46 protein-coding genes, 1 tRNA gene and 4 pseudogenes are annotated in these 102,600 nt (G+C 40.7%); 37 read left to right on the forward strand and 14 right to left on the reverse strand.

Going from position 1 to position 102,600, the window contains the following annotated elements:
- Nucleotides 1-81 precede the first annotated feature (81 nt).
- A pseudogene (locus tag LY11_RS18375) lies at nt 82-1,176 on the forward strand (transposase); the annotation flags it as partial.
- A 39-nt stretch (nt 1,177-1,215) separates the two neighbouring features.
- On the opposite strand, the gene LY11_RS18380 reads toward LY11_RS18375, so the two are convergent.
- The 3 genes from LY11_RS18380 to LY11_RS18390 all read right to left on the reverse strand — a co-directional run bounded on the left by LY11_RS18380 (nt 1,216) and on the right by LY11_RS18390 (nt 3,832).
- Entirely contained in the window at nt 1,216-1,524 is a 309-nt protein-coding gene (locus LY11_RS18380; RefSeq protein WP_111635108.1) for an Arm DNA-binding domain-containing protein, read from the reverse strand.
- A 243-nt stretch (nt 1,525-1,767) separates the two neighbouring features.
- Nucleotides 1,768-1,840, reverse strand: a tRNA-Lys gene (locus LY11_RS18385).
- Nucleotides 1,841-1,918: 78 nt separating this feature from the next.
- Nucleotides 1,919-3,832, reverse strand: a complete 1,914-nt coding sequence (locus LY11_RS18390) for an ATP-dependent DNA helicase (protein WP_111635109.1) — start codon at nt 3,830-3,832, stop codon at nt 1,919-1,921.
- Between the two features lie 80 nt (nt 3,833-3,912).
- Here LY11_RS18390 and LY11_RS18395 point away from each other — a divergent pair, with 80 nt between their 5' ends.
- Complete coding sequence (locus tag LY11_RS18395; protein WP_111635110.1) at nt 3,913-5,400, forward strand: IMP dehydrogenase; 1,488 nt, start codon at nt 3,913-3,915, stop codon at nt 5,398-5,400.
- 65 nt (nt 5,401-5,465) lie between these two features.
- Here LY11_RS18395 and LY11_RS18400 read toward each other — a convergent pair whose 3' ends face one another.
- Entirely contained in the window at nt 5,466-6,863 is a 1,398-nt protein-coding gene (locus LY11_RS18400) for a phosphatase PAP2 family protein (RefSeq protein WP_111635111.1), read from the reverse strand.
- 72 nt (nt 6,864-6,935) lie between these two features.
- On the opposite strand from LY11_RS18400, the gene LY11_RS18405 reads away from it, so the two are divergent.
- Entirely contained in the window at nt 6,936-7,517 is a 582-nt protein-coding gene (locus LY11_RS18405) for a Crp/Fnr family transcriptional regulator (protein ID WP_111635112.1), read from the forward strand.
- 5 nt (nt 7,518-7,522) lie between these two features.
- Here LY11_RS18405 and LY11_RS18410 read toward each other — a convergent pair whose 3' ends face one another.
- Nucleotides 7,523-10,060: a beta-L-arabinofuranosidase domain-containing protein gene (locus LY11_RS18410; protein ID WP_245952827.1), complete on the reverse strand. Its 2,538-nt coding sequence runs from the start codon at nt 10,058-10,060 to the stop codon at nt 7,523-7,525.
- A gap of 431 nt (nt 10,061-10,491) precedes the next feature.
- On the opposite strand from LY11_RS18410, the gene LY11_RS18415 reads away from it, so the two are divergent.
- From LY11_RS18415 to LY11_RS18495, 19 genes and pseudogenes are all read left to right on the forward strand, one after another.
- Nucleotides 10,492-16,932, forward strand: coding sequence for a non-ribosomal peptide synthetase (locus LY11_RS18415; protein WP_111635113.1), 6,441 nt, complete (start codon nt 10,492-10,494; stop codon nt 16,930-16,932).
- Nucleotides 16,933-16,988: 56 nt separating this feature from the next.
- Nucleotides 16,989-25,958: pseudogene (locus tag LY11_RS27365) on the forward strand (amino acid adenylation domain-containing protein); the annotation flags it as partial.
- A gap of 120 nt (nt 25,959-26,078) precedes the next feature.
- Nucleotides 26,079-27,434, forward strand: a pseudogene (locus LY11_RS27370) (amino acid adenylation domain-containing protein); the annotation flags it as partial.
- A 129-nt stretch (nt 27,435-27,563) separates the two neighbouring features.
- Nucleotides 27,564-34,055: pseudogene (locus LY11_RS27375) on the forward strand (amino acid adenylation domain-containing protein); the annotation flags it as partial.
- A gap of 2 nt (nt 34,056-34,057) precedes the next feature.
- Nucleotides 34,058-42,850 carry a non-ribosomal peptide synthetase gene (locus LY11_RS18425; RefSeq protein WP_111635115.1) on the forward strand — a complete coding sequence of 2,931 codons (8,793 nt, stop codon included), beginning with the start codon at nt 34,058-34,060 and terminating at the stop codon, nt 42,848-42,850.
- Between the two features lie 40 nt (nt 42,851-42,890).
- Complete coding sequence (locus tag LY11_RS18430) at nt 42,891-43,976, forward strand: cupin-like domain-containing protein (protein WP_111635116.1); 1,086 nt, start codon at nt 42,891-42,893, stop codon at nt 43,974-43,976.
- A 1-nt stretch (nt 43,977) separates the two neighbouring features.
- The gene (gene asnB, locus LY11_RS18435; RefSeq protein WP_111635117.1) at nt 43,978-45,837 is read left to right on the forward strand and encodes an asparagine synthase (glutamine-hydrolyzing); all 1,860 of its coding nucleotides are present in this window, start codon (nt 43,978-43,980) and stop codon (nt 45,835-45,837) included.
- A gap of 36 nt (nt 45,838-45,873) precedes the next feature.
- Nucleotides 45,874-49,008, forward strand: coding sequence for a condensation domain-containing protein (locus LY11_RS18440; RefSeq protein WP_111635118.1), 3,135 nt, complete (start codon nt 45,874-45,876; stop codon nt 49,006-49,008).
- 19 nt (nt 49,009-49,027) lie between these two features.
- Complete coding sequence (locus tag LY11_RS18445) at nt 49,028-54,799, forward strand: non-ribosomal peptide synthetase (protein ID WP_111635119.1); 5,772 nt, start codon at nt 49,028-49,030, stop codon at nt 54,797-54,799.
- Nucleotides 54,799-59,757 carry an aminotransferase class V-fold PLP-dependent enzyme gene (locus LY11_RS18450; protein WP_111635120.1) on the forward strand — a complete coding sequence of 1,653 codons (4,959 nt, stop codon included), beginning with the start codon at nt 54,799-54,801 and terminating at the stop codon, nt 59,755-59,757. Before LY11_RS18445 ends, LY11_RS18450 begins: the two co-directional genes overlap by 1 nt.
- 4 nt (nt 59,758-59,761) lie before the next feature.
- Entirely contained in the window at nt 59,762-61,645 is a 1,884-nt protein-coding gene (locus tag LY11_RS18455) for a serine hydrolase (protein WP_111635121.1), read from the forward strand.
- A 10-nt stretch (nt 61,646-61,655) separates the two neighbouring features.
- Nucleotides 61,656-62,609, forward strand: coding sequence for a TauD/TfdA family dioxygenase (locus LY11_RS18460; RefSeq protein WP_111635122.1), 954 nt, complete (start codon nt 61,656-61,658; stop codon nt 62,607-62,609).
- Between the two features lie 26 nt (nt 62,610-62,635).
- Nucleotides 62,636-63,424 carry an aspartate/glutamate racemase family protein gene (locus tag LY11_RS18465; RefSeq protein WP_111635123.1) on the forward strand — a complete coding sequence of 263 codons (789 nt, stop codon included), beginning with the start codon at nt 62,636-62,638 and terminating at the stop codon, nt 63,422-63,424.
- A gap of 33 nt (nt 63,425-63,457) precedes the next feature.
- Nucleotides 63,458-64,420 carry a cupin-like domain-containing protein gene (locus LY11_RS18470; protein ID WP_111635124.1) on the forward strand — a complete coding sequence of 321 codons (963 nt, stop codon included), beginning with the start codon at nt 63,458-63,460 and terminating at the stop codon, nt 64,418-64,420.
- Nucleotides 64,417-67,476, forward strand: a complete 3,060-nt coding sequence (locus LY11_RS18475; protein WP_111635125.1) for a cyclic peptide export ABC transporter — start codon at nt 64,417-64,419, stop codon at nt 67,474-67,476. The genes LY11_RS18470 and LY11_RS18475 overlap by 4 nt, the downstream gene beginning before the upstream one ends.
- An 11-nt stretch (nt 67,477-67,487) precedes the next feature.
- Nucleotides 67,488-68,891 (forward strand): aspartate aminotransferase family protein, encoded by a 1,404-nt coding sequence (locus tag LY11_RS18480; protein WP_111635126.1) that lies wholly within the window; start codon nt 67,488-67,490, stop codon nt 68,889-68,891.
- 1 nt (nt 68,892) lies between these two features.
- Nucleotides 68,893-70,038, forward strand: a complete 1,146-nt coding sequence (locus LY11_RS18485; RefSeq protein ID WP_170132718.1) for a thioesterase domain-containing protein — start codon at nt 68,893-68,895, stop codon at nt 70,036-70,038.
- Nucleotides 70,039-70,049: 11 nt separating this feature from the next.
- A complete protein-coding gene (locus LY11_RS18490; RefSeq protein ID WP_111635128.1) occupies nt 70,050-75,935 on the forward strand; it encodes a glucoamylase family protein in 5,886 nt (1,961 codons plus the stop codon).
- A 47-nt stretch (nt 75,936-75,982) separates the two neighbouring features.
- On the forward strand, nt 75,983-76,678 hold the full coding sequence (locus tag LY11_RS18495; RefSeq protein WP_111635129.1) for a thioesterase II family protein: 696 nt from the start codon (nt 75,983-75,985) through the stop codon (nt 76,676-76,678).
- Between the two features lie 8 nt (nt 76,679-76,686).
- Here the strand turns inward: LY11_RS18495 and LY11_RS18500 are convergent, their stop codons facing one another.
- Nucleotides 76,687-77,385: a LytR/AlgR family response regulator transcription factor gene (locus tag LY11_RS18500; protein ID WP_111635130.1), complete on the reverse strand. Its 699-nt coding sequence runs from the start codon at nt 77,383-77,385 to the stop codon at nt 76,687-76,689.
- A 285-nt stretch (nt 77,386-77,670) separates the two neighbouring features.
- Here LY11_RS18500 and LY11_RS18505 point away from each other — a divergent pair, with 285 nt between their 5' ends.
- Nucleotides 77,671-78,201 carry a UpxY family transcription antiterminator gene (locus tag LY11_RS18505; RefSeq protein WP_111635131.1) on the forward strand — a complete coding sequence of 177 codons (531 nt, stop codon included), beginning with the start codon at nt 77,671-77,673 and terminating at the stop codon, nt 78,199-78,201.
- Between the two features lie 35 nt (nt 78,202-78,236).
- Here the strand turns inward: LY11_RS18505 and LY11_RS18510 are convergent, their stop codons facing one another.
- Both LY11_RS18510 and LY11_RS18515 read right to left on the reverse strand, forming a co-directional pair.
- Entirely contained in the window at nt 78,237-80,669 is a 2,433-nt protein-coding gene (locus LY11_RS18510; RefSeq protein ID WP_111635132.1) for an outer membrane beta-barrel protein, read from the reverse strand.
- 34 nt (nt 80,670-80,703) lie between these two features.
- Nucleotides 80,704-81,042 carry a hypothetical protein gene (locus LY11_RS18515; RefSeq protein WP_111635133.1) on the reverse strand — a complete coding sequence of 113 codons (339 nt, stop codon included), beginning with the start codon at nt 81,040-81,042 and terminating at the stop codon, nt 80,704-80,706.
- 113 nt (nt 81,043-81,155) lie between these two features.
- Here LY11_RS18515 and LY11_RS18520 point away from each other — a divergent pair, with 113 nt between their 5' ends.
- The gene (locus tag LY11_RS18520) at nt 81,156-81,704 is read left to right on the forward strand and encodes an RNA polymerase sigma factor (protein ID WP_111635134.1); all 549 of its coding nucleotides are present in this window, start codon (nt 81,156-81,158) and stop codon (nt 81,702-81,704) included.
- A 3-nt stretch (nt 81,705-81,707) separates the two neighbouring features.
- Nucleotides 81,708-82,157: a hypothetical protein gene (locus tag LY11_RS18525; protein WP_111635135.1), complete on the forward strand. Its 450-nt coding sequence runs from the start codon at nt 81,708-81,710 to the stop codon at nt 82,155-82,157.
- Nucleotides 82,158-82,163: 6 nt separating this feature from the next.
- On the opposite strand, the gene LY11_RS18530 is transcribed toward LY11_RS18525, so the two are convergent.
- The 3 genes from LY11_RS18530 to LY11_RS18540 all read right to left on the reverse strand — a co-directional run bounded on the left by LY11_RS18530 (nt 82,164) and on the right by LY11_RS18540 (nt 85,536).
- A complete protein-coding gene (locus tag LY11_RS18530; RefSeq protein ID WP_111635136.1) occupies nt 82,164-84,149 on the reverse strand; it encodes a sensor histidine kinase in 1,986 nt (661 codons plus the stop codon).
- Between the two features lies 1 nt (nt 84,150).
- Nucleotides 84,151-84,897, reverse strand: a complete 747-nt coding sequence (locus tag LY11_RS18535) for a LytR/AlgR family response regulator transcription factor (RefSeq protein WP_111635137.1) — start codon at nt 84,895-84,897, stop codon at nt 84,151-84,153.
- A 108-nt stretch (nt 84,898-85,005) separates the two neighbouring features.
- On the reverse strand, nt 85,006-85,536 hold the full coding sequence (locus tag LY11_RS18540; RefSeq protein ID WP_111635138.1) for a hypothetical protein: 531 nt from the start codon (nt 85,534-85,536) through the stop codon (nt 85,006-85,008).
- Nucleotides 85,537-85,823: 287 nt separating this feature from the next.
- Here LY11_RS18540 and LY11_RS18545 point away from each other — a divergent pair, with 287 nt between their 5' ends.
- The 4 genes from LY11_RS18545 to LY11_RS18560 all read left to right on the forward strand — a co-directional run bounded on the left by LY11_RS18545 (nt 85,824) and on the right by LY11_RS18560 (nt 88,708).
- Nucleotides 85,824-86,441 carry a MarR family winged helix-turn-helix transcriptional regulator gene (locus LY11_RS18545; protein WP_111635139.1) on the forward strand — a complete coding sequence of 206 codons (618 nt, stop codon included), beginning with the start codon at nt 85,824-85,826 and terminating at the stop codon, nt 86,439-86,441.
- Nucleotides 86,442-86,494: 53 nt separating this feature from the next.
- A complete protein-coding gene (locus LY11_RS18550) occupies nt 86,495-87,211 on the forward strand; it encodes an SDR family NAD(P)-dependent oxidoreductase (protein WP_111635140.1) in 717 nt (238 codons plus the stop codon).
- A gap of 1 nt (nt 87,212) precedes the next feature.
- Nucleotides 87,213-87,854 carry a flavin reductase family protein gene (locus LY11_RS18555; RefSeq protein WP_111635141.1) on the forward strand — a complete coding sequence of 214 codons (642 nt, stop codon included), beginning with the start codon at nt 87,213-87,215 and terminating at the stop codon, nt 87,852-87,854.
- 71 nt (nt 87,855-87,925) lie between these two features.
- Nucleotides 87,926-88,708, forward strand: coding sequence for a tryptophan-rich sensory protein (locus LY11_RS18560; RefSeq protein WP_111635142.1), 783 nt, complete (start codon nt 87,926-87,928; stop codon nt 88,706-88,708).
- 3 nt (nt 88,709-88,711) lie between these two features.
- On the opposite strand, the gene LY11_RS18565 is transcribed toward LY11_RS18560, so the two are convergent.
- The gene (locus tag LY11_RS18565; protein ID WP_111635155.1) at nt 88,712-89,608 is read right to left on the reverse strand and encodes a helix-turn-helix domain-containing protein; all 897 of its coding nucleotides are present in this window, start codon (nt 89,606-89,608) and stop codon (nt 88,712-88,714) included.
- Nucleotides 89,609-89,677: 69 nt separating this feature from the next.
- Nucleotides 89,678-90,676: an aldo/keto reductase gene (locus LY11_RS18570; RefSeq protein ID WP_245952829.1), complete on the reverse strand. Its 999-nt coding sequence runs from the start codon at nt 90,674-90,676 to the stop codon at nt 89,678-89,680.
- A 296-nt stretch (nt 90,677-90,972) separates the two neighbouring features.
- Here LY11_RS18570 and LY11_RS18575 point away from each other — a divergent pair, with 296 nt between their 5' ends.
- From LY11_RS18575 to LY11_RS18620, 8 genes are all read left to right on the forward strand, one after another.
- Nucleotides 90,973-91,497 carry a DUF2589 domain-containing protein gene (locus LY11_RS18575; RefSeq protein ID WP_111635144.1) on the forward strand — a complete coding sequence of 175 codons (525 nt, stop codon included), beginning with the start codon at nt 90,973-90,975 and terminating at the stop codon, nt 91,495-91,497.
- Between the two features lie 202 nt (nt 91,498-91,699).
- Nucleotides 91,700-92,146 (forward strand): DUF2589 domain-containing protein, encoded by a 447-nt coding sequence (locus tag LY11_RS18585; protein WP_111635146.1) that lies wholly within the window; start codon nt 91,700-91,702, stop codon nt 92,144-92,146.
- 61 nt (nt 92,147-92,207) lie between these two features.
- Nucleotides 92,208-93,116, forward strand: coding sequence for an SMP-30/gluconolactonase/LRE family protein (locus LY11_RS18590; RefSeq protein ID WP_111635147.1), 909 nt, complete (start codon nt 92,208-92,210; stop codon nt 93,114-93,116).
- 213 nt (nt 93,117-93,329) lie between these two features.
- Nucleotides 93,330-95,153, forward strand: coding sequence for a type VI secretion system Vgr family protein (locus tag LY11_RS18595; protein WP_111635148.1), 1,824 nt, complete (start codon nt 93,330-93,332; stop codon nt 95,151-95,153).
- A gap of 4 nt (nt 95,154-95,157) precedes the next feature.
- Nucleotides 95,158-96,498 (forward strand): hypothetical protein, encoded by a 1,341-nt coding sequence (locus tag LY11_RS18600; protein WP_146610872.1) that lies wholly within the window; start codon nt 95,158-95,160, stop codon nt 96,496-96,498.
- A 1-nt stretch (nt 96,499) separates the two neighbouring features.
- Entirely contained in the window at nt 96,500-96,838 is a 339-nt protein-coding gene (locus LY11_RS18605) for a hypothetical protein (protein WP_111635150.1), read from the forward strand.
- A 23-nt stretch (nt 96,839-96,861) separates the two neighbouring features.
- Nucleotides 96,862-101,091: an RHS repeat-associated core domain-containing protein gene (locus LY11_RS18615; RefSeq protein WP_170132719.1), complete on the forward strand. Its 4,230-nt coding sequence runs from the start codon at nt 96,862-96,864 to the stop codon at nt 101,089-101,091.
- Nucleotides 101,092-101,095: 4 nt separating this feature from the next.
- Nucleotides 101,096-101,680, forward strand: coding sequence for a hypothetical protein (locus tag LY11_RS18620; RefSeq protein ID WP_111635153.1), 585 nt, complete (start codon nt 101,096-101,098; stop codon nt 101,678-101,680).
- Between the two features lie 391 nt (nt 101,681-102,071).
- On the opposite strand, the gene LY11_RS18625 is transcribed toward LY11_RS18620, so the two are convergent.
- On the reverse strand, nt 102,072-102,476 hold the full coding sequence (locus tag LY11_RS18625) for a hypothetical protein (protein ID WP_211321596.1): 405 nt from the start codon (nt 102,474-102,476) through the stop codon (nt 102,072-102,074).
- Nucleotides 102,477-102,600 lie beyond the last annotated feature (124 nt).

Genomic DNA, 102,600 nt, shown 5'->3' on the forward strand with positions numbered 1-102,600 from the left:
TGACCTCCCCCCGAAAAACCGGACTGCTGAAAAGTCGAAAAAATCAGGGCAATTACGTAATTTAAACATACAGTAATTGTTATGAAAAAAAGCAAGTTTACAGAAGCGCAGATTGCCTTTGCGCTGCAGCAGGCAGAGACAGGAGTCTCAGTAGAGGAAGTATGCCGGAAGATGGGAATTCATCAGGCTACTTTTTACAATTGGAAGAAGAAATTTGGCGGTCTGGGGGTAACTGAACTTAGACGTTTACGTCAGTTAGAGGATGAGAATACCAAACTCAAACAACTGGTCGCTGATTTAAGTCTGGACAAACATATGTTGCAGGATGTACTTAAAAAAAAGCTTTAAGGCCAGCCCAATTGAAGGGGCTGGCCGAAGCTTTAGTGGTCAATTACAAAGTTTCTGTGCATCGGGCTTGTGAGGTCACTAAATTCTGTCGTTCCATGTGGTACTATAAAAAGCTAGGTCGAGATGATCAGGTGATTAGAATGCGGATGAAAGAAATTGCTGAAACTCGGGTTAGATATGGCAGTGAGAGGATATTCATCTTACTTCGTCGTGAAAGGATTCAAGGATAGCTATAATCGAGTCTATAGGCTTTATAAGCTGGAAGGATTAAATCTGCGCACTAAGAGGCCAAGAAGAAATCGGTCGGGTGTTCATCGCTTGGAACGGGCGCTACCCTCGCATATAAACGAGTGTTGGAGTATGGATTTTGTTTCCGATCAGCTGTTTGACGGACGGAAATTCCGATCCTTAACTATAGTTGATAATTATACAAGATTTTGTCTCGATATTTACCCAGAACAAGGTATAAAAGGAGAACAGGTTGTGACTGTTTTAGAAAGATTAAAAGAGCATTATATGGTCGTTCCAGAAAAAATTAGGGTAGACAACGGAAGTGAATTTATCTCAAAAGCTTTGGACAAATGGGCCTATGATAACCATGTTATACTCGATTTCTCTCGTCCAGGAAAACCTACGGATAACGCATATATTGAATCTTTTAATGGAAGTTTTCGTGATGAATGCTTAAATACAAACTGGTTCTTATCACTGGAGGATGCAACAGAAAAAATTGAAGCGTGGAGAACAGAATACAATACCTTTAGACCTCATAGTTCCTTAGAGGGATTAACGCCTCAGGAAGTGTGGGAAAAATGCCAATTAAAGCTCTGATTTTCGAATTTACGGTGTCTGAAAATTGGGGGGAGCTCAGTTTCTATAACTGTTCCTGAGCATTGAAGGGCTTACTACCTCATGCTTTGATTGTAGTATTGTAAAATGCTTTTCAAGCTCACATTGTATCCTGTTTAATGCAGAATTGATGCTTTTTGCCTCTGGGCAAGGCAAGATCCTTTTCTTTTCCATATCCCACCTATCACTAGGAATTTTTTTGGCTATAGAGAACTCTATCTGGTTTCCATCAATGGAAATTCTACAGATAATAGGGGCATAGCCGTTGATGTCAGCTTTTGATTTACGGTGCCAAAAAAGAATTGACAGGTTTTGGTTACTTTTCATTTCTCAATCTGTTAAAGTTAAAAACTTGTTTATGGCCGGATAACCCGGTAACAGCTTGCTCTTAATAATTTGGAGTCTAATGAATCTTTTAGACTGGTGCCCAAACTTAGCAATTAGAATCGGGCACCAGTTAGGGCACCATTCAGATTGGTTTCAGTTGGTATGAAATGACTTATTATTTTTTGAAAAACGCCTTTTGAAAAACATTTTAAACAGAAAAGGCGCAATTTCTTGCGCCTTTCGTGATCCCGCTGGGATTCGAACCCAGGACCACTACATTAAAAGTGTAATGCTCTACCAGCTGAGCTACGGAATCATTAATTCCTCTTGTTTAAGGAGGTGCGAAGATAGAAAATAAAAATTAATACACACTATACTTCATAAAAAAACAACGTTAAAATAACTGTAATGTTGTAGACTGTTGATTTCCAGACGATGTTTTTGTCTTTAAACTAGCCCTTGCATGATGTTCTGTAATCCAGGAAATATAGTTTTCGGCCTTAATTGGTTCTTTTAACAAACCTGTTGCTAATTGCAGCAGAGAAATCCGGTGCTCAATTACCGGTCTATACTTCTGAAAAAGATGTTGCAGCTCCTGCTGAACCTTGTTTTTTGGTTTAATCCTGATATTCTTGTTCACAGGATTTAAAACCTGTAAATTAATCTCCTTTGTAAAATACGTTGCTGCAGATTCAATTCTTTCCTGTAATGCCGGCAAATCATTAAAACCAGTTTGTTTATGTAAATTGATAACCTGAGTCTGAAAACGGTCAGCTAAAACAATCAAACTCTTAATTGATTTCCTCAGCTGAGAGAACAATACTGCATATTCCGGAATATTTGATCTGACAATTTCGGGGCGGGAGGTAACCGATTCCAGCTCACTCAGCAACTTATTCAATGAAAAGTGGTTCAGAACAAGCTGAAGAATAAATCCCTGCTGTCCGCTCACCAAAAGATCATCCAGCTCATCATCCTGTACAGACTTCATATAATTGATAACTTCTGTATTTGACCTTAAACTTTCCGTGCTGATCTTCGATTTCAAAATCAACCCATTAAGCGTTCTCACACGGCTCAAAGCCACATATACCTGCCCGGCTATAAACGATTTCCCCGCATCAATTATCGCATGGTCAAAAGTTAAACCCTGACTTTTGTGAATAGTCACTGCCCAGGCCAGTTTAACCGGATACTGAGAAAATTCACCAACCTGTTGCTGTACAATAACCTCTTCAGTATCTGTTTTATATTCGAAAGACTGCCACGAAGTCTTCTCTAACAACAAATCATCTTCATGAGGAAAGGAAATATAGATCTCCCCATCTTTAACAGATTTAATCTTTCCAATCTTTCCATTGTAAAACTTTCTGTTATCCCCGGTATCATTCTTAATGAACATGACCTGTGCACCTTCCTTTAACTTCAGCGTCTGTTCTGCCTGTAAACCAGCATCCCTGAACTCGCCGCTAGTCTCAGCAGTAAAAGTATACTCCTCACCAGGAAGCTCATCTAATTTCGCCTTATTAACGGTATTCGCTTCTGCATTATGTGAAGTGATAATAATCGGGCTCAATTCATCCGTTGCAAGAAAATCCGGATCATATCTTTTATTTAATAAAGCCAGATCAGCTTCAGTAATCTGATTATTTCTGATACTATTTAAAATATTAACGAATTCTGGTTCCGTCTGGCGAAATACTGTAGTTAATTCTATCTGTAAAAGCGGATTTCTGCGGATAACATAGCCCTCAAAAAAATAAGGGGAAGCATAAGCTCTGCTCAAAAATGCCCATTCCTCTCTCTTAGTGACCGGGGGCAATTGATACAAATCACCTATAAGCAACAACTGTACCCCTCCAAAAGGGATATTGTTTTTTCTTACAGAACGGAGTATGGCATCAATCATATCCATTAAATCACAACGAACCATAGAGATCTCATCGATAATCAATAACTCTAATTCATTGAACAACGTCGTCTTTTCTCTATTGTAACTTAAATCATTGACCATAGACTCAATCGAGGTAATGCCCAATTGTAAATCTTCCAGACCAATTTCACCAGGAAAAAAAGAACCGGCCGGTAATTGGAAAAAAGAGTTGATTGTCGTGCCCTTAGCATTCATTGCAGCCACACCAGTAGGGGCAACCACCACCATTTTTTTTGAACTCTCTTCTTTTATTCTTTTCAGGAGTGTAGTTTTTCCAGTTCCAGCTTTTCCCGTAAGAAAAATGCTCTGATTAGTGTACTCAATAAATGATAATATCTTGTCGAAAATTGAATTAGAAGGCCCGCCGTTACTCATTCCGCAAATTTAACCGATTAATTACAAAATGCTAACGTAAATTTCTGTGTTTTTTTCCATTAAAGAGTCTATCTTTGCAAATGGCAAAATACTTAAAAGAAACCTCGAGAACTTTCAGTGAATTTCTCTTAATACCAGGACTAACATCTTTTGATTGCGTACCTGATAATGTATCCTTAAAGACCTCACTGGTTAAATACCGGAAAGGTGAAAAATCATCAATAGAACTTAATATACCTTTCGTGTCAGCAATTATGCAGTCAGTTTCTGATGATCAGATGGCTATTGCGCTGGCAAAAAATGGCGGCTTATCATTTGTATTTGGATCTCAGACTATCCAAAAGCAAGTAGAAATGATCGAAAAGGTTAAACAACATAAATCTGGCTTCGTGATTAGTACCGCTAATCTGATCGCAGAAAATACATTAAAGGATGTTATTGCTTTAAAAGCGAAAACAGGTCACTCTACTATTGCTATAACTGATAATGGTACTGCCAATGGCAAACTGATCGGTATTGTTACCGGCAGAGATTATAGAATTGGCACAGACTTAATGGATAAGAAAGTCAAAGAATTCATGACCCCTTTTTCCAAACTGATTACTGCAAAAGTCGGAATTACCCTGAGCGAAGCCAATAGCATCATCTGGGAACATAAGTTAAACAGCCTTCCTGTAGTTGATGAAGATAATAACTTCAAGTTTTTTGTTTTCAGAAAAGATTATGATAACCATAAAGACAATCCTTTAGAACTATCTGACGACACTAAAAAACTAATCGTAGGTGCTGGTATCAACACAAGAGATTATAAAGACAGAGTTCCTGCACTGGTTAATGCCGGAGCAGACGTTTTATGTATTGACTCTTCTGATGGATATTCTGAATGGCAAAAAGCAACATTAGAATATATTAAAGCAGAATATGGTGACCGCGTTAAAGTTGGAGCCGGAAATGTAGTTGACAAAGAAGGGTTCTTATACCTTGTTGAAGCAGGCGCTGATTTTGTAAAAGTTGGTGTTGGGGGCGGATCAATCTGTATCACCAGGGAAACAAAAGGAATAGGCAGAGGACAAGCAACTGCTTTGATCGAAATCGCTGAAGCAAGAGATCAATACTTCGAACAAACAGGGATCTATATTCCAATCTGTTCGGATGGTGGAATAGCTCAGGATTACCATATGGCCATTGCACTGGCAATGGGAGCTGATTTTATTATGATGGGCAGATATTTTGCCAGATTTGATGAAAGCCCTACCCATAAAGTATTAGTTGGTGGTAATTACATGAAAGAATACTGGGGTGAAGGCTCTAACCGCGCCAGAAACTGGGAACGTTATGATATGGGTGGTTCTACAGGACTAAAGTTTGAAGAAGGTGTAGATAGTTATGTTCCTTACGCCGGGTCTTTAAAAGATAATTTAGACGTTACTGTTGGAAAAATTAAATCAACCATGTGCAGCTGCGGATTTACAACCATTGCGAAGTTTAAGGAAGATGCGAAACTTACTTTGGTTTCTTCTGTAAGTATCGTAGAAGGTGGAGCACATGATGTACTAGTGAGAGAATAAACTATAAATGATATTATTCAAGGTGCCAGTCTGGTATCTTGAATAATATTTATAAGCGACATTATTTACCAGATAAAAGCAGTAATTCCAAGTCCAAAAGTAATATTGTTATACCTGGTTTTTCCCTGGGTTTCCGGAAGACGCTGATAACCCAAATGCCCATCATTATCTATATCATTTAACACATCTATATCAAACTTATGGGTAGAAGCGAAATAACTGGTATAGGCTTTAATTGCAGTGTTTCGGCCAATGCGTTTCTGAATACCTACTCCAACAGACCAGCTGCCCGCTGTTTTTGGCTGATATCTTGCATAAGGTAACTCTGCTGTTCCAAATTCCTTCTGATATTCTGGCTTAATATCCAGGATAAAATTTCCATTGCTTCCAGAAGAAATCCCTGCATTCAATTTTGCGGTAATAAACCAGTTATTTGCTAATGGCAAGCTAAAATAAGGGCCAATATTTAAATATTTGACACCAAGGGCCTGCGTGTATAACCCATTACTGATTTCTAATATATTAGGATCAAGGCTGGCATGATCTGAATTTAAAGGAAAACTGGTAAATGCAAATTCACCCCCAATACCGATGTTTTTATTAAGAAACCAGGCACCTTCCATACCCATACTGAAACCATCTTTATTGAATATGTTTTCGTGTGCTGTTCCTGTAAGTCTCTTACTGGTTGCAATAGCGTAACCCACATGTAACTCCACAAAACCAGGGTTATTACTGATCGGAACAGGGTTGTTTTTTACAGGTGCATTCATCCCCCTGTTTTTCATAATCTGGTCAGTAACAAAATAGCCCAGTTCTGTAGAAATTATACCTACTCCGGCACCTGCAAGTACATCTGTAATCCAATGCCGGTTATTCAGACCACGACCAAGCGCAGTTGCTGTGGCCATCGCATAACCTGAAATACCAATTAAAGGGTAACCATATTGTCCATATTCCTTGTCCAGCATAGTTGCATTCATGAAAGCGGTAGCAGTATGTCCTGAAGGAAAGGAATTATTGGAACTCCCATCAGGGCGCTCAACTTTACTGGTAGATTTAATACCATTAACCATTGCGCCCATAATTCCCATAGAGAAGGCATAAGAGATAAAAGTTCGTTTTGGGGTATGCTTCCCTTTGACATTAAAAGCATTCAAGGCTACCACAGCGGCGGCTGGCGCATACTGCAGATAATCATCATATCTGTAATGGAAATCCGGAATAAACCTGTTTCTTACCTCTCTGACTGTTTCCTGATGGGGCCAGGCAAAGGCAGTAGTGCCAAATAAAATGAGTGGAACGGTCGTTTTTTTTATAATATTTCTTTTCCAGAAGCTATTAACGGGCTGCGTTAGTAAAAGACTATCAGTATATTGTGCGTTTGCAGTTGCTGTATGAAGGACGAATAGGAGAAGGAACAGAAACTTAAGATTCAGTTTACTTATACAGGGAATTAACATGGGCGAATATATTAATTTACATTTATATTTGTTTCTACTTTGTAAAAGGGCTTCTTATTAATATAATTGTGGATGTTTGACGTTTTCTTTTCTCATATTCTGGCAAAAGTATCATTAACCGAGGAGGAGAAGATTACTATAAAAGAGTTTTTTGTCTTCAGGAAACTTCGGAAAAAACAATATTTGCTTCAGGAAGGAGAGGTCTGCAAGTACATGTCATTTGTAGTAAAGGGACTGGTCAGGTCTTATAATGTTGATGAAAAAGGGGATGAGCATATGAATATGTTTGCCTGGGAGGGATGGTGGATTTCGGATATGAGAAGCTTCCTCTCCGGAGAAAAAGCCGTTTTCAACATAGATGCTATAGAGCATTCCGAACTTTTGACAATTACTCACGCAGATTTTGAAGAAATGACTTTAAAAGTCCCGGTAATGGATCGTTATTTTCGTCTTCTTTTTCAGAATAGCCTGGTTACTAAAGAGCGCAGATTAGTCAGTTCTATCACAGATGCAGCAGAAGAAAAGTATATCCGGCTAACGCAATACAGTCCGGAAATCATTCAACGAATTCCCCAGAATCTGATTGCATCTTACCTGGGCATCACTCCTGAAACCTTAAGCCGTATCAAGAAGAAAATTGCGCTGCGCAAGTAAAGGGATTATCTTGTCGTCTTCAGTTCTTTGGCCAGTAAATCATCAATAGTTGCCAGCGAATCATAAGCCCTGACTCCTATTGTCCCGCTTTTGAAGCTGGTATCTGTCACTGAAATTAAAGGTTTAGCTGTTTTGCCGTTAAAGTATACTTTAATAGAACTTCCTTTTGCCTCTATTCTAACCCGATAAGCTGTTCCGGTTTCCAGTTTTTGGTCTTTCGATGCCAGTAAAATCCATTTCTGATCAATTGATTTGCCTAATTCCACCTTTCCTGATGATGCGTCAATTCCTAAATAATAACCATGATAAGCATCAGCGCCGATAACCTGATCACTAACTTTGAACAACAATCCTGCATTGCCATCTTTTGAATCGAGCCGGATTGTTGCCTCATAACTCAGATCATCAAACAGTGTTCTGCTTGCTATAGCTTTTGACCCATGTATCCCATATCCCCATGAACCTTTATTCGAGGCTGCATGCAATGCTCCGTCCTTAATAAACCAGCTTCCGCCATAAATCAACCAATCCTTAAGGGTTGCCTGATTAAAATTCTCTTTAAACTCTTTGCCCGGACTTTGCGGTATACCAATAACAGGAAAATTACTGATCCTGATGTTTTCACTTCCAAAAGGCGTAAGTACAATCTCTTCTGTTGGTTCTGAAGAGGCTACCGGGCTCACTGGTACTTCTAAAGCGTGCATTTTAGTATAAGCTAAAGTCCATGATGGTATCTTTTTTGCTGAAACCTGAAGTTTAACAGGAGTAGTAGCCTGAATAAACGGGTTTTCCGGCATGGCAGTATGCTGGGTTTTTATAGATCCTGCTAAATCATTGCGGTTAATCACCAATCCGTAATTCCACGCAGAAGCTGCAGACACTTCATAATCAAAGAAACCTTTTACAGGATGTTTTTTCACCGGAGCATATTTTGCATCAATTTGCAGTGCATATACGATCGGGCCGCGTTCTACAGTTACGGAATTATTGACCTGACCGGTTATTTTTACTTCCATAGGGAAGGAGAGTACGACCTGGTCCTTTGTATCCCATGTTCTGTTAATCGTATAAATCTGACCTGTTTTAACACCAGCTGACTGTTTCCCATTAACAGTAATCTGCGGATTTTTACACCATTCCGGAATCCTTAATTTCAAAGGAAAAGAAGCAGTTTTTGCCAGCTCTATTTTAATCCTTATTTTTTCCTCAAATGGATAATCAGTAACTACCTGAAGCTTAATTGGAACTGAGTTTGCAACAAAAGCATTGACTTCAACCGGCGCATAAGCAATTACAGCCAGCCCCTTATCCGGAGTTGCTGTCCAGCTATTTTTTACAAAATAAGGCCAGCCCATGTGCATATTATACCTGCAACAGCCCATTCCTGAATATGGACTTAAAAGTAAGGCTCCATCATAATCTTCATCAAATCCGGAGTTACCGTGTTTGCAGACCACCTGATTTGGCTGTGAATAATATAAATGAGAGGTAATATCTCTGCTGAATTGTGCTGGCAGGGTATTAAAAGCAATCTTTTCCAATCTGTCACCCAGTTGCGCGTCATGAACTATTCTGACTGCGGTTTCCAGGCTTTGCATCCATTCCACAACAGTACAGGTTTCAGTTCCCTGAAAAGAGCTCTTTCCAGCCAAAAACTCGGTTCCGGAGGCAATTCCTGAAGCCTGGCCATGGTCCCTGATTAAATTGTCAATTCCTTTTTCAGTGGCGGCGCTATAAAATGCTGTCTTTTCCAGCTGTGAATAGAGCGCCGGGAATTTAAGCGCCTGCCCCACACTTACACTATGCTTGGTATGGAAATCGTCACCGTAAAAATAAAATTGATTGTTGGTATAAATGTCTGCCCAGGGGTAAGCTTGCGATTTTAGCTTCTCCGCAAGTACTAAAAGTGATCTTTCGCCAGTAATATTATAAAGCCAGAAGACAATTTCTATATTATCACCTGCTCTTGATTTGCTCCATTCCGTTAGCGGTTTTTTGTCCAGGTTGCTTAGTTGATATTTGAAATACCTGGTGAAAAAACCAATAACCCTTTTGTCACCTGTAGCTTCATAATAACTTTGTACCGCATACATCATTGGCATCCTTGGCCACCAATCGTTCATTTTTACCGGACCAAATGCACCATCAGGCTGTTGATGAGCTAAAGTCCAGTTTATCCATTTCTGAGCTTTTTCCTTTAAACCTGCATCATCCAAAGTATAAGCCAGCGCAACCAATCCTTTAACATAATAGGGGGCACGTTCCCAGCTTTCACCCTGGCCACCAAGCCAGTCAGAACCTGCACCAAGATTGGAAGCTTCCGGATAAAGTTCTTCAGCATGCCCTGTTGCCCCGTCTTTTTGTAACTCCAGTTGTTTGAGTAACCAACCCCTGGCTTTAATACTACCCAATGGAAGTTGTATATATGAAGCTGCATCAAGAGGAGCACGGTTATACTGATAAGGTGATCGGGATTTATGCTGCGCAATAAGCAGTGAAGGAAGCAAGGCAAGCCCAAAGATCATAGATTTACTGAAGTTCATATTTATAAATGGTTAGGCAATCCAAAGGACAAGTTTAACTTAAATAATAAGCCTTTTATTGTCAAAGGGATAAATTGATACAATATGAAGAAATTTTGAAATAAATGGTTGTCACATCTTTTCGTAAATAAATTTTGTTTTATTCAAATTATTATGCAGATTGCATTAAGATAACCAGAGGAAATAAAATATCTGGAAAATCTAATAAATTAAGTGTAGGTTATTGCTTACTGTAGCGGTAGCTATTCTTTTTTGAGTCGTTTTAGACTAATCATATACACAATCCCAGTATAATCATCCACAGCTTGTTTCATTATTTTCCTGCATAATAATCAGACGTTATGTTATTCCAGCTTCATACAGATGAAATTGACTATGAACTGCTGTAATTCAGGATTGATAACAAAACCGAACTCTGATAAAGCTTAATTATGAAAAGCACTACCCTAAGTGAGTTACTCCGGAAAAATATACATTCGCATCATATAGGAATTACCTTTATAGAAGGCAGCGATCAGGAAATATTCCTTTCTTATGCTGGCTTATATCAGCAGGCGCTAAAGGCCCTGGCAATTCTGCAAAACAGCGGTATGTCTGCTGGTGATGAACTTGTATTGCAAGTCAGCGATAACAAAACTTTTGTGATTGGTTTCTGGGCAGCAATTTTAGGTGGCTTTATACCAGTACCGCTCGCTGCCGCACAAACAACTGAACAGAAGCATAAACTGTTTAATGTGTGGAAAATACTAAACAACCCTTTCTTGCTGATAGCTGATCAGGAATTAAAACATCTTGAAATATTTGCGATAGAAAATAACTACATGCCACTATACCGTGGGATGGAAGAACAGGTGATTTTGGGGCAAGCTTTACTGTTGTCTTCAGAGGAAGGTAAAATGGCGACAGTACAAGGACAGGAAATTGCCTTTGTGCAGTTTTCCTCAGGCTCTACTGGTTTACCTAAAGGAGTTGTACTTACACATGAAAATCTGTTGGCTAATCTGGAAGGGATAGCGAATGCTGGTGAATATAACAAGGGTGATAACATGTTGAGCTGGATGCCATTGACCCACGATATGGGCCTGATAGGTTTTCATTTAAATCCCTTGTACAGTGGTATTAACCAATATTTAATGCCTACTTCTCTTTTTGTACGCAGACCTGAACTTTGGCTTGCCAAAGCCAGCGAGCACGCCATCAGCATTCTTTGTTCACCCAATTTTGGGTATGAGTATTTACTCAAACATCTGGGTACGCAGGGAAAACAAACCTGGAATTTGTCAGACGTAAGGATTATTTATAATGGGGCAGAGCCTATATCGGCTGCGCTGTGTGAACGTTTTTTGGATACGCTTGCTTTGTACGGGCTATCTCGTAAGGCCATTTGTCCGGTATATGGTCTGGCAGAAGCCAGTGTTGCTGTGGCAATGACTGCTATGCAGGATGAAGTTATTGTTGTTCACCTGCATCGTGACCACCTCAGCCCGGGTAACAGTATTGCCCTGGTTAGCGATCTTGACACTGCTGCTGTTACCTTTGTCAATGTAGGCAGGGCGATTGATCATTGCGAACTCCGGATTGCGAACGAAGAGGATATTGCAGTGCCCGAATCTGTAATCGGACAGGTGCATATTAAAGGCAGAAATGTAACAGGAGGTTATTACAATAACAAAAATGAATCTCTGAATGCAACAGCCTCAGATGGCTGGTTAAAAACAGGTGATCTCGGATTCTTGCTGAATGGGGCATTATATATTACCGGCCGGAAAAAAGACGTTTTTTTTGTAAATGGCCAAAATTACTATCCTCATGATATTGAGCGTGTAGCAGAAGAATCAGCTGGTTTTGAATTAAATAAAATTGCAGTAGCAGGATGGTTCAATAATGCTGCCCAGCAAGAAGAAGTAATTGCTTTTGTAGCACATAGGGGGAGTATAGAATCGTTTCTACCTTTAGTAAAACTGCTGAAAGCCGTGATTAATACCAGGACAGGTTTGGTGATTAACCGGATACTGCCGATCAAACAAATTCCTAAGACCACTAGTGGCAAATTACAGCGTTTCAGGCTCATTGAACGTTTGCACAATGGGGATTTTGAAAAAATTGAACAGGAGCTGCAGCAAGCTATAATAAGTACAGAAAGCAACATTATTGCTGATACTTCCCTATACAGCACAGTAGAAAGACAGTTACTTGACTTATACAAACAGGTACTAGACAATAAAGACATTGATATCAATGATTCATTTTTCGAGGCAGGCGGAAATTCATTGAAATCTGCCGAACTAGCTATGTTAATGCTGAAATCTTTTGAGATAGAGTTATCCTCCAAAGTATTGTACAGCAACCCGACAGTAAAAATGCTGGCTGCTGCAATAGGACAATTGCAAAAACAAAGCTACATACCGTTACCGACAGCAGACAAGCAAACCTATTACCCGGTAAGTTTTGCCCAGAAAAGACTATACTATGCCTGGGAGCTGGACAGTATGGGAACTGCCTACAATGTTCCTGTAGGTATTCAGATAAAGGGGGCGATTAATGCTGATAGGCTGGAATTTTGTATCCGTCAGCTAATTGGCCGTCATGAAGTATTGCGCATGTCATTTCACAGGAAAACGGAGCCTGTATTCAGCATAACAGAAGCTGTTGAATTTTCATTAAATCGTTTAAATTGCACAGAAGCGGATATAGATACAATGCTGTTACAGCTGGTTGAGCCATTTGATTTAAATAAGGGTAAGCTCTTCAGGTTTACTTTGCTCCAAACAGCTATTACGGAATATATACTATTTGCAGACTTTCATCACATCATTGCAGATGGTATTTCAATAAGCATTTTTATCAGGGAATTGCTGGATCTATACGAAGGTAAAGAACTAGCTGCCTTATCCGCAGCTTATACGGATTTTGCGTGCTGGGAGAAAATACATGATGTTATCAATAACGATGCTGCTGTATTATATTGGCAGCAGCAGTTGCAGCCGCCTATACCATTGTTAACGCTGCCTGCCAATCAGAAGCAGCCTGCTGTTTTCAATTATTCAGGTGCACGCAAAAGCTTTCAGTTCGATGATGCAGTTGACGCAGGGCTTCGGCAATTAGCCAAACAATATGGATGTACTTTACATGCGCTGCTGTTAACACTCTATTATATACTGCTCTGCAAATATTCAGGGAAAGAAGATATTATCGTTGGTATTGCTTCCTCTGGCCGGAATCATCCGGATTTACAGGGATTGATGGGCATGTTTGTAAATAACCTGGCTATAAGAACGCAAATTGATGGGGAACAGAAATTTACAGATCTGCTGGAACACGTTAACCAGACCATAGATAATGCCTTTGATTATAAGGATTACCCATTTGATGCGGTCGTTAAGCAGGCAGATACCAGGCAAGAGGCTGGCAGAAACCCGGTTTTTGATACCATGTTTCTTTTTCAGCATTTTCATTTACCTGAAACTTCACCTGCAGATTTTACCTGTAGCCATTACCCTTTTAATACTGGTTCAGCGAAGTTTGATCTTTCACTCGAACTCAAGGAGGTGGGACAAAAATTGCAATATGAATTTGAATATGCGACCAGTCTTTTTGAGGAATCTTTTATTGATAGCCTGGGCCGCAGCTTTGCTTGTCTTGCCCGTAGTGTAGCTATCGATCCACATCAAAAAGTTGCAATACTGCCGGTTCTTGATGTGAAAGAATATGATGAAGTCATACATTTATTTAACCATACGGGGAATGTATTTCCCAAAGATAAATCCATACATCATTTATTTGAAGAGCAAGTTCAGCGAACACCCGGTGCTATTGCTATAGAAGATAACGGCTACCAAATCAATTATGCGCAGCTGAATAAACGAGCTAACGAAATGGCACTGCTACTGCGCAGTAAAGGAGCAGCAAATGGCCATATTATTGCATTGTTGTTGCCTGGATCTATTGAATTGGTGGTCAGTATTTTGGCAGTATTAAAGACTGGAGCTGCCTATTTGCCGATTGATACTGAGCTGCCAGAAGAGCGTATACGCTTTATGCTAAGCGATAGTAAAAGCCTTCTAATGGTTACAAACCGTGCCGTAGCTGAAGAAAGACAACTTCATACAATTTCCGGAATAAATTTCTTGTATACAGACGAACCAGAGACTTCGGCTTTACCTCTTTCTTTAACTGAAGAAGTAGATGTAGTTGATAAGCTGGCCTATGTAATTTATACTTCTGGAACAACAGGAAATCCAAAAGGTGTGATGGTCCACCATGCTTCACTGGTAAATTATATTACCTGGGCTGCTGAAACTTATTTAAATGGGACTGATCTTACTGTTCCGCTGTTTACTTCCATTTCTTTTGATTTGACGGTTACTTCTATTTTTACACCGCTTATTACCGGTAACCGTATACTCATTTATCAGGATAAAGAAGGGGAAGTCTTAATTGAAAAAATTATGACCGATAACCGGTCAGATATTATCAAATTAACACCCTCGCATCTTCGGATCATTGCTGCCAGCGAAACGATGCCTTATGGGGAAAGCAGGGTGAAAAAATTTATTGTTGGCGGCGAACAGCTTAATACTGCGCTGGCAAAAACAATTTCCGGTAAACTGGGCGGCCCGCTTGAAATATATAATGAATATGGGCCAACAGAAGCTACTGTGGGCTGTATGATTCACAAGTTTAGTACGGACGAAGCTGGCGAAGTTGTACCTATAGGAGTGCCTGCTGCGAATACCTGGATTTATCTGCTGGACAAATATCTGCAGCCTGTGCCCGCTGAGGTGGCAGGCGAAATATATATAGCTGGCGACGCGCTTGCTAAAGGCTATTTGTTTAACGCAGTTTTAACAGCAGAGAAGTTCATAGTCAATCCCTTTGTTAAGGATACACTGATGTATAAAACAGGTGATATGGCAACGCGGTCACCGCAGGGGATAGTAAAATATATCGGACGAGGGGATCAGCAGGTTAAAATAAATGGTCACCGGATTGAGTTGCAGGAAGTAGAATGTAAAATACTTGAATATAAGGGTGTTAATGAGGTTGTGGTGACGATTAAAAACCTAAAAAATGGTGAGCCAATCCTCTGTGCATATTATAAAAGCGACGAAGTAATAGCTGCTGCCAGCTTACACAATTATCTGGCTTTGCATTTGCCTTATTATATGATCCCTGCTCATTTTATGCAGCTGGAGCATATACCCTTAACACAGAATGGCAAAACAGATTATGCTGCTTTGCCTGAGCCAGCTCAGGTAATACTTGCAGAACCTCAAATGCCTGCCAACGAGATAGAACAAATTATGCTCAATGTATGGGGTGATGTATTAAGGTCTTCGGTTATAACCGTTACAGATAATTTTTTCCATCTGGGCGGCGACTCCATCAAAGCAGTTCAGATCACATCGCGCTTGCTGGAAAAAGGAATTGTACTTAAAGCACGAAATATCCTTACCTGGTACACCATCGCACAAATTAGTCAGCATGCAACGTTTGTTGGGAAATATCAGCAATACGCCCAGGGAGTTATTGAGGGGGTGAAAACAATAACACCTATTGAGCACTGGTTTTTTGCACAACAGCTGGCCAATCCTGATTATTACAACCAATCTGTATTGTTAGTGTTGAAAAGGCCATTATCCGCTGCCTTACTGGAAAGTGCTTTTGAAAAGATAATTGAAACGCATGATGAATTAAGAATGAATTATGATGCAGCTCAACAGCAAACTTTTTACAATAAAGCACATCTGGGCAAACGCATAGTAATTGAAACGTACGAAGTTTTAACTCCAGACATCGCTGCTATTTGTGAGGGCGTGAAAAGGAACTTCGATATAGCACATAACTTGTTACTTAAGGCAGCGCTGATCCACGAAAAACAGGGGCAAACCTATTTGCTGATTACCGCGCATCACCTGGTAACCGACGGTATTTCATGGCGCATTTTGCTGGAAGACCTATATACAGCCTGCGCAGCACTTGAAAGAGGGATGGACATCATCATGCCTCAAAAAACTGCTTCGCTGTTTGAATGGCAGCGGGCATTAATAAATTATGCTGCGGGTAAAGCTTATACTGATGCCGAAGGTTTCTGGATTGCGCAGGAAACGGATGTTTTTACAGTGCCTGCAGATAAACATACCGATGACTGGCGCTGTAAAAACCGCGGGAAAATACAATTGCAACTTAATGAAACTGCTACTGCATTTTTACTGACAGACGCTAACCTGGTCTACCATACAGATACGTCAATGCTGTTAAATACCGCACTGGCAATGGCTTTAAAAGAATGGACCAATGCTGCTTATATAGTCATTGAACAGGAAAGCCATGGTCGCCATCTGGATATTAATGTGTCACGTACACTGGGCTGGTTCACAGCTATTTATCCGTTATGTTTGAAGTTAGCTGACGATAGTAGCCCGGCTGCTTGCATAAAGGCCGTTAAAACTGCTTTTGCAGCCATACCTGATCAGGGTATAGGTTATGGTATTTACCAATATCAGCAACCGTTGAATCAGCAGCGTATTACACAGGTCCGCCTGAATTACCTGGGACAGTTTGACCATGAATTTGACAATGAGCTTTTTAAATTCAGCAACCACTCAACTGGTCCTGAAACAGATCCGGAAAACAATCTCTCTGCTGTTTTAGAAATAAATTCGATGGCCATACAAGGCAAATTATACATTGATTTCTGCTATAACAGCAAATCGCATGAAAAAGGTACCATGCAATGGCTCACCAATGTCTTCATGGATAAACTAGATAGTCTTCAGGATCATCTGCTCAGTGAACATAAAACACATTTTATACCTGCTTCCTTTGGAGTCACTCTTGATGAGCAGGACCTGAATGAACTGTTCAGCTAATTAAGAACTTCCCATTTATTTGCACGCACAATTTTACCGAATAAACCTTTGTCATTATGAAAGTGAAGATTGAAAAATCAAACGTCCAGGAGATCGTGGAGCTTAATATGGTTCAAAAGGGCATGTTGTATCACTACCTGAAAGATTCGCAGGAAAATCTTTACAATGTGCAGCTCGCTTTTCATATTCATGGAGAACTTAATGTTGATTTATTGCAAGAGGCTTTAAATGCAGTGCAGCTTGGGAATGATGCGCTGCGTTCGGTTTTCAGTTGGGAAAAACTATCCAGGCCGCTACAGCTTATCCTTAAAGAATGTGCAGTTAATTTTACTTATTTAGATCTTTCGAAAGACCTGCAGGAAGACAATGGTGATTTTGTGACTGAATACCTGTCAAAAGATGCGGCTAAACGCTTTGATCTGAATGCGCTTCCGCTAAGGGTGAGTGTTATTAAAGTTGCTGCGCACTCATTTATATTGATAATTACTCATCATCATATTCTATATGACGGCTGGAGCACCGGCATTATATTAAAAGAAATTTTTGACTGCTATAAACAATTATTAAATCAGCAAAGGCCTTTTATTGGTCGTAAGACAAGTTACAGCGCTATACAACTGGCAATACAGCAGGCGGCAAATCATCAGGAAACTCTTCATTACTGGAAAAATTATCTGGAAGGATATGAAATAACTTCTTTTTTTTCAAAAACAGCTTTTTCCAACTTCACTGCAAAGTCCCAAAAAATCCGCTTTACTGTGGCGGGACAATCTTTGGCTTCATTTTCGGAAACTCATTTTGTGACGAAAGCATCGGTCATTTATGCAGCTTATGGGTTATTACTACAGCAATACTTTAATGAACCAGATGTCACTTTTGGAACAGTGGTTTCCGGCAGGGATGTTCCTGTTCAGGGCATTGAGCAGGTCGTAGGGAATTTTATTAATACTATTCCGCTGCGTTTGACCGGTACAGCTAATCATACGTTGCTTTCAGTTGTGAATATGGTTAGTGAACAGCTGATTGAACGGGAGTCTTTTACGTCTGTTTCGAACACAGCTGTAAGAGAGTTGCTACAACTGAGGCCTACGGAATTATTGTTTGATTCTGCCGTAGTGATTGAGAACTATCCGCTGGATGAAACCTGGCTAAAGGGATTAAATTCACTTTCTCTGGAATTAAAATCCGTACAGGAATTTACAGATATTCCGCTGATGGTGACGGTTTTCTTTACTAAAGATGTGGAAATTGAACTTTCGTGTAAAGCTGGTTATGCTGATAACTTATCAATGGCTTCTTTAGCGCATGCGTTTAAAGCAATCATAAATGCTATTACTGATCATCCCCATGAGCAAGTCAGTGCAGTACAGCTTTTGTCAGCTGCGGAAACAGAAAATTTACTTTTATTCTTCAATAATACACAAATTAGTTATCCACGGGATGCAACGGTTGTTTCATTATTTGAACGCCAGGCAGCGCTTATTCCGGATAAGACAGCACTTATATATGAAAATACAGTACTTACTTATCGTTCACTAAACAATAAGGCTAATCAGCTGGCCCATACACTCAGACAAAAATACGGGATTGGGCAAGGGCATCGCGTGGCGATTATGGCAGAACGTTCTGAATGGCTGGTCATTGGTTTACTCGGTATTCTAAAATCAGGGGCCTGTTATGTGCCAGTAGATCCGCTTTATCCAGTCGAAAGGATTGGCTATATGCTGGAAGATAGTGAAGCTGGTGTGCTGATTACATCCGGTGAAGTACCTGGGACAGGCTCGTATGGTGGTGCAGTACTGAACATGGAAGAGATATTGTCCCTGCAAACAGAAAATCCGGAAAAGATAAATAATCCGGATGATTTATGCTATACCATTTATACATCCGGTTCAACTGGCAAACCGAAGGGGGTGATGATCACACATGGAAATGTAGTTAATTTTTTCGCTGGTATGAACAGTCAATTGCCCTTGCAAGCTGACGATTGTATATTGGCGGTTACCAGCACATCATTTGATATTTCAGTACTGGAAATTTTCTGGACCTTATGTCAGGGGATTAAAGTGGTTATTCATCCTTCCTATGTAGCGTTAAACGACCTGGACCGGTATTTGCAATTGTCTTCTTCTGATCGTATAACGCTGCTTCAATCAACGCCGTCATTTATGCAGCAGGCCTTGGAAAGTCCAGGCTCCATAGCGTTCCTTCGTTCTCTTCGTCTGTTGTTAATGGGGGGAGAAGGTGTTCCCTTATCACTTGTACGTGATCTTCAACAAGAAACTAACGCTGCTCTGTACAATATGTATGGCCCAACAGAAACCACAATCTGGTCTTGTGTACATGCTTTTGAACCGGGACTGCAAAAGGTATTGGTAGGAACCCCTATAGCCAATACACAACTATATATATTGAATAAAGACCTGCAATTGCTGCCTGTAGGGGCGGTTGGTGATTTATATATCGCAGGGGATGGCTTGTCTTGCGGTTATTGGAGACGGCCTGAACTTACTGCAGAGAAATTTATAGCAAATCCATATCAGGCTGGTAGTTTGATGTATAAAACCAGTGATATGGCCCGCTGGCAAGCCGATGGCACGGTAGAACTGCTGGGGCGTGAAGACAACCAGGTGAAAATTCGTGGTTATCGTGTAGAGCTGGGCGAAATAGAGAATAGTTTGTGTGCTTATGCCGGTATTACTGAAGCTGTAGTCACTGCAAGGGAAGAAAATGGTACAAATGTGCTGGTCGCCTATTATGTAGCACAGGAGCCTGTTACAGAAACATTATTGAGTGGCTTTCTGATGAAATCACTGCCTGGCTATATGATGCCTGCTTATTACACGCATTTATCTGCCATGCCTTTAACGCCAAATGGAAAAATGGATCGCAAGGCCCTGCCAAATCCGGAAATTAAATCTGGTGATGACTTTGTTGCACCTGCTGGTGAAACCGAAGAAAAGCTGGTGTTATTGTGGGCAGAAGTATTAGCAATTGATAAAAATAAGATAAGTGCTGTACATAGCTTTTTTGACCTTGGTGGACATTCGCTAAAAATGATTGCCCTGGTAAACAGGATATTGAGGGAGTTTAATGTGGTGTTTGCTATCAATCAGATATTTGAATATCAGGATATAAAACGTCAGGCACTTTATTTAGAAGGTAAAGAACAAATTGCCTATACACCCATTTTACCGGCACCTGTCTCTGCTTATTACCCTTTGTCATCAGCTCAAAAGCGATTGTATTTTGTATATGAACTTGATCAATCCTCCACAGCCTATAATGGTGGTGTTACCATCATGCTGGAGGGAACAATTCACAAGGAACATATAACAGATGTATTTCGTAAACTCATTGACAGGCATGAAATATTCAGGACCTCATTTGGACTTAACAATGGGCACATTGTTCAAATGATAGCCGATAAGGTTCAATTTGAAATCACTTGTCTTACTGCTGCTGAAGAAACATTGCAAACCGTAATACAACAATTTTCCCGTCCATTTAATTTGTCGCAAGCACCTTTAATACAGGTTGCATTAGTAAATATTGCTGAGGCAAAGCATCTGATGATCATTGATCTGCATCATATTATTGGTGATGGTGTATCACAAGATGTATTAACCAGGGAGTTTATGGCGCTGTACAATAATGAGGTGCTGCCGCCTTTAGTGCTACAGTATAAAGATTATGTGGTCTGGCAGCAGGAAAAAACTCAGCAGGAGAAAATAAAATTACAAAAGTATTTCTGGAAAAATAATTTTAATGATTTGCCCGGATCGCTGGAGTTACCTGTCGATTTTGACCGGGTACCTGCACATCAATACAAAGGCCGGGCTTTTGATTTTGAAATCGGTGCGGCAGAAACAGCAAAACTTCAATCGCTGGCACAAGGCGAAGGCACTACTTTATTTACTGTACTGCTCTGCGCATATACCATATTTCTGGGTCGTCTGGGTAATCAGGAAGATGTCATTGTAGGTACACCAGTTGCAGGAAGACAACATACTGATCTGGAAAATATGATCGGCATGTTTGTAAATATGCTTGCTTTACGCAGCAGGCCAGTGGCTTCGATTACCGTGAAGGAATTTTTAAAAACAATGATTGCTCATACACAGGCATGTTTTTCACAACAGGAATTTCCTTATGAAGAACTGGTGGATATGCTGGGTATACCCCGGGACACCAGCCGTAACCCTTTATTTGATACGTTATTTACTTACCAGAATTATAAAGAAACTGAGCTACAGTTACCAGGCCTGTCGCTTCAGGTTTCAGACACAGCACATCAGGCCATTCAGTTTGATCTCGTTTTGTCTGCTGCTGAAAAAGAAGGCAAAATTATATGCCGATTTGAGTATGCCTCTGAACTATTTAAAAGGGATACGATCCAGCGGTTTGCTGGTTATTTTAATGAAATAATCTATGCCATTACTGCAAATTCTGCTATTAAGATTGGTGATATTGAAATAATTAATACCGAAGAACGTACGCTGCTGCTGAATTCCTTTAATGCTATAAAAACTGAGTACAATAAAGAGGAAAAAATCGTTGCCATAATTGAACAGCATGCTGAACGCTTACCTGATCATATTGCAGTAACGTTTGAGGGTAAAAGTCTTACTTACAGTCAGCTGAATCAGCAGGCAAATGCGCTGGCCAATGTGTTACATGCCCGGCTGTATAACGTTGGAATACCCAGGATTGCTGTATTGTTTCAGCCTTCCATAGCAATGATTGTGGCTATACTCGCTGTATTAAAAGCAGGCGGAGTATATCTGCCTTTATCACCGCAGGTTGCCGCAGAAAGAAATGATTATATACTGTTTGACAGCGGGGCAGCCCTGGTACTTGTTCAGGAAAATATGCTGGAGGACAGTATGTCACTGGCATTTACCCGGGATAAGACTGCATTTCTGCCGGTTGGGGAAAACAATGCTTCTGCTACGGAACTGAATTTCGCTGTACCAGTAATTCCGGCAACGCAACCCATGTATATTATTTACACATCCGGTACAACAGGTGTACCCAAAGGAGTAGAGGTAAGCTATAACGGGGTGCTAAACTTACTCGCTTTTTATAAGCAGTTGTACCCGGTAGCAGCTGGTGTGTGCTTCAGCCAGGTTGCTAATATTTATTTTGACGCATCAGTATTTGAGATCTGGCCCGCATTAACAAATGGTGGTTGTCTTTGTATAGCACCGGAAGAGGTTCGGATGGATGCCCTTGCAATGCGTTCATGGCTGATCAGCAACAACATCGTGATTACTTATCAGGTCACCGCTATTGCAGAATATCTGCTTAATGAAACATGGCGGCCAGGGGAAAGTGCCTTGCAGGTGATGAATGTGGCAGGAGACAAGTTCAATTATTTACCCGCAAGAGATCTTCCATTTAAATTGTTTAACCTGTATGGGCCAACAGAAGATACCGTATGGACAACCTGGCTGGAAGTCACAGCACAGGGCCGCACAAATGGGTATAGTATTGGGAAACCGATTGGAAATAAACAAATATTTATTCTTGATAAAGATCTTCGTTTACAGCCTGTAGGCGTTCCAGGAGAATTGTGTATTGGGGGAGAGGGCCTTGCATTGGGTTATATCAATAATAAAGCACTTACCGAAAAGCAATTTGTGCCAAACCCTTTTTTTGGAACAGGCCGTATTTATAAAACAGGTGATCTTGCCAAATGGGCACCTGATGGTGAAATTCTTTTTCTTGGAAGAAAAGATGACCAGGTTAAAATTCGCGGCTTCCGCGTGGAACCGGGTGAAATTGAACGTCACTTGTTAGCTCACCCTGCTATTAAAGAAGCTATTGTACTGGCCAGAGAAAAAAATGGAAGCAAATACCTCATTGCTTACTATGTAGCTGGTGAAACAATTACTATTCAGGAAGTAAGAGCATATCTGTCAGCTAAATTACCAGATTACATGGTGCCCGCATTTCTGATGGTATTGAGCTCCATGCCGCTTACGGCAAATGGAAAAATTAACCGTCAGGCATTGCCTGATCCTGATCTGGAAGCAGAAAATAGCTACGAAGCACCAGTAACACCAGAAGAACAATTGCTGGTGAAAGTTTGGGAAGAAGTTCTTGGTGTGGTTGGTATTGGTGTAACGCATAACTTTTTTTCAACCGGTGGTGACTCTGTAAAATCAATACAGATCAGTTCCCGTTTACGTGAGCTTGGGTATAAAATCTCGGTAAAAGACATTTTTGCAGCTCAAATTATTCGTTTGCTTGCAGTTAAACTGCAAAAAGTAACCATGCAATACAGTCAGTTGACAGTACAGGGCAGCGCCAATTTAAGTCCTATACAACAATGGTTTTTTGAAGGAAATATCAAAAGTAAAGGTCGTTTTAACCAGTCTGTACTGCTTAGACTGGACCACCGGATTACCAAAGACAAAGTGACCCTGATTTTTGAGCAATTGTTAGCTCATCATGACGCATTACGCCTCATCTTTAAGCTGGATGGTACACAGGTAATTCAGGAAAACCTGCCTCATGCAGCAATAAAGGTAGAGGAAATAGATCTGACAGGCATAGTACAGCCGGAACTGGAAATAGAAACCTTTGCTGACAGGCTCCAGCAGCACATGGATCTTGAAAATGGAGTACTTGTAAAACCAGGTCTGCTTCATCTGGACAACGGAAGCGCTTTGTTAATTGTAATACACCATCTTGTGGTGGACGCTTTTTCATGGCGCATTCTGCTCGATGATATTCAAACTCTTTACCTGCAGATCCTGGAAGAGACACCATTGTCGCTCCCTGCTAAAACAGCACCGTTTATTTCCTGGCCACAACAGCTTGAAAATTATTCCCGGAGTACTGCGTTCATCAAAGCTGCTTCCTATTGGAATGCGGCGGAAAGCCAATCCACTATAGTCCCAAAAAGAGATCATATCAATGGGGACAATTTAGTCAGCGAAGAAACGAAAATGTATTTTTCGCTGGACGAGGCAGCTACTGCCAGCCTGCTTACAAAAGTACCTGCTGCTTTTCATACGCAGATCAATGATATTTTGCTGGCAGCATTGCTGTTAAGTATTAAAAGACAATACCAGGATATAAATGGTGTATTACTGCACCTGGAAGGACATGGACGTGAAGAACTGGATGCTACCGTAGATTTTAGTCGTACTGTTGGCTGGTTTACGACCATTTACCCGGTTTACATGGAATATCCGTCAGACAGCCTCCCGGGCCTTATCAAATATGTAAAAGAAATACTGAGAAATATCCCGGATAACGGGATCGGCTATCTGGTAAACAAGTATCTGCAAACTGGAAACAGGAATACATCAGAACAGGAGGTCAATGCCCGGATTGTGTTTAATTATCTTGGACAAGGAGATACCGATCTGAAGAACAATTTATTTTCCATTCAAACAGATGCGCCGGGAAATAACAGGGCTTCTGATGATAACAGGTTGTATGATTGGGATATATCAGGAATTATATTGCAGAAACGTTTGCAGATGACCATTGCATACAGCAAGGATCAATACAACGATGAAACTATGCAGCGGCTGATGAGTGCTTATCATACCAGCCTGATAGAATTGATTGCCTATTGTTCAGACTGTACAAAAGAGACACTAACCCCCGCTGATGTAACCTGTAAGGGTTTAACTATCAATCAGCTGGATGTTGTGCAACAGCAATATGTGATCGAAGATGTCTGCCCGCTTTCTCCTATGCAGGAAGGCATGCTGTTTCATTATCTGCTGAATCCTGATACAGAGAATTACTTTGAACAGATGACCGTAAAGATAAAAGGTTCATTACAAGTTTCTGTCGTACAGCAAACTATGGACGCGCTTTTGGAGAGATACGGTGCACTGCGGACCATTTTCTTACAGGAAGGGTTTTCCCGGGCCCTGCAGCTGGTGCTCAAACAACAACAAATCGTTGTTCAATACAATGATGTAGAAGAAGCCTGTGCAGCAAATGGAAAAGATGAAATGATACTTTTTTATCGCTTGCAGGAGCGTGAGCAGAAATTCGACCTGAGTAAAGATGCACTCATCCGTTTATGTATACTTAAAACGGGTAAAGATGAATATGAACTGATCTGGAGTCATCATCATATTATAATGGACGGGTGGTGCCTGGGTATTATCCTGAAAGATTTTATGAAACTGTACCAGGGGTATTGCAGCAACACTGAAAAACTGATGCCTCCTGTTCATACGTATTCCAAATACCTGCAATGGCTCGAAAACAGAGACAATGAAGCTTCAGTCAATTATTGGAGTACTTATTTGTCGGCATGCAATTTTCATTCTTCTCTGCCTGAAAAAGCAATTTTGCAAACCAAAGAGAAAGCTCCTGCACAGCAATTAAAACATCAGCTGGTACTTGATGAAACGCTTGTGAAAAAGCTGCGCCAGGTATCTGCTACTCATGGTATTACCCTGAGTACACTTTTCCAGTTTGCCTGGGGCGTATTGTTGTCCAGGTATAACAACAGGCAAGAATCAGTATTTGGAATAGTAACAGCAGGAAGACCGGCCGAAGTACAGGGAATTGAATCAATGGTTGGCTTGTTTATCAATACCATACCAGTACATATAATTTTTGAAGCACATCAGGTTATTGCTGATGTATTGTCCCGGTTGCAGGCAGCCGCACTTGATAGTGAAGCGCATCAATACCTGACCTTACCTGAAATTCTGGCGGCAGGAGGGAAAGATAGTGGATTGTTTAACCATATTATGGTTTTTGAAAATTATCCGCTGTCACTTGAATCTGTTGCTGCCCGCAATGGCCATGCTGATGAAATAACTATTTCGGATGCACATTTTTATAACCAGAGTAGTTATGATTTATCGCTGACTATTATCCCTGGTAAAGAAATGAGTGTACAGATGGATTATAATGCGTCAGTTTATGATACTGCCATCATTCAGCAAGCTTCAAGACATCTGTTTAACATTCTGAACTATATAGTTGCACACCCTAAAGGACGCACAGGCGATATTCAGATCCTGGATATAGCAGAACAAAACAACCTGCTGTATGCTTGTAATACAACTGCAAACACGTATTACAGCAATGAAGAAACTGTCGTGTCGTTGTTTGAAAAACAGGCAACGTTGTCGCCAGATAAACCGGCATTACACACCTCATCGGGTATGATGTGTTATGGTGAGCTGAAACAACTGTCTGATAAAATCGCCGGTTGTTTGCTACAAGCAGGCGTGCAGCGCGGAGATCTGGTCGCTTTGCTGCTGGAGCGGGAAACTTATCTTGTACCCTGTATACTCGGGATTTTAAAAGCAGGAGCGGCATTTATACCTGTAGATACCGCTTACCCATCACAAAGAGTGCGGGCGGTGATTAACCATGCCAAGCCTGTGTTACTGATCACCAGGGAAAAGTTCCTGCCAGAAGATATGCCTGAATCCATGATCTTGTTTGATCTCGATCAGCAGCAGGAGGCTATTTCGCAGCAAACCGCCTGTCCATCAACACTGCCTTCTGCTAAAGACCTGGCCTATGTTATTTATACTTCTGGCTCAACAGGAACACCTAAAGGAGTAATGATTGAGCATGGCTCACTGTTAAATTATATCGCCTGGGCAGTATCAGTATATATCAAAGGGACAAAGGCTACTTTTCCGCTCTACTCTTCTATAGCTTTCGATTTAACAATCACCACTATTTTTGCTCCGCTGGTTTCAGGAAATGATATTGTTGTTTATGGCGGGGTTTCTGATGGCGCACTGCTCGAAAAAGTCCTGACTGATAACCGCTCCACAATTATCAAGCTTACGCCTTCGCACCTGAAAATGCTTTGCGCTATGAGATCACTTCCATTGCTGCAGGACAACAAACTTGTAACGCTGATTGTAGGCGGTGAAGATCTGGATACAAATCTGGCCGCAGAGGTTTATCGCCTGTACGATGGCACTGTTAGTCTGTACAATGAGTATGGCCCCACAGAAGCTACTGTTGGTTGTATGATTCATCTGTTTAATCCAGAACAAGAGCAAAGGCTGTCGGTTCCTATAGGCACGCCAGCTGCAAATACACAGATTTATATACTCGATGATCTTTTGCAGCCTGTTCCCCTTGGTGTTACAGGTGAAATATATATAGCTGGTGAAGGTGTGGCCAGGGGATATTTGCAGGAAGAATTGCTTACCCAGACTAAGTTCGCAACCAATCCTTTTATAGGAACAGGCCAGGGCAGAATGTATAAAACCGGTGATATGGCTTTAAGGCTGGCTGATGGTAATGTCCTTTTTAAAGGCAGAAATGATACTCAAATTAAAATTCGCGGATTCAGAATTGAACCTGGCGAAATAGAACACTGGTTATTGACTTATGCTGGAATAAAAGAGGCATTTGTAAACCTCCTTGATACTGGCGATAATAAAAATATCGTAGCCTATTATGTAGCGGAACATGAAATTCCAGTTGCTGAATTAAACGGATTTCTTGCCTCCACGCTCCCGAAATATATGGTGCCGCAATTTTATGTACAATTGCAAAGCTTTCCGCTTACCCTTAATGGAAAACTGGATAGTAGTGCCTTGCCACAGCCGGAAATACAACTTCTGCAGCAATATGAAGCCCCGGTTGGCAGTACAGAACAACAATTAACAGTAATATGGGCTGCTGTTTTGCAAACAGATGCCGAAAATATCAGCCGCTATACCAGCTTTTTTGAACTGGGCGGGCATTCACTGAAAGCAGTGAAACTGGTTAATAAAATTTATGCCGATTTACAGGTTGTTATTCCCTTAAGTGAAGTTTTTACATACCCGGATATTGCTGGCATGGCTGAGCGTATCCGTGAAAAAGAAAAAATTATTTACAAGGGTATCAGAAAAGCAGAAGTAAGGCAATGGTATCCACTATCGTCTTCGCAAAAAAGACTTTACCTGTTATATACGTTAGACCATACGTCGCTTGCCTATAATATGCCCTATGCAGTTAAGCTGACCGGCAGTCTTGATCAAAAACGACTGGAGTCTGCAATTAACAGATTACTTGAACGACAGGAAAGTTTGCGCACAGCTTTTGTGATGACTGAAATTGAACCGGTACAGCAGGTACTGGAAAAAGTTGATTTCATATTGCCAGTTATCCAGGCCGCAGCAACCGATATACCTTCAATTTATGATGTATTTGTACAGCCGTTCAATCTGGAAGAAGCCCCGCTTTTCAGAGCTTCACTGATTGCAGCAGCACCAGAAGAGCATTATCTACTATTAGATATGCACCATATCATTATGGATGGTGTATCACAGGAAATAATGATCAAAGAATTTCTTTCTTTATACAATGAGGAAGATTTATCTGCACCAGTTTTACAGTACAAAGATTATGCTTGCTGGCAGCAGAGCGATGAGCAGCAGTTAAAAAGGATAGCACACCGTGATTTCTGGTTACAGCAATTTGCAGAAGATATACCTGTAGCAGATCTGCCATCAGATTACCCGCGCCCTGTTATACAACAATACGAAGGAAATACGGTCAGTTTTACGATTGATGAAGAGGTGACTAGTAGGCTGAGGGATATTGCCAGTCGTGAAAATACCACCCTTTATATGATTTTGCTTACAGCATATTATATACTGCTTGGCAAATTATCAAATCAGGAAGATATAACGGTGGGGAGCCCGACAGCAGGACGGCATCATCCGGATGTAGAAAAAATGATAGGTATATTTATTCATACCCTTCCATTACGTAATTTTCCGCTGAACAACTTGCGTGTACAGGAATTTCTGTCAAAAGTGACCGCCAATACGCTTTCCTGTTTTGAAAATGAAGCCTACCAGTATGAAGAACTTATACAGGACCTGCAGGTACCACGAAATACTGGACGGAATCCTTTATTTGATACTTTGTTTGTATTTCGAAAAGAAGAAACCAGCCCGCTGTCCATACCAGGATTGATACTTTCTCCTTGTAACTATATACATCCTGTATCACGACTTGATATAACCCTGATGGCTGTTGAAGAAGAAAAACAGTTATCATTTAATCTGGAATATGCAACGGGATTATATACCAAAGATACCATAGAACGGTTTGCTGACTATTTTTGCCGGATTGTAAATAGTATAGCCACAAACCTGCAGCATACTATAGGCAATATAGAGTTATTGTCTGCCAGAGAACGGGATCAGGTAATTCATGTGTTTAATAAAGGAGTTATACATCATCCTGAGGAACAACAAATGCTATTGTCTTTGTTTGACAATCAGGTGAAAAAGACACCTGAAAATATAGCTCTGCGTTTTGCAGACGGGAATATGACCTATTCTTCATTTGCAAGCCAATGTGATAACCTGGCTGGCTATCTGCAAAACGTAAAAGATATTGCACCGGGCGATTTGGTAGCGGTTATGTTAGAACGTGAAGCCTGCCAGGTATTAGCTGTATTTAGTATCTTAAAAACCGGGGCTGCCTATGTGCCTGTGGACCCTGCTTATCCAAAGGAAAGAATACAGGCAATCCTTGCCGATGCCGGTATAAAAGTTCTGATTACAAGAACGAGGTACCTCGTGCCTTTAGAAAATGAACAGCTGACGGTTGTTAATCTGGATGATGAGCTTACAGTTTTACAGGAACAAAAAAATGCTGTTGTTGCGGTCAATATCACAGCTGATCACCTGGCCTATGTTATGTATACTTCTGGTTCTGCTGGTATACCCAAAGGGGTAATGGTTACCCATGGCGCTCTTGCAAATGTTATAGGTGGCCTTCAGTATAGCTATCCGCTTGATGCAACAGGTGTTTATCTTTTGAAAACCACTTTTTCTTTTGATGTATCAGCTGCCGAATTATTTGGCTGGTTCTTAAACGGGGGCAGCCTTTACCTGTTGCCTGCTGGAGAAGAAGGAAATGCTGCTGCAATTCTGGATAGTATCGCTCAGCATAAAATTACGCATATCAATTTTGTTCCTTCTATGTTTGCTGTTTTTTCAGAAGAAGCGGTAAAACAAAATATCAAACGGCTGAGCAGCCTGCAATATATTTTCCTGGCGGGTGAAGCACTGCTGTATAAAACGGTCAGGAAAATACAAGAACTTGATTTGCCACTATTATTGGTAAATCTGTACGGGCCAACAGAGGGCACTATTTATGCCAGTGCCTATACTTTGCCGGCAGTTGGTGGAGACTCTGGTGTGCCTATCGGTAAGCCATTGCACAATGTGAAATTATATGTGCTTAATGCAGCAGGACATTCACAGCCTGCAGGTGTTCCTGGTGAATTATTTATTGCTGGAAAAGGAGTCGCTGCTGGTTATCTGAATAATCCTGCTTTAACTGAAGAGAAATTTATACTTCATCCCTATGAACCAGGAGAACGGCTCTATAAGACTGGTGACCTGGTCAAATGGAGGCCGGATGGTAATCTTGAATTCCTGGGAAGAATAGATACCCAGGTGAAATTAAGAGGATTCAGAATAGAATTGGGCGAAATAGAGAAACAGCTCGCCGCTTACGATGATGTGCAGGAGGCTATTGTCATGGTTTGGGAACAGGACGGCGATAAACAACTTGTTGCTTATTATTTGAGTGAAAAGGAGCTGGATACTGGCCTGTTGCGCAAACATTTGCTGGCCAGGCTTCCAGGGTATATGGTGCCAGCTTATTATATGCAAATTACTAAACTTCCACTTACAGCTAATGGCAAACTTAACCGTAAGGCATTGCCGGTTCCTGCTATCTTGTCGGGTGATGATTATGCAGCACCTGATAGTTCACTGGAAATACAGCTCGTGGCTATATGGTCAGACCTTTTAAAGATTGCACCTGAGCATATCAGTGTAACCAAAAGTTTTTTTGAAATGGGTGGTCATTCATTAACTGCTACAGTTTTAATTAATAAAATCAAGAAAATTGCGCAGGCTACAGTTCCGCTTCGCGAGCTGTTCAGACTACAAACCATCCGGGAACTGGCAAAGTATATTGAGCAGGCAGAAACCATCAGTTATGTGCCTGTCGGCTTAGCAGAAGTAAAGGAATATTATGTATTGTCTTCCGCACAGCGCCGTTTGTATTTTCTGTATGAGCTTGATCGTTTATCTACGGCGTACAATATGCCCCAGGCAATAAGTATCCATGGTATTCCTGATGTAGAAAAAATAGAAAGTGCTTTTGCGGTACTGATTAACCGGTATGAAAGTTTACGGACCAGTTTTGAAGTGATAGATGGTGTGCCGCAGCAATGTGTGAAAGATAAAGTAAATTTCAGCCTGTCCCGGAAAGAATGCCAGAGCGAAGAAATAAATACTGTGATCAGCTCTTTTATTCAACCTTTTGTGCTGAATAATCCTCCACTGATCAGGGCCATGCTGATCACTATACCTCAAGAGCAAAATGTATTGGTCGTAGATATGCATCATATCATTGCTGATGGTATTTCGCAACAACTGCTCTTGAAAGAATTATGGGAAGCATATAGTGGCAAACAATTTCAGCAATCCCTTGCGCTCCAGTATAAAGATTACGCTGAATGGCAATCACAGCAGCTACAGCAGGAACGTACAGAAAAGCAACGTATGTTCTGGCTCAGACAGTTTGAAGAAGAGGTTGTATTTGAATTACCAGCAGATTATCCCAGACCTGCAGTTAAAGAGTACAACGGTAATGTACTGCACTTTGCACTCAGTGAAGAACAGACGAAAAAAATAAATGCCATTGCTTTAGCTGCAGAGGCAACGCCTTTTATGGTGTTGCTCTCTCTGTATATGATATTCTTAAGCAAAATAAGTAATAAAGGGGATGTAGTAATAGGAACGCCAGTAGCAGGGCGTTCGCATGCAGACCTGGAAAATATGGTAGGCGTATTTATAAATACCATTCCGCTGCGTACCTCAGTAAATGGAGAACTGAGTTTCCGCGATTTTCTACAGACTGTCAAAGCCTGTGTACTTTCATGTTTTGAGCACGAAGGATACCCATATGAAACGCTCATCGAGGAATTGCAAATCGTAAGGGATACCAGCCGGAATCCTTTGTTTGACGTGCTGTTTATGTTCCGCAACTTTGAAGAGGCATTACCCGGAATACCTGGCTTGCAACTGCAACACTTCCAGACCACTCATACCTTGTCTAAATTTGATCTTACCCTTGTGGCAGCAGAAGTAAATGGTATTTATCAACTTGATTTTGAGTATGCTACTTCGCTTTTCAAAGCATCAACTATTGAAAAATTCGCCGTATATTTTGAACATCTGGTCGCCAATGTCACAGCAGGTACAGCTAGTTGTATTGCTGATTTGAATATACTGCCAGACCATGAGAGGTTTCAGCTTATTGATCAATTCAATAACACTGAACTGTTTTTTCCTGCCAGTGAGACGATTGTGTCTCTTTTTGATGCGCAGGTTATCCGCACGCCGCATCAGGTTGCTGTTACTGTATCTGGTGTGGAATGGACTTACCTGAAATTACAGCAAAGTGCAAATAATATTGCCACACACCTTATTCAGGTACATGGTCTTGGATCTGGTCAGTTAGCCGGTGTTATGCTTGACCGTGATAGTTATTTAATTCCATCCTTATTGGGAATCTTGAAAACTGGTGCTGCTTATGTACCTATTGATCCTGCCTATCCTGCTGCACGTATTCAATACATATTGGAAGACAGTGGTCTGAAACTGGTCTTAACCAAAACAAATCTCGTACAGCAGCAGGTGCAGCATATGGCTGTTACCTGGATAGATGTAACCGCTATTAACCTGCGGGCTGCGGATCAAATTGATATTAAATCTTTGGCAGATGCTACTTCTGCTGCCTATATGATTTATACATCCGGTTCTTCTGGTAACCCAAAAGGAGTAATTGTGACGCATCGCAATGTATTGAATTTTGTGTATGGCATCTGTGAAAAAATTGACTTTTCAGTAGGAAGTACTATGCTCTGTTTAACCACGGTGTCGTTCGATATTTTTGTACTTGAAACCATTTTGCCTTTACTCAATGGAATAAAAATCGTACTCACCGACACAACTGGTCATAAAGATATTCAGGAGTTAAGCCGGCTGATCCGGGAACAGCAGGTCGACTTTATACAAATTACTCCTTCGCACCTGCGGCTGCTGCTAACCAGTTCCCCGGAAGAACAGGTGCTTGAAAATACCAAAGTACTCATGGTGGGCGGAGAAGCATTTCCCCCGGAATTACTCAATCAGGTTAAAAAAATGACTAAAGGTCGTATTTATAATATGTACGGGCCAACAGAGACTACAGTATGGTCTACCTTGTACGAGCTTACAGAAAGTGATCTGATTTGTATTGGTAAACCTATTGCCAATACCCTGGTCCGTATTCTTGATCAAAGTAATAAGCTGCTTCCATTGGGCGTAAGTGGTGAGTTATGTATTGGTGGAGAAGGGGTTACGAAAGGTTACCTGAATCAGGGTACACTTACGGCAGAAAAATTCATTCCTGATCCGGCAAAGAAATCTGGTCTGGTATACAAAACTGGTGATCTGGCCCGTTGGCTGCCCGATGGGAATATCGAGTTTTTAGGCAGGATTGACGACCAGGTAAAGATCAGAGGTCACCGGATTGAACCTGGTGAAATAGCTCAGCAACTCCTCGGCCATCCCATGATCAATGAAGCTGTAGTTATTGCAGCAGGAGAAGGTAACAATACATTTTTGGTAGCTTATTATGTACCTGCAGCAGGGGGAGAACCACTTGATGTAAGAACTTATTTGCAGGAAAAACTACCAGCTTATATGGTACCGGCTTATTTTATGCCGCTTGATGCACTACCGCTCACACCTAACGGAAAGCTGAATAAAAGAGTACTGCCTAAGCCTGTGCCACAGACTACAGACAATTATGTCGCTCCTTCAGGGAAAATAGCCATTAAACTGGTTGAAATATGGGCCCTGATCCTGAATGCCGATACTGCACGCATTAGTGTAAACAGCAACTTTTTTGAAATGGGTGGCCATTCGCTCAGTGCCATTATGCTTATGAGCAGAATACAGCAGGAATTTGGCGTTAATATCCCGCTATTAAATTTTTTTAAAAAACCAACTGTTGATGCTTTAAGCAAAGAGATACTCGTGGCTTCTTTGACAAGAAAAACAGATCAAATAACAGAAAAACTAGCAATTTAACTATGGAAGCTTTACTAAGCAAATTGATTGAGCTAGAGATTTCACTGGAAGCCAGTGGTTTGGAATTGAATATTTATGATCCGTACAAGAAGCTTACACCTGAACTGATTACGGATATTAAGCGCAAAAAGAGTGAATTGCTTTCGTTATTGCAAGGGGTGGCGGTGCAGGAGGAATCTGTGATGATCCCACGTGTTTCAGCACAGGATTATTATCCGCTTTCCTATGCGCAAAAGCGTTTGTATTTTCTATATCGATACAATCAGGATGCTGTGGCCTATAATATGCCGCGGGTAATGGAGCTGGAAGGTGAGCTGGATATGGAAAAAATAAAGGAGACATTCCGGCGGTTAATATTACGCCATGAAAGTTTGCGTACTTACCTGGTCATGCACAGCGATGGGCCGGTACAAAAAATCAGAACAGATGTTTTTTTTGAAGTGGCCCACACTTTCGCAGGGCAAAATGATACAGAGCAGCTGATCCGCGATTTTGTTAAACCATTTGATCTTTCAGTTGCACCTTTAATGCGGGCAGAGCTTTTAGGTATCGGTGTAAATAAACATCTGCTGCTGCTGGATATGCACCATATTATTGCTGATGGTGTTTCGCAACAACTATTGGTTAAGGATTTTATGGCCCTTTACAATGGTGAAACATTACCACCGCTGCAGCTGCAATTTAAAGATTATGCAGCCTGGCAGCAAGACGACAATCGTTACATTGAAATAGAAAAACAGAGTTCATTCTGGATAAAAGAGTTTGCCGGGGAATTGCAGCCACTGGATTTACCATTTGATTATCCAAGGCCGCCAGCTATGAATTACGATGGAGGTTTGTACGAATTCCGGATCAATAATTTAGAGACAGCACAATTAAAAGCGACTGCTGCTGCCAGTGGTACTACGCTATTTATGGTCATGCTGGCTGCCTATAATATACTGTTGTCCAGACTGAGCAATCAGCAGGATATTGTCATTGGTATTCCAACCGCCGGCAGGAAATATGCTGGTCTTGAACACATCATAGGCATGTTTGTCAATACTTTGCCAGTACGGAATTTTACAGACGATGAACTTACTTTCAGAGAGCTCGTGGCTGCGGTAAGTATGAAGACAATTGCTTGTATAGATAACCAGGATTATCCTTATGAAGAACTTATAGATCAGCTTAAGCTTGAAAGAGACGCTAGCCGGAATCCATTATTTAACGTGCTGTTCGATTTTTTAAGTTTTGAACAAGCTGTGGCAGCGATTCCGGGTCTTACCATCAGGCCTTATAGCAGCAATCATGGGGTTTCGAAATTTGACCTTACTTTATACGCCTTTCAGGATGGTCAGGATATAGTGCTGCATCTGGAATACGCAACCAGTTTATTTAAAAAAGAAACTATAGCGCGGTTCGCAAGTTATTTTAAACGCATTTTGTCGGTTGTAGCTGTACAGCCTGATATAAAAATAAATGCAATACAAATGTTGCCAGAGCCGGAGCGGGAACAGCTATTGACTACTTTTAATGCTACACAGATTGCTTATCCGGCTGATGCAACCATTGTCTCGTTATTTGAGCAGCAAGTCATCCAAACACCCGATAAAATTGCTGTTGTATATGAAAACCAGCAATATAGTTTTCATGAACTGAACAGACTGGCTAATCAGCTGGCTAACCGGCTGCGTAATGAATACGGTGTGGTAACTGGTGATATTGTAGGTATTATAGCAAGCCGTTCAGGGCTGATGATTGCCGGTATGCTGGGCATACTTAAAGCTGGTGCAGCTTATGTACCGGTAGATCCTGCTTATCCGCAGCAAAGAAAAGAGTATATATTACACGATAGTGCTGTGCGTGTATTGGTTACAGATCATGAAACGCATATTCCTGCTGGCTTTGTTGAACCTGTATTATTACTGGACAATTCGCAGCAAGATTATGAGGATAGCAGTCCTGTACATGCAGTAGCGGCATCGGATATATGTTATTTGATTTATACTTCTGGCTCTACTGGTAACCCTAAGGGAGTCATGATCTCACACTATAATGTGGTGAACTTTTTTGCAGGGATGAATCAGCGGTTACCTGTTGGCGAAAATGATTGCATGCTGGCATTGACCAGTACTTCTTTTGACATCTCTGTACTGGAAATTTTCTGGACGCTTTGTCAGGGCGTAAAAGTAATTGTGCATCCTTCACATATTGCTGTAAACGATCTTGCGCGTTATTTGCCTGGTGAAAATACGGTAACAGATTTCAGCCTGCTGTTCTTTTCCAGTTACAATAAAGAAGAAACCAATAAATACGGGTTGTTGCAGGATGCGGTGAAATATGCCGATAAAAACGGATTTAAAGCAGTATGGATACCAGAGCGTCATTTTCATGAATTTGGTGGTCTTTATCCAAATCCTTCTGTGATCAGTGCAGCACTGGCAATGGTTACCGACCATATTACCTTAAGAAGTGGAAGTGTGGTTTCCCCATTGCATGATGCAGTTCGTATCGCAGAAGAATGGTCTGTTGTAGATAATCTTTCTGAGGGCAGGGTAGAACTTTCTTTTGCATCCGGATGGAACCCTAATGATTTCGTATTGAATGCGGCATCTTATCCCACCCGGCAGCGAACGATGTTTGAGCAGATTGAGGAAGTGAAAAAATTGTGGCGCGGTGAAACTATCAGCCGTACGAATGGCTTGGGTAAAACTGTAGACATTCAGGTATTTCCAAGAGCATTACAAAAGGAATTGCCTGTATGGATAACATCAGCAGGCAATGAAGAAACATTCAAAACTGCGGGTGCTATAGGTGCTCATATACTTACTCATTTTTTGGGACAGGATATGGAAACACTTTCCCATAATATAAATGTTTACAGAGAAGCAAGGCTATTGCACGGACATCAGGGGCCAGGGAAGGTTGCATTGATGCTTCACACTTATGTCGGAGAAGATATAGAGACCGTTGAAAAACTCGTAGAGCAACCATTTATAGAATATCTGAAAAGCGCCGTAGGCCTCAGTAAAATACTGCACGAGGAAGTGGGCGTGACAGAAGCAGATTTATCAGAAGAAAGAAAAGCTGTCATACTGAAAAATGCTTTTTTACGGTATTATAAAACGGGTTCTCTTATTGGTACCCAAAAAAGCTGTACGGAAATAGTGCGCCGCCTTAAAAAAGCAGGGGTTAATGAAATAGCATGCCTGGTTGATTTTGGTTTACCTGTGGATCATGTAATGGCCGGACTTCATCATCTGAAATCTCTCAAAGAAGTATTCGATGGACAAAACAAGAGTGCTGGTCATCCAATAACCTTGCTGCAATCAACCCCTTCATTTATGCAGCAGGCCCTGGAAAGTCCAGGCTCTGTAGCATTGCTCCGTTCTCTGCGTCTGTTGTTACTGGGGGGGGAAGGTGTTCCTTTATCACTTGTGCGTGATCTTCAAAAACAAACCAACGCCGCACTATATAATATGTATGGCCCAACAGAAACGACGATCTGGTCTTGCGTACACGCTTTTGAACCAGGTTTGCAAAAGGTGCTGATTGGGACTCCGATAGCCAACACACAGTTATATATTCTGAACAAGGACTTGCAGCTTGTACCTATAGGGGTAGTTGGCGATTTATATATCGCGGGGGATGGCTTGTCACGCGGTTACTGGAAACGGCCTGAACTTACTGCAGAAAAATTTATAGCGAATCCATACCAGGCTGGTAGTCTGATGTACAAAACCAGCGATATGGCCCGCTGGCAGGCCGATGGCACGGTAGAGCTGCTGGGCCGTGAAGACAACCAGGTAAAAATTCGTGGTTATCGTGTAGAGCTGGGCGAAATAGAGAACAGTTTGTGCGCCTATGAAGGGATTACTGAGGCTGTGGTCACTGCAAGAGAAGAAAACGGCACGCGCCTGTTGGTGGCCTACTATACAGCTGCCCACAATGTGGATACCGATGCACTGAAAAAACATCTTCTGCTAAAGTTGCCAGAGTACATGATACCAGCTTATTTTATGGCAATGGATGTTTTACCGCTTACCCCAAATGGAAAAATAAACCGTAAGGCATTGCCTGACCCAGTCTTTCAGGAGGAAACTGATTATGTACCGCTGGGCAATGAAGCGGAAGATAAACTGGCTACTTTATGGGCAGACATCTTAAAAGCAGATAAGAAACGGATAGGTGCATCCAGCGATTTTTTTAAACTTGGTGGTCATTCGCTCAACGCCATGATCCTTTTAGGCCGTATAGAGCAGGCATTTAATAAGAGTATTCCGCTTAAGCAGCTTTATCATATTTCTACACTGCGTGATGTTGCCAATTATTTGCAGGCAGATAACGAGACGGGAAAAGAACGTAATTCGTATCGTATTCCTGTTGCACCTCTTCAAGCTTTTTATCCACTTTCATCACAACAAAAAAGAGTCTATTTCCTGCATCAGATGAACCCTTTATCGCTGGCTTACAATGAAACCGGCATATATCAACTGCATGGAATGGTTGATCAGGAAAAACTTACCGGGGCCTTTCAGCAACTGGTGCAGCGACACGATATATTGCGTACTTTTTTTGATATTGAAAATGGAGAGCCAGTTCAAAAAATAGCAGATCATATTGATTTTACTATCGAATTCCCTGAGCCTGACAACAATGTGCAGGAAATCCTGACCGGGTTAGTGAAACCATTTGATCTCACGCAGGCACCACTGATCCGTGTGGCTTTGGTCACATTGGAAAAGAATAAACATATACTACTAGTAGATATACATCATATTATTACTGATGGTATGTCAAAAAATCTGCTGCTAAGCGATTTTATGAGGCTGTATAAAAATGAAATACCAGCTGTACCGGTGTTGCAGTATAAAGATTATGCGGTATGGCAGCAAAGTACTGCCCGTGTTGAATTGGTACAGCAACAAAAGATTTTCTGGATGCAGCTTTTTGCAAATCAACCGCCGGTGCTTTCATTGCCGGCCGATTTTCAACGGCCGCAGCTCAAAACGCAGATTGGCAAAACACTTGGATTTACTTTGGGTGCTGAGGATAGCGAATGTTTAAAACAGCTAGCTGCCAGCGAAAGAACAACACTATACATCGTGCTGCTTTCTATATACAATATACTGCTGGCCAGGCTGGGTAACCAGCAAGATGTGGTGGTAGGGACACCTACTGCAGGGCGGCTCCATATGGAACTGGAAAGTATGATCGGGATGTTTGTAAATACCCTTGCTTTACGTAATAATGTAGCAGCAGTACTGCCATTTACCGAATTCCTGGCTGCTGTTAATGGGAATACCATAGCATGTCTTGATAATCAGTTTTATCCATATGAAGATCTGGTTACCGAACTTAAATTACAGCGTGATACCAGTCGTAACCCACTATTCGATACTTTTTTTGTATTCCATAATTTTGAAACAACTGCATTTGACATCCCTGGTTTAGTACTTCAGCAGTCAGAACGCGTACACCACCTTGCTAAGTTTGACCTTACACTGGAGGTGTTTGAAGAAAACGGAAATATTTCCCTGAATTTTGAATATGCGGCAGAGCTGTTTCAGGAAGAAACTATAAAAAGGTGGAGGGATGCCTTTTTGATGATAGTGAACGCAGTTATTGCAGATAAGACTATCCGCATAGCCGACATTGAACTGCTGACAGAGACGGACAGAAAGCTGATCAAGGAGGTTTTTAACGATACCACAGCAGCTTATTCCGACGAGGAAACCCTTGTCTCCGTATTTGAAAAACAAGCTGAATATACACCTGATGCCCTTGCAGTTCAATTAGGGGATTATAAGTGTACATATGGTGAGCTTAACAGTAAATCAGCTAAAATGGCCACTTACCTCTTACAGGTTGCTTCACTAAAAACAGGTGATTTAGCAGGGATTTTGCTGGAACGTGAGCAGGCGCTTATGCCGGGTTTATTTGGCATATTGAAAGCCGGCGCAGCTTATGTGCCCATTGATACAAATGCACCTATTGAACGCATCAGTGCCATTATTAATGACGCTAAAATCAAAGTGCTGATCACAAGAAGTAAATATCTGAAGGATATAACCGTGAACTGCCTGGTCATCAACCTGGATGAAGTATCGGAAGCTATTGAAGCTTGTACAGCATTGAATATCGCAAAACCATCCCCAGGTAATCTGGCTTATGTGATTTATACATCCGGCTCTACAGGTGTGCCTAAAGGTGTAATGATTGAGCATCGATCGGTTATAAACCGTATTTGCTGGATGCAGAAAATATTTCCGCTTTCTGCTGCTGATGTTGTGCTGCAGAAAACACCTCTGTTTTTTGATGTGTCTGTATGGGAACTGTTTTGGTGGACATTTGCTGGTGCTTCCTTGTGCCTGCTGCCTCCGGGAAGTGAAAAAGACCCTGACGAAATTGTGCATGCAATCAGCGAAAAACAGGTAACGGTCATCCATTTTGTTCCTTCTATGCTGGGTGCTTTTTTAACAGCTATAAAAAACAAGCCTTTTTCACAGCAATTAAAACAATTGCGCCTGGTATTCTCCAGTGGTGAAGCTTTACGTACAGAGCATGTTCAACAATTTAACAGGTTATTGCAAAACACTTGTGGCACTCGTCTCATCAATTTATACGGCCCTACTGAAGCTACTGTAGAGGTTTCTTTTTATGAATGTTTACCAGGCAGGAATGAAGTTAGTGTGCCTATCGGCAAACCGATTGACAATATACGTTTGTACATTGTAGACAGCAGTAACAGAATGGTACCAATAGGGGTGCCGGGAGAGTTATGTATTGCAGGTGTGGGGTTGGCCAGAGGCTATCTGCACAACGACACACTCACCAAAGAAAAGTTTATTGAGGTACCTAATCCGCTTAACGAAAGGTTTTACAAAACCGGAGATCTGGTCAGATGGCTGCCTGATGGTAATATACTTTATCTGGGGAGAATGGACAACCAGGTGAAAATCCGCGGTTTCCGGATAGAACTGGGTGAAATTGAGACCTGGCTAGGAAAGTATAATGGAATAACTGATGCCATAGTTGCTGTTAAGGAAAAGAATGATGAAAAATATCTTATTGCTTATTATACTGCAGATGATGCAATCGAAGCTGCTGCTATAAAAAAATATTTACAGGGTAAATTGCCGGAGTACTATTTGCCGTCTTATTATATGCAGCTAAGTGCCCTGCCGCTTACTCCCAATGGCAAGCTGGACACACGGGCTTTACCTGATCCCGCAATAGCTATAGGAAACAGTTATAATCCTCCTGTTGGTGAAACACAATGCGAACTGGTGCTGATCTGGGCGGCTGTGTTGAAAATAGATGCTACAACTATTGACGTTCATACCAGCTTTTTTGAATTGGGTGGTCATTCGCTGAGCGGGATTAATTTAGTCAATAAAATAAAGCAGGCGTTTAATGTATTTATTGGATTGAAAGAGCTGTTTACCCATGTTACTATTGAACAGCAGGCCGGACTGATTGACAGCGGGAGCAGGATTGATACCAGCAGTATTACTTCGGCAGGTCAGCATCCCTATTATATTACATCATCTGCCCAGGAGCGGCTATTTTATGAACATATGTGGCAGGATGATAAGATAATCGGTAATGTCGTTGTCGCTTATGAGGTGAAAGGTAGTCTGGATGCGGATAAACTGCAAAAAGCATTTGATGTATTAATTAACAGGCATGAAGGGCTTCGCACTGGTTTTTCAATAGAAGATGATCAAGTTGTACAGGTGGTGCATGAAAATGTTCCCTTTTCATTACATGATTTTAATTCGCAGACTTATATCTCGTTACAGGATGCAGTTAAGGATTTTGCCCGCCCATTTGACCTGGAGGCTCCGCCTTTGATGCGCTGCGGCTTGCTAAAACAACAAGGGCTGGGCAGTTATTTATTGCTCGATATTCATCATATTATTTGTGATGGTATTTCCCTTAATATCTTAATGAATGATTTTAAACGGATATACCAGAACTTATCATTAGGGCCCTTGCCAATCAGGTATGCTGATTATGCCGTTTGGCAGCGGAAGCAGGCTGAAAGTCTTATGGTGCAAAAATCATTCTGGCAAGCACAATTTGCAGGAGAATGGCCCACTATTGATTTGCCGGTGCTTAAAGATAGAGATCAGGTAAAGGTTTATGCGGCAGCTCAGCAAGTGCTCACTATTAATGATAACCAGCATCTTCAAATCAAAAAAATAGCGGCAGAGTATGGGGTATCAAATTTTATGTTCCTGCTCACGCTCTACTATATGCTTATTGCTAAAATATCTGGTAAAACAGCTATTGTTATCGGCACGGATGCTGAAGGCAGATCGCAGCCCGGACTGGAAAATGTGGTTGGCACATTTGTCAATGTACTGCCTTTGCAGATTCAGGTAAACGGTTCGGGTACTTTCACTGAAATGCTGGAAACTGTAAAACAGTGCGTGCTTAATGCGCTTGATAATCAGGATTATCAGTTTGACCAGATGCTGGCATTGTGGGGATCTCAGCACACAGGAAAATTAGTAGAGGTGTACTTCTCTTATACTAACTTTTTCGATAATGATGTGCAGTTACAAGAGCCTGAACTCCTGCCGGTATCATTTACAAAGCAATCACCTGTTACACGCTATGAACTGGAACTGAATGTCGTAGAAAACAGCAGCAGAGAAATAAATATTACTTTTTTATATAGCATTGACTTGTATGATAAAGATACCATTGGATTATTTATTGATTATTATCAACAACTTCTGGAAGCCGTACTACAAAATCCTTCACTAATTATTGACCACATCTCCTTGGGACAGACCAGGTAATCCATGTTTTTATCCAATAACTTAATTAAACGCTAATTTCATGAAACAAGAGCTAATCAACCAATTATATACACAAATGGTCAGCGGATTATATCCTGATGAAAACTACGGGACCTGCAGGGTAGTGCTGGAAGATGCAAAAGACAGTTATCAGGCTGATATTAGTTTAAATAACAACACCCTTCGCATCGCTGAAAGTTCTTCAGGCCCACCCGATGCCATGGTGAAACTGAGCCCCGCTTTATTGTCTGATATTCTGGCTAATGCGGACAGATTTGATTTGCGGGACCCGCTCATTTTGGCACAGATTGAAACAAAAGGTAATCTTGCGCTTGCGAGTTTTCTTTTTACATTGATTAAAAGGCCTTCAGCACAAATTGCCAGTCTTCTGGAGGATACAGAACAGCTTACTGCTGGTTATAGAGATAGTATTACAGCAATCAAGCGTGTATATCGCCCATCTGAAGCGGACGTTCTGCTTTTAATGGAACAGTCGGTACCGTTTGTAGTTACCGGCGCATTGGATAACTGGCCATTTGTATCAAAAAGTCTTGAACAGATAAAAGCGGAATATGGGGATGCTGCCCTGCGTCATAATATGGAGGAAGACAGGCAGGAAACACTGGCTGATTTTATTGAAAAAATGGAAAATAATACCAATGACCTGGTGTACACTTTTGGCTGCCCTTTACCATTAGCCATCTGGGCTGATATTGAGCTTCCTTTTTTTCAATGGGACTCGGTTACTTCCCCGCAAATATGGATGGGACGAAGAACTGGCAAAACGCCTTGCACCACACTGCACCGTGATTGTACACACAATATGCTGGCGCATGTATCGGGCAGAAAAAAAATGATTCTCTTCTCTCCGGATCAATCAGACTCTTTATACCCTGTACCTGCATTTAACACATTTCAGCCCTGCAGTGTACGTGATGTAAAGCATGTGGACCTCAGCTTGTTCCCGGCATTTGCAAAGGCAAGGGCAATAGAAGTTACGCTGGAGCCTGGTGAGTTATTGGTCATACCTGCTTTTTGGTTTCATTGTGTGTATGCGCTGGATGATGTGTTTTCAATCAGCTTTGCTTTATTATGGGATGCTTTCAAAAAATTAAACCAGAATTAATATGTGTGGAATTTGCGGCTTTGTAAAACATCATCGAACAGCAGATGAAGAGGATGCCATTATTGTTAAAAGGATGAACAGTAAGCTGTTTCACCGGGGCCCGGATGCTCAGGATGTCCTGCTTTTTGATAATGTGGCATTGGGCTTCAGCAGGTTGAGCATTATCGGACTTGAAAATGGCATGCAGCCAATGTATAATGAGGATGAGTCTCTTGTACTGATCTGTAACGGTGAAATTTTCAATTATGTAGAACTCAGGGATCAGCTTCGTGCTGGCGGACATATATTCCGCACACATTCGGATGTAGAAGTAATTCTCCATTTATACGAAGAGCATGGCATGGATTTTCTAAATCAACTGAATGGTCAGTTTGCTTTTGCACTTTATGACAAGCGGAAAAAAACGATGTTCTGTGCACGTGACCAGATGGGAATTATTCCGTTTTTCTATACAGTAGCAGATAACACATTTATTTTTGGTTCTGAAATCAAAGCTATTCTTGAACATCCATTGGTTGTCCGTGAAGTGGATAGGATTGCTCTTGACCAGATATTTACGTTTGCCGGTTTAATAAGTCCGCGCACCATGTTTAAAAATATTAACAGTCTTGAGAACGGCTGTTTCCTGCGTGTTGAGGAAACAGGCAAGGTGATAAAGGAAGAATACTGGGACCTTGTTTTTCCAGAAGGAGAGGTTCTCATGAACGGTAAGCCTGAAAAATGGTATATAGACCAGCTGGAGGAGTTATTTGATAAAGCGATTCAACTGCGTTTAAGAGCGGATGTTCCTTCAGGTTTGTACTTAAGTGGTGGTCTTGATTCCTCAATGATTGCTATGAAAATGAAGCAGCTGGCACCAGGTATTGTGAAAGACGCTTTTTCCATTGATTTCATTGACTCGCAACACTCAGAATCACAATACCAAAAGTTGATTGCCAGGGAAAGTAATGCACGTCTTAACCAAAAAACATTTTTTGCTGATGACATTGTTAAAAGGTTACAGTTGTCAGTTTATCATAGCGAATGCCCAATCAAAGAGACCTATAATACGGCTTCACTTTCCTTGTCAGAATCAGTCAGGGCCAAAGGCATAAAAGTAATTTTATCCGGCGAAGGAGCCGATGAATTTTTTGCAGGGTACGTGGGTTATCGGTTTGATAAAATGCGTGCTGCCAGCTTTATTGATAATCCGGCCAGCATAGCGGAGAAAGATCTTCGGGAACTGGTTTGGGGGGATAAGGATTTTTTCTACGAAAAGAATTTCCTGGAATTTGATGTGATCAAGAAACGCCTGTATAGCAAAGAAATGAGGGAAGATTTTGACTCCATTAATTGTCTGTATCATCAGCCGATCAACAAAAATCGTGTCCAAAAACTGGATGTGCTGAATAAAAGAGCCTATATAGATTACAAAATCAGGCTCGTAGATCACCTGGTATCTGACCACGGTGACCGAATGGCCCTGGCTAATTCAGTAGAAGTACGTTATCCTTTTCTTGACAAAGATCTTATAGAATTTTCTACACGTATTCCTTCGTCTCTTAAGCTGAATGATTTTACTGAAAAATATATTCTAAAACAAATGGCCAGCCGTTTTGTGCCGCAGGAGGTATGTGAAAGGGAGAAATTTCATTTTATAGCACCCGGCAGTCCCTTCTTACTTCAAAAAAATATTGACTATGTCGAGCATTTGCTTTCTTATAATACCATACAGAAGCAGGGATATTTTGATCCCGATGAAGTAGAGCGGCTAAAAAAATTATATATGCAGGATGGATTCAGTATTAATGAACCTTACGAGAGTGACCTTTTAATCGTAGTACTTACGTTCGGTATTTTTCTCGACCATTTTTTCAATTAATCATTATTTATTAAGCGAAGTTTCAAAAATTGACCTATGACATTTCAATCAGAACTCAACAAATCGATACAGGCAAACAGCGATCGTGTAGCCATTGAATATGGCGATCAAAAAATAACATATGCTGTCTTGCAATTGCGGGCGGCTGCGGTTACTAATTATTTACTGCACCGGGGTACACCAAAAGAAGCTGTTATAGGTATTACCGGATTACAGCGGCCTGATGTAATTGCTGCAATGATTGGTGTAATTAATGCCGGCTGCGTATTTGTGATGCTGGATGATACCTGGCCTGAACAAAGGCTTGGTCTGTTGTTAAAGGAACTGAATCTTTATTGTTTAATTACAAATAATACAACTGCGCTGCCTGAGGGGGCAGCATCGCTTTGTGCTGAAGTAATTTCATGGCAGCAGGTACAAAAACACACTATTGCTGACAATGTTGTTTTGCAGCAGCCTGTATACGAAGAAGATGACAGCCTGTATATTTATTTTACTTCTGGTTCTACCGGTACGCCCAAAGGGATTATTGGCAGGAATGGGAGTTTGCTGCATTTCTTAAAATGGGAATTGGAGGCATTTGCGATCAACCAGGCAATGAGGGTAAGCCAGTTTATCAGCCCATATTTTGATGCGTTTTTACGGGATGTATTTATTCCGCTATTTGCTGGTGGCACTCTTTGCATCCCTCCATCAGAAGAAGACTTTTTTACGCCTGAAAAATTGGTCCCATGGATACATGAACAGGCTATTACTTTGATTCATTGCGTACCTAGTGTGTTCCGTGTTTTTAACAATAATATACTGCTTACGGCTACACATTTTCCAGCATTGAAATATGTATTGTTGTCTGGTGAAAAAATAGCTCCTGCAGAATTAAGCAATTGGTTCGCTATTTTTGGGAGCCGCATACAATTAGTAAATCTGTATGGTGCAACTGAAACGACTTTAATCCGTTCCTGCTATCTGATACAGCCCGAAGATGCAGCAGCAGCCAGAATACCTATTGGTTTTCCGATTGCAGATACTGAACTGCTCGTTCTTGGACAAGATCTGAAACCTTGTAATACACTGGTCCAGGGTGATTTATACATCCTGTCAGACTACTTTACCAAAGGCTATTTAAACGATGCCCCACTTACGCAGCAGAAGTTTGCCCATATCGAAACAAGCGATGGCAGCAGGATGTCTTTTAAAACAGGTGATAAAGCCCGTGTGTTAGTGAACGGTGTAATTGAACTCATGGGACGTGAAGACCGGATGGTAAAGATACGCGGTGTACGTATTGAACTGGATGAGATCGAATACGTGCTGGCAAAATTGCCCTTGCTCAAAAATGGTATAGTTGTAAAACGGGAAGATGAAAAAGGTAATGAATCACTTGCAGCTTTTGTGGTAAAAGCTGATGCGGCTGACCCAACATCAGATCTGGAAACTGTAGTCCAAACTCACCTGAAGGAGTATCTGCCTTCTTATATGATACCGGCCAATATAATAAGTCTTGCTGCTTTACCATTGCTGGCCAGCGGAAAAATTGACTATAAACTGCTGGAAAAGGAAACAGGGCCCCGGGAGATAGTGGCACCTGCCAATACCATAGAAGCCGGACTACTGGAAATATGGAAAGAAATTCTTGGTGATAAACCCATTTCTGCTGATGACAGCTTTCATAAAATTGGCGGTAACTCCTTAAGTATGATGAAACTTATTGGCAGAATATATAAGCAATATAATGTGAGGATTACTTTAGGTGACCTTTTTAAAAATCTCACCATTCAAAAACAAGCTGCCTTTATCGGCAGGTCAAGTAAAGACAAGTTGTATGTTATTGCTAAAGTACCTGTAAAACCGTTCTATCAGGTGTCACAGGCACAGGAAAGAATGTATTATAACCAGCAGCTGAATAAAGACAGTGTAGCTTATAATCTGCCTATGGCCCTGGAGATAAAAGGGGAGATAGATCAGGTAAAACTTGAGGGTGCCTTCCGTCAGTTGATTGACAGACACGAAGCTCTTCGTACAGAATTTAAGCTCGAAGATGGTGAATTGCTGCAGGTGGTTAAAGAAAATGTTGATTTTAGTATGGAATCAATCCTTAACGGCAGCAATGATCTTTATAAAACCATTGCAGATTTTAACCGTCCGTTTAACCTGGATCAGGCACCATTAATCAGGTGCGGAATTATCAGTGAAGCCACAGGGAAAAGTATATTGGTTATCAATACCCATCATATTATTTGTGATGGTATTTCACAAGGCAGACTGTTTGCAGAGCTGTTATCACTTTACAATGGCGAAGAGTTAAAACCGCTCAACAGACAATACAAAGATTACGCAGAATGGGAATATGGATTCAGGCAAACAGATGAGTTTCTGTCACTCCGGGAGTTTTGGCTTGGGAATTTTGACGGAACGCTTCCTGTACTTGAACTTCCAACAACAAAAATTGATATTGATAGTATAGCAGACCATGGCGCTACCGTACCTTTTGAAATAGAAAAGGAGAAATTACAGTTGTTGCTCGCTTGTCTGAGCAGTGAAGAAATTACAGTATTTGCGGGTTTGTTTGCACTGAATTATCTGTTTATGTGGCAGATTACAGGTCAGGATGATATTGTGATCGGCACTGCTTCTTCCGGAAGAATGCAGCATGAGCTGGAAGATGTAGTGGGGATGTTTGTTAAAACACTGCCTATACGCTATAAGCTTAATGTAGACCTCACTTTCAAGGAAATGTTAATAGAAATTAATAAACTGCTGATACAGGCCAATAGTAAACAATGGTATGATTTGACGAATATCATGTCAGAGTTAAATGCTGAAAAGAAAGTGCCGGTAGAGAGTTTGTTTGATGTCATGTTTGTTTACCAGGACGTTGAAGATGGCATTCGCGGCGAAGGTGATGCGCTATTTACACGCCTGCCACAAGAAAACAGTGCAGCAAAATATCCTTTGACTTTGATTGCAGTAGATAACGGTCATTCATTTGGGTTTAAGCTGGAATACCTTGCTGGCTATTTTTCTGCAGGAGATATTGACCTGCTGATCACACAATTCATTACCCTGGTAGAGAAAGTTGCACAGAAACCTGAGGCTGGTATTTCAGAAATATTCGGTAGTGCGGAAAAATCTGCGCATATGATGGATGAAGATATTTCTTTCAATTTTTAACAATTAGAATCACAGTATTATGCTAACCAAGTCAACACTGGATATAAAAGGACTGAAGGCCAATGGGAATTTTGTTGCCCGGAATTACTGGAAACAACGTTTGGAGGGGCTCTCGTTCAGGCCATATTTTACAAGTAATACAACTGAGGGAAATGTATCCGGAAAAGAGCAGTATGTTAGTTATAAGGTAGTTGCAGCAGAAGATGTTACCCGGAAAATTGAACAGCTGGCTGCTTCGCCCAAAGCTAAATACCTGGTATTACTGGCGACACTTGGCATACTCGCACAACGTTATGCCGTAATTGATGAGGCCTGTATTTTTACTGCGCTGCCATCGGGTGCAAAGGATGTTGATACAGATGGGGGAATTGTTCCGGTTCGGATGAAAACTGAACCTGGAGATACATTCCGGAAACAGCTGGAAGATTTGAAAAATAACTTGTCCTATGATTTTAATCATGGTAATTATCCGTTGAACCGAATGCTGGCAACAGTAAATGAATCTGAAGCGAGTTTGCCTATAACAGGCCTGCTGCTCGAAGAAATCCATGAGCCTCAGGTATTAGATGCGCTTCAACCTGACTTAATATTTTCTTTTAGCACAGCAGGAGCGGCACTTTCTTTAACTATCCGCTATAACACTCATACCTATGATCCTGCTTTTATCACGTTACTACCTGAATTGTATTTTAACTTGCTTGATCAGCTGATCGATCAAAAGGATACTAGCATAGAAGCCATTGAATTGGTATCCAAAGCAGAACAGCATAAAATACTGCAGGTATTTAACAATACTTCATATCGCTATCCTGCAGAAGAAAGTATCGCAGATATTTTCGAAAATTGTGTGGAACAATATGGCAGCAGTATCGCTCTTATTGAGCGTAACAAGCAATACAGTTATGATTCACTCAACAGGGCAGCCAACAGGTTAAGTTTATTTTTATTAGCTAAAAAAATAGATCTGCAAAAGCCTGTCGCTGTGATGCTGGACAGGTCGGCTGAATTTTTAATCAGCATACTGGCAATCCTCAAAGCGGGAGGGATTTATATGCCTGTTAACCCTGCATATCCGGCAGAAAGAATAAACTATATGCTGGCAAATAGCGGTGCAGGCAGCCTGCTTACTCTGCAGGAACTGTTCAGTAATCCCGAAATCAGCTACCCTGTCAATACCGTATTAATTGATCGTGATAAGGCAGAAATAAACAGCTGTGCTATTGTAAATCCTGAACGCAGCTACAATGCTGGTGTATATGTAATTTATACGTCCGGTTCAACTGGTGAGCCTAAGGGGGTAACCGGGCTGCAGAAAGGCTTGCTTAATCGTTTACAGTGGGGATGGGTGAGTTATCCTTTTGAGGCAAATGAAGTATGCTGCCAGAAAACAAATATCAGTTTTGTAGATCATGTGGCTGAAATTTTTTCGCCACTGCTTAAAGGTATGCCTCTTGTAATGATCAGCGAGGCTGATATGGCAGATATATACCGGTTTACTCTTTGCCTGAAAGAAGCAAGCATTACCCGCTTAACGCTTGTGCCGTCTCTGTTACAGGCGATGATAGCTGAAAAAAAGGAAAAGCAGATTGAATTGCCCGCACTGAACTGCGTAACCTGCAGTGGTGAAGAGCTTTCTTTTCAGCTGGTAACAGAATTTCATGCGGTATTTGCCGGTGTAAAATTATTGAATATTTACGGTTCTACTGAAGTAAGTGCAGATGTCACCTGCTATGAAACAATACCGGACCTTTCAGAAGGAACGGTAAGGAGGAACAAACGTATACCTATTGGTAAACCGGTTTTTAATACAAAAATTGTTATTGTCAATAAAAATGATCAGTTGCAGCCTGTAGGGGTGCCGGGTGAAATTGTTATAGCAGGTGATGCAGTCGTATCAGGCTATAATAATGAGGTAGAGCTGACGGCAGCTAAGTTTGCCAGTATCAGTTGTTTTCCCCACGTACCTGTTTTCCGCTCTGGCGACCTGGGCAGATGGTTGCCTGATGGCACCATTGAATATCTGGGCCGGATTGATCACCAGGTAAAACTACGGGGTATGCGCATCAGGCTAGGTGAAATTGAACAGGCGCTGGTAAGCCATGATACCATCACTGAAGCTGTGGTAGTTACAGTAGGTGAGGGCAATGACCGTTATCTGGCTGCTTATTATAAAGCTGAAAATCCGATAAAAATACAGACCCTGAAAACGTACCTGCTGGCACGTTTGCCAGATTACATGCTTCCTTCCTCTTTTATAGGGTTAGCTGCATTTCCGCTAACATTAAGTGGAAAAACAGACAGGAACGCATTGCCTGCCCCGCAAATAAATACAGGAGAAGAATACGAGCCTGCTTCTGGCGAACTGGAAGAAAAACTAGTGGAGATCTGGTCTGCCATACTAAAAACTAAAAAAGAAACAATCAGTGTAAATGACAGTTTTTTTGATCTGGGCGGTCATTCGCTGCGGGCGATGACACTGGTAAACCGGATACAAGGGGAGCTGGGGATTGAACTGTCCATAAAAAAAGTATTCGAACATAAAACTATTCGCAATTTAGCCAGGGTACTTCAAACCGCTGGTAAGACTACCAGTTACATGCCTTTGCAAAAGGCACCGGTCAGGGATTGGTATGAATTGTCTACTGCACAAATGCGGTTGTATTATTTTTATGAGCTCGACCACCAGTCACTCACCTTTAATTTGCCAGTGGTAGTCAAACTGGAAGGTGTGCTGGATAAACAGAAAGTGGAGCAAGTATTTAACCTGCTTATTCAACGGCATGAAAGCTTACGGACTCTTTTTGAGATCATCAATGGAAAGCCAATGCAGCGTGTTTTGCAGGATTTTATATTAGATATTAGTTATTTTGATACTATTGAGGAGCACGTACAGCAGATTTTAGAACAATTTATCCGTCCTTTCGATCTTAGCCAGGCACCCTTGCTCAGGGTTGGTTTAATTGCGCTCTCCCCTGAGGTGCATTATCTGATAGTAGATATGCACCATATTATTGCCGATGGAACTTCAGTGGGCTTATTGATCAATGATTTTATGGCCTTATATGACGAGGTTGAATTATTGCCGCTTACATTTGATTATAAAGATTTTTCGGTCTGGCAGCAGGATAAAAGTTATCAGGATAAAATTGCCGGACAGAAGGATTTCTGGATAAAAGAATTTTCTGAACCCCTTACACCACTTGATATACCAGTAGATTTTGCAAAGCCATCCTCCACAGAAGGTGATTGGGTCGGGTTTGAATTAAGTGCTGCAGAAACTTCAGATTTGCGTGCGCTCGCTGACCAGGAAGTAGCTACAATTTCAATGGTTATATTGAGTGTACTTACCATTTTACTCAGTAAAATGTCTAATCAGAACGATATTACTGTAGGTATGGCAGTGGCGGGCAGAGAGCAGCTTGAGCTGGAGCAAATGATTGGCATGTTTTCACTCGTGCTTCCATTGCGCGCACATCCTTCGGATGAACTCAGTTTCAGGGAGTATCTAAGGGATTTAAAGGATACGTTTCTGGACACATTTGACAATCAAAGTTATCAGTATGAAGAACTGGCCCGGGAGCTGAACCTGGAACGTGACAGCAGCCGGAACCCCTGGTTTGATGTGATGTACTTATATCAAAATTTTGAAAGATCGGAGTTAGTTATACCTGGTTTAAAAGTAAGCGCTTATAAGGAGCAGAATGTTGTAGCGCATGAAAAACTGAACCTTACGGTTAGTGAAAGCAATACACAGCTTTTCTTTAGACTGGTCTATTCCAAAGCATTGTTTAAAAGAGAAACAGTGGAAAGACTGGCAGGTTATTTCAAAAAAATTATAAGTGCTGTTAATGAAAATGCTGATATAAAAATTGCTTCAATCGAAATGGTCAGTAGCCTGGACAGGCAATTACTATTAAAGGCTATTACGCATTCAAAACATGAGCAGGGCCCTGTAAATTTTGCAGCGGCTTTTGCTGCACAGGTAAAGGAAAATCCACATTGTATTGCTGCCCAGCATAATGTCGACAGACTTACTTATCGTGAGCTGGATGCACAAGCGCAAAAAATAGCTTCTTTTCTTGCTGCCAATGGTGCAGCTGCCAATAAAAATGTAGCTGTACTGTTGCCACGAGGGTTAAATCTGATTATTGCTGCAACCGGAGTTTTTTATGCAGGTGCTACTTATGTACCTGTTGATGTCGATTTCCCGGTGCAGCGCATATTGGAAATGCTGTTGAGCAGTGAGCCTGTTGTGCTGATTACCACACGTAAAGCCCTTGCAATAATTAATGAGGCAGAAAAGACGGCAATCCTGGCAGATGTAATTTGTTGTGCAGAGGACTGGGACAATATTCCTGTGGCTGACTTTAGCCCGGTTATACAAAATAGGAATGACCTGGCTTATATTATTTATACATCCGGCACCACAGGAAAACCTAAAGGCGCAATGGTCAGCCAGCAGGGGATGATGAATCATCTTTGGGCCATGATTGATATATTGAGTATTACCAGTAACGATGTCATTGCACAAACCGCTTCTGCCTGTTTCGACATCTCTATCTGGCAATTACTCAATGCGCTTATTATTGGTGGAAAAACGCTGGTGATAGACAAAGAGAAATTACAATCCCCACAGCAGTTACTACAGTTACTGCAGCAGGAAGGGATTACTATATTTCAAACCGTACCGTCCCTGCTATCTGTGTTCCTGGATGAAGTAACACAGCTGCAGACAGCGGCTCTGCCTCAGTTAAGATGGATGATTCCTACTGGCGAGGCCCTGAGTGTAACACTTGTAAAAAAATGGCAAGCCAAATACCCTGATATTTCTCTGCTCAATGCCTATGGTCCCGCAGAAGCTTCGGATGATGTCACTACTTACGTAGTACCACCGCCGGCTGAAGGACAGCTCTTTATACCGATTGGTAAACCTGTGCAAAATATGCACGTCTACGTACTGGATAACAACCTGAAACTTTGCCCGCCGGGTGTTAAAGGCGAAATATGCGTTGCTGGATGGGGTGTAGGCAAGGGATATTGGAAAGATGCTGAAAAAACAGACGAAGTATTTGTGCCGAATCCTTTTGCGTCAGAAATAAATGATCCTTCATTTGCTATACTATATAAAACAGGGGATATAGGATATTATCTCGAAGATCAGAACATTATTTGTTTGGGCAGAAGTGACGATCAGGTTAAAATCCGCGGTTTCAGAATTGAACCGGGCGAAATTGAAAGTGTACTTCTTACTTATGAGCCCATTCGCGAAGTAAAAGTGTTTGCAAGAGACTGGGCAAATAATAAATACTTAGTTGCTTATTATGTAGCTGAACAGGCGGTAAATACTGCAATACTTGAACAGCACCTTTCTGACAAGTTGCCTCAATATATGATACCTGCGTATTTTATACATCTTCAGCAGTTTCCTGTAACGCTGAATGGTAAAATTGATAAAAGGGCGTTGCCTGTGCCAGAAATGCAGCAAGCAGATTTTATAGCGCCTGATGGTGAAACAGAACAACTCCTTGCAGTGATGTGGGCCGACGTGCTGAAGTTTGATTATAATCAGGTCGGTGCAGAAGCGAGCTTCTTTTCTATGGGTGGTCATTCACTCAATGCCATTACTTTAATTAATAGTGTATATAAACAGTTTAATATTCAGCTTTCATTAAAAGACTTTTTTATGAAACCAACAATCAGAAGTATGGCGGACTATATCGATGCACATCTGTGGTTGAAAAAAGAAGCCAATGATAATACAGTATCGACTAAATCAGAATTTTTAATCTAATGGAAGCACTTATACATAAGCTAAGACGACACCATATAGATGTGGATGTGGTAGGCAATCAGTTAAAACTGCAGGTGCCGGAAGGTTTGCAGGCGGATGAAATTATTCAGGAAGTAAAACTGAATAAAGAGGCGCTGATTGCATTTATTCAAAAGGCCAGGGGTGAAGCTGCGTACAGTAAAATTCCGGCTGCACCTGTTCAGCAGGCCTATGTATTGTCTTCTGCACAGCAGCGGCTTTATTTTTTAAAGGTACTTGACCCGGCATCCCTCGCTTATAATATGCCGCAGGCAATAAGAATCGACGAAAATCTAAATAGCCAAAAGGTGGGTTATGTCTTTAATAAACTTATTGCCCGGCATGAAAGTCTGCGCACTTCCTTTGTAATGATGGATGAAGAGCCTGCTCAGTGTATTGCCCAGGGAATAGATTTTGAGATTGAACATTTTATAGCAACTGAGAAAGAAACGGCTGGCATTATCAGCAAATTTGTAAGGCCTTTCGACCTTGCCCAGGCACCTTTGTTCCGGATTGGAATCATTGAATTGATCAATGAGGATGGTAGCCCTTTAGCAGCTTCAGTGCTTCTTGCGGATATGCACCACATTATTACTGACGGTATTTCAGGAGATATTCTGATGAATGATTTCAGGGCATTTTACCAGGAAAAATGGCTTCCTGAATTAAAGTTGCAATACAAGGATTATGCCGTCTGGCAGCAGAGCAAAGCGCAGCAGGAAATAATAGCCGCACAAAAGGATTTCTGGCTTCAGCAATTTAAAGAAGAAGTTGCTGTACTTCAGCTGCCAGCTGATTTTCAGCGGCCTCTTGAACCCTTACATGAAGGAGCACACCTGTCTTTTAATCTGGGACCGGTAGAAACTGCTGCATTAAAAAATAGAGCTGAAACTATGGGTGTTACCCTGTTTATGGCAGTGTTAGCTGTATATAATATACTGCTGGCCAAATTATGTAACCACGAGGACATCGTGATCGGAACACCTGTAACGGGTAGGAATCATGCCGATCTTGAACAGGTTATCGGGATGTTTGTTAATACACTTGCCATCCGGAACAAACCAGAAGGAGGCCTCAGTTTTAAAGAGTTTTTGACAAAGGTTAAACTCAATACCCTGGCTTGTTTTGACCACCAGGATTACCAGTTTGAAGAACTGATCAGTGAATTAAAAATAAAACGTGATCCGGTCCGTAACCCTCTGTTTGACTTGTTCTTTGTTTATGAGAACGCAAGCCATTCTAAAGCTGATAATTCACAGTCGCCATTTCAATCACTCAGCAGCGGCCATACGGTGGCTAAATTCGACCTCACTTTACTAGCCATAGAAACTGAAGATCAATTGCTGATGCGTTTTGAATACTTGACGTGTTTGTTTAAAAAAGAAACAATAGAACGTTTTGCCGGGTATCTTAAAAAAATATTTACAGCCGTTATAAATAATATAGATTTACCCATTGCTGAGATCGGAATTATTGATCTGGAGGAAAAAAACCAGTTGTTATACGGATTTAACAATACTGCTTTTGAACGCACAGGTAATGAACGTATCAGTGAACTGTTTGCACAACAGGTAAAAGCAACGCCCAGACAAACTGCAATTCATTTTGAAGGGCAAAATATCAGCTACGAAGAACTAGAAGCCAAAGCCAGTGCGCTGACCGAAAAAATACGGCAAAATAAGGTTCCTGAAGGGACGGTATCGGCCATATTACTGGATCGTTCTGTAAATGGTGTTGCCGCAATATTGGCCACCTTAAAATATGGATGTGCTTACCTTGCAATGGATGTGAGTTACCCTGATGACCGGCTCAGTTTTATGCTCAATGACAGTGGTGCAGCGGTACTGTTAACTACATCAGCGATAATGGCAGACAGACAACTGCAATGGCCCGGAAAAACCATGCTGATTGATCTGGCGGAAGGAGAGGTGATTGATGCTGCAGCAGATGGTTTGGATTATACTGCTGCCTTAATGGCACCACCAGATACGCTTTACCTCATTTATTCTTCAGGTTCTACGGGTACTCCAAAAGGTGTAGCTGGCAGTGAACGCGGGCTGATTAACCGGTTAAACTGGGGCTGGCAACAATATCCTTATGAAAAAGGGGAGGTTTGTTGTTTTAAAACGAACCTTGGTTTTGTAGACCATGTTGCTGAGCTGTTCAGTCCTCTGCTTCAGGGGGTTCCGCTTGTATTACTACCTGATAATATCAGTAGTAATCCAGAAATGCTGATGAACGAAGTAATCAGTCATAATATCAGCAGAATTACACTGGTTCCTTCTCTGCTTCAATCACTCTTGCAAATAAAAAAATACCGTAACCTTCACCTAAGCGCATTAAAATATTTCTTTTGTAGTGGCGAGATACTGTCATTGCAGTTGGCAAAACAATTTTGCAAAGAATTCGGAACTGCCTTTCTGGTGAATATCTATGGATCTTCAGAAGTTGGTGCAGATGTTACCTGGCATCAGGTAGATCGTTTTAATGTGGAAGAGGTTTTAAGTTATTTCCGCCATATTTCTACTGCAGACAATATTGCGGTGCAGGCTGGTACAGATTTTACTTCGGGGCATGTCGGGCTCGGAGAAATTGCTGCAAGGTTCACCAACAGCAAGGTCGCTGAATACCCTGTTTCGCTTACAGCATATTATAACATGCTCCGTAAAGATGTTATACCCTATACAATTAATACAGCGTCGCCTACTTTTATCGGACATATGACTTCTGTACTGCCAGATTATGTACATGATATTAGCAAACTGGTTTCTCAGTTGAATCAAAACCTGGTCAAAGTAGAGACATCCAAATCTCTTACCTTTCTGGAAAGGGAGGCCATTGGCATATTACACAGACTTTTTTATGCTAATCCTGAATCTTTTTATACCCAATATATACAACAGCTGAATGCCAACCTTGGTATTATTACCAGTGGTGGGACAACGGCGAATATAGCCGCATTACTTTGCGCACGTAACAGGGCGCTGCTGGCTGTGGTAAAGGACGAACAATTACTCAAAGAAAGCAGTATACATTCACTCTTACAGGCACATGGTTATAACGATATGGTGTTACTGGGTTCTAAACTCATGCACTATTCGTTCAGGAAAGCCATGAGTATAATGGGGCTGGGTACCAGTAATATCATACTTGTTGAAAATGACGAAAATGGTGTGATGTGCGCAGATGATCTGCAACATAAGATAGATACCTGCCGGCAAAAGCGATTATTGATAATGGCTGTTGTTGGGATCGCCGGCTCTACAGAACGGGGCAGCATAGACCCTCTGGAAAAAATAGGGGTCATTGCCAGAAATAATCAGATACATTTACATGTGGATGCCGCCTGGGGTGGTGCGCTCATTTTTTCTGATGCACACCGCAGCTTATTGAAAGGTATTGAACAAGCCGATTCAATTACTTTTTGCGGGCATAAACAATTGTATCTGCCACAAGGTATCAGTGTTTGTTTGTTCAGCGATCCTGATCGCCTTAATCTTACTGCTACTCCGGCCAGTTACCAGGCTGCACCCAATTCATTTGATACAGGAAGATTTACTATCGAAGGCTCCAGGCCCGCGCTATCCATGTGTCTGCATGCGTCGCTTAATATAATTGGCAGAAAGGGATATGAAATGCTGATCAACAGCAATATTAAAAAAGCAGAAGTATTTGCAGCAATGCTCCGGGGGATGCCGTTTTTTGAACTCATCAGTTGTCAGATTAATATTATTAATTATCGGTATATCCCGGCTGCTTACCGTGATCAGACAGGAACTTTGAAAGCAAGCGCTGAGCAGAATCAGCAGATCAATGCCATCAACCGTAACATACAAGAAAAGCAGTTTTTTCAAGGCGCAACTTTTGTTTCCAAAACCACGATTTCACATCCCGTATATGAGGAAATAGTCGTGTTTCGTGTAGTCCTTTCAAACCCCCTGACTACGCACGATGATTTAATTAACGTACTTAAAAATCAGCTGCAGATTATCCGGGAGAACTATGAAGAGGATAATGATTTGCAGGTAAATGAAAACATACTGTTTGCTGAGGATATGTTTGAAGAAGAAGAAACGGGGAGGGGTAATAAAATATCTATTGGCAAACCGCTGCCTAACACACAGATTTTAATTACAGATCCATATGGCCATTTGCTTCCGGCCGGTGTGTCCGGAGAAATATGTGTGGCAGGAGCAGGGCTTGCTAACGGCTATATTGGTCATGCCGCTGCAACAGCGGGCAGCTTCATTAAACATCCTTACCAGGAAAATGCCCGCTTGTATAAAACAGGTGATTTAGGGAAATGGCTACCTGACGGTAATATTGAATTTCTGGGAAGAATCGACAGTCAGGTGAAAATACGCGGATTCAGAATAGAACCTGTTGAAATAGAACAAACACTTTGCCTGCATGAAGCTGTTGAACAAGCAATTGTAACAGGCAAAGGAAAACCGGGTTCGCAATATCTGGTTGCTTATTATGTTGCGCAGGAAAGTATTCCGGTAACCGAACTCAAAGCACTGCTGATGAAAAAGTTACCAGCTTATATGGTTCCCGCGCATTATATAAAGCTCGAACAAGTGCCTTTTACCCCAAGCGGAAAAATAGACAGGAAGCTATTACCGGAAATAGATGGTAGTGAGGTAGTGCGCATAGCCTATGAAGCCCCGCATACTTTACTGCAGCAAAACCTGGTGCGGGTATGGGAAAAACTGCTGAATATAACCGGGATCGGAATTAATGATAACTTTTTCGATCTGGGCGGCCATTCCTTGTCTACGATCAGGCTGGCCGCCGCCATTAAAAGGGAAATTGACATCACGTTACCAATTCATATTGTATTTCAGTTGGGCACTATTGCAGGTATTGCACAGTGGGTAGAACTTAATTACGGCGAAGAAAGCGATACAGAAGAATATTACGACGAAATAAAAATATAAACCTATGAAACTATATGTTTTGTTCTTGTGCGTATTGGCATGGTTATGCCCGGTGAAATTGATTGCACAATCAGCTTCTTTTACCGTAAATGGTAAAAAGGTAGTCATCAAAACTTTCAATAGTTCATTTGAACAATTGCTGAAAGCAACAGACATTCCTGGTGCCAGTCTGGCTATTATAGACCATAATAAAATTGCATTTACTGGTTATTATGGAGTTAAAACGTTAAAAGGTCAGGAAAAGGTAGATGCTGAAACCGTTTTTGAGGCATGCTCTCTCTCTAAAAGTTACCTCGTATATGCTGCATTTCGCTTAGTGGAAGAAGGTAAACTTGATCTTGATAAGCCGGTTTATCAGTATATGGAGCCAGGTGCGGCCCTTGACCATGATGTCCGTTATAAATTAATCACCCCACGGATGATTTTATCGCATTGTTCCGGAATTGAAAACTGGAAAGAAGACAACAACCGGGATACGCTGGAAATACTGACAGATCCCGGTAAAAGTTTTGTGTATTCAGGCACGGGATATAATTACCTGGCAGAAGCCATTGCAACTATTATCGGCAAACCTTATGAAACATACGTAAACGAACTGGTATTGCAGCCATTGCATCTGCAGCATTCCTACTTAAGATTTACCAAAGACGGCCCTTTTAATTATGCAACTGGTCATAATATTTTTGGGAAAGAAATCCCTAAATGGAAAAATGAAGAAGCTGTCCCATCCAGTGCTAACAATGTTACTGCTGAGGATTATGCCAGGCTGATCATCGCCACTTTTGACGGACAGCACCTTTCCAAAAAAACAGAACAAGCTTTGCTTACGCCGCTCATTAGTACAAGTGGCAATCAAAAGCCATATTACTATGGGCCAGGTTTCGAGATATTTTATGCTGAAGGCGACACCATTATCAGCCACGGTGGTAATAATGCAGGGTTTAAAGGCCAATTGTTTTATTCCTTAAAGCACAAATGCGGTTTTGTCCTGCTTACCAATGGCGACAGGGGCAAACTGGCTGTGAGTGCCTTAAATAAAATGACTGCTTGTTTACCTGTTGAGGCATATTACCAGCAAATAAGTCTTGAGGAATATCCCGATGCGTCGGTTGGTTTATTTCATACTTATCTGACCAGTGGCCTTGATGCAATGCAGGATTCGATAAAGGTTATGGAAAAGAATAAAAAACTCACAGAAGGTACGCTTAATGCACTGGGAAGTGTATTTATGGATTCCGATACTGCATTGAGCAGAAAATTACTGCAAAACAACCTGGTATTGTATCCTGGATCGTCACTTGGTTATTACCTTTTAGGGAACTTATACAAGAACCGTTATGCTTACGATATTGCCTACGGATATTATGTCAAAGCAAAAGCTCTGCATTTTGATCTTTGGGAAACAGAATTAACGCGTGAACTGGAATTGTGCAGGCTAAAAATAGCCGATGCCCGGCGAAGAACAGCATTGCTTGCTGAAGTGAATGCTGCAGGACAGTTAACGTTGCAGGCTGAAGCGTATAATCAGATGCAGGGAATAGAAGTGCGGGTAACTAAAGACTCCGGGGGCGGCCAGGCATTAGGCTTTATTGATACAGGCGATTGGATGAACTATAAAGTGCGTGTACCAGATGCCGGAAGGTATCAGCTGCAATTAAGGGTCTCGAGCGAACCGGGTAACGGCCGTGCTGAATTGCGTTCAGGAGCTACTGTGATTGCAGCGTTTGATATTACTTCCACTAAAAGCTGGGAATCATTCACTACGCTGACTGCCTATGCCGATTTACCTGCAGGTCTGCAAACCTTTCAACTCTATGCAGCCAAGGGCGGTTTCGATGTAAACTGGATACAGTTTACCAGAATTAAAAATATATCCTCTAAAAAATAAACATCATTGTATGACTAAACTCACCTCTTCAACCGGTCGGGCATTGCCTTTTACAGTACAGCTGAATGAGCTTACACCGGATAGATTTATTGATTATTACCAGTCGGACAGGCAGTTTATCGACAACATGCTTTTGGTCAGCGGCGCAGTAAAATTTTCTGGTGTGGAAATCAATACGCCAACTGTATTTGAACATATTGTTCATTCCATTTCAAACAAGTTTTTAAATTATGTCGATGGTAATTCGCCACGCGTAAAATTATCTGATAGTGTTTATACTTCTACAGAATACGATCAAAGTCAGGTTATTACCATGCACAATGAACTATCTTATTCTGCGAAATGGCCGAATAAATTGTTTTTTACTTGTCTTACCCCTGCTGAAAGCGGTGGGGAAACCCTGCTTGCAGACAGTCGGGAAATACTGCAGGCCATGAATAAAGATATTGTGGATGAAATTGAAGCCAGAGGACTGCTATATATCAGAAACCTGCATGGTGGGGATGGTATGGGCCCTTCTTGGCAGGATACATTTGAAACTACCGATAAACAGGAGCTGGAAACATATTGCAAAAAACACAACATTTCTTTTGAATGGACTGATCAGGACAGTCTGCGCCTCAAACAATCCGCCCGTGGTATTATAAGTCACAGGAGTACTGGAGAAAAAGTATGGTTTAATCAGGCAGATCAGTTTCATCCGCTGCACCTCGGCCGGGAAATGGTAGAAGTCCTGGAGTTAATGTATGGTACGCCTGAATATTTTCCTATGTATGTAAGCTATGGGGATGGAAAAGAAATCAGCGTTGACACTGTGCAGGAGATATTACAAACCATAGCCGGTGTTACGCTGGCACCTGTATGGAAAAAAAATGAACTGCTCGTGATAGACAATGAATTGGCAGCGCATGGTAGAAACCCATTCACCGGAGATCGAAAGGTACTCGTTGCCATGACTGAATAATCTTTAACCCTTTAAAATAAAATTGGATGAACCTTGAAAAAGACCAGGTTATAGGTATTGTTGGTGGTATGGGACCTGAAGCCGGTATTGCACTTTGCAATTACTTGCTAAGAGATCCCCTTGCGGTTGAAGATCAGCGTCACCTGTCATTTATGCTGATGTCTTTTCCCGCTCATATTACCGATAGAACCGCTTTTCTTGAAGGAAGTTGCACCCTCAATCCGGCTTATGCTGTCGCAGATATTATTGCCAGGCTGGAAAAAGCTGGTGCAGGTATCATCGCGATTGCATGTAATACCTGCCATGCACCAGAAATATATAATGTAATACTGGATGAGCTCGGTAAGATGAACAGTGAAGTCAGGCTGATGCACATGCCATACGAAACCTTAAGTTTTGTGAAGAAAAACTATCAGCAGGTAAAGCGTATCGGGTTAATGACAACTAATGGAACTTATCACTCCGGAGTATATGAAAAACTATTCAGGGAAAGTGGTTATGAGGTGGTACTGCCTGACATTGATTTGCAGAATAACTGTATCCATCGGATGATTTATGATCCCTTAACAGGGATAAAAGCCAATCCGAATCATATCACCCATGAAGTGACTGAGCTAATGAATGAGGCGATGAATTTTTTTAAAAATAATGGCGCAGATGCTGTTGTATTAGGGTGTACTGAACTATCTCTGGTTAATACAGCAGCGTTTGAAAAAGAATTGCCAATAATTGATGCCATGAAAATATTATCCCTTGCACTTATCAAAGAATCAACATATCCCGGTGTTGTAAAACCCGGAGAACTGGCCGGCTAACACCGGTAATTGACCCTATCTAAACCTATTATTATGCGTGATTTTTTAGAAAGCAAAACTGATGTGGATGAAATGAAGCCTATAATGGATCGTTTCCTTTCCTTTATACCTGGTGTGGGTAAGCCACTTCCGGTTCCGGTAGTTGATGCCGAAACACTTACAGAAAAGGAGTTTACACAAAAATGGGTGTCTTGCAATAAACCCTGCCTGGTAAAAAAAGCTGTAGCACACTGGCCTGCTGTGGAAAAATGGAGAGATAAAGAATACTGGTTAAGCAAATGTGACAACTTTGATATTAATGTTTATCCGCATCAGAATTTCAACAATAAAGAAAAACAAAACACAGATAAAGAAGTGATGCCATTTCATAAAGCCATTGAACGGTTGTTTGAAAACAGGGATTATATATTCAGCCTGCCTTCTGAGCAAATAACCGAAGAGGGGAGGTTTTCGAAAATAAAAGCCGATATGCCAGGGTTCACTTTTTTACCCCAGGCGGAAAACCCGCGTTATTACGAACGGATGCGCTTCTTCTCCTACAGAAGAGCTGCCACAGGCTGGCATTATCACGGTGTGGATGAGACGCTTATGTGCCAGGTAAATGGTACTAAACGTGTAGCGCTTTTATCACCTGATATGCCCAGACCAGATTATATTACCCGTTATCTGCAGGAGGAAAATTACTTAAACGATGATCCTTTTCAGGTACAGGATAATATCGCTCCATTTATGGTAGATGTAGAGGAAGGTGATGCCTTATATATCCCGCCTTACTGGCATCATGTAGTGGTTCCGGTTGACGGGGAAATTGGTTTTACCGTTGCCTTTTGCTGGAAAAGCCCATTGCATATATTAGGTAATTTCTCTAATTACTTTGTACGCGCGCTGTATAAACAGGGGATGTGGCCAATCAACAAAAACACCTTATTTATGCCACTATTGGGCTGTTATGCCGGTATGTTGCACCTCATTAGAAAAATGTCCGGACGAGTATGAAAAAATATATATTGTTTTTAACCCTTTTCTTTTTGCCTGCCCATTCCTGGTTGATGGCGCAAGAGAAAACATGGCCTGCTTTTACTTTTGAACAAATAGATAAAAAGGTGAGGCAATGGATGAAGCAGGGGAATATCCCCGGCATGAGCCTGGTTGTTATCAATGGAAACAAGCAGTTTATCAAAAGCTATGGCTATGCAGATCTTCAGCAGCAGCTTCCTGTCAGTTCCAATACCTTATTTGAGCTGGGGTCGTGCAGTAAGGCTTTTACTGCGTTAGCGGCTGCAAGGCTCATAGAAGAAGGGAAACTGAAACCTGACAGCAGCGTGCAATATTACCTGCCTTGGTGGAATGTGACCTATAAATATAAAAAAGCAACGATAACTGTAAGGCAGTTATTACATCATACCAGTGGTATTCCATGGAATACCATTTCAAAAATCCCGCAAACAGACGGCAGAAATGCGCTGGAACAAACAGTGCAGGAGCTGAAAAATCAGGAACTTAGTGAGCTGCCTGGCAAAAAATATGAATATGCTACCATTAACTATGATGTGGTCGCACTTATCATACAGCAACTGACAAAACAATCATTTGAAACTTATTTACAGCAACAGGTTATTAATCCGCTGGGATTAAAACACACCACTGTAGGCTTGCAGCCTGGTAAAACAATAACAGCGACAGGGTATAAAAATGGTTTCTTTAAACCCAGACCATATACTTCACCTTTATTTCGTGGTAACAATGCGGCAGGTTATGTCATTTCAAATGCCGTGGATGTAGCCGAATGGGTAAAGCTGCAAATGGGTTTGACTACCAATTCTTTACTCGATCATGCAGCAGCCCTGACACACGAGCGTGATGAAACAGTTCCGTTACATGCTATGTCGGCCTATGCCATGGGGTGGCATGTGTCACTGAACGGAAACAGGGAGATCTTTCACGATGGGTTAAATCCAAACTTTACCTCTTACATCACTTTCAAACAAAGCAATAAAACAGCTGTGGCCGTATTGGCCAATTCCAACAGTAGTTTAACTGCTATTATAGGTGACAGGGTAATGCGTATGCTAAATGCGGAAGAAATGCCCAAAGAATTTGATACTGGTGACGGGCTGGATAAAGGGTTTTCCATTTTTACCATAGCCATAAGTATTTACCTGGTGGCTGTGTTTACATTTCTGCTTATTATCATAACAGCCATAATTAAAGGAAAAAGAACTTATACTGGCTTCTCCATAAGAACAGTGCAACAACTGGCTTTACTGCTGCTGGTTTTTTGTCCTTTTCTGGCGGGTATTTATCTGCTGCCCCAGGCCATCACTGGTTTTAACTGGAGTGCCTTGCTGGTGTGGTCGCCAATTAGCCTGCCAGTAGCGCTTGCCCTGGTTATTGCTGCTATGGTTGCCAGTTACATCGTATATCTTGTAGGTTTGCTTTTTCCGGAAAAAAACAACCTGAAACGCCTTGCCCCAAGGCTTTTCCTCCTCTCTATTTTATCTGGTCTGGCTAATATGGCCATTATTATAATCATTACATCTTCACTCGATAGCAAGGTGGAACTGAAATATCTCATCTTTTATTATTTATTAACTATAGGCCTGTATTTGTTTGGAAGAAGGTTCGTACAAACAAACCTCATCCGTTTTTCAAGAGACTTAACAAATGATCTGCGTATAAAATTGATAGATAAAATGTTCTCTACTTCTTATCAGAAATTTGAAAAGATTGACCGTGGCCGTGTATATACTGCTCTTAATGACGATCTGAATACCATCGGTGAATCCACCAATGTATTTATGACGCTGGTTTCCAGTTCTATTACTGCTATAGGCGCTTTTGTATACCTGGCAACTATTGCATTCTGGTCAGCCATGCTGACCATTATCTTGCTAAGTATTATCATGTTGCTCTATTATTCAGTGAGCAGGAAAATGAACTCAAATTTTGAGCAGGCACGCGACGCGCGTAATGTGTTTATACGCCTTACCAATGGTATGATAGATGGCTTTAAGGAGATCAGCCTGCACAGGAATAAAAAACGGCAATATAAAGACGATGTAGCCGAATGTGCAATAGAATTCAAAGAAAAAGTGGCGGTGGCCAGTATCCGTTTTGTAGACGTTAACCTTGTAGGAGAATCTGTACTTATTGTTTCCCTTGGTGTGGTTGTCTTTGCTTTTCCACGGCTTTTTCCTGGTATACCATCTTATACAATTATGAACTTTGTGATCATCCTGCTTTACCTGATAGCACCTGTAAATGGGATATTAAATTCAGTACCTGCAGTAATGCAGCTGCGCATAGCATGGAACAGGATCACACAATTTTCAAAGGAAATCCCCGCTAATCTCAATCTTGCAGAAACACCTTTGCTGGTACCGGTAGTAAGAAGCATTAAAGCTAAGGGGCTAAAATTCAAGTATAAAAATGAAGCAGGCACCTTTACCGTTGGCCCTGTTAACCTGGAAGCTGAATCTGGTGAAATACTCTTTATCATAGGCGGTAATGGCAGTGGTAAAACAACGCTGGCAAAAATGCTTACTGGTTTGTATGAGGCCGATGAAGGTATTTTGATGATTAACGATGAAGTCGTATTGCCTGCAGTAATCGGTGAATATTTTTCAGCGGTATTTAGTCCGGTCCATCTTTTTGAAAAATTATACAACATTGATACTATAGTCAAGTCGGATGAAATTGATCGTTACCTGACCTTATTGGATCTTTATGATAAAGTAAGTATCAGCGATAACAGGTACAGTACTATAGCACTTTCTGGTGGACAGCGTAAAAGGCTTGCGCTGCTGCAATGCTACCTGGAAGATTCACCTGTTTATTTATTCGATGAGTGGGCCGCAGATCAGGACCCGGATTATCGTTATTTCTTCTACCGCACGCTGCTGCCGGAAATGAAGAAAAAAGGGAAAATCGTGATCGCCATTACACACGATGATCATTATTTTGATGTAGCTGATAAAGTCATGAAAATGAATCAGGGTCAGCTGGAAAATTATATCGTTAAGCCGGCTAAATATTTAAACAACTTGAGCTAACCAATAAAGTCATGAGTAAATTTACAGAATTTCATTTGTCAGAAAATGCCCGGATGCTATCTTCGACAATCCCTGGCGAAAAATCCAAAGTATTACTGGATTTTCAGCGTGCCCATGAAGGGAGCATTGTTTCTTATCCCATTGAAATGCCTATTGCTATTTCGCATGCAAAAGGCGCTATCATAGAAGATGTTGATGGGAACAGGTTTATCGATTTTTTCAGTGGTGCTGGTGTACTCAACGTAGGGCACAGCAATCCATATGTACTGGAGTATGTAAAAGAACAACAAGAAAAACTAGTACATGCACTGGATTTTCCAACAGAGAACAGGATGCAGCTGGTAAAAAAAATACTGAAGCAGATACCCGCTGAAATACGCGATGAGTATAAAGTGAGCTTTTGCGGCCCTACCGGCTCAGATGCGGTAGAAGCAGCCATTAAACTAGCCAAACATTTCACAGGCCGGGGCGGGGTGTTTGCATTTCAAGGCTCCTATCACGGAATGACTTCCGGAGCCTTATCCGCAACCAGTAATGTGAAATTGCGATCACGTTTACATTCAATGGTTCCCGATATTACGTTTATTCCCTATAGCTACTGTTACCGATGCCCATTTGATAACAACAAAAAATCCTGCACTTTTAATTGTGCAGATTATTTTGCCAGCTTGCTTGAAAACCCACATTCCGGTTATGATAAACCTGCTGCTATTATCCTGGAACCTATACAGGGAGAAGGAGGGTCTATTGTACCCAAAGATGGCTTCCTGGAAAGGATCGTAGAAATATCCCACAAACATGGCATTGTGGTTATTTTTGATGAAGTACAAAGCGGCTTTTTCAGAACGGGTGATTTTTGGGCCTTTCAGAAAGATAATGCGTTTCCTGATATTATCACTATGTCGAAAGGATTAGGGGGAATTGGTTTCCCGATCTCTGCTATTATATATAATAAAGCTATCGAATCATGGGGCCCGGGTGACCATATCGGAACTTTCAGAGGAAATCAGGTAAGTATTGCTGCGGGCAATGGCGCTTTTGATTTTATTGAAGAATACGGGGTCACTGATCATGTAAAGGACATGGGGGAATATTTGTTGACTAAACTTCATGCGCTCAGTGAAGTTTTTAGTGGCATTGGTGAAGTAAGAGGCCGGGGCCTGATGATTGGCATTGAGTATGTGACAGACCGTGTCTCCAAAACGCCTGACCCGGCTATTGTGAAAAAAATACGTGCCCAATGTGTTAAAAATGGTCTTTTATTCGAAATAGGCGGCCATTACAATAATGTTATCCGTTTTCTCCCCTCATTAATTATTAACCGCACGATTATAGACAATGCGATGGCCATTTTTGAAATGGCCAATACTGAAGTACTTGCTGAATCAACTTTACCTGAAATTAACCCGAACTAATATGCCTGCTATAGATTTGATTAAAGTTCTCGACCTGCTGACAAGGTACGGGAAACAAGGGATTCGTATCTCGCTTTCAGCTAACGAATTGCTAATAAAATATCCAAAAAACAATCCGGTAACTGATGAAATTATTGAAGAACTCAAAGCAAACAAAGAACATTTGCTTGAATATTTCAGATATTATGATAGTGAGTTCAGGTTTATGGACGATGCCGTACAGCCGCCGGAATCCTTTGCAGGATTGTCCGGACTTAAAGAGCCTGAGAAAGTACTGAACAGTCATCTTTTGTTGCTGAACCAGCCGAAAAAAGAAGTGCCAGTTTTTATGTTGCCCGGCTCGGGAGGTAAAAGCGGAGCCTATCAGGAGCTCGCCAATTGTTTGAATGACCAGTATAGCATATACGGTCTGGAAATGATGGGAACACAGAAGGGCGAAACACCGCTGAAAAGTGTGCCTGAAATTGCTTCATTGAATATACAATGGATCAAGAGCTTACAGCCACAAGGACCGTATCGTTTTATAGCACATTCTTTCAGTGCATATGTGGTGTTTGAAATGACTCAGCAGCTGGAACGCGAGGGGGACGCTATTGAGTTTATTGTCGTGCTGGATCAGCAGATAAAAGCACTTTCAGGTTTATGCGATGCACCTGATGAAGTAAATGATGTTGACGTTGTGATGGGACTGGCCAGTGATTATTTCGCCAGCTTTAAAATCCTGAGCCCGCCTTATCCCGATTGGGCCAATCATTTAAAAGCACAACTGGAAACCATACCACTTCACCGGATGATGTCATTTATTTCCGAAACTATTATTGAACATCTGCCGCATACCGCAAAAATAGTAGAGTACGTGGCCAGGCTCGTAAATATCAGGGTATATAATGACACTATGGAGTATTACCCTAAAGGAACTATCAATACAGCGGTTATTGTATTTAAGGCTATGGATAATGAAGAGAAAAATCCCGATGAATTTCTTGGATGGGACCTGTTTTCTCCTACAGTGGAAGTGTACGAGGTGCCAGGTACTCATCATAATTTAGTAGATGGCGATAACGCTGTTGAAATCGGCCGTATATTAAAAACACGTATTGATCTGGCTGAAAATGCCATTTTATCAACCAATCAGACTAAGGCTTAATTTTATTGAGTATGCACAGTTTTCCTCCAGAGATTTTACGGTTTTTATCCGGTAAAAAGAGTTTACAACAGCAGTTGAACAAAGTTCAACAACGTCAAAACGACTCTTTAAGCAGCACAGAAGAGCAAATAGATGCGTATCAAAAAACAGTAGCGTCATTACCCTTGATTGCAGGTCAGTTTGTGAAACCATTGTCAAAGAAACTATCGGCCAGCGCTGAGGTCCTGCAGGAAGTCCATGAACTGTTGAATACGCTGGCGCAGCAAAATACACAGTTATTGCAAAGCCGGGATCTTTTGCAAACAAGCTATAATATAATCCGGGACCAGGTACATAAAACAAGAAGGTTGCTGGTGCTGGTAGAAAATGATTTGCCTGGTGTGGACCATTTACTTTATGGCCGTGTGCCCCGTGTATATGCGCTTTGCAACTGGCTGGTTCAGCATACTAATGCAAAGCTGGACCCTGTTAACCTGGTCACATTAATGCACATGTGCCAGCAAACTTCAGGCCTGCATATCGCAGAGCTGAAAGCGGTAAGGAGTATGTTAAAGTTGGCACTGATTGATAATTTGCAGCAAATAGCAGTGCGTATGGCTGTCTCAGCAGTGGATCTATGGATGAAAAAGCCTGCCGGAACAGGAGCTGATACCGCAGATAAAATTATGTTCAGAAATATTATCAGCAGCCTTCGCGTACTGGATACAATTGACTGGCATACGTTTATAGATCATGTAAACGTTATTGAACCTATCTTAAATGAAGATCCGGCAGGGGTATACCACCTGATGGATTTTTATACGCGTGAAAATTATCTTGCAGCAATAGGTGATATTGCTAAGCGGTCAAAGCTGCCGGAAATGGAAATAGCAAAAAAAGTAAATGCTTTTTCCAGGCAAGCTTCACCCGAAACACCCGCGTCCCATGTCGGCTATTTTTTGATAGGAGAGGGCCGCTGGCAACTCGAAGAAGCATTAGGCATATCTGGCCTTGGCAGGAAAAGTGCAAAACATACTTTTATAAAAACTTCGCTTACCGTTTATCTGGGAAGCATTTTAACGCTTACTTTGCTGCTGACTCTTCTTGTGGGTATACCTGTCTTTTACAGTCATTCAGGCGCATTTTTACTAACAATAACTGTTGGATTGCTGCTCATCGTAATGGGTGGCGTAGCCAGGCTTTCTGCCGATACAGTAGCAGGAGCAACTGTAAAACCTTCCTTTTTGCCCCGGTTCGATTTTTCAGAAGGCATACCGGAAAATTGTGCTGCTGTGGTGGTGGTGCCGACTATAATTACCAGCGAAGCTAGTATTGAAACGCTGATTTATGCGATTGAAGTTAGGTTTTTGGGCAACAGGGATGAGAATCTTCGTTTTGCCCTGTTAACTGATTTTGCTGATGCTGCCGCAGAAAGACTGCCAGCTGATACCTTGTTGCTCAACAAAGCAAAACTTTGTATTGATTCACTCAATGCCAAGTATAGCCAGGATGGTAATACTTATTTTTATCTTTTCCACCGGCCCCGTCAATGGAATGCCCAGCAGGGTGTATGGATGGGCTGGGAGCGAAAAAGAGGTAAATTGATGGCACTTAACGCATTACTGCGGGGGCATGGTAAAGAATATTTTGAATATATATCTGAGCATACAGACCTTTTACAAAGTGTGAAGTATGTCATCACATTAGACTCTGATACGCAGCTGCCCAGAGATACTGCCTGGAAAATGATCGCCGTTATGGCACATCCGCTGAATGCACCTGTATACAGCGAAGAAAAGAAAAGAGTCGTGGCTGGTTATGGTATGTTACAGCCCAGGATAGGCATGGATATTCGTGGAATGAGTGACTCTTATTACCAGCATATACATAGTGTTATGCCAGACATCGATCCTTACACTTATTCCGCACCTGATATTTACCAGGATCTTTTTGGTGAAGGATCATTTGTAGGGAAGGGTATTTACGAAATTGATACCATCATCAAGGTTATACATCACGTTTTACCTGAGAACAGGATATTAAGCCATGATTTGCTTGAAGGCTGTTATGGTCGTTCTGGTTTGCTTAACGATGTAACCTTATATGAACGTTCGGTGAATTACTGGGCGGATGTAAAACGCCGCCACCGCTGGGTTAGAGGGGATTGGCAAATTGCATCCTGGGTCGGTTTAAATGTACCTGGAGCCAGTGGGAAAACCAGAGTACGTAATCCGCTATCAGCTTTATCACGCTGGAAAATACTGGACAACTTGCGGACCAGCCTGGTACCTGTTGCCCAGTTGGTTTTATTATTACTGGGATGGCTGGTGTTGCAATTACCGTTGTATTGGACAGTTATTGTTGTGTTGACGAATTTGTTTCCAGGTATTTTGATTTTGGGAAAAACAATAGTTGAAAAACCTGCACAGATACTCTCGCTGAAATATTGGAAACATTGTTTTAACGAAGCATCCGGGCGTTTTTTTATGGGTATATACAGTATTATTTGTTTGCCTTACGAAGCCTGGTATGCCTTTGATGCTATTGTATTGCGTACCGGATGGCGTGTATTGATCTCTCATAAAAAAATGCTCGAGTGGACTGCTTCCGATAGCCATCAAAAAGATGATGATGCAACTGTTGCCCATATATATTTACGGATGTGGGCAGCACCAGTAACAGGTGTGGTGGCAGGGTGTATTTTGTGGTTGCTGAATATAACCACCTGGTGGCATGCAATGCCATTACTGTTACTTTGGATAGCTTGTCCTGGTGTAGCCTGGTACATGAATTGTTTTCGCAAAACCAAGGATAGTAGCCTGAGCTCAGCACAGGAAGCATTTATCAGAAGAATTGCCCGCAAAACATCTGCTTATTTCGAAGAATATGTAAATGAAGAACATAACTGGCTGCCACCAGACCATTACCAGGAATATCCTCATCCAAAGCAGGCAGCTTATACATCGCCGACCAATATTGGACTTGCCTTATTATCCTGTTTGACAGCAAATGATTTTGGGTATATGACCCAGGGGCGGCTTCTGCAAACTACAACTGGTACTATGCAAACCATGGCGAAACTGGAACGCTATAAAGGTCATTTTTACAATTGGTATAATACAAAGACATTGTTACCGGCAACACCCCGTTATGTATCTACTGTTGACAGTGGAAATCTGGCCGGACATTTATATGTTTTTAAACAGGGAATTAAAGCATTAGGTGATAAACCTGTGATTAGTGAAACGCTGTTTACAGGGCTCTATGAAACCATTGGTATTTTAAATGAAGCTTTTATAAAGCACCAGGGCCTACTATATGATTATTCTTTAGTTTCACCCGGTGAGCCTCTGGCAATCAGCAATCTGCAGGATGGTTTTAAATATTTGCAAGGCGTATTACAGTATGTACGGCAGACAGACTTTCAGGCACAGCAACAAGGGGAAACAATTTATTGGTGGAAAGTACTTAACCGTCAATGTAATGATATAAGTGAAGAACTATTATTGCTGGCTTCATGGCTTCAGTTACCCCCGGCACCGGCAGGCTATGAACACCTCCTCCCGGTTGCATTTCCCGTATTAAATGAGCTGGCTGCATACGAGTTACAACCAGTTGAAGTAAATGATATGGCAGATGAAGAGTGGTTACAGGCATTACATAATTGCAGGGTCCAGGCAAAGCAGGTGGCCACCAAACGCTTGCAGGCCATAGCAACCACGTTTCAACACTGCACTGGTTTTGCTGAAATGGAATACGATTTTATTTACAATAAACCGGAGCAGCTGCTGGCCATTGGCTACCATGTAGAATCAGATTGCCCTGATACAGACTGTTATGATATGCTCGCTTCTGAAGCAAGGTTAGCTACCTTTATTGGTATTTGTCAGGATAAATTGCCTGTGAAAAGCTGGTTTGCGCTGGGCCGTCCACTGGTAAGCACGCAAAATACCTGCACACTATTATCTGCTAACGGTACCATGTTTGAATACCTTATGCCATTGCTGGTCATGCCTGCGTTTGAAAATTCTTTGCTTCGTCATGCCTGCGATGCTGCTGTTCAAAAACAAATTGACTATGGAAACAAGCATGGTGTGCCATGGGGCATATCTGAATCAGGTTATGGCATGCTCGACAGCAGTGAAAACTATCAGTATAAGGTGTTTGGCATACCGGGCCTTAGTCTTAAACATGACAATGCAAGTAATGAAATGGTAATTGCACCCTATGCGGCTGCTATGGCACTCATGCTGGCTCCGCAAGCTGCCTGCCAAAACCTGGAGAAACTGTCTTCCTTTGGCTTTGAAGGCCGTTATGGTTTCTATGAAGCAATTGATTATACACCTGCTGTGGATCAGGCAGCAGAACCATATAATATAGTGCGTTCATTTATGGTCCATCACCAGGGGATGAGCTTGCTTGCTTTTAGTCACCTTTTATTGCAGCAGCCTATGCAAAAACATTTTATGAACGATCCTCAGCTTGAATCATCTTTATTATTATTGCAAGAGGGGCTGCCCAAAGATATTTCTTCTTATTTGCAGGAACCGGATACTGCCGGTCATTCAGAAAAAATAGCTGAAATAACTTTACCGGATCAAACAGATGAACTAGCTGTACAACAAGGTCAGCCTGGCATGGAACCGAAAGTACACCTGCTTTCAAATGGTAGTTATCATTTAATGCTGGGAGGAGAAGGAAATAATTTTTGCCGATGGGGCCGAAGTTTGTTGTCTGGAAACAGTGAACAAACGGTTCCCGATGCGGGTATGTGTTGCCTTATCAATGACCTGGAAACCGGTACCAGTTTTATTGCATCGGTTTCTTTACCTGCTGATGAAGATAAAAATAAGATGGTTTTTAACCAGGGGCACACCGATGTTTATCAGCGAATGAACGACTTGGAGATACATACCCGTGTTATTGTAGCACCAGAAATAGATGTAGAAGTAAGACATCTGAATCTTCACAATCGTTCAGCGCATGCAAAAACACTTGAATTATACAATATATGTGAACTGGTACTGGAAACTGGCAGCCGGGAAACCGGGACAGATTTGTTTTGTCATAAAGAAGTTCTTCACGATGAACAGGCTATTATCAGCAGTAACCAATTTCTTATACCACATCAACAGCAGCCATGGATATTTCATACTATAACAGTACATACTGGAAAAGTATTACATACAGTTTATGAAACAGAGCACGTACATTTACCCGCGGCAGGTGCTAAAACAACGATCTTACCTAATGCTACAGCGATCGGTTGTAAGCTGTTTCTGGAACCTGGTGAATATATTGTTTTAACTATTTGCAGGGGGGCTGCTGAAAACAGAACTGCCTGTAAAGCATTGATCTCGCAATGCCGGCAACCAGATTTTAGCTACCAGCTTATTACGCAGACTTACCGCCATAATTTAGTAGTTTTACAGCGTATTAATGCCGTGGAAAGTGATTTGCAATTGTGCAATTTATTGGCGGCGGAAGTTCTGATCACTGGAAATATGCAATCAAACCCTATGTTTGGTTACAAAGGCAGTCCAGATCAGCAGCCGATGGTCATATTGCGTATTCACAGTTGCGACCATATAGAAGTAGTTGCCAAAATGATACAGCTGCATGCCTACTGGCATCTGAAAGGCTGGCCGATGCAGCTGGAGATTTGGAATGAAGACAACAGCATTTACAGCTCTTTCCTGCAGCGGCTGGTGATGGAGCTAATTACCAGTGGTATAGGTGCCGAAGCTGTTAACCGTAATACTGCCGGTATTTTTGTGAAATATAATGATATTCTTTCAGAAGAAGATTATGCTGCAATACCCACAGCTGCCTGTGTAATAAATGCTGAGGAATGGACAGACTGGAATGGCCGTCTTAATCGTCAGCCAGAAATATTGATGGATGTATTAACTGACTGATCTTTTTCATATATTAAAAAGAACAAATAATTATTAAATAATGTGTTATGCCTAAGCCTACTTTGTTGATGCTGCATTTTGCAGGTGGTAATTGTTATTCGTTTAATCCTTTTAATTCCTTTTTTAAAGAATTTAACCTGGTAATACCTGAATTGCCTGGCAGAGGCAAGCGTATAAATGAAGCCTTACTAAAAGATTTTGAACTTGCAGCCGAAGATCTTTTTCAGCAAGTAATAAAAATGGTTCAAGCACCAGAATACCTGATATTTGGGCATAGTATGGGTGCTGCAATGGCATTAAAATTGGCAGGCATGCTGGAAGGTGCAGGCAGACCACCCGCTGCCATTATCGTTAGCGGTAATGCAGGTCCGGGAACAGGGAGAAAAGAAAAAACATATTTGCTTGACGATGCTGGTTTTAGAGCAGAATTGGAAAAGCTGGGCGGCATTTCGCGCCAGGTGTTTGATGACGAAGAATTGTTTAGTTTTTTTGAGCCAATTTTACGGGCTGATTTTGAAATTGTAGATAAACAACCACTTCACGTCGCCCCTGTAAATGTACCCGTTTATGCAGTGATGGGCAGTGAAGAAGAGACGGTTTCCAAAATACATAATTGGGAAAAATATACTACTGCAGGATTTGACTATGAAGTTCTTTCAGGTAATCATTTCTTTTTATTTGAACACAGCGGGCGAATTGCAGAAATAATTAAGTCATGTTATCATAAATATGCACTATCCTAAAACCGGACCTATATTTTATTCATCAGTTCTTTTCTGAAAAATCCTCCAATAGGAATAATATGGTTGCCTTTGATCGTGATCTCATTGCCATTGATGACTTCTACAAATTTTAAATTAACTATAAATGATTTATGAGAACGTAAAAATAAAGAAGGGGGCAATTTTTCAAGGATAAGTTTTAAACTTGTATAAATAGTGTAGACTTTCTCTGACTGTGTATGGATCTTGACATAATTACTTAAACCTTCAATATGTGTGATCTCGTCTGTGTTTAATTTTAAATGGTTTTTTTTATTATCAGGCTGAATGAATATAAAGTTATTTACAGGCTCAATTGGCGCAGTATTTTTCTTCGCATATATTTTGTCCAGCGCCTGAAGGAACCGCTCATAACTGATAGGTTTCAAAAGAAAATCAATTGCGTTGGCATCATATGCCCGGTAAGCATAATTTTTAAAGGCAGTTGAGAACACAATCTCCGTTTTATCTCTGATCAGATATGATAATTCAATACCTGATAATTCAGGCATTTCAACATCGAGAAAAGTAATATCCGGTTTAATTTCTTTGGTTGAGATTTTTCTTAAGGCTTCCAGCGGATCGGTTTCTGTTCCAATTAATTCAAGACCAGGAGTCTGTTGTACATATTTCGCGAGAACTTCAATTCCGTGTAGTTCATCGTCAATAATATAACAAGATCTTATCATAGATTTATTAAAAGTTAAAGTCCTGTTTTATGGCTTAAATAGCATTTGCAGGGCCGGTAATATATGATTATTTCCTGAAATCAACCGATCGTCCCTATGGATAGGACAGGCTTTTTGAATATAAAAGAAGACACATAAAGTCACATTGCCAAAATCCACATTTGCATAGATTATGGGTGCATTGATATAATTTGTTTAGGATAAATTCATTTAGCCAATGACTTCGGCTAATTTTAGAATTGAAAATAACTAGTGGAATTCACTTTTTAACTTCAATCCTAGCTTATGACGAACGTAGTTGCAAACAAATGGCACATTGTTTACACAAGGCCTAAAAGTGAGAAAAAAGTCGCTGCACAATTGGATGATCTTGGTGTCAACTATTTACTGCCCCTGAGAAATGAAACCCGCAATTTGAAAGAGCGGAAAAAAATAGTAAATACTCCGCTTTTTCCATCTTATATTTTTGTGCAGCCAATTAACAAAAAAAGCTATTTTGAGATATTAGATCTGCATACAGTTGTTAACTACGTTAAAGTCGGAAAAGATATTGCAGTCATTCCCCAGTCTGCCATTAACAACCTCAATATCTTGATTAGTCAGAATTGTGCTATGGAGGTTACTACGGACCGTTTTAAAGTCGGCCAAAGTTTGCTCATCAATGAAGGGCTGTTCAAAGGCCTGCTTTGCGAGGTGGTCAACATTGCTAAAAAAGATCTTATCCTTGTGCGGCTGGATGTATTCAACAGACACCTGTTAATTGATATTCCGAAGTACATGTTTTCAGAAATGACAACCGGATCATCGAGCAACTAGCAGTAAAGTAAATGAATTGGCAATAACCTGAGCGCTTAATTGGCAAGGTCATTATTTCTAATTGATCTTTTACTTTTATTGACCCCATCGTTAAGACCACCAAACTTGTAGTTCAGACTAATGCCAAATGAGCGGTAATAATCCATAGCGGTATAAACCTGGTTGAAATCGGGGCCAAATGTGTGGACGGTATTATTCCTGTATTTGTTGAATGGGTTTTTGACCTGGGCTGCAAATACCAGTTTGTTTTTGATCAGCTCTTTATTTACGCTGAAAGCAGTGCCGACAAAACCATTTGAGTACCCCTGCAGACCCGTTGGGTTGCGGCTAATCACATTCAGACTGGCATTTACTTCCCATCCCTTGTTGAAATGGAATCCGTTTGACAAAGACAGGGAATACATCAGCCTGTTGTTATTTACAATAATACCGTCAGCCATTCCCTGCAACCACAGGTATATAGCATTACCATTCAGGCTCACGTTATAGACCTTACTGACCGGATAGGAAACCGACAGGTTACCGCCCAGGTTACTGGACTTACCAGTGTTTGCATAACTCGTACGGGTTATTTGTGTCTCAGGATCAAAGTCGACTACCTGCAGGTCAAGGTTTTTCATGAACGAATAATCCAGCCCTATATTTAAAGATAGTTTTGCATTATTGCCATATCCAATATGTATATCGTTTACCACTACCGGACGCAGCTCTGGATTTCCGGTGGATTCAAAGTTGGGGTTTGATCGGTCAATATATGGGTTAAGCCTGTTTATACCTGGCCTTCTGATACGTTGGGAGAATCCAAAATTCAGAGAAGTCCGGTCACTGAAGTTTTTATTTACAGCTATAGATGGCAGCAAATTGATGTAATTTTGATCCGCTACAGTATTGGTACTCGTAAAATCGGCCCTGATTGCAGTACCCTCTAACCGTAAACCGGCATTAATGTTCCAGGTCCCTAAATTAGCCTGGTAACTGTTGTAGGCGCTAAAAACATTCTGGTTATTGGTATATTGGTTTGATAGGGCAGGATCTGTCTCAAATTGGCCAGTGTCCTGGTTAAAGGCATTATATCCGAAATCACTACGACTGGCCCGCAAGATGCCTTTTACTCCAGCCTCGATATTTATCTTTTTAACGGGCGTTACAAAGTCAACCTGGAAAGTATGCTCATTAAATTTTTGCCTGTCGTTCTGTGTATAATCTGGCGAGTTAAAATTAACCGGCTCTGAAATTGCTACATGCCCATCACGATTATTCTGGTTATCAGAAAATTGATAAGAAAAAGTTAATAATCTATTTTTAACAGCTTTGAAGCCAATTTGGTAATTGATAGCTGCATCCAATCCATAGCCCGTTGCTTTATTGTCATTAAGCAGATTGTATGCTTGTATCGTTGAGGCATTTCCGGTTAAATCAGAAATTTCTGATCTATGACTGTTTGTCCGGTTGCCATTCATATTTAGCTGGGCCGAGAGCAGGTGAAGTGAATCGACCTCAAAACTCATTTCTGTGCCAAAATAAGCAGTTTTGTTAGTTGATTTATTAAAGCCTTTCTGTGACAAACTCGTAGGGTTCGTGCCAAAGGTTAATCTGCTGTTAGTGAAATTTGTTTGCGGATTGTCCCCTGTGCTTGCGCCGCCAAAAGCCGAAATAACGAACTTGCCGCTTTTAGCAGTAAATGACCCCCCAAGGCTGGGCCCGCCAACCGGAAAGTTTTCGCTTGCATTGATTGAGCCGCTGTATCCGTTATTTATCTTTTTAAAGGTGATAATGTTAATGATTCCTGCCAAACCTTCTCCATCATATTTTGAAGGTGGGATGGTAATTACCTCTATTCTCTCAATGGTGGATGCTGGCATACTTTTAAGTATCGCATTCAAGTTATTTTCTACACTTGCAGAAGGCCTCCCATTAATTAATACTTTAAAGCTTGAATTACCTTTTAACAGGATGTTATCGTTACCATCCAGCGAGATATAAGGGATTTTGTGCATCATTCCCAAAACACTATTTGATTTACTTTCAGGGTCCGCTTGCAGATCGTATACGATTCGGTCGGCTTTCTGCCTGATAATAGGTTTGCTGCCTGTGATAGCGACTTCCTTTAAATTGTTAAGCTGCTGCTTCATTTTGATCAGGCCTAAATCAGAATCTTTTTGCAAATCAACCGAAAATGTTTTCGGCTCATAACCAGTTGCCAGAATTTTGATTTGATATTTCAATGAATTAAGCAAAGAAAAAGTGAATGAGCCATCTTCCTTTGTTACACCTGCCATGATAGTTTCGCCTTTATCATTATCCATCTTAATCGTCACAAAAGATAATTTATTATGCGTAACTGAATCAATTACAATACCTTTTAATATCAATTGACTAGTATTGGTTTGTGCCAGTAAGTTATTGGTTACCAAGATCAAAAAAGTAAGCAGCGAAATTATCTTTAGGATGTGATGTTTGTTTTTCATAGTAATATAGGATGATCTGAGAATAGTAAAGGGATTATTTATTGCGATTATTACGGATAAACAAGTAGTAAAGAAAGAATCCTGCAGCTACAAAAACGAGTTCAACTCCATAAGGAAGCGGCGAATCTTCAGCACTGTAAGGGATAAACTGCATAACGATCAAACCCAAACCAGTTGTCATCAGAATAATGGCCCATTTCATGGATTCTGTACCGAAACCAGATAAGTGCTGTAAAAATTTAAGCCCTGTTTCATCTAAAGGTCCTGCCTCTATGATGCGTTTCTTTAAACGGTAGTTATATAATGCAAGAATAAACATTGCAATTACGATAAAGAATACGATTACGATTATAAATGGCATTAATTGTTTCATGATATTTAATTTAAATGATTCTGATACAGTAGTCGCAGAAAATAATGCAACGGTTGCAAATATTTTTGTTTATTTTTTGCAACCGTTAACTGGTGATACCTGACTACTATTATATGTTTGATGAAAAGGAAATTGTTTCTAAAATATTAAGAGGGGATTTCCGTGCTTTTGAATTATTGGTGGGGCAATACCAAAAGCTGGTTTTTTTTGTAGTAAACCGCCTGGTGCACCATCTGCAGGATAAGGAAGATATTTGTCAGGAAGTTTTTATCAAAGTTCATCTGGCTCTTCCTAAGTTCCAGTTCCAATCAAAGTTATCGACGTGGATAGCGCGTATTGCCTATTTGACGACCGTCGATCACCTTAAGAAGAGTAAAACTGAGCTGCTGGTAGATTATCCGGAGAGTATAGACAATTATCATTTTACGGATGACAGCCCGGAATTGGAACTGATGAAAAAAGACACTGCAGCTTATGTTAATAAACTGATAGAAAAAATGCCACTACAATATAGAACTGTTTTAACTTTATATCATTTAAATGAGTTTACCTGTCCCGAAATTGAACAAATTACCGGAATACCTGAAGGAACTGTTAAAAGTCACCTATTCAGGGCGCGCAGAATCTTGAAGGAGAAAATTGAACATGACCTTAAAAATTAACTAATGGAAGAACTAAGTGATGAACAAATTCAATCGCTGCTGGAAAACGGGTTGAATACCACCAAAGAGCCACTGTCAGCAATTGAGCAGGAGCAAATGGATAGTTATTTTTCTTTATTTCAAAAACTTAAAACTGAACCTGCAGACACTTTACCATTTAACTTTGCTGCAGAAGTTACCAGGCAGCTTAAACTCAGATTGAAATATCGTAGCGATTTAAAATTCAGTTTGTTTTCTGCTTTGGGAATAATTATTGGTTTGATTGCCGCTTACGGATTATTAAGCCTGGTGAAAATTGATGCCGGGGAACAGTTCCTGACCGCGATGCTTAAACTTAAATGGTTGCTGCTTACCGGAGTTGTGATCTTGTCAGGTACGCTGGTTTTTGATCTGAAGATTGTGCAGGAGAACCCATATAACAATGCGGCAGGAATGGATGAAGCAAAGAACTGATTTGATTTAAGTTAGTAAAACAGTTTTGCTTTTTAGCGTATAGACTGATTTAACTGGAATGGTAAGCGTAACCTGGGTGCCTTCATTAATTTTGGAATGGATGACAATACCAGCTGGCAAACCAGTTTCTCTGGCCATAATAGCCAATCTCTCCATACTGATAGCCGTAGCTAACGATTTATGCTCAGTACTAACTGAATTGGCTTCTATTCCTTTTCCATTATCTGATATAGTAACCACCAGCAAGTCCTTGTTTAAAACAAATCCGATATTGATTTTGCCCTTTTTCAAATTAAAATCTATGCCATGTATCAAGGCATTTTCTACAAAGGGCTGCATTAACATTGGTGGAAGACAGACACTCTCCAAATCCTCCTGCTGATCTTCCAGAGACAGCACATATTCAAAAGCATTATCATAACGCATTTGCTGCAGCGCAAGATAATTTTCCAAAGTTTCTATTTCTTGATCTAAAGCTACATAACTTTCCCTGGACAATTCCAGGCTGCTTCTTAACAGAAAACTAAACTTATTGAGATATTTTAATGCTTTTTCTTTCTCATCGAACCTTATAAAACTTTGCAACGCAGATAAAGTATTGAAGATAAAATGCGGTTCCATCTGTGTGCGTAATAACCGCTGCTCCAGTTGTGCTTTTTCATTCTTATTGCGTAGTTTTCGTTGCCTTTGAACATAATACGACAGGAGCACTAAAGAAAGTGCTAACAGGGTAGTTAAAGCAGCTATTATTAGCCATAACCGATTACTTTGTAACCTTTGCTGCGCAAGTCCGACTGTCGTATTTAAATTACTTATTGACTTGTCTTTAGCCTGGAGTTCAATAACTGTACTCATTTCTGCGATTGCCCTTACATTTTCAGCCTGGTAAGTACTGCTGGAGGCTTGTAGTAATGCTTCTTGCTGCGCTTCGGCTTTTGCATATTGTTTGCTGGCAAAAAGATAACTTACGAGATTTTTCTTATAGAGCAGCACCGACTGTTCATCTACCATAACAGGATATTCTTTTGTATAGCTTTCGCATTTTTTCAGGTAAAATAAGGCGCTGTCTATCAATTTTTTACTTAGAAAACTGGAGCTGATGTCAGCGTAGTCTATAAATAAATTGCCAGTACTGATACTTCTGGCATTTATACCATTTTCCCTGGCATCCTGTAAATCCATTAGCATCTTCTTTTTTTGATAAAAGAAAATGGAATCTGTTTGATTCTTTTTTATAAAATAAAGTGTTTTTCTATCGGCCAGAAAAGTAGCTTTCTGAAAGTCAGGATACTTGACATAAAGCGCCTGCATTTTTTGAATATAACTGTAAATTGAATCCGGGTTTTCATTCTGGTGGAAAAAACCTAAAGCCATCTGGCTATAAGCTCTGAATTTCAGATCGTTTTCATCGGGTGATGCTGCAAGTAGAAGTAATGCCTTTCTGTTAAATTTAAAAGCATTGGGGAATTGTCTGAGTTTAATACCCGACTGTGCGGCCGCCAGATAAATATTTACTTTTTGTTTTGTAGTCAGATCAATTATACTATCATTCAATAACATTTGGCCCGCTCTGTTATAATAATAGTTTTCCTGATTTAACTTATGTTCCAGGCCTGCAATATTGCCTAAACCTGAGTACAATAAAACCTTCTCTGCATCAAAACCAGTTTGATATTCCATCAGGCCCCAGGCGGCCCGCATATATTGTTTTACGGAATCTACCTTATTCATTCCATAAAATACACCGGCTATATTGTAATATATAATTGATAAAGCAACAGAATCGCCCTTATAACGCACATCAAGCATTTTACCCTTCCAAAATTGAAGCCTGGAATTTAGATTCGGGTTTTTCTTTTGTTCTTCCGTAGCTTTTTTAAGCAGGTCGCGGGTCTGCTGCTGTTTATTTTTTTGAGGAGCGGAATCATTTTCCTTACAGGAAGAAATTAATAACGATAAGATCAGGATAGTATAGCAATAGAATCTTGCCATGCTATAGTTGATTGAGCCTTTGAACGATATATTCTTTCCTTCTTACGGAAACAGGGATTTCCGTTTTATCTTTGAGCAGGAGAACCCCGCTTTTCAAAAATTTGTCAACGTAAGTGAAATTAACCAGATAAGATTGATGTGGACGCAGGAAAAACAAATCAGGTAATAAATCATCATAAAATTTGAGTGGTTTTGAAACCATCAGTTTTTGTCCGTCTATACGGTGAAAAGTAGTATAGCTACCTTCGCTCTGGCAATAAAGAATATCCTTCAACTGCAGAATCTGTATAAACTCCTGTGTATTTAATACAATTCTTGTTTCCAGATTGCTATCATTTAATAAGCGTTGACTTTTTGCTATCACAAGTTGCTGTTGCTGCCCAAATAATAAATAATCCTCTTTTAATACTTTTTTTAAGACCAGTTTTAACTCAGCTTCGTCGAGCGGTTTCAAAAGATAATCTAAAGCACCATATTTTATAGCTTTAATAGCAAATTGATTAAAAGCAGTAATGAAAATAATTCGGAAATTGATTTCCTCCAACTGATTAAGTATATCAAAGGCAGAACCATCAATCAATTGAATGTCCATTAAAACCAATTTTGGACGGAGTGATTTAATCAGCTTTAATGAGGAAGAAACAGAAGTGGCACTACCAACAAAGTTAAAATCTGGTTCTTGTTTAATCAACCATTCTATTTCTCTTCGTATAGCAGGCTCATCTTCAATTATCAGGGTGTCAATCATACTTTATGTTAAAATATTCTGCTTTAATGTCATCTGATTTAAATATAACAAATATAAATACATTACATGATTCGGATTTTTAATGTAATTAATAGCTAATTGTGTTATTTACATTTTTTTGTATCTGTCAGTAAAACTATTGTCCCGGCTGGCTAAAAAAACAAAAACCCAACCCCATTGATTATTTATTCCGTCCAGCGTTAGGTTATTGTATTGATCTATTGAAAATTGCAATTGCTTATTGCTAAAATGCCCATAGATAAACGGAACAGGAATGATTTTTCTATTATGCCTGGATACAAAATAGTTTTGCTTCAATTTTCCGTTTATAATTACACTGTTAATTAGTTTATTTCTCTGAAACAATGTGATTTCAATTTGCTTAGTATTTAAAGCTTTAAGCCTGACTATTGTTTCTCCGGTCATATTACTTTCAGAACCAGTGGCCTGATAATTTAGCCTGTTCCATAAGGTTTTGCCTGTTAATGAATCATTTTCAACAGCATAATTTTTATAGGAACCGTTAAAGTCACTAAGCGTTTCAATAGGTTTAACCCGATCAGACTGAACCTGTTTTACGGATGCGCATCCGGTTAAAAAAATAATACAGGATAGGATTAATAATAACCTTATAGACATACCATCTGTTTTTTAGACTGTGCTTGTTTAATGATCATCCGACTAATTCAATGATCATTCGACTAACATAAATTTACAACTAAGGCTTAACAGTTTATCATGATCTTGGTAAGCGTAAGGTTTACGACTGGATTTGTCAGTTGATTTTTATTATCTGTTATTTTAACGGAGATATTAAGCTATATTAGTATTTTTTTATACTAATAAAACGAATAAATAAAATTATTAACAAACAATTGGTGTATTAATATACTTAATGATGTATAATTGTTTTAAACTTATCTGAAATGATGTATTACGATTTAATAAGTGAGGTAATAGGATTAATTAAGAATTATGAAAAGGAGTCAGCTCATCATAGTCAAGACGGATACCTGTTTGCACAGTGGTTAAGCGCGTATTATAAAAAGAACGATCATCAAATAATTTCTGAACCTGAGTGGGAGGGGAAGTCAAAGGGCCGTTCAGCAGATAGTGTGATTAATACTTCATTGGTACATCTTTACAGATATGCAAAGCTGAATGCGAAGGCTGCAATAACCAATACCTCATTTTCTACCCCCGATGAATTTATTTATTTAATCAGCCTGGTTTCATTTGGCAGTATGACTAAGACGGCGCTTATCAAATTAAATGTTCATGAGAAATCTGCAGGAATGCAAATTGTGAACAGGTTAATTAAAAATGGATTGGTGGAGCAGGAAGCACTTGATAGTGATAAACGAAACAGAATGATCCACATTACTTCAAAAGGGACTCAAATTCTAAATGAAAGTATGCAAAATATAAAAAAGGCATCAAGGGATGTTGCCGAGCCACTGTCACACGTTGAAAAGATGGATTTAATCAGGTTACTGACAAAACTTGAAAGCTTCCATGAAGCTAAAACAAGAGTAGTTCTTTAAAATAGGTTATTTCTTCAATTGCAAAAAAACGGAATTCTTAAATATACAGGATCATGAATTTTCAGGGAAAAAATATTCTGGTGGTCGGTGGTAGTTCTGGAATAGGATTATCATTGGTTAAAATGCTCCATCAGCAGGATGCAAATATATATGTGGCTTCAAGGTCTGCGTCTGAAGACTGGCCGGCTGATATTCAATATCTCCAGTGTGATGTTACAGGGAATCTTGATCGTATCGTAGATTTTTTACCAACAGAGCTACACGGGCTGGTCTATTCGGTTGGCAGTATTAACCTCAAACCTTTCAACAGACTTACAGAGGACGATTTCTTAAATGACTATCGAATTAACGTTTTGGGTGCCGCACGTATCATTCAGCAAGCTGTGAAACAATTAAGAAATGCTGGTGTTGCATCAATAGTTTTAATCAGTTCTGTTGCGGCTAAAACAGGAATGCCTTACCATGCCAGTATTGCAGCTGCAAAAGCTGCGGTAGAAGGTTTGGCGGTATCATTGGCTGCCGAATTTGCTGCTCTGCAGATACGGGTTAATGTTGTAGCACCGTCTCTTACTGATACTCCGTTAGCGCACAATTTATTAAGCTCTGCCGAAAAGCGGGAAGCCTCGGCGAAAAGACACCCATTGGGGAAGGTTGGACAGCCTGAAGATATTAGTAAGCTGATTGCTTTTTTATTGTCAGAGGAAAGTAGCTGGATGACCGGGCAAGTTATTGGAATAGATGGTGGATTAGGGAAATTAAAAACGAATTAACATGATAAGCATTAAGAGTGATCAGATTTATCAATTGGAAAAACAATACAGAATAAGCCTGATCAATAGCTTAGTTGGCTATAAATCCTTGAATCTTCTGGGAACCATTAGTCCTGAAGGCATCACTAATTTATGTATCATTAGTTCCGCTTTCCACCTTGGTGCTGATCCGCCGCTTTTGGGGATAGTGATACGACCTGAAAGAGCGCAGAATGATACCCTCACGAATATTAAATCAACAGGCCAGTATACTTTGAATAATGTGTTGCCAGAATGGTATAAGCAGGCGCATCAAACCAGCGCATATTATTCTTCTGGTGTATCTGAATTTGATACCTGTGGATTGAAAAAATTGTACTGTGCTGGTTTTAAAGCACCATTTGTAGGACAATCAACTATTCGTATCGGTTTGGAGCTAAGGGAGATTATCGATGTGGAAATTAACGGTACGACGATTTTAATTGGGGAAATTGTTCAAATATTAGCCGATGATACTATGATAGCGGCAGATGGAACTGTTGATCATATTAAAGCAAAAACAATGACCGTTGCAGGGTTGGATTCCTATTTTCTTCCGCAAGCAGTTGGACGTTTAGCTTATGCCAAGCCAGGGGTTGAACCTCACGAATTAAATGAATCCTGATGTCAATAATAGAAAATCCTGATTTCAATTATATAAAAGATAACCAAGATATACTTTAATAAAATAGATTTATGAAAAAGAGACTGGCTATAGCCAACTGCATTGCTTTAATTATCACAATTGTGATCAATTATCTTTCTAACACTGGACTATTGAATGGCAATACCATGAAAATTGTTTCTAACAAATATTTCAATTATTTTACTCCTGCAGGGTATGCCTTTTCAATTTGGGGGCTTATTTATCTCGGTTTACTGGGTTTTATATTTTATTCATGGCGAAGTCTTCTTAAAGAGAGGGAAGAGGATTCAATACTCCTGAAAATTGGCTGGTGGTTTGTACTTTCCTGCTGTGCTAATTCACTTTGGGTTATAACATGGCTTTATGACTATACGGGTCTGTCCGTTGTGATTATGGCTATTTTGCTAATCTCCCTGTTAAAAATCATTGTGCGCACCAACATGGAATTAGATGCTCACCCTTTAAAAAAATACCTTTTTGTTTTTTGGCCATTTGCGCTCTATTCAGGATGGATTTCTGTTGCTATAATAGCTAATATTGCAGCTTTTCTGACTAAAATACATTGGGATGGATGGGGGATTTCCAGTGTTACCTGGACAATTATTATGATTTTTGTAGCGGGCCTTATCAATATATTTATGATCAACAAGCGAAATCTTCGCGAATATGGAGTAGTGGGGATTTGGGCGATAATGGCTATAGCTGTATCAAATCATCATGTAAATGGCAGTACAGCTGTTGTCTATACTTGTTATATTGTTGCAGCAATCCTACTGGCTTTCATAGCTGTAAGCGGACTGAAAAATAGACATAGTACACCTGAAAAGATGTAGAAATCAATCAAATGCCTGCCTGAATTCAATTGGCGACAGATTGGTTTTCTTCTTAAATAGTGTACTAAATGACTGGGCATGTTCAAAACCTAATGCGTAGGCGATTTCGCTTACAGATAGATTTGTAGTCGAGAGTTTTTCTTTAGCCTTTTTGATCAATCTCTCATGTATATGCTGTTGCGTATTTTGTCCGGTGTGCATGCGTAACAGATCGCTCAGGTAGTTTGGGGATAGGTTCATATATTCTGCAATATGTTGTACCGTTAATAGTTCCTGTTGCGCTGCGGCATTATGATTAAAATATTCGTCAACATAGCTTTCAAATTTCACAAGAAGTTGATGGTTGTGGTTTTTCCGCGTGATAAACTGCCGCTCATAAAATCGATTGGAATAATTAAGCAGCAATTCAATTTGCGATAAGATAATTTCCTGCGTGTGTTTATCAATGTGCAAACATTCTTTATCGATCTTGTTCAGTATTGTAATCAGATCTTCTTCTTCTTCAGCAGAAAGATGCAGGCCTTCATTGACCGCGTAAGAAAAGAAACTATAACTATTAATGTTACTTGATAGCGGATGAGCCAGCAAAAAGTCAGGATGGAAGATAAGCAGATAGCCTAACCCGCATTCTACTTTATCCAGATCCAGGTATTGAACCTGATTAGGCGCAGTGAAGCTGAGGACACCCTTATCATAATCATAATGTTGCTGTCCGTATCGGATTTTGCCTTTTACCTCTCTTTTCAGTGCAACACAATAGAACCGGTTGACAAAGCCTTTCCAAACATCATCTTCCAGGAAAATGCTTTCGGCGAGGTTAATCACACTTACCAATGGATGGCGTGGTTCGGGCAAAGATAATAACCGGTGAAGTTCCGAGACTGATCTGATGGCATTCATCATACTAATTTAAACATTTTAATGTATGAAATAATGGTTGCACCGTCATTATGCAACCATGTAAATATTCTAATCAATAAGCCCCATGCTGAATTCATCATACGGATTACCAGTATCTGTGCCTAATGGAACAATACTTTCCAGTTTCGATAGCTCTGCTTCGCTCAATTCGATGGTTGCGGCCGCTATGTTTTGTTCCAGATATTTTCTGCGTTTGGTGCCTGGAATAGGTAAAATGCCCTTGCTTATAATCCAGGCCAGCGCCAGTTGTGAAACGGTGATATCTTTCTCTTCAGCCATTGCTTCAATTGCTTTAACCAGCTCAATGTTTTTGTAAAAATGAGCTTCTTGAAAACGGGGGATTGCCCGGCGGAAATCATTTTCCGGTAAATCATCTATGGCCCGGATCTGACCAGATAAAAAACCACGGCCTAATGGTGAATAAGCAACAAAACCTATCCCAAGTTCATGCAAAACTTTCAATACGCCACGTTCTTCGACCGTACGCTCAAATAATGAATATTCACTTTGTACTGCAGTAATCGGATGAATCACATGCGCTCTTTTTACAGTTTCTGAAGACACTTCTGATAAGCCCAGGTAACCCACCTTTCCTTCCTTAACCAGTTCGCTCATTGCTTCAACAGTTTCTTCAATAGGCGTGTTTTTATCAAGGCGGTGCATATAATACAAATCAATATAGTCTGTATTAAGATTTTTTAAAGAACGCTCCACTGCTTTTTTTACATATTCCTTTTTGCCGTTAATGGCCCAGGTAACTTTATCAGTTTCATCTATTTCCCAGCCAAATTTGGAGGCAATAATATATTTGTTCCTATTGCCATTTATTGCTTTAGCGATGAGCTGCTCATTTTTAAAGGGCCCGTACAAATCGGCGGTATCTAAAAAATTGCCACCTAATTCAAGCGACCGGTGGATGGTAGCAATTGCTTCTTGCTCATCTGCCACTCCATACATATTTCCTTCTTCAAAACCAGTCATACCCATACAGCCCAGGCCTATAAGAGGTACAACCAGGCCTTCACTTCCTAAATTTATTTTCTTCATTTCCATACGATTAGTTTTAACAAGTCAAAGGTCGTCAACAACATTTTATAAGCTGTATGCAAAGCCCTGAAAGTTGTATGCAAAGCAAGGGGGGGAGGGCTTTGTTAAACAGGTGTACGCGATTTTCAGAGTATCTAGAAACAACTTTATGACCTGGAGGGGCATCCCGGATACATTCTGTGGTGTTTATGCCTGATAGGATTAAAACTGAAAACAAGATCACACATACAGATCCATTAAGGATAAGATACCAACTGATCTGATAATTCCGTATGTTCGTTTTATAACGCTTTGATATGGAAGAAAAAGAACACCTTCAGAACAGCCCTCAGAAATTGTCTGGTTTAATAACTGAACCTCTTATTGCTGCAATTGCTGCCAATAGCAAAATGGCTAAAGCCCAAACAGATTTCATGCTTGAAACTTGTTTCACTAAAGATGATGCGGGTCAATATAAGCCTGTTATGATTGAAATGACATTAACGCGTGGGGTAATTACTCCAGGTACAACTGAAAATCCTGAATCAACTATTCAAAATTCAGACACCAGGTTCAGCATACCTTTGCTAGCGATTGTTCCTTTGAATAGTTTGGCTGTAAATGAAATAACTTTGAATTTTGATGTAGAAATAAAGGGTGTAGTCAATGAGGGGGACAAAGGGGGAGAAGAACTTTATGGATTAGTGTCTGGCGAAAAGATTGCAGGTAAGCCAATACTTTCATTCGCTATTCATACAGCACAATTGCCATTACCCAGAGGTGTAAATATGTTAATTGAAGCTTTTAGCCAAAGTATTTCGCCGGTTAATCTTCCACAATAGAATCATGTTATGAAAATAGCACAACAAATTCCCTGTCCAACTTGCTCGACCTTAATTCCATTTGATAGCTACCAGCTGTTATTGGGCGTGTATTTTGAATGTCCGAACTGCCAGTCAAGTATTGGTTTAGCTACTGAGTCCAAAACCATTGTCGAAAAAGCCGTACAAAAACTTGACGACATCAAAAAGCAAAATAATAATAATGGGTAGACTGATTAGTCTTCATGATTTTCTGATGGCTACACGAAACGCTGTTGTAAAATCAATGCAGCAAATAGCAGATTTTAATGCTGATTCGCTTAAAGGTTATTTTGATCAGGAAACAGGCGCAGCCCATACAATATCGATCAACAAGCCTAAACTTCAGTCCGGACAATCTTCTGCAGCATCATTTGATGTTCCCTTGCTTGCTATCGCTCCACTATCAAGGTTGGGGCTGTCTTTCGTTAACATTACGCTGGAGTTATGGGTATTAAAGATTGATGGTGTAACCCATGTTTCTATACCGTCGGAAACTGACCAAGATCCCGATGCGCTATCTACCAGGGTTAACTTTAATATTATGGTCAATCCATCTCAAACCGAAAATGAATTTATCAGGGAGCTTGGATTAATTGAGGCTGAGGTAAGCAATCAGTGTCATTTATAGATTTTTCCTCCAAAAAACGATTTTCCGGGTAAAATGATAATTTTGATTTATAAATTTAACTATGCGATATTCATTTAATTCCAGCAGGAGCTTTCCTGCACTTTTGCTGTTATTATTCTTCACATTAACAGGATTAGATACAAGAGCACAATTGTTTAATCAGGACAGCCTGAAATTAATATCCCGGCAGTTTTCCTTTACAGAAGGGCCGGCAGTGGATAAAAAAGGGGATATTTATTTTACTGACCAGCCCAATAACAAAATCTGGAAATATAGCACTGAAGGTCATCTCTCGCTTTTTAAAGATTCAGCAGGCCGTGCAAATGGATTGTACTTTGACCGTCGCGGTCAGCTGCTTGCCTGTGCGGATGAAAAAAACGAAATCTGGTCAATAAGCAATGATGGCAAGATCACCGTCTTGCTGTCAGCTGTGAATGGAAAGAAACTGAACGGGCCCAATGACCTTTGGGCAGATGAGAAAGGTGGTATCTATTTTACAGACCCTTATTATCCTCGTGATTACTGGATCAGAAAAAATCCGGAAATAGAAGGGCAGAAAGTTTATTACCTGCCGCGGGGAAAAGGGAAAAAGCCAGTAGTTGTGGCTGATGATGTATCTAAACCAAATGGTATTATAGGATCGGCTGATGGAAGATACCTGTACGTTGCAGATATTGAGCGGAATAAAACTTACAGGTATAACATTGAACCTAACGGTAAGCTCAGCGGACAGAAGCTGGTCATCGATCAGGGATCTGATGGGATGACATTGGATAACCAGGGAAATATCTATTTGACAGGGAAAGGCGTGTCTATTTATAATCCGGCAGGTATTTTGATAGGTTATATTGAAGTAAAAGAGCCTTGGACAGCGAATGTTTGTTTCGGCGGTAAAGACCGTACTGATTTATTTATCACTGCCTCAACTGCAATCTATAGGCTACCGATGCGTACAAAGGGCATAGATTGAGGCGCGATGAAAAAAGCTGTAACAAACACGTAAAGGAGCTAAATAGCGATTCCTTATAAGAACATTTAACAGAAAAAATCATCTGATTAGGCGACTGATCAGGCGGTGAAAGCCTCTGCAATAATGCTTTACACCACTGCTATAAGAACGTTGATGTAATAAATTGCCATACAATTGATTAAGGTCTATATATTGATAATAAATCCTAATATCATGGAAATTAATCTCATCAAAGAAATTCATATTGGCGACAAAGCCATTCTGCATTTCACATCGTTCTCGCTTACACAGAAATTTAATGCGCATCATTATTTCGAACTTCGGTTTAAACATGACCAGATGGGGGCGCCAGGTTTGATTAGCTTGGATGATAGCAGAGATTTTGTGGGGCAAACCCTGGCTGCATCGTTTGGATACGACCCTGCTAAAATGCAGAAGTTTTCAGGAATGGTGACCAAGGTAGAGTTGGCACAGAGTAATGGTTACCACGGAATTCTGATCGTTAGCGGATATAGCCCGACTATTTTAATAGACAGGGGGCCGGATTTAGGTTCTTATCTGGATAAAGACCTGAATTCAATCGTAAAGCTGGCTACCAAAGATACACCTGAGAATGATCTTAGGATTGCAGCTAATGCTTCCAGAAGTAGCGCAATTGATTATGTGATTCAATATAGAGAGAGTGATTTCGACTTTCTAAACAGGCTAAGTGGAGAATACCATGAATGGTTTTTCTATGATGGAGAGAACCTCAACTTTGGAAAGCCTGACGAGCAGAAGGAAGTAGCTTTGTTTTATGGAAGAGATGTCCAGAGCTTACAATATGCTATGGAAGTTGCACCGATTAAAAACAAGCGTTTTGCTTATAATCCGAAACAGGATCAGATGCTTGAGAGCGAAAGCACAGGACAGGCCAATGGAAGGCCTGATCTGGTTCATGCGATCAATGCATCCAATTCGATGTACAGCAAAACCTTTAATCAACCGTCGTTGATTCGTGTGGACAATGGTAGCGATATTAAATCGCTGGTAGACAACGAAGAAAAAGCGAATATAAGCGGATTGCTAAAAATAAATGCCAATGGCGACAATCCGGAAGTAGGGATTGGCACCATTGCCGAGGTAAGTATGAGCCTGAAGCAGGGGATAGATTTTTCAGCCCAGAGTCTGGGGAAATTTCTAATTACTTCTGTGCACCATATTATAGATGAACGTGGTCATTACAATAACTCTTTTGAAGGGATCGTGTCCACGACAGAACGCATTGCTTTTAAAAATTACGACCGTCCAAACCCAGATATGCAGCTTGCAGATGTGATGGATAACAATGATCCGCAAGGCCAGGGGCGTATTAAAGTAAAGTTCAAATGGCAATGTCAGACCAATGACCAAACGGAATGGCTGAGGGTAGTTACCCCGGATGCCGGTGGAAGTGAAAAGGTGAGTAAAAACAGGGGCTTTGTATTTATACCGGAAGTCGGTGACCAGGTATTGGTTGCTTTTGAAGAAGGTAATATTGCCCGCCCTCTGGTGATGGGAAGTGTGTTCCATGGCAAAACGGGAAGCGGTGGCAGCAGCAGCAATAATACGAAAAGTCTGACCTCAAAAAGCGGACATACCGTTCAGCTGGATGATGGTGGTGGGATGACGATAAAGGATAAGGATGAAAACCTGATCATACTGGATGGTGCAGGTAATATCTCGATGCACAGTAAGATCAGTATCACCATTTCCTGTGGAGAAGGTGAAAGTGCGGCGAGTGCGATCACTTTAGATAAGGAAGGCAACATCGCCATTAAATCTAAAAACATTGTGGCTTTAGGTTCTGAACTGGTTTCTATGGGCTCTGGCTCTGGGGATGAGAAATCTTTCTCCGGATCAGGATTTTCTCTGGATCCGGAAAATGTAACTATTGGTGCAAAAACAAAACTTAGTATGGTAGGCGGTAAAAGTCTTGAAGCCAGTTCTGAGGGGCCTGTGATGATTCAGGCCAAAGGCGAAACACTCGTTCAGGGTAAGAAAGTAAACATCAACTAGGCGCATGGAGAATAACGCGATCATGCAGCGGGTGATGATGCTTTCTGAAATGTGGACTGAATCGCTGAGCAAGAACCCTAAAGTAAGTGTGTTTGCCTGGGTTGGCGCTTCTTCAGTTGAGTTTAAAACAATAAAAGGGTTTGTGATGTACCAGACTTCTTTAGAAAAAACACTGCAGGATACGGTGTTGTGCTTGTCGCAACCCTTTGAACCAGAGGTTCAGTTGTACGGAGACCGGATCACCAGCGACCTGCAGAATTACTTCAGGGAATGGAATAAAGATCCAATGCTTACAGAGGTAACCGGAAAGATAGAATGGAGGGCTCAATCCATTACAGAAAAAGGAACAGAAGCAATTTTATTTGCGGAGAATCTCAATATGCTGGCTAAAGCATTAAAAGTTACCGGGCATCCTGAAAAGTTAGTTCTGGCACTATTTCCAAGTGCGTTAACGGATGTGAAGGCCTTTAGTAAATGGATAGAACTATTAATCAATGCAGGGATTTCGGACAGTGTCCGGATCATGTTGTATGAATCCGGGGACTCGATGTATTTTAAAAGTCTTTCTAAAAAGAAGGAAGAAGAATTTAAATATCTCCATCCTGATCTGGACATCGCAGGTGCAATGAACCAGATTCTGGAAGAGACGAAAGCGAAAAAGGGCACTGAGGAAGAAAAGGATATGGTAAGCTTTCAACAGGCGCTGATCAAGATGAATGAGGCGACTGGCTATAGCGATGCAGAAGATGTTCGCTATTACGGAAATATCTGTTTGAAGTTGGCTAAAAAATATGAATGGCTGCCTCAGATAGCGCTTGTTCATTTTTTTGAGTATACTTTTTATTCATCCGTTCAAAAGGTGAAAGAGGCGCATCAGGCTATTGACAAGGCAATTATAATCACTGCTGAGGCCGCAGAAAAAGAGAAGGAACAACATGACCAGACGCAGTACCAGTATTATATAGCGAAAGGAAATTTGTACTTTATGAGTAAAGAGTTTGAACAGGCTGCTGTGGTTTACCGGAAAAGCCTGGAACTGCCCCGGACTGGAGCGAACCCGCTGATGTTAGCAGGAATCTACCAGATGCTGGGCAACAGTCTGCGGAAATATGCGACCAAAACAGAAGCCAGAACCTGTTTTAGTGAAGGATGGCAGTTGTTAAGCAGCGAAGGAGATGAAGCACTAAAAGAAAATACAATGGCAATGTTTTACGCAAAAGACATGCTCAGCATTGCTGATCAGGAAATGCTGAATACGTATACGCCGATAATGGATCAGTTGTGGGGAAGCAACTGGAAAAATAACCTGACCGATCAATATAACCAATTCAATAAAACTAAATAAGATGAATAATAACGGAATAATCTGGCTTGCAACTATCTTCATCATCATATCTCTGATTTACACCGGATGTAGTTATTTACAGAAAGACGATGCGGAGAAAGAAAAACACAAAAACTATGTTTCCGCAAAAGCGGTAATAGATCAGAAGTTGCCGGAGCGTGTAACCCGCTATGGGGCAAAACAGGCAAGGTATAACATTACTATTATAGATGCTAAAGGAGAAAAAATTATCCGTTTTAATTGCGAGCTGGGGGGCAGTCTGAAAGAAAAAGATACGGTGACTGTTTACTACGATCCAAATGATCCCAACGGTAGTGAAGTGACAACTAAAATACCATAATCCCCAAATCAAAACTTACCATTATGGCATTTAAGATTGTAAATAATCCCATCGTACCGGTAGTATCTGAAGATCCAAAACCTGCAGCAAAGCATTTTGATATAGTCCTGGGCCTTGATTTTCATGTGTTGAAAGTACCATGGCCAATTACACCTTGCCCGATTACTCCTTTTGCAGCATTGGTTTTTGATCCAATGGATTATATTCATTTTACGGTTCCGGCAATGCCGGTATATACGGATGATGGGCTTACAATTGCCAAGGATGTGCCTTTGGGCGGTACGGTACTGATCAATGATTGCTACCGGGGTGCTGCCCAAAGTGCTTTATGGGGAATGCCTTCGGTGCCTCCATTGATGGGGAAACTGAAAGGTTTAGGAAAGGCAGTGAAAGCGTTGAACCTTTTGCATTCAGTGATTCCTCACCCTTTGTTTCTGTTGCCAAAGTTTTTTCACCCTCATGAAGGCCAGCTTTCGCATGGGAGCAATACGGTAATTACCCAGGGAATGTACCAAAGTACTTTTCTATGCAGGGCATATTCTTGTCAGGACGTTGGAAAGATCTTATTGAATAATCCTACAGGAGGATTTTACCTGAATTTCTTAACGGCAGTGATGGTGGTGTTGCCATTGGGTAAACCGGTAATTGTGGGCGGACCGAAAGTAGAGCAGGAATTAAAGCTTGCAGATCTGATCAATGCGCTGATGTTGATGGGACTGATGCATGGGTTAAAGTTTGCAGTTAAAATGCTGGGTAAACTGCTGACGAAATTGATGGCCAAAATAGAAGCAAAGTTTCCGGGTTTTAAGAAGTTCAGGTCTGCAGTACAACCATTTGTCTGTAAATATCTTGGTGAACCGGTAGACGCTGCCAGTGGGCACATGGCGAGTTATTTAGACGGATTTACTTTACCAGGGCCGATTCCTTTTGTTTGGGAAGCGAATTATTACAGTGATAGCAATTACGACGGACCACTGGGTAAGAATATTTACCATAGTTACGACATCACACTAATGGTAGATGACGCTGATTCCATGGTGATTATGAATGACACTGCAGGAAGACCAGTGGTGTTTCCTGTTCTTCAGCCAGGTACGAGTTTCTATAATGCGATGGAGAAATATGAACTGCACCGGGATGAGAAGGGGGAATATTTTGTGAGTCATAAGGATGGCTTATATTATTACTTTAATGGACCATTACAGGGAAGTAACGGGCATGGTAACCTGAGGAGCATTGTGAATCGTAATGGTTTTGCGATCCGCTTTACTTATAATCATAAAGGACAACTCATCCAGATTAAGGATAGTGCAGATCGGTTGATCACGGTGGAGAGTAATGAGGAAGGGTTAATCAGCGCATTGAAATTGCCAAATCCTGCATTGGGAAATAGCGGGGTCAGCTTTGATGCGGTGCGCTATACTTATACCAAGGAAGGTAATTTGAATGGCTTATATAATGCGGAAGGATATTTGAATCGCTTTGCCTGGAAAGATAGATACATTATTGCGCGCAGGTTTAATGATGGAACAGTCTTTACGTTTGAATATGATAAGGCAGGCAGGTGTACAGCAGCACTCGGACCAGATGGTCTTTTCAGTTATACTTTTGTTTATCTGGAGGGACATACGATTGCGACGAATAGTCTGGGGCATAGTAAGGATTATTACCATCAGGGAGGAATTGTGACCAAGATTGTGAATTGCTTAGGTGGAGAGCAGTTATTTACTTATGATGATTGTTTTAACCTGATTGCCGAGAGTAATGAGGTGGGAGTAGCGACGACATATGCATATGATGATAAGGGTAATCTGATTTCACTTAGCCTGCCTGGCCAGGGGGAGGTAACTATAAAATACAATGAACAAAATAAACCTATAGAAAATATACTTCCTAATGGTGGTGTTTGGCAATATGAATATGATAAGGCAGGAAATATGCTTTGCCGTATTAATCCTCATGGTTCAGTTACTAAATATGTCTACAATAACGATGGTTTAGTTCATCGAATAAGTAATGCGATAGATCAGGCGACGGAACTAAGATATGATAGTCAATATAATTTGCAGAGTGTTGAGCTAGCTAATCAAACCAGAATATTATTTTACTATGATGCATTGGGAAGATGCGTAGAGCTAACAAGCGCTCTTGGCAATACACAATATCGTCGATACAATCTTTTAGGGAAAGTTATTGAGGTAAATGAGTCAAATGGCAATGTCCGCCATCTTGCTTATGATAGCATGGGCAACTTGATAGAAGCAAGAGATAAACGCGATAAAGTCAATTTAATTTATAACTTTTTTGGAGATGTGATCCGCCGAAATCAGGGAGGGGCTGAGCTGAATTTTGTTTATGACACAGAAGGACAATTGAGTAAGGTTATCAACGAACATAATGAACAATATATTTTTGAGTTGGATGCAGAGGGTAATGTTGTTGTTGAAACAGGTTTTGATGGGTTAGCAAGAAAATACTTGCGAAATCTTGCCGGACAAGTTGTGCAGGTAGAGCGTCCAAATGGTCACACCGATGCTTTGGAGTATAATATTGCAGGCCAAATTGTAACGCTATTACATCAGGCGGATAACAGTCTCGAAAGTTATGCCTATGATAATATGGGAAAGCTGATTACTGCTTTGAATCAAAATGCAGAAGTAACCTTTAAAAGGGATTTAATGGGACGCATTGTACAGGAAAATTGCAATGACAACTGGGTTAAGTATATATTCAATCAATTAGGGCAGCAAACGCATTTGCAAAGTAGTTTGGGGGCAGATATGCAAACAAGTTATGATGATGTGATGAGTTTGGTGCAAAGTATAGACGCAAATGGCTGGCAAGTGCGGATGCAGCGAAACCAGCAGGGACAATTAGTGGAAAAAAACCTAATTGGTGGAATAACCGAACAGTTCGAATATGACCGTGACGGTAGAATTAGTCGTCAGCGGGTAAATCAAAACAAAAGCTTTCGACATCAAAGGCAGTATACCTGGGATGGAGATCGTCTTGCTGCCATTAAAGATTCCACTACCGGGGATAAATTGTTCAAGCACGATGTTCACGGGAATCTCTCCGAAGTAATTTATGGTGATGGAACTGTTGAATTTAGGATGCCAGATGCAGTCGGCAACCTTTTTGAAAGTCAGGATCGTAAAGATAGGATTTATGGGAGGGGAGGTCGTTTGTCAGAAAGTAAAACTGCGACATATGATTATGATAAGTTAGGGAATCTAATTAGGAAAAGGGAGAAAAATGGTAATGTATGGGAATATCAGTGGAATGAAAGCGGCATGCTTGAAAAAGTATTGCGGCCTGACGGTAGTGACGTAATCTTTGCTTATGATGCCTTGGGGAGGAGACTCTGGAAAAGGTATAAAAAAACGGTTACTAAATTCATTTGGGATGGCAATAAAACATTACATGAATGGAAAGAGTTTGATACGAAAGAGAGTACGGCCGATGAGATTATCACCTGGGTATTTAGTAATGATAATTTTAATCCAACAGCAAAGATAAAGGGTAATAAAAAATATAGTATTATTGCTGATCATCTGGGCACACCTATACAGGGATATAATGATGACGGTGATTTAATTTGGCAACGTGAGATCGATAGTTATGGAAATCCTAAAATTCAAAAAGGAGATGCAGGATTTTGTAATTTTTTATACCAGGGACAAGCATTAGATACAGAAACAGGATTGGCTTACAATCGTTTCAGATATTATAGTCCAGATGAGGGGAGATATATTAGCCAGGATCCTATTGGCCTTTCAGGTGGATTTTCATTGTATAATTATGTCGGAGATCCCAATGAGTGGATTGATCCACTTGGATTAAGTCGTCGAGGTAATTGTGCGACACGAAAACATATGGATGACGTTCGAGATCAGTTTTTAGATGATAACCAAAACGCGAGTACTTTGGAGCATCTGGCTGGGGGGAGAGATAGACTTACTGGCAACGAATTACCTGAAACACATTTAGGCCCAAATACACAACTGGCAAGTTCCAGGGCTGGTGGATCGTATACTGATATGACATTTGATGTTAATGGGCAAACCGTGTATGTTCAAACAGTGGATGCGGGTAATGTTCATGGAATGTCTCAAAGAGAATGGGATAATGCGAATAGGATTACAAGACAAGATCCTGATGCTGTAGTCGTAACCGTTGTTAAAGGAAATACTATTAACCCAGGGGATTTAAATGTTGGAAATATGAATCCAGGAAGTATTTATAGATTTTAAGAAAATGAAAAGAGGAAATAATTTTATTAAACAATTAGGAGTTTTTTTTACAAAAAAAGATGAGATCGAACTATCGAATTTATTGAGACTTCAATTTCAAAACATTTTTTTTATTGATACGTCTCGAAGCGACTCAAAAGAAATAAAATTTATCGATGACCTTTCCTTAGGATTCAAGGGTAAATCAATATTGAATACCGATATCTTTTCATTAGAGGATTATAAAACTCTGGTGAATTCGCAGGATGGGCCTCATTTTAGTTTCCCTATGATTGGTAAAGGATTAATACAATATGTCAGTTCTGAAGTAGCTGGATATGATCCTAAATGCCTAAAAGATGGCTACTTTGGTGGATCTTATAATGTTAGTGATGAATTGACGGCTAATTTTGTTAAACAGTTTTTTAAGTTAGTTGGTCAATACGGACGAAAGGTCTATTTGGTGTCCAGAACAAGAGATTTATGTGCGGATGTACCCGAGAAGCAACTTTTGGTGTGGCCAGATGCAGCAAAAATATACAATGGTGAAAATCAAAAATATCTAACACAAACCCGGGAAAGGTGGTTAGTGCCGGAAGAAGTTGGTTAACAATTAAATTCATTATAGGGGAGTTTGATAAAAATAAAGAACAACGCGCCTAATGAAGCTCATTTTATATGCGATTTCTTGCATATTTGGTAAAACCCGTAAAAGTAAAAATCCTGCAAACTTTTGATTTGCTGGGTTTTAGTTCTTTTTGATTCTATTCTTCGTGATCCATCTGGTATTCGAACTTAGTTCAAATACCAGGGCTTGTATAGTATTTAGGGCGGTTTTTAAATTCGACTCACCGAATTGCTCACCATTTTTTTGATACGTTTTGGCTGCAATTGCTATTTTCCAAATTACGTAATATCAATTAAGAAATATAATTATTTACGATCTCTAAATTCCCTGATTTTTTCTAACTCAATTACGTCGATTTGATCTTTTGGTCTATTTACAGCTTTTTTATTAGCTGGTTGATATGTAAAAAAGGAACTTTTATATCTTCAAAGACTGCAATAGATGCAAGGTCAAGACATTCCAAAAAGGAAAGGGATTCTAAATCTTTCATAGAGGTCATAATATACAGTTCGATTGTATTATCAATATAGATGCTTGTCCATCCAGGTACGAATTCCATCGTTTCAAAAGAAGGAAAATCACCATAATCTAATTCTTTAAATGCAGCCCTGAGATTTTTTCTATTATCCAGGGTATCGTACAACCAAATATCCAGTTCATCTGTACTACGGTTAAAACCATGAAATCTAGTAGCAAATCCACCAACCATAATATATTTTACATCATGATTATTTAAATACCCCCAAAATCGCAATAATACTTCATCTAAAACATCCATATAAACTACTTATGAATAATCACGGCTTTATTGAAAAGATTATTTGTGCGTAACATTTTGGTAAAGAGTTTAAGTTTATCAAAATCAGAACGAAATATATCTTTATTTAGACGCTCATTATCAG

The sequence above is a fragment of the Pedobacter cryoconitis genome, from assembly GCF_003259615.1.
In the GTDB taxonomy this organism is placed as follows: domain Bacteria; phylum Bacteroidota; class Bacteroidia; order Sphingobacteriales; family Sphingobacteriaceae; genus Pedobacter; species Pedobacter cryoconitis.

What these genes read in the sequence shown, in the direction of transcription:
- LY11_RS18575 (WP_111635144.1), top strand. Translation starts at nt 90,973, where the DNA reads ATGGAAGAAAAAGAACACCTTCAGAACAGCCCTCAGAAATTGTCTGGT.
- LY11_RS18445 (WP_111635119.1), top strand. Translation starts at nt 49,028, where the DNA reads ATGCTAACCAAGTCAACACTGGATATAAAAGGACTGAAGGCCAATGGG.
- LY11_RS18605 (WP_111635150.1), top strand. Translation starts at nt 96,500, where the DNA reads ATGAATAATAACGGAATAATCTGGCTTGCAACTATCTTCATCATCATA.
- LY11_RS18430 (WP_111635116.1), top strand. Translation starts at nt 42,891, where the DNA reads ATGAAACAAGAGCTAATCAACCAATTATATACACAAATGGTCAGCGGA.
- LY11_RS18475 (WP_111635125.1), top strand. Translation starts at nt 64,417, where the DNA reads ATGAAAAAATATATATTGTTTTTAACCCTTTTCTTTTTGCCTGCCCAT.
- LY11_RS18480 (WP_111635126.1), top strand. Translation starts at nt 67,488, where the DNA reads ATGAGTAAATTTACAGAATTTCATTTGTCAGAAAATGCCCGGATGCTA.
- LY11_RS18380 (WP_111635108.1), bottom strand. Translation starts at nt 1,524, where the DNA reads ATGAAAAGTAACCAAAACCTGTCAATTCTTTTTTGGCACCGTAAATCA.
- LY11_RS18485 (WP_170132718.1), top strand. Translation starts at nt 68,893, where the DNA reads ATGCCTGCTATAGATTTGATTAAAGTTCTCGACCTGCTGACAAGGTAC.
- LY11_RS18555 (WP_111635141.1), top strand. Translation starts at nt 87,213, where the DNA reads ATGATAAGCATTAAGAGTGATCAGATTTATCAATTGGAAAAACAATAC.
- LY11_RS18390 (WP_111635109.1), bottom strand. Translation starts at nt 3,832, where the DNA reads ATGAGTAACGGCGGGCCTTCTAATTCAATTTTCGACAAGATATTATCA.
- LY11_RS18550 (WP_111635140.1), top strand. Translation starts at nt 86,495, where the DNA reads ATGAATTTTCAGGGAAAAAATATTCTGGTGGTCGGTGGTAGTTCTGGA.
- LY11_RS18460 (WP_111635122.1), top strand. Translation starts at nt 61,656, where the DNA reads ATGACTAAACTCACCTCTTCAACCGGTCGGGCATTGCCTTTTACAGTA.
- LY11_RS18405 (WP_111635112.1), top strand. Translation starts at nt 6,936, where the DNA reads ATGTTTGACGTTTTCTTTTCTCATATTCTGGCAAAAGTATCATTAACC.
- LY11_RS18470 (WP_111635124.1), top strand. Translation starts at nt 63,458, where the DNA reads ATGCGTGATTTTTTAGAAAGCAAAACTGATGTGGATGAAATGAAGCCT.
- LY11_RS18620 (WP_111635153.1), top strand. Translation starts at nt 101,096, where the DNA reads ATGAAAAGAGGAAATAATTTTATTAAACAATTAGGAGTTTTTTTTACA.
- LY11_RS18410 (WP_245952827.1), bottom strand. Translation starts at nt 10,060, where the DNA reads ATGAACTTCAGTAAATCTATGATCTTTGGGCTTGCCTTGCTTCCTTCA.
- LY11_RS18425 (WP_111635115.1), top strand. Translation starts at nt 34,058, where the DNA reads ATGGAAGCTTTACTAAGCAAATTGATTGAGCTAGAGATTTCACTGGAA.
- LY11_RS18490 (WP_111635128.1), top strand. Translation starts at nt 70,050, where the DNA reads ATGCACAGTTTTCCTCCAGAGATTTTACGGTTTTTATCCGGTAAAAAG.
- LY11_RS18540 (WP_111635138.1), bottom strand. Translation starts at nt 85,536, where the DNA reads ATGTCTATAAGGTTATTATTAATCCTATCCTGTATTATTTTTTTAACC.
- LY11_RS18525 (WP_111635135.1), top strand. Translation starts at nt 81,708, where the DNA reads ATGGAAGAACTAAGTGATGAACAAATTCAATCGCTGCTGGAAAACGGG.
- LY11_RS18505 (WP_111635131.1), top strand. Translation starts at nt 77,671, where the DNA reads ATGACGAACGTAGTTGCAAACAAATGGCACATTGTTTACACAAGGCCT.
- LY11_RS18510 (WP_111635132.1), bottom strand. Translation starts at nt 80,669, where the DNA reads ATGAAAAACAAACATCACATCCTAAAGATAATTTCGCTGCTTACTTTT.
- LY11_RS18600 (WP_146610872.1), top strand. Translation starts at nt 95,158, where the DNA reads ATGGAGAATAACGCGATCATGCAGCGGGTGATGATGCTTTCTGAAATG.
- LY11_RS18530 (WP_111635136.1), bottom strand. Translation starts at nt 84,149, where the DNA reads ATGGCAAGATTCTATTGCTATACTATCCTGATCTTATCGTTATTAATT.
- LY11_RS18560 (WP_111635142.1), top strand. Translation starts at nt 87,926, where the DNA reads ATGAAAAAGAGACTGGCTATAGCCAACTGCATTGCTTTAATTATCACA.
- LY11_RS18400 (WP_111635111.1), bottom strand. Translation starts at nt 6,863, where the DNA reads ATGTTAATTCCCTGTATAAGTAAACTGAATCTTAAGTTTCTGTTCCTT.
- LY11_RS18535 (WP_111635137.1), bottom strand. Translation starts at nt 84,897, where the DNA reads ATGATTGACACCCTGATAATTGAAGATGAGCCTGCTATACGAAGAGAA.
- LY11_RS18595 (WP_111635148.1), top strand. Translation starts at nt 93,330, where the DNA reads ATGGAAATTAATCTCATCAAAGAAATTCATATTGGCGACAAAGCCATT.
- LY11_RS18465 (WP_111635123.1), top strand. Translation starts at nt 62,636, where the DNA reads ATGAACCTTGAAAAAGACCAGGTTATAGGTATTGTTGGTGGTATGGGA.
- LY11_RS18495 (WP_111635129.1), top strand. Translation starts at nt 75,983, where the DNA reads ATGCCTAAGCCTACTTTGTTGATGCTGCATTTTGCAGGTGGTAATTGT.
- LY11_RS18455 (WP_111635121.1), top strand. Translation starts at nt 59,762, where the DNA reads ATGAAACTATATGTTTTGTTCTTGTGCGTATTGGCATGGTTATGCCCG.
- LY11_RS18500 (WP_111635130.1), bottom strand. Translation starts at nt 77,385, where the DNA reads ATGATAAGATCTTGTTATATTATTGACGATGAACTACACGGAATTGAA.
- LY11_RS18415 (WP_111635113.1), top strand. Translation starts at nt 10,492, where the DNA reads ATGAAAAGCACTACCCTAAGTGAGTTACTCCGGAAAAATATACATTCG.
- LY11_RS18450 (WP_111635120.1), top strand. Translation starts at nt 54,799, where the DNA reads ATGGAAGCACTTATACATAAGCTAAGACGACACCATATAGATGTGGAT.
- LY11_RS18515 (WP_111635133.1), bottom strand. Translation starts at nt 81,042, where the DNA reads ATGAAACAATTAATGCCATTTATAATCGTAATCGTATTCTTTATCGTA.
- LY11_RS18565 (WP_111635155.1), bottom strand. Translation starts at nt 89,608, where the DNA reads ATGAATGCCATCAGATCAGTCTCGGAACTTCACCGGTTATTATCTTTG.
- asnB (WP_111635117.1), top strand. Translation starts at nt 43,978, where the DNA reads ATGTGTGGAATTTGCGGCTTTGTAAAACATCATCGAACAGCAGATGAA.
- LY11_RS18590 (WP_111635147.1), top strand. Translation starts at nt 92,208, where the DNA reads ATGCGATATTCATTTAATTCCAGCAGGAGCTTTCCTGCACTTTTGCTG.
- LY11_RS18395 (WP_111635110.1), top strand. Translation starts at nt 3,913, where the DNA reads ATGGCAAAATACTTAAAAGAAACCTCGAGAACTTTCAGTGAATTTCTC.
- LY11_RS18615 (WP_170132719.1), top strand. Translation starts at nt 96,862, where the DNA reads ATGGCATTTAAGATTGTAAATAATCCCATCGTACCGGTAGTATCTGAA.
- LY11_RS18440 (WP_111635118.1), top strand. Translation starts at nt 45,874, where the DNA reads ATGACATTTCAATCAGAACTCAACAAATCGATACAGGCAAACAGCGAT.
- LY11_RS18545 (WP_111635139.1), top strand. Translation starts at nt 85,824, where the DNA reads ATGATGTATTACGATTTAATAAGTGAGGTAATAGGATTAATTAAGAAT.
- LY11_RS18520 (WP_111635134.1), top strand. Translation starts at nt 81,156, where the DNA reads ATGTTTGATGAAAAGGAAATTGTTTCTAAAATATTAAGAGGGGATTTC.
- LY11_RS18625 (WP_211321596.1), bottom strand. Translation starts at nt 102,476, where the DNA reads ATGGATGTTTTAGATGAAGTATTATTGCGATTTTGGGGGTATTTAAAT.
- LY11_RS18585 (WP_111635146.1), top strand. Translation starts at nt 91,700, where the DNA reads ATGGGTAGACTGATTAGTCTTCATGATTTTCTGATGGCTACACGAAAC.
- LY11_RS18570 (WP_245952829.1), bottom strand. Translation starts at nt 90,676, where the DNA reads ATGAAGAAAATAAATTTAGGAAGTGAAGGCCTGGTTGTACCTCTTATA.